Origin of the sequence: Chryseobacterium antibioticum, assembly GCF_012927325.1 — a bacterium.
GTDB classification, from domain to species: domain Bacteria; phylum Bacteroidota; class Bacteroidia; order Flavobacteriales; family Weeksellaceae; genus Chryseobacterium; species Chryseobacterium antibioticum.
Window position 1 is genome coordinate 55,899 of sequence record NZ_JABBGI010000013.1, and the last position, 94,168, is coordinate 150,066.

General features: G+C 35.4%; 87 protein-coding genes and 1 pseudogene (1 of these 88 running past the window's edge). 61 read left to right on the plus strand and 27 right to left on the minus strand.

Annotation, left to right across the window (positions count from 1 at the left end; all coding sequences use genetic code 11):
- The 6 genes from HHL23_RS11530 to HHL23_RS11555 all read right to left on the minus strand — a co-directional run.
- Positions 1-189, minus strand: the start of a protein-coding gene (locus tag HHL23_RS11530) for a hypothetical protein (RefSeq protein WP_169234954.1). The gene continues 189 nt to the left of window position 1, outside the view; 189 of the gene's 378 nt are visible here — the first part of the coding sequence; its start codon is at positions 187-189; its stop codon lies off the left edge, out of view.
- 135 nt (positions 190-324) lie between these two features.
- A complete protein-coding gene (locus HHL23_RS11535; protein ID WP_169234955.1) occupies positions 325-855 on the minus strand; it encodes a hypothetical protein in 531 nt (176 codons plus the stop codon).
- Between the two features lie 20 nt (positions 856-875).
- Positions 876-1,421 (minus strand): hypothetical protein, encoded by a 546-nt coding sequence (locus tag HHL23_RS11540; RefSeq protein WP_169234956.1) that lies wholly within the window; start codon positions 1,419-1,421, stop codon positions 876-878.
- Between the two features lie 3 nt (positions 1,422-1,424).
- Positions 1,425-1,802: a hypothetical protein gene (locus HHL23_RS11545; protein ID WP_169234957.1), complete on the minus strand. Its 378-nt coding sequence runs from the start codon at positions 1,800-1,802 to the stop codon at positions 1,425-1,427.
- 152 nt (positions 1,803-1,954) lie between these two features.
- Positions 1,955-2,824 (minus strand): polyphosphate kinase 2 family protein, encoded by an 870-nt coding sequence (locus tag HHL23_RS11550; protein ID WP_169234958.1) that lies wholly within the window; start codon positions 2,822-2,824, stop codon positions 1,955-1,957.
- A 163-nt stretch (positions 2,825-2,987) separates the two neighbouring features.
- Complete coding sequence (locus tag HHL23_RS11555) at positions 2,988-3,452, minus strand: DUF1573 domain-containing protein (protein WP_034729320.1); 465 nt, start codon at positions 3,450-3,452, stop codon at positions 2,988-2,990.
- Between the two features lie 129 nt (positions 3,453-3,581).
- Here HHL23_RS11555 and HHL23_RS11560 point away from each other — a divergent pair, with 129 nt between their 5' ends.
- The 6 genes from HHL23_RS11560 to HHL23_RS11585 all read left to right on the plus strand — a co-directional run bounded on the left by HHL23_RS11560 (position 3,582) and on the right by HHL23_RS11585 (position 10,093).
- The gene (locus HHL23_RS11560; RefSeq protein WP_169234959.1) at positions 3,582-6,197 is read left to right on the plus strand and encodes a valine--tRNA ligase; all 2,616 of its coding nucleotides are present in this window, start codon (positions 3,582-3,584) and stop codon (positions 6,195-6,197) included.
- Positions 6,198-6,291: 94 nt separating this feature from the next.
- Positions 6,292-6,927 (plus strand): DUF4241 domain-containing protein, encoded by a 636-nt coding sequence (locus tag HHL23_RS11565; RefSeq protein ID WP_169234960.1) that lies wholly within the window; start codon positions 6,292-6,294, stop codon positions 6,925-6,927.
- Between the two features lie 65 nt (positions 6,928-6,992).
- Positions 6,993-7,883: a ribokinase gene (locus HHL23_RS11570; protein ID WP_169234961.1), complete on the plus strand. Its 891-nt coding sequence runs from the start codon at positions 6,993-6,995 to the stop codon at positions 7,881-7,883.
- Between the two features lie 90 nt (positions 7,884-7,973).
- Positions 7,974-8,819, plus strand: coding sequence for an alpha/beta hydrolase family protein (locus HHL23_RS11575; RefSeq protein ID WP_169234962.1), 846 nt, complete (start codon positions 7,974-7,976; stop codon positions 8,817-8,819).
- Entirely contained in the window at positions 8,816-9,460 is a 645-nt protein-coding gene (locus HHL23_RS11580; protein ID WP_169234963.1) for an HD domain-containing protein, read from the plus strand. The genes HHL23_RS11575 and HHL23_RS11580 overlap by 4 nt, the downstream gene beginning before the upstream one ends.
- Positions 9,461-9,499: 39 nt before the next feature.
- The gene (locus tag HHL23_RS11585) at positions 9,500-10,093 is read left to right on the plus strand and encodes a hypothetical protein (protein ID WP_169234964.1); all 594 of its coding nucleotides are present in this window, start codon (positions 9,500-9,502) and stop codon (positions 10,091-10,093) included.
- Between the two features lie 81 nt (positions 10,094-10,174).
- On the opposite strand, the gene HHL23_RS11590 is transcribed toward HHL23_RS11585, so the two are convergent.
- The 8 genes from HHL23_RS11590 to HHL23_RS11625 all read right to left on the minus strand — a co-directional run bounded on the left by HHL23_RS11590 (position 10,175) and on the right by HHL23_RS11625 (position 19,849).
- Positions 10,175-10,405, minus strand: a complete 231-nt coding sequence (locus HHL23_RS11590) for a hypothetical protein (RefSeq protein WP_169234965.1) — start codon at positions 10,403-10,405, stop codon at positions 10,175-10,177.
- Between the two features lie 125 nt (positions 10,406-10,530).
- Positions 10,531-11,421 (minus strand): DUF72 domain-containing protein, encoded by an 891-nt coding sequence (locus tag HHL23_RS11595; protein WP_169234966.1) that lies wholly within the window; start codon positions 11,419-11,421, stop codon positions 10,531-10,533.
- A 96-nt stretch (positions 11,422-11,517) separates the two neighbouring features.
- A complete protein-coding gene (locus tag HHL23_RS11600) occupies positions 11,518-13,611 on the minus strand; it encodes a T9SS type A sorting domain-containing protein (RefSeq protein ID WP_169234967.1) in 2,094 nt (697 codons plus the stop codon).
- Positions 13,612-13,886: 275 nt separating this feature from the next.
- A complete protein-coding gene (locus HHL23_RS11605; RefSeq protein ID WP_169234968.1) occupies positions 13,887-15,455 on the minus strand; it encodes a hypothetical protein in 1,569 nt (522 codons plus the stop codon).
- A 6-nt stretch (positions 15,456-15,461) separates the two neighbouring features.
- On the minus strand, positions 15,462-16,034 hold the full coding sequence (locus HHL23_RS11610; RefSeq protein WP_194306301.1) for a hypothetical protein: 573 nt from the start codon (positions 16,032-16,034) through the stop codon (positions 15,462-15,464).
- 703 nt (positions 16,035-16,737) lie between these two features.
- On the minus strand, positions 16,738-18,405 hold the full coding sequence (locus HHL23_RS11615) for a ribonucleoside-diphosphate reductase subunit alpha (protein WP_317174689.1): 1,668 nt from the start codon (positions 18,403-18,405) through the stop codon (positions 16,738-16,740).
- 49 nt (positions 18,406-18,454) lie between these two features.
- A complete protein-coding gene (locus HHL23_RS11620; RefSeq protein ID WP_169234969.1) occupies positions 18,455-18,742 on the minus strand; it encodes a hypothetical protein in 288 nt (95 codons plus the stop codon).
- Positions 18,743-18,874: 132 nt separating this feature from the next.
- Positions 18,875-19,849, minus strand: coding sequence for a ribonucleotide-diphosphate reductase subunit beta (locus HHL23_RS11625; RefSeq protein ID WP_169234970.1), 975 nt, complete (start codon positions 19,847-19,849; stop codon positions 18,875-18,877).
- 426 nt (positions 19,850-20,275) lie between these two features.
- Here HHL23_RS11625 and HHL23_RS11630 point away from each other — a divergent pair, with 426 nt between their 5' ends.
- From HHL23_RS11630 to HHL23_RS11835, 42 genes are all read left to right on the plus strand, one after another.
- Positions 20,276-20,965, plus strand: a complete 690-nt coding sequence (locus HHL23_RS11630; protein ID WP_169234971.1) for an ABC transporter ATP-binding protein — start codon at positions 20,276-20,278, stop codon at positions 20,963-20,965.
- A gap of 119 nt (positions 20,966-21,084) precedes the next feature.
- The gene (locus HHL23_RS11635) at positions 21,085-21,447 is read left to right on the plus strand and encodes a four helix bundle protein (protein ID WP_169234972.1); all 363 of its coding nucleotides are present in this window, start codon (positions 21,085-21,087) and stop codon (positions 21,445-21,447) included.
- Positions 21,448-21,555: 108 nt separating this feature from the next.
- Positions 21,556-22,785 (plus strand): ABC transporter permease, encoded by a 1,230-nt coding sequence (locus HHL23_RS11640; protein WP_169234973.1) that lies wholly within the window; start codon positions 21,556-21,558, stop codon positions 22,783-22,785.
- A gap of 89 nt (positions 22,786-22,874) precedes the next feature.
- Complete coding sequence (locus tag HHL23_RS11645) at positions 22,875-24,146, plus strand: ABC transporter permease (RefSeq protein ID WP_169234974.1); 1,272 nt, start codon at positions 22,875-22,877, stop codon at positions 24,144-24,146.
- Between the two features lie 119 nt (positions 24,147-24,265).
- Positions 24,266-25,459 carry an efflux RND transporter periplasmic adaptor subunit gene (locus HHL23_RS11650; RefSeq protein ID WP_169234975.1) on the plus strand — a complete coding sequence of 398 codons (1,194 nt, stop codon included), beginning with the start codon at positions 24,266-24,268 and terminating at the stop codon, positions 25,457-25,459.
- A gap of 146 nt (positions 25,460-25,605) precedes the next feature.
- Positions 25,606-27,123 (plus strand): glycosyltransferase family 39 protein, encoded by a 1,518-nt coding sequence (locus HHL23_RS11655; RefSeq protein ID WP_169234976.1) that lies wholly within the window; start codon positions 25,606-25,608, stop codon positions 27,121-27,123.
- Between the two features lie 78 nt (positions 27,124-27,201).
- Positions 27,202-27,954, plus strand: coding sequence for a subclass B1 metallo-beta-lactamase (gene bla / locus HHL23_RS11660; protein WP_169234977.1), 753 nt, complete (start codon positions 27,202-27,204; stop codon positions 27,952-27,954).
- Positions 27,955-28,217: 263 nt separating this feature from the next.
- The gene (locus HHL23_RS11665) at positions 28,218-29,117 is read left to right on the plus strand and encodes an NAD(P)/FAD-dependent oxidoreductase (RefSeq protein WP_169234978.1); all 900 of its coding nucleotides are present in this window, start codon (positions 28,218-28,220) and stop codon (positions 29,115-29,117) included.
- 102 nt (positions 29,118-29,219) lie between these two features.
- Positions 29,220-30,485 (plus strand): serine hydroxymethyltransferase, encoded by a 1,266-nt coding sequence (gene glyA / locus HHL23_RS11670; RefSeq protein WP_169234979.1) that lies wholly within the window; start codon positions 29,220-29,222, stop codon positions 30,483-30,485.
- Positions 30,486-30,543: 58 nt separating this feature from the next.
- Entirely contained in the window at positions 30,544-31,008 is a 465-nt protein-coding gene (locus tag HHL23_RS11675) for a regulatory protein RecX (protein ID WP_169234980.1), read from the plus strand.
- An 8-nt stretch (positions 31,009-31,016) separates the two neighbouring features.
- Positions 31,017-32,144 carry an aminotransferase class I/II-fold pyridoxal phosphate-dependent enzyme gene (locus HHL23_RS11680; protein ID WP_228464726.1) on the plus strand — a complete coding sequence of 376 codons (1,128 nt, stop codon included), beginning with the start codon at positions 31,017-31,019 and terminating at the stop codon, positions 32,142-32,144.
- A gap of 121 nt (positions 32,145-32,265) precedes the next feature.
- Positions 32,266-34,194 (plus strand): polysaccharide biosynthesis protein, encoded by a 1,929-nt coding sequence (locus tag HHL23_RS11685; RefSeq protein WP_169234981.1) that lies wholly within the window; start codon positions 32,266-32,268, stop codon positions 34,192-34,194.
- Between the two features lie 123 nt (positions 34,195-34,317).
- Positions 34,318-35,052, plus strand: a complete 735-nt coding sequence (locus HHL23_RS11690) for a polysaccharide biosynthesis/export family protein (protein ID WP_228464729.1) — start codon at positions 34,318-34,320, stop codon at positions 35,050-35,052.
- Positions 35,053-35,059: 7 nt separating this feature from the next.
- Entirely contained in the window at positions 35,060-37,456 is a 2,397-nt protein-coding gene (locus HHL23_RS11695) for a GumC family protein (RefSeq protein ID WP_169234983.1), read from the plus strand.
- Positions 37,456-38,751 carry a nucleotide sugar dehydrogenase gene (locus tag HHL23_RS11700; RefSeq protein ID WP_169234984.1) on the plus strand — a complete coding sequence of 432 codons (1,296 nt, stop codon included), beginning with the start codon at positions 37,456-37,458 and terminating at the stop codon, positions 38,749-38,751. The genes HHL23_RS11695 and HHL23_RS11700 overlap by 1 nt, the downstream gene beginning before the upstream one ends.
- Positions 38,752-38,759: 8 nt before the next feature.
- The gene (gene lhgO / locus HHL23_RS11705) at positions 38,760-39,950 is read left to right on the plus strand and encodes an L-2-hydroxyglutarate oxidase (RefSeq protein WP_169234985.1); all 1,191 of its coding nucleotides are present in this window, start codon (positions 38,760-38,762) and stop codon (positions 39,948-39,950) included.
- A 39-nt stretch (positions 39,951-39,989) separates the two neighbouring features.
- Entirely contained in the window at positions 39,990-41,117 is a 1,128-nt protein-coding gene (locus tag HHL23_RS11710; protein ID WP_169234986.1) for a DegT/DnrJ/EryC1/StrS family aminotransferase, read from the plus strand.
- Complete coding sequence (locus HHL23_RS11715; protein WP_169234987.1) at positions 41,110-42,678, plus strand: hypothetical protein; 1,569 nt, start codon at positions 41,110-41,112, stop codon at positions 42,676-42,678. Before HHL23_RS11710 ends, HHL23_RS11715 begins: the two co-directional genes overlap by 8 nt.
- A 5-nt stretch (positions 42,679-42,683) precedes the next feature.
- Complete coding sequence (locus HHL23_RS11720) at positions 42,684-43,253, plus strand: acyltransferase (protein ID WP_169234988.1); 570 nt, start codon at positions 42,684-42,686, stop codon at positions 43,251-43,253.
- Positions 43,254-43,264: 11 nt separating this feature from the next.
- A complete protein-coding gene (locus tag HHL23_RS11725; protein WP_169234989.1) occupies positions 43,265-44,290 on the plus strand; it encodes a Gfo/Idh/MocA family protein in 1,026 nt (341 codons plus the stop codon).
- Between the two features lie 3 nt (positions 44,291-44,293).
- Positions 44,294-45,523 carry an oligosaccharide flippase family protein gene (locus tag HHL23_RS11730; protein WP_262889241.1) on the plus strand — a complete coding sequence of 410 codons (1,230 nt, stop codon included), beginning with the start codon at positions 44,294-44,296 and terminating at the stop codon, positions 45,521-45,523.
- Positions 45,524-45,530: 7 nt separating this feature from the next.
- Positions 45,531-46,709, plus strand: coding sequence for an O-antigen polymerase (locus HHL23_RS11735; RefSeq protein ID WP_169234991.1), 1,179 nt, complete (start codon positions 45,531-45,533; stop codon positions 46,707-46,709).
- Between the two features lie 17 nt (positions 46,710-46,726).
- Positions 46,727-48,109 carry a right-handed parallel beta-helix repeat-containing protein gene (locus tag HHL23_RS11740; RefSeq protein ID WP_169234992.1) on the plus strand — a complete coding sequence of 461 codons (1,383 nt, stop codon included), beginning with the start codon at positions 46,727-46,729 and terminating at the stop codon, positions 48,107-48,109.
- A 233-nt stretch (positions 48,110-48,342) separates the two neighbouring features.
- The gene (locus HHL23_RS11745; RefSeq protein ID WP_169234993.1) at positions 48,343-49,905 is read left to right on the plus strand and encodes a T9SS type A sorting domain-containing protein; all 1,563 of its coding nucleotides are present in this window, start codon (positions 48,343-48,345) and stop codon (positions 49,903-49,905) included.
- 76 nt (positions 49,906-49,981) lie between these two features.
- Positions 49,982-51,145, plus strand: coding sequence for a glycosyltransferase (locus HHL23_RS11750; RefSeq protein WP_169234994.1), 1,164 nt, complete (start codon positions 49,982-49,984; stop codon positions 51,143-51,145).
- Positions 51,146-51,256: 111 nt separating this feature from the next.
- Entirely contained in the window at positions 51,257-52,402 is a 1,146-nt protein-coding gene (locus HHL23_RS11755) for an N-acetyl sugar amidotransferase (RefSeq protein ID WP_169234995.1), read from the plus strand.
- 1 nt (position 52,403) lies between these two features.
- On the plus strand, positions 52,404-53,021 hold the full coding sequence (gene hisH, locus HHL23_RS11760) for an imidazole glycerol phosphate synthase subunit HisH (protein ID WP_169234996.1): 618 nt from the start codon (positions 52,404-52,406) through the stop codon (positions 53,019-53,021).
- The gene (locus HHL23_RS11765; RefSeq protein ID WP_169234997.1) at positions 53,015-53,785 is read left to right on the plus strand and encodes an AglZ/HisF2 family acetamidino modification protein; all 771 of its coding nucleotides are present in this window, start codon (positions 53,015-53,017) and stop codon (positions 53,783-53,785) included. The genes hisH and HHL23_RS11765 overlap by 7 nt, the downstream gene beginning before the upstream one ends.
- Positions 53,786-53,788: 3 nt before the next feature.
- Positions 53,789-55,600, plus strand: coding sequence for an asparagine synthase (glutamine-hydrolyzing) (asnB, locus tag HHL23_RS11770; RefSeq protein WP_169234998.1), 1,812 nt, complete (start codon positions 53,789-53,791; stop codon positions 55,598-55,600).
- 11 nt (positions 55,601-55,611) lie between these two features.
- Positions 55,612-56,646 carry a polysaccharide biosynthesis protein gene (locus HHL23_RS11775; protein WP_169234999.1) on the plus strand — a complete coding sequence of 345 codons (1,035 nt, stop codon included), beginning with the start codon at positions 55,612-55,614 and terminating at the stop codon, positions 56,644-56,646.
- A gap of 8 nt (positions 56,647-56,654) precedes the next feature.
- Positions 56,655-57,077, plus strand: coding sequence for a WxcM-like domain-containing protein (locus HHL23_RS11780; protein ID WP_169235000.1), 423 nt, complete (start codon positions 56,655-56,657; stop codon positions 57,075-57,077).
- A 1-nt stretch (position 57,078) separates the two neighbouring features.
- Positions 57,079-58,197, plus strand: a complete 1,119-nt coding sequence (locus HHL23_RS11785; protein WP_169235001.1) for a polysaccharide biosynthesis C-terminal domain-containing protein — start codon at positions 57,079-57,081, stop codon at positions 58,195-58,197.
- 332 nt (positions 58,198-58,529) lie between these two features.
- Positions 58,530-59,414 carry an O-antigen ligase family protein gene (locus HHL23_RS11790; RefSeq protein ID WP_169235002.1) on the plus strand — a complete coding sequence of 295 codons (885 nt, stop codon included), beginning with the start codon at positions 58,530-58,532 and terminating at the stop codon, positions 59,412-59,414.
- Positions 59,362-60,498, plus strand: a complete 1,137-nt coding sequence (wecB, locus tag HHL23_RS11795; protein WP_169235040.1) for a non-hydrolyzing UDP-N-acetylglucosamine 2-epimerase — start codon at positions 59,362-59,364, stop codon at positions 60,496-60,498. Before HHL23_RS11790 ends, wecB begins: the two co-directional genes overlap by 53 nt.
- Entirely contained in the window at positions 60,498-61,703 is a 1,206-nt protein-coding gene (locus HHL23_RS11800) for a glycosyltransferase family 4 protein (protein ID WP_169235003.1), read from the plus strand. Before wecB ends, HHL23_RS11800 begins: the two co-directional genes overlap by 1 nt.
- Positions 61,704-62,597 carry an NAD-dependent epimerase/dehydratase family protein gene (locus HHL23_RS11805; RefSeq protein ID WP_169235004.1) on the plus strand — a complete coding sequence of 298 codons (894 nt, stop codon included), beginning with the start codon at positions 61,704-61,706 and terminating at the stop codon, positions 62,595-62,597.
- A gap of 3 nt (positions 62,598-62,600) precedes the next feature.
- Positions 62,601-63,563, plus strand: coding sequence for an MraY family glycosyltransferase (locus HHL23_RS11810; protein ID WP_169235005.1), 963 nt, complete (start codon positions 62,601-62,603; stop codon positions 63,561-63,563).
- A gap of 10 nt (positions 63,564-63,573) precedes the next feature.
- Positions 63,574-64,119, plus strand: coding sequence for a dTDP-4-dehydrorhamnose 3,5-epimerase (rfbC, locus tag HHL23_RS11815; RefSeq protein WP_169235006.1), 546 nt, complete (start codon positions 63,574-63,576; stop codon positions 64,117-64,119).
- A gap of 95 nt (positions 64,120-64,214) precedes the next feature.
- On the plus strand, positions 64,215-65,516 hold the full coding sequence (gene rimO / locus HHL23_RS11820; RefSeq protein ID WP_169235007.1) for a 30S ribosomal protein S12 methylthiotransferase RimO: 1,302 nt from the start codon (positions 64,215-64,217) through the stop codon (positions 65,514-65,516).
- A gap of 344 nt (positions 65,517-65,860) precedes the next feature.
- Entirely contained in the window at positions 65,861-66,526 is a 666-nt protein-coding gene (locus HHL23_RS11825) for a hypothetical protein (protein WP_169235008.1), read from the plus strand.
- A gap of 19 nt (positions 66,527-66,545) precedes the next feature.
- On the plus strand, positions 66,546-67,274 hold the full coding sequence (locus HHL23_RS11830) for a hypothetical protein (RefSeq protein WP_169235009.1): 729 nt from the start codon (positions 66,546-66,548) through the stop codon (positions 67,272-67,274).
- A 619-nt stretch (positions 67,275-67,893) separates the two neighbouring features.
- Entirely contained in the window at positions 67,894-68,265 is a 372-nt protein-coding gene (locus HHL23_RS11835; RefSeq protein ID WP_169235010.1) for a septal ring lytic transglycosylase RlpA family protein, read from the plus strand.
- 63 nt (positions 68,266-68,328) lie between these two features.
- Here HHL23_RS11835 and HHL23_RS11840 read toward each other — a convergent pair whose 3' ends face one another.
- The 5 genes from HHL23_RS11840 to HHL23_RS11860 all read right to left on the minus strand — a co-directional run bounded on the left by HHL23_RS11840 (position 68,329) and on the right by HHL23_RS11860 (position 73,782).
- Complete coding sequence (locus HHL23_RS11840; RefSeq protein WP_169235011.1) at positions 68,329-69,093, minus strand: exodeoxyribonuclease III; 765 nt, start codon at positions 69,091-69,093, stop codon at positions 68,329-68,331.
- Positions 69,090-69,383, minus strand: coding sequence for a YciI family protein (locus tag HHL23_RS11845; protein WP_169235012.1), 294 nt, complete (start codon positions 69,381-69,383; stop codon positions 69,090-69,092). The genes HHL23_RS11840 and HHL23_RS11845 overlap by 4 nt, the downstream gene beginning before the upstream one ends.
- A gap of 123 nt (positions 69,384-69,506) precedes the next feature.
- Entirely contained in the window at positions 69,507-71,051 is a 1,545-nt protein-coding gene (gene porX, locus HHL23_RS11850; protein ID WP_169235013.1) for a T9SS response regulator signal transducer PorX, read from the minus strand.
- A gap of 133 nt (positions 71,052-71,184) precedes the next feature.
- Entirely contained in the window at positions 71,185-72,828 is a 1,644-nt protein-coding gene (locus tag HHL23_RS11855; protein ID WP_169235014.1) for a S41 family peptidase, read from the minus strand.
- Positions 72,829-73,008: 180 nt separating this feature from the next.
- Positions 73,009-73,782 (minus strand): NYN domain-containing protein, encoded by a 774-nt coding sequence (locus HHL23_RS11860; protein ID WP_169235015.1) that lies wholly within the window; start codon positions 73,780-73,782, stop codon positions 73,009-73,011.
- A gap of 214 nt (positions 73,783-73,996) precedes the next feature.
- On the opposite strand from HHL23_RS11860, the gene HHL23_RS11865 reads away from it, so the two are divergent.
- The 8 genes from HHL23_RS11865 (at position 73,997) to HHL23_RS11900 (ending at position 81,779) form a co-directional block, all read left to right on the plus strand.
- Complete coding sequence (locus HHL23_RS11865; protein WP_169235016.1) at positions 73,997-75,223, plus strand: HD domain-containing protein; 1,227 nt, start codon at positions 73,997-73,999, stop codon at positions 75,221-75,223.
- 72 nt (positions 75,224-75,295) lie between these two features.
- Positions 75,296-76,327 (plus strand): UDP-3-O-(3-hydroxymyristoyl)glucosamine N-acyltransferase, encoded by a 1,032-nt coding sequence (gene lpxD, locus HHL23_RS11870; RefSeq protein ID WP_169235017.1) that lies wholly within the window; start codon positions 75,296-75,298, stop codon positions 76,325-76,327.
- Positions 76,320-77,717 (plus strand): bifunctional UDP-3-O-[3-hydroxymyristoyl] N-acetylglucosamine deacetylase/3-hydroxyacyl-ACP dehydratase, encoded by a 1,398-nt coding sequence (locus tag HHL23_RS11875; RefSeq protein ID WP_169235018.1) that lies wholly within the window; start codon positions 76,320-76,322, stop codon positions 77,715-77,717. Before lpxD ends, HHL23_RS11875 begins: the two co-directional genes overlap by 8 nt.
- A complete protein-coding gene (lpxA, locus tag HHL23_RS11880) occupies positions 77,718-78,512 on the plus strand; it encodes an acyl-ACP--UDP-N-acetylglucosamine O-acyltransferase (protein WP_073336555.1) in 795 nt (264 codons plus the stop codon).
- 73 nt (positions 78,513-78,585) lie between these two features.
- Positions 78,586-79,149 (plus strand): elongation factor P, encoded by a 564-nt coding sequence (gene efp, locus HHL23_RS11885; protein ID WP_073336557.1) that lies wholly within the window; start codon positions 78,586-78,588, stop codon positions 79,147-79,149.
- Positions 79,150-79,221: 72 nt separating this feature from the next.
- Positions 79,222-80,124: a UDP-3-O-(3-hydroxymyristoyl)glucosamine N-acyltransferase gene (locus tag HHL23_RS11890; RefSeq protein ID WP_169235019.1), complete on the plus strand. Its 903-nt coding sequence runs from the start codon at positions 79,222-79,224 to the stop codon at positions 80,122-80,124.
- Positions 80,125-80,215: 91 nt separating this feature from the next.
- Positions 80,216-81,088, plus strand: a complete 873-nt coding sequence (gene sucD, locus HHL23_RS11895; protein ID WP_073336560.1) for a succinate--CoA ligase subunit alpha — start codon at positions 80,216-80,218, stop codon at positions 81,086-81,088.
- 22 nt (positions 81,089-81,110) lie between these two features.
- Positions 81,111-81,779, plus strand: coding sequence for a porin family protein (locus HHL23_RS11900; protein ID WP_169235020.1), 669 nt, complete (start codon positions 81,111-81,113; stop codon positions 81,777-81,779).
- A gap of 172 nt (positions 81,780-81,951) precedes the next feature.
- Here the strand turns inward: HHL23_RS11900 and HHL23_RS11905 are convergent, their stop codons facing one another.
- The 3 genes from HHL23_RS11905 to HHL23_RS11915 form a co-directional block, all read right to left on the minus strand.
- Positions 81,952-83,262: an ABC transporter permease gene (locus tag HHL23_RS11905; RefSeq protein ID WP_169235021.1), complete on the minus strand. Its 1,311-nt coding sequence runs from the start codon at positions 83,260-83,262 to the stop codon at positions 81,952-81,954.
- A 4-nt stretch (positions 83,263-83,266) separates the two neighbouring features.
- Positions 83,267-84,178, minus strand: a complete 912-nt coding sequence (locus HHL23_RS11910) for an ABC transporter ATP-binding protein (protein WP_169235022.1) — start codon at positions 84,176-84,178, stop codon at positions 83,267-83,269.
- Between the two features lie 105 nt (positions 84,179-84,283).
- Positions 84,284-84,634: a T9SS type A sorting domain-containing protein gene (locus tag HHL23_RS11915; RefSeq protein ID WP_169235023.1), complete on the minus strand. Its 351-nt coding sequence runs from the start codon at positions 84,632-84,634 to the stop codon at positions 84,284-84,286.
- A gap of 118 nt (positions 84,635-84,752) precedes the next feature.
- On the opposite strand from HHL23_RS11915, the gene hemB reads away from it, so the two are divergent.
- Positions 84,753-85,742, plus strand: a complete 990-nt coding sequence (gene hemB / locus HHL23_RS11920) for a porphobilinogen synthase (protein ID WP_169235024.1) — start codon at positions 84,753-84,755, stop codon at positions 85,740-85,742.
- A 97-nt stretch (positions 85,743-85,839) separates the two neighbouring features.
- Here hemB and HHL23_RS11925 read toward each other — a convergent pair whose 3' ends face one another.
- Together HHL23_RS11925 and HHL23_RS11930 are read right to left on the minus strand one after the other, a co-directional pair.
- A complete protein-coding gene (locus HHL23_RS11925) occupies positions 85,840-86,568 on the minus strand; it encodes a hypothetical protein (protein ID WP_169235025.1) in 729 nt (242 codons plus the stop codon).
- 57 nt (positions 86,569-86,625) lie between these two features.
- Positions 86,626-86,919 carry a TM2 domain-containing protein gene (locus HHL23_RS11930; protein WP_169235026.1) on the minus strand — a complete coding sequence of 98 codons (294 nt, stop codon included), beginning with the start codon at positions 86,917-86,919 and terminating at the stop codon, positions 86,626-86,628.
- A gap of 225 nt (positions 86,920-87,144) precedes the next feature.
- Between HHL23_RS11930 and lptB the strand changes: the two are divergent.
- Together lptB and HHL23_RS11940 are read left to right on the plus strand one after the other, a co-directional pair.
- A pseudogene (lptB, locus tag HHL23_RS11935) lies at positions 87,145-87,870 on the plus strand (LPS export ABC transporter ATP-binding protein); the annotation flags it as partial.
- Positions 87,871-88,383: 513 nt separating this feature from the next.
- Positions 88,384-90,111: an ABC transporter ATP-binding protein gene (locus HHL23_RS11940; RefSeq protein WP_169235041.1), complete on the plus strand. Its 1,728-nt coding sequence runs from the start codon at positions 88,384-88,386 to the stop codon at positions 90,109-90,111.
- Between the two features lie 203 nt (positions 90,112-90,314).
- Here HHL23_RS11940 and HHL23_RS11945 read toward each other — a convergent pair whose 3' ends face one another.
- Together HHL23_RS11945 and HHL23_RS11950 are read right to left on the minus strand one after the other, a co-directional pair.
- Entirely contained in the window at positions 90,315-90,779 is a 465-nt protein-coding gene (locus HHL23_RS11945) for a carboxymuconolactone decarboxylase family protein (protein WP_169235028.1), read from the minus strand.
- A gap of 79 nt (positions 90,780-90,858) precedes the next feature.
- Positions 90,859-91,428, minus strand: coding sequence for a Crp/Fnr family transcriptional regulator (locus tag HHL23_RS11950; protein WP_169235029.1), 570 nt, complete (start codon positions 91,426-91,428; stop codon positions 90,859-90,861).
- Between the two features lie 99 nt (positions 91,429-91,527).
- Between HHL23_RS11950 and HHL23_RS11955 the strand changes: the two genes are divergently transcribed.
- A complete protein-coding gene (locus tag HHL23_RS11955) occupies positions 91,528-92,481 on the plus strand; it encodes a helix-turn-helix transcriptional regulator (protein ID WP_169235030.1) in 954 nt (317 codons plus the stop codon).
- A gap of 232 nt (positions 92,482-92,713) precedes the next feature.
- Here HHL23_RS11955 and HHL23_RS11960 read toward each other — a convergent pair whose 3' ends face one another.
- A complete protein-coding gene (locus HHL23_RS11960; RefSeq protein ID WP_169235031.1) occupies positions 92,714-93,205 on the minus strand; it encodes a DinB family protein in 492 nt (163 codons plus the stop codon).
- Between the two features lie 184 nt (positions 93,206-93,389).
- On the opposite strand from HHL23_RS11960, the gene HHL23_RS11965 reads away from it, so the two are divergent.
- Entirely contained in the window at positions 93,390-93,974 is a 585-nt protein-coding gene (locus HHL23_RS11965; RefSeq protein ID WP_169235032.1) for a hypothetical protein, read from the plus strand.
- The last annotated feature ends 194 nt before the right edge of the window (positions 93,975-94,168 follow it).

The following is a 94,168-nucleotide window of genomic DNA, read 5'->3' on the forward strand; positions in this document are numbered from 1 at the left end:
AGAAGTATTTCTTTTTCTTTCCTCTTCAGTAGGTCTGTTCTGTGGATCTCCCAGGCTTTTAAAAGCTTTGTCAAAATTTTCCATCTGTGAGGTTTTCATACTTTCTACAGTGCTTGCAGCAGCACTTTCATTGCTGCACGATCCTAATGTTAAAATGGCCAGTACAGCCGATAAAAAGAGTTTTTTCATGATTAATTTATATGAGAGTTACTATTAAAATGATATTGAAATTTGAACATAGAGCATCTTCAGAAAGCAAAACAGATGCTTTCCGTATCGATGATTTTTGATAAAATAGGCAACTGCGGAACAGCTGCCGTTTATTTAAAAGATCTGCAGATAAGTGGTTGGTCCGCTAGGAGTGGTGATCGTAAACCAGTCTGCACTTGAAACACTTCCGGTTGCGGTATTCACAAACCAAGGGTCAACAGCAGGATCTCCCATCTGGTAAGTATCAACTCCGTTTTGGGTTACCGGATCTTTAAGTATGAAATGAAATCCCGCCCATACATTGGAAGGATTCATTACAGTGGCAATAAAAGGATGATTATAGGCATATGTTCCGTTGTTAGCCGGATTGGTAGGATCTCCAACATACCATGATGTGATCGGATAAGGAGCTGTCCCAGATGTACTGAATGTATTGTACTGAGTAAATCCTCCTGCAGGTATAGTATAAGATCCGTAAGGAATGTTGGGTGCCGCGTACATATAAGGACCAGGTGCACTTATTGGACTGGTACGAAGTCTGCCCTCTGCATTATAAGCACTGTAGTTCTGAATAACGAGAGGAGAAGTTTGCGCAAAAGCAAGAACACCTGCCAGAGCGGATAAAAGTAATGGTATCTTTTTCATAGTAATATAAGGTAAATGGTTTATTGAATGACTAAATAAGTATAAACGTCTGTGCCGGCAGTGATGGTGAACCACTTGGCATTTCCCCAGGCTGTGTTGATTACATCGGGAGCAGTATTGCACGGAGCGGCTGTTTCCCCGATATTTCCGTTAAAGTAGGTTTCAGGGACAGAAGTTCCGGCGTGAAACATCTGAAATTTAGACATCGACCATTTGGTGTTATTGGAAATCACACCACCAGGCATCAGACTGGGATGACTCCATGGCCTTGGTGAGACGGTAGATCCTGGCCCAAAATAAACATTCCATATAGTAACCGGAAAGGCGGAGGAAGAATACTGGTCCCTGTAATTTTCATATTTTGCAGTAGCTCCTGCCGGTACAACGATAGCATCAGGATTTTGGGAGGCGATAACTGGATAACACCCTCCTCCTGCATTGTTATTGGCAAAAATAGCTCCATGGAAATCGTAATTCGTGGTGAAATTCTGAATAATTAGCATTCCTCCCTGAGCATATGCCGAAGAAACAGAACATATACCGAGTAGCAGTAAAAACTTTTTCATAATCTATTTCTCAGATTTTAGGTTCTTACGGATCTCGTCACTTTTCTGCATATAGATGTTGGTAGCCCACACAATAATCTGGCTTATATCACCGCCTGTTTTTCTTGTGAGCTCAGCTTCTGTAACGCCTGAGGAAAGGATCAGCTCCTTAGAGGCGGGAAGAAGAAGAGCCTTTCTTCTGTCGCTTAGTTCAGAGGTGTTTCTTTGCTTTTCCTCTTCAGTAGGTCTGTTCTGTGGGTAGCCGAGACTTTTAAAAGCTTTGTCAAACCTCTCCATTTGTGGAGTCTTCATACTTTGTACCGTATTGACAGCTGTTCCCTCACTGTTACAGGAAATAATACTTATTATAGCAATTGCTGATAATAATAAATGTTTTTTCATAGCTAAAGTTTAATGATTGGTGGTAAAAACTTAATTTTTGATAAATGTATAAAAAAAAATAACGTGAACAATAAATTATTCACGTTTTAGTGTTTTTAAGTTAAATTTATTTACCGTTACTTAACTATGTGGTAATAATTTACAGTGATCTATTATTCACTCTCAAGTGTTTTTTTTGCTTCATCAAGCTCTGATCTTTCCTTTTCACTCAGCTGCGGATACTTAAGATTCATCTTTTCCAGCGTATCAATAATGATCTGTACAGCAGCTACTCTGGCAAACCATTTATTGTCTGCGGGAAGCACGTACCAGGGTGCATGATCTTTTGCTGTTTCATTGATGGCTGTTTCATAAGCTTCCATGTATTTGGGAAACAATGCTCTTTCCGGAAGATCAGCAGCAGAGAATTTCCAGTTTTTCTCCTGTTCCTCGATTCTGTCAAGCAATCTTTTCTTTTGCTCGTCCTTAGAGACATTTAAAAATATTTTTACAATGGTGGTTCCGTTTTGGGAAAGGTGTTGTTCAAAATTTCTGATGCTTTCATATCTGTTTTCCCAGAATTTATCATCGAAATCCTTTACAGAAGACCATGTTTTCTCGCTGAGGTTGTATTCAGGATGAACTTTACATACCAGAACACTTTCATAATGAGATCGGTTGAAGATGCCAATCATTCCTTTCTGTGGAAGAGCCAGATAATGTCTCCAAAGAAAATCGTGGGAATATTCTTTCGAACTTGGCGTTTTAAAGCTCGTAACATTGCAGCCCTGTGGATTTACACCTCCGAAAACATGTTCTATCAGACTGTCTTTTCCTGCTGCATCCATCGCCTGAAGAATCACAAGCAGAGATTGACTGCCGTCAGCATACAGTTTTTCCTGCAGGTCACGGAGTTTTTCTTTTTCCTGTATCAGTAACTGTCCGCCTTCTTCTTTGGTCAGCTTTCCTTTATATTCTGTTGAAGTTTTTTTTATTGAAAATTTTCCTTTTACCAGGAAATCATCTGAGAAATTGGTATCCATATTTTTTTAAATATTAAATGATTGAATAATTTAAAGATTGAGAGATTAGAGAATTAGGAGAACTTTTAACTAATATCTAACTTCTAATCTCTAAAATCTTATTTAAATGTAATAAAAAAACCGTCTCCAATGAAGACGGTTTTTTTATTTTTTTGAATAGAGATTACTTTGCTGCTGCTTTTTTAGCAAGTTTAGCGGCTTTCTTTTCAGCTTTAGCTGCTGCTTTTTGCTCTTCAGCTGTCAACGGCTTCGGTTCAGGAGCGCTGGCGTCTACATTACCTTTGATGTAGATTACGCTTCTGCTGTTAGCCGGGTCATTAGAGAAAACCTCAATCATTTTATTGAAAGGTCCGTTAAGAGTAGTATTATATCCTACTTTGATCTTAGCAGATTTTCCTGGCATGATCGGGTCCTGGCTGAACTCAGGAGTTGTACATCCGCAAGAAGGCTTTACATTGGAAAGGATCAAAGGTTTGTCACCTGTATTGGTTACTGTGAAAAATCTTGTACCGTCTGCACTTGGCTTGATTGTACCATAGTCAAATGTAGTTTTATCAAATGTAATAGTCTGTGCAGATGCCAATGCAAATGTTCCAAATAATGCAATTCCTGCAATTAATTTTTTCATATTCTTGAATGTTAATATGTTTGTTAGATAAATTTTGAGAAACAAAGTTAAAAATTATTTTAATTCATACTTAAAATTTTTTTTCTTTAGACTATTTTTGCAAATTGTAAGCAAAAGAAATAGAATTTTATGCAGATTTCAGAAAAGTACAATCCACAGGAAACTGAACAGAAATGGTACAACTTCTGGATGGAAAACAAATATTTCCATTCAGAACCTAATGAGAAACCACCATATACTGTGGTAATTCCTCCGCCAAACGTAACGGGGATATTACACATGGGACATATGTTGAACAATACCATTCAAGATGTTCTCGTCCGCCGTGCAAGAATGCAGGGCTTTAATGCCTGCTGGATTCCGGGCACAGATCACGCTTCAATTGCTACTGAAGCCAAAGTTGTTGCTAAACTGAAGTCTGAAGGGATCAATAAATCAGATATTACCCGCGAAGAATTCTTAAAACATGCCTGGGAATGGACCGATAAATACGGAGGAACCATCCTTGAGCAGTTAAAAAAGTTGGGGTGCTCTTGTGATTGGGACAGAACACGTTTTACTCTGGAAGATAAAATGTCTCAGCAGGTGATCAAAAGCTTTGTAGATCTATATAATAAAGGATTGATCTACAGAGGATACAGAATGGTCAACTGGGATCCGGAAGCCAAAACCAATATCTCTGACGAAGAAGTTATCTTTAAAGAGCAAAACGGAAAATTATATTTCCTGAAATATAAGATAGAAGGAACAGAGGAATTTCTTTCTGTTGCTACAACGCGTCCCGAGACTATTTTCGGGGATACCGCCGTATGTATCAACCCGAATGATGAAAGATATGCTCATCTGAAAGGCAAAAATGTAATCGTACCGATCGTCAACAGAGTGATCCCCATCATTGAAGATGACTATGTAGATATTGAATTTGGAACGGGTGCTTTGAAAATTACACCTGCTCACGATACCAATGACTACGAAATCGGACAAAAACATCAGTTGAAAATGATTGATGCTTTGGATGACGATGGAAATCTTAACGAGCATGGTTTACATTATGCAGGAAAAAACAGATTTGACGTAAGAAAGCAGATCGCAAAAGAATTAGAAGAGAAAGATCTTTTGTTGAAAGCAGAAGATTACGTAAATAAAGTAGGAACATCTGAAAGAACAGGGGCTGTTATCGAGCCTAAAGTTTCAGTTCAGTGGTTCCTGAAAATGTCTGAAATTGCTAAACCCGCTTTGGATGTAGTAATGGATGATGAGGTTAAATTCTATCCTGAGAAGTTTAAGAATACCTACAAACACTGGATGGAAAATATCCGTGACTGGAACATTTCCCGTCAGCTTTGGTGGGGACAGCAGATTCCTGCTTTCTACTATGGAGAGGGAGAAAATGATTTTGTAGTTGCAGAAAACATCGAAGACGCTTTAGTCTTGGCTAAAGAAAAAACAGGAAACCCGGATCTCGAAACATCGAATCTAAGACAAGACGAAGATGCTCTTGACACCTGGTTCTCATCATGGTTATGGCCAATGTCTGTTTTTGATGGATTACTTGATCCTGAAAATAAAGATATCAATTATTATTATCCTACATCAGATTTGGTAACAGGTCCGGATATTATTTTCTTCTGGGTAGCCAGAATGATCATGGCCGGATTGGAATACAGAAAAGAGGTTCCATTCAAAAATGTTTATTTTACTGGTATTGTAAGAGACAAGCAAAGAAGAAAGATGTCTAAACAACTAGGCAACTCACCAGATCCTTTAGATCTGATTTCTAAATATGGGGCAGATGGTGTTCGTGTAGGAAGTCTATTAAGTGCACCTGCAGGAAATGACTTATTATTTGATGAAGATCTGATGGTTCAGGGAAGAAACTTCATGACGAAAATCTGGAGTGCTTTCCGTTTGATCAACATGTGGAATCATGAAGACAAACCATTGAATGATGCAGATAAACAAGCCATTGAATGGTTTGAAAATAAATTAAATAAAACAATTGCAGAAATTGACCAGCAGTTTGAGAAATTTAGAATCTCTGATGCCCTTCATTTAATTTATAAATTAATTTGGGATGATTTTTGTGGTTGGTACCTTGAAGCGATCAAGCCTAATTACGGAGAAGGAATTTCTAAGGAAGTTTATAACAGAACCGTTATTTTCTTTGAAGAGTTAATGAAACTTCTGCATCCGTTTATGCCTTTCCAATCCGAAGAAATCTGGCAGTTAATTTCTGAAAGAAACAGAGATGAAGCTTTGGTTATTGCTCAGCAGAAAAAAGCGGAAGCATTTAACGAAGATATTATCAAAAACTTCGAAACGGCATCAGAAGTTATTTCAGGGGTTAGAAATTACCGTCAGACAAAAGGTATTTCTCCAAAAGAAGTGGTAGAAATTTATACAAACGCTTCAGAATTTGCAAATGGATCTGTAATTAAGAAATTGGGTAATGTGTCTGAAATTCATTTCGGTGAAAAGACAGATAAGCCAAGCTTTACATTTTTAGTAGGAGCGACTGAAGTTTCTATTCCTCTAAGCGATAATTTAGATTTAGGCGAAGAGAAAAAGAAGACAGAAGAAGAATTAGCTTATTTAAAAGGATTCCTTATTTCTGTTGACAAGAAGCTTTCCAATGAGAAATTTGTAGCCAATGCTAAGCCTGAAGTTGTAGAGGTAGAACGCCAGAAACAGAAAGATGCTCAGGATAAAATTGTTATCTTAGAAGAGAAGCTGAAGAGTTTGTAAATTTAAAAGATAGATAATAAGTTTGTCGGAATGTCAGGCTGAGCACGGATTTTTATCTGTACTCAGCCTGACAGTTTAAATAATTTAAGAATAAATGACACACCTAGAAAACATAAAAAAGCTGTTCTCAAAGAACTTCGTAGAAAGCCCTTTACTGGAAAGCTTTGAAGTTGGGAAACTCTACCTTTCAAGTGGAAAACTGGTTGCCTGTGATCCTTTGATCACCAATGATATGCAGCCTTTCACTACAGAATTTCCAAAGGGGAATTTTTCTGTTTTACTGCATAAAGAAAGAGAAAGCAACTGTGTAGCATATGCAGAGGTTATTTTTAGCAATACGGAAATCACAGAATGGGAAATGGCAGTTACTGCAGGACAAAATGTGAAAGATCTTGCTGATGAAGAGGTTTTTGGATATCCTGTAGAAAGCGGGATGGGATGCCTGATGGACGTAGATACTCAAACCAGTCTTAACGAACTTGAAAAAAGACTGTATCATAGCAAAGGCGTAGATTTCATGGGGATCTATGAAGAATTCTTTCATGAGTATTTCTTTGATGAAAAGGGAGCTATCGATCAATATGCATTCCTGAAACCGGCTGATGAGCATCCTGGTACCATTTTCGCGTTTGAAACTGGATATGGTGAAGGTTTTTATGCGAGCTACATTGCATACGATAAAGATCACAAGCCTGTTAAGATAATTACTGAATTTATTGAGATAAGTTAATTAAATTAGTTATTTTTGAAACTTAGTTTTCTGAATAGATTATATTAAACTAACATAAAACACCAATGAACTTCTCATCAGAACAACCCAAAATTATTGTTGTAGGCAGCTCTTCTATAGATCTGGTTTTAGAAACCGAAAAAATACCTCAGCCCAATGAAACGGTTTTGGCCGTTAATTCAGATAGCTATTTTGGAGGTAAAGGCGCCAATCAGGCGGTAGGAACCTCAAGATTGGGAGCCAGTGTTTATTTTATTGGCTGTGTAGGTATGGATCCTCTTGGGCAGCAGATCATGCGGAATCTGGTAGGGGAAAACGTAAATGTAGGCTTTGTCCATGAGACGGATATGGAATCTACAGGTACAGCCTATGTAACCACCAGTCATGGGAATGCAGCTATTGTAGTGGTTCCTGCTGCTAATAAATGCTTGAGTATTGAACATATAGAAGAAGCAGATCGGTATTTTCAGACGGTAGATCTTATTCTTGTTCAGCTTGAAGTAGCGATGGAAGTGGTAGAATACACCATAAGAAAAGCGCAAAAATACGGAAAAAAGGTAGGACTGTATGCTTCACCGGCTATGAAGGTGAGTAAAGGAATTATCGAAAACGTAGATTTTATTGTTGCAAAAAGCAGCGAACTTCATACCGTTTTCGGGGAAGAGAAGAGAGAAGAGATTCTTAAAAAATATGTCAACAAAGTTTTTGTAAGAGACGATACGAATTCGACGATCTATTTTGATGGAACAGAAATGAAGTATTACAGAAACGACAAAGACGAGACCGTTTACAAAATGGGAATGGGCGATGCCTTTATTTCAGGATTTGCCGTAGCACTCTGCCATGGAAACACCATTGAGGATTGTGTGAAATTCGGGAACGAGGTTTCTTCAAGGGTTTCCGGAGGGAAGGGGTCGCAGACCGGACTTCCCAGAATGTCGGATTTCTTTTCCTAAAGCTATTTGCCACATATCGAAAGTCAGAAACTTAACATAAAAATATAAGTAAAATCTCCACTTTTATAGTGGATTTTTTCTTTTTACACTATGGAAAAACTGGAACTCATTACAAAAGATCATGTATCTCTGTCGGTTCATCTTTTCAGGCCTGAAAAAAGCAATGGTAAACTGCTTCTGATCAACTCGGCAACGGGTGTCAAACAACAGATATATTTCTCATTCGCCCGTTTCTTTTCAGACCATGGCTTTACGGTACTTGCTTACGATTACAGGGGAATCGGACTTTCAAAACCGGATCAGATGAAAGGTTTTAAAGCCTCAATGAGGATCTGGGGCTCTGAAGACTATAAAACCCTTACACAATATATTAAAGCTGAATTTTCGGAATATAAAAAGTACTGTCTGGGACATTCAGTCGGGGCATTGATCCTGGGAATGAATGAAGATTCCGAAATGTTTCACGAATTTGTTTTTGTGGGAACTCAGAATGCATTTGTGGGAAACCTGAAATTAGGGACAAGAATTGAAGCTTATCTTGGGTTCGGAATTGTTCAGCCTTTAACTACCGGATTATTAGGGTATTTTCCCGCCAATTGGTTTGGGCTTGGAGAAAGTCTTCCAAAAAATTGTGCATATGACTGGAGAACCTTAATTTTAAACAGGAAATCAACCAACAGATTGTTGGAGAAAATGGTTGACTATTCTAAAAATTTGACACAAAAAGTCTTTGTGATCCGGGCGGAAGACGATGCATGGCTGACTGAAAAAGGTGTATTAAGCCTTTTAAACAATACCTATCCTAATCTTAAACCTTCCTACAGGCTAGTGAAAACCTCTGAATCTGACAAAAAAGAGATCGGCCACATCAATTTTTTTAGAAGTTATAATAAAAAACTCTGGAACATTATTTTAAACGAATTGACAGCTCAATGAAAAGTACGATCGAAAACACCGTAGAATTTGTAAAAGAAAAATTAGAAGGCGCTGAAGCCGGACATGACTGGTATCATATTGAAAGAGTATGGAAGCTTTCAAAAAAAATTGCAGTCACAGAAGACTGTAACCTGGAGGTTGTAGAACTTTCTGCGTTGTTGCATGATATTGCAGATCCCAAGTTTCACAACGGAGACGAAACTATAGCACCCAAGATCGCAAGAGAATTTTTAGAAGGACAGCAGGTTTCGGAAGACGTCATCGAAAAGGTTTTATTTATCATTAAAAATATTTCGTTCAAGAACAGAGGTGAGGTTCCTGCCGAGCTGCCTGTCGAGCTTAAAATTGTACAGGATGCCGACCGTATTGATGCTATCGGTGCTATCGGAATCGGAAGAACATTCAATTTCGGAGGTTTTAAAAACAATCCTATGTATGATCCGGAAATCCAGCCCAGCCTGAATATGTCTAAAGATCAGTATAAAAAATCCAACGGAACCACCATTAATCATTTCTACGAAAAACTTCTGCTTTTGAAAGATCTTATGAATACTGCAAAAGGGAAGGAGCTGGCACAGGAAAGACATGATTATATGCTGGGATTTCTTGATCAGTTTTTCAAAGAGTGGAATGTTGATTAAGACTTTTCCCGAAAAATCTTAAATCAGTATCTTTGCAGTATGGTATTTATCATTTTTGTTATCTTTTGGGCTTGTGTGCTTTCTCTGGTTTTGTCTAAAGTAAAATCAGGAAGGGTGGCAAAATGGGCAAAACTCTTCCGTATACTCACGGTAGTTTTTTCAATATCTACTTTTACATACTGGTTTATTAAAAAAAGCGCGGTAAGTTTTGTAGATAATTCAGTTGGACTGCAGGTCGTTAATAAACTTCCTCAGACCCTGGATTTTTATCTCATTAAAGTAGATAGTGCTAAACACGGAAATCTGGAACCTAAGCATATTGGAAAAATACGTCCGGAATATTACAGGGTAGAATACCTTAAAATGGATAAGTCCGATGAATACTGGATCATAGGATATCTCGGAAAAAAAAATATGGTCTATTTCTCGCAGCATGCGGTACCCAATAAAAATATTGACCAGATCGTAGAAGTACAGAACTATATCAATCAAAGTGTAAAGCTCTCTGAGACTGCAAAAAAAGAAGTAGATTCTTATAATTACGAAAACGCAAAGCTGGGAATCTGGGTGTCTTTGGATTTTCTTCTTCTTTTCCTGAACCTGGTACTTATAGTCAGAAAAAATAAGCAATAAGCAAGAAGCAATAATGAGCAATAAATAATTTTTAGATTGTGTTTAAAAATTACTTATTGCTCATTATGCATTACCTATGTGTTATGGATAATCCAGGATCTGCATCACCTGTTCTTTAAATTCTTCAGGACAGCTTTTGACCAATTTATCTTTATTCTGTTTACTGATCTGATGCGGTTCCAGCCATTCGGTGCGATTGGCGCTCAGACTGTGGTTATCGTAGACCCTTTTTATGGTATGATCTTCATAAAATGTATATTCATCACCGAGCCAATTACTGGCAATGCTGATCGTGCAAATTTTTTCTCCCATGACATTTTGTATTTTGAAAATGCCTGTCCCTATATGGGTGGCATATATCCTAAGATACTAAATTTTTTCTATTAAAACAGCTTTTTAAAAGCCAGGATGAAAAGTGCACGGTATTTTTATAACCGTTAAAACAATGTGCCATTATTATCAGAAGCCATCTGCGGAATGTGAATATCAGTTTTCCATTCCTCATTCATTTTTTTGATGAAATAGGCAGACAGTAGCGGAGATGCTTTTTCAAGATTCTGGTGCACAAAGAAATACACATTCTGAATACCTTCCTTTTTCCATTTGGTAAGATGGGCCAACCAATCGTCCAGCCTTTCATAGTCGCTTTCTGCATTGGCGCCAACGTATCGTATAAATGCATTGGGAGTGGTAAGGCGCATATGAAGCATATCTCTTCTTCCTGCAGTGTCTACAATAATGTTGGTGATATTGTGGGCTTCAAAAAGATCACAGGTTGTATTGAAAATTTCTTCGTCCGTAAACCATTCCGTATTCCTAAGTTCAATGGCAAGAGGAACTTCTTTGGGCCAGTCTTTAACAAATTTTTCCAGCCTGTCATAATCTTTAGGCTTAAAATTATCATGAAGCTGCAGAAAAGCCATACCCAGTTTTTCATCAAAATTCATCACTGCCGATGCAAAGTGGGTTACCGGTTCAGTCACATCAATCAGTCTTCTGAAGTGAGAAACCGTATTGGTTATTTTGGGGAAGAACTTGAAATTTTCAGGTGTTTTTTCTTTCCAGACTGCGACCTGTTCGGGGGTAGGCATTCCATAAAAAGTAGCATTCAGTTCAATAGAATTAAACTGTGTGGCGTAATATGTCAATTCGTCTTTAGTTCCTTTAGGATAAAATCCTTTAAGATCGGTTTTATTCCATTTAGCACATCCTATGGAAATATTTTCCAGTCCTTTTTTATTTTGATTTAAAATTTCCTTAGTTCTGGAATGATCCTTAGGAAGTGTAAAATCTATTTTTGAAGGGTCTTCTACTTGTCCGAATTTCATATCTGGTATTTTTAGGATTAAACTAGTGTAACAAATATAAAACAAAAACCATAGATGATTCTACGGTTTTTGTTCAAAGTGCTATTTTAAAATAGGCTATTCTTTTATGATTTTTTTAGAAATTTCGGTTTTATCGGTTTTAATCTTTAATACATATATTCCATGAGGATAAGCGGAAAGATCAATTCGGATTAAATCCTGATTGAAGCTTTGCTGGAAAATAGCTCTTCCTTGCGCATCAAATATTTTTATGTTCTTGATTTTATCTTCAGACTTTAACTGGATGAAATCCTTAACTGGATTTGGAGAAGCTATAATCTCAATCTTGTTACTTTTTGAATCGTTTGTTGCTAAGAAACTTCCACAATTGGTTGTAAATGTAATGTCAGAATATAGATTTTGGAGATCATTGAGTTGCGCGTTATCTACACACATGGATAGATTACTGTTGTAATTTAAATAATCATTATACTCTTCTATAGAACCGTTTCTTAAGTTCACGTACGTAAGGAGCGGCATATTCCATAAAGTTAAGCCCTGAAAATGTGAAGAATTTGAAAAGTTAAGTTCAGTAATTTGTGGGCAGTTATTAAAATAAGCATTTTTTAAATTGATATTCGCATAAGTATTGATGCTTGATACTAAAGGTAAACTAGTTACCGTCAGATCTTCCAGATTGATATTATTGGAAACATTTACAGCAGGAAGTAAGCTATTCTGAGCAAGTTCCAGTGACTTTAGAGCAACACATTCACTAATATTCAAAGCATTAATTTCGGTGTTGTTTATCGTTAGTTCCTGAAGCCCAGTACATTGTTGTAAATTTACCGTTTGCAGTTCTGTAAATATTCCATCACTATTAAGCACATTGAAACCAATGGCTAACCTTTGCAGGCTTAAACAATTTTGTATATCCAATTCTTTTAAATGATTATTATTCCTAAAGATCAGGTTTGTTAAAACAGTACAGTTTTTGGCACTAATCTTTTGAAGCTCATCGTTGCCCTGAGTATTGGATGTCTCAAATCTATCGGTTTTTAAAGTATGTAAATGAGCAAGGTTATTCACATTTACCCAATTCATGTAACCTGCAGAGCCTGTAATGTCGATGTTTTCCAGATTCTGTGCAGTGCTAAAGTTGACATTATTAGTGATCTTCTGATTGAAAGCTTTTAATATTTTAAGTTTTGGTAAGCCGGTAAGATTCAGAGATGTTACATCCCCAAAATAGACCCCTGAAGTGGTAGAATAAGTATTTCTATTATAAAATGAACAGTCAAGTTCCTCAAGATTTACCAACCCGGTTGTTGAAAAATCAATAGTTGCTGTATTGAGTCCTTTAATTTTTTTAAGATTGCTGGCTCCATTAAGATTTACAGAAGAAAAATAGGCTCCATTGGTATTATAATGATCTGTATCCGCAATGATTTCCTGTAAATTAGTACAATTATTGGCAATCAATTCAATATTTTGGTTAATAGATATCCCTACAGAATAAGGGAGTCCTAAAACGGAAACTTTTGTTAAAGTATTTAAGTTTGGAACAGATATTTTTCCCAAAAATTGACAAGAATTGAATGTTAAGGTGTTGATATTCAAATTCTCAAGATAAAGTTCTTTAATATCTTTAGAATTAATGATCATATTTCCGGTAAGTTGCGGACAATTCTTAAATCTTAGGATTTTACTGACAGGGGTCATCATATTAATATCAGAAGCGAACTCATTGATATCTTGTACCGCTGAACAATTATCAAAAGAAAAATCTACCGGAACTACCTGAGACGTACCCGAACCATCTGCAAATTCACCTGTTCCTGTGTATAATACTTTTTTAATTTTAGTATGTCCAACAAAACTAATGACTGCAGACTTCGTATGGTAAATATACAGCTCTTCCATGTTGGTGAAAAGCGTTGCATCATCAATGGTGTCGGGGAGGTCGTTATATGTAACGGTTCCGTCCTTTTTGATAGTTAAAATTTTTACTTGCTGTGCTTCCGAAACCTGGATTTCTCCATCTCCGTTGGTGTCTACGGCAATAGGGTTTCCACTAATGTTTTTAGCAATATCGTTGCTTGTACTGGAGCTTAAGATTAAAGCCTTAAACTTTGAATCTGCAAAATTTAAATTTTGAGAGTAGGCCATAGAAAAACAGCTTACTGAGAGGGTAAGAATAATTTTTTTCATGAATGTGTTTTTATTAAAGCTCCAATTCCTGTGAATTAGAACTAACCCTGCAAAATTAATTTTTTTTTTTGAATTTCATTATAAATTTTCTTCATTGTTTGTATTTATATCATACACAGGGATTATATCCGGTAATATCTGTAATATCTTTTTGAGGTCTGTTGTTTCAAAATATAAAAAGTCCTTTTATTAAATAGGGCTTAGCGTTATACAACAAAAACCATAGAAAGTTCTATGGTTTTATGCTGTTTTATAGCTGAATTTGTTTTGTCGTCTTATTTTACACCCTGTGTTACCATTCTATTTGAAATAACAGGATAAATACAGCCTGAAGTTTTTAGATTAACCGTAATAGTAGCTGGAACAGATCGATAAGCGGTATCCCCGTAAGGTTCAATGATTTTCCCGTTTGAATCTTTTACTGTTCTTCCTTTTATCGTATACGTCATTGTTGCGGTTCCTGTAAATCCACTTGAAGGAGTGAAGGTAACAATACCTGTAGATTTATTGTAAGACCATGTTCCTTGCGGAGTTACTTTTTTACGGTACAGAGTAAGGTCCGTATCATTGGTTTTTGTAAAACTGAAGGTTGAATAGTCGATATTCGCATTGCTTGCAGTAGGTGGAGTAGTAATGCTGATGGCACCTTTATAAGCAATATCATTATTAAAAACAGGAATAACAACTGGCTGAAATTTACAGGTAGAAGCCACATCATCATTAGCAACGGCCGCATAAGGGAGAGTAAGTTTCACATTTCGGATGATATGCTGCTGAAAAGCCCCTCCCGTAGCTGCTGCAAAACCAAGCTTAAGTACAGCCGGAACCGTTGCGTCTAAGGTTTGAGCAGTAGCAGTTCCTTCCGTATCTGAAGTATTAAAATCAGTTATCTGCGGATTCGCGTTTTCAGTGTAGGGTACTGACGTTTTATAATGATAATAGTTGATAATATTGGTAGGTGTTCCGTTTTGAGTGGTCTGGATATCCACTTTTACATCAAACCCATCCGTTGTAGTAGGGGTTGTGAAGTGCGGAATCAGGTCAAGGTATACCTTTCTGAATTCTCCGGCATTATTTCTAAGATCAAATACGGAAGAAAGGCTGTTGGAAGTTGCCAGATAGCTTCTGTCCGCCTGCAGGATTCTGCCCACAGTTCCTGAATTGCTTAAAGTAGATCGGGTAACCAAAACCGGATATCCCGTATATCCTAATCCTAGACCATTGGCATTAATTGCAGCCCCTCTTGCTCCTCTTAAAGTGACATGGCTTGCCGTCTGGCTCCAGGTAACTCCGGCAATACCATTGATTCTGGATTCACCCTGAAAACGCTTCGATTTGAAATTTCCGAACTCATCCAGAGCAATACCCAGGTAAGCACCTGATAGACCAGCTTTTCTTTGACTTGCGTAGGTATTCTGTGTTCTGTTGTATGAATATCCGATACCGGCACCTGGTGCTCCGATCGTAGGACTTGCTACCGAACCATCATAAAGGAAAAATGATAAACCATCCCCATAATCGCTACCTAGCGGTGTTCCGTTTTTCATATCATATTCAAATTCAACATGAAGCCCGTTTACCGAAGTAAAAGTTCTTCCGTTGATAAACAATCCTCCAAACTGTCCTGAAGCTGCGGGAGTAAGTTGTACTCCTGTAGAAGTATGCGATGCATTTCCCTGTATGGTAAGTTCTGATGCTGAAGAAGCATTCATTAATGAACTTGAATAGGAATAAAACCCGTAAATACTTGCTACTTCAGTACTGTCTGTCTGTGCATACAAGAAACTAGTAAGCAGTGAGAAAACCAGGCTCATCAGAGATAGCCCTTTAAAATTCTTTTTCATGGCTGCTTATTTTACGACAAATACGATGTTGATAAAAGATGCTGAAGTAGCATTTGATAAAACATCATAATTTAATACGCCCGTGTTGCTGATGCTGTTTATTTTGAAAACAGTGGCATCATAGCCCGTTACATAATAGTGCAGATCTGTTGCATTGGGAAAAAACGGAATCGAGGCCGGAGCCGATGCACTTCTTGCATTTGCCGGAACATTCGAAAACTGATTTTTATACAAAGTGTACAGGTCTTTTGTCTGTCCTGCAGCAATCGTTGTCGTGTCAAAAACCACACTTGGCATGTAGAAGAATTTAGCTACATACGGAGAAAGGCAAACCCAGTCCGGAGTTGCCGGAGTACCTACGTTTTGGCTGATACATTTTTTGTTGGTATCAAAAATAACGAGTCCTGTAGCGGGGTTGGTGACTAATGAAAGATTGCTGACTCTTGGAAGAAGAATTCCTTTAGAAGTGCTGGTAATGTCTAGTATAGAGCTTTGATCAGGTGAGGAAGTGTTAATACCCACCTGCGCAGTAATGACGCTAAAAGCCATTACCAAAATTAAAGTGATAATTTTATACATTTTCGAAATAATTTTTTTGTGTGTTTGTACTATTAACAAATTTCTTGCCAATAGAAAAATAATTGTTTAATATAAATGTTTTGTGTGTTTTTGTGTTTTAAATGATATTTGTTTATTATTAATTTTAATTAAAAGAAACAAATTGACTTTAAATTCATCATTTGGTGATTTGTATTTAACTATCTTGTGCATTTTTTATGTATATTCATGCATTTAGGTTTTCTTTGATTTTGTTTTATGTTTTTGCTAATTGTTGATTTTTTAATGAAATTCCAAAATGCAGTATTTTAATCAATTTATTGTTTTTTGTTGTGAATGTTTAATTTTTAAATAGATTAATGTTGGTTAAAAAATTATGTAGTTTGCCAATCTTAATTAAAATTTTAAACCTTGTGTTTTTGCTAATTTAATATCGATAATCGTTTTATTGTTAATTGATATTTTTGCTAAAAGCTATTTTGATTAGTAAATTTTAAACAAATGTATATAAAATTGCTTGATAATAATAAATAAAGATCTGTCGTACAGGTACTTGATTCACTGCTTAGGGAGTGGGCAGCCGATATTTTCAGTATCAATGATGATTAACGGGAAAATAGATTTTTCAGACTCAAATGTTAAAATTGTGTTAAAGTTTAAATGTAACAAAAAAAGCACGCCAAAAAGCGTGCTTTACTATGTTGATGTTTATTATTGACGGATATTATGCCTCACAAGCAGAACAGCTAACAAAATTAACCATCATTTCTTTAGAGACAGAAGAACTTCTTTGGTAATAAAGTGTTTTTACACCTTTTTTCCAAGCCTCAATATAAAGGTAGTTAACATCTTTTACAGGCATTGTGGAAGGAATCTGTAGGTTCAGAGACTGGGCCTGGTCAATGTATTGCTGTCTTTGAGCAGCCTGAGAGATAATTTCCATGGGAGAAATCTCTTTAAATGTTTTAAATACTGCTTTCTCTTCGTCAGTAAGCTCTTTTAAATGCTGTACGGAACCGTGGTTTAGCATGATTGTTCTCCAGGTTTCCTCATTGTCAAGGCCTTTTTCTTCTAATAATTTCGCTAAGTATTTGTTCTTACGCATGAAGTTTCCTTTAGCAAGACCAGCTTTATAATAATTGGAAGCAAATGGCTCAATTCCAGGAGAAGTCTGTCCTAAGATCGCAGAACTTGAAGTAGTAGGAGCGATAGCCATTGTGGTGGTGTTTCTCAATCCATAACCTTTCAATAATTCCGGTTCACCATAAATATTGGCTAATTCTCTTGAAGCAGTTTCTGCCTGCTCTTTGATATGTCTGAAAGCTTTTGCATTGAACTGTGTCGCTTCAAAACTTTCAAACGGAATCATATTTTTCTGTAGATAAGAATGGTATCCTAAAACTCCCAATCCAAGCGCTCTGTGACGCAATGCGAAGTTTCTAGCCCCCTGCAGGTAATAGTTTCCTTCTGTTTTTTCGATAAATTCAGTTAAAACAGCATCCAGGAAGTAAACCGCTAATTTTACAGCATCCGTATCTTTCCACTCGTCATACAGTTCCAAATTCATTGAAGACAGACAGCAGATGAAAGATTCTTCTCTCGTAGAAGGAAGCATGATTTCAGAGCAAAGGTTACTTGCATTCACAGTCATTCCTAAATCCTTATAAACCTGCGGCTTATTTCTGTTAACGTTATCGGTAAAGAAAATATAAGGAAGACCTTTCTGCTGACGGCTTTCCAGAACTCTTGCCCAGATTTTACGTTTGTCCATATCACCGTCAATCATATCCTGCATCCAGTAATCAGGAACGCAGATCCCTGTAAATAAGTTCTGAATAGGACTTCCGATGTCTTTGATCGATAAGAATTCTTCAATATCACCGTGGTCAACATCCAGATAAGCAGCAAAAGCCCCTCTTCTTACGCCTCCCTGAGAAACCACATCCATTGCCGTATCGAATAATTTCATGAACGAAACCGCTCCTGAAGATTTTCCGTTATCTGTAACAGCAGTACCTCTGTTTCTAAGTTCTCCAAAATATCCTGAAGTTCCACCTCCGATCTTTGTTTGCATGATTACTTCACCCATTTTATGGGTAATACCCTCAATGCTGTCCGGGATGTGAACGTTGAAACAAGAGATAGGAAGACCTCTCTGTGTTCCCATGTTCGCCCAAACCGGAGAAGAGAAACTGATCCACCCTTTCACGATCATTTCTTTGAAAGCGGCTTGTAGTTCCGGCTTATATAATTTTTTTGCGGCAGCAGTGGTGATTCTATCGATGGCTCCGTCTACCGTTTCCCCTTTTAACAGATACCCTCTGTTTAGCATCTGCTCAGACTCTTCATTGAGCCACCATATATTTGATTTTTGTTCTTCCATAGATGTTATATTTTCGAATTCCGGAGCAGTGTTTATACTCCGGAATTTTGTTGCTTTTTTATATTGATTGTAAAATTTCCACTTTTTGCGTACCGTTCAGGCCGCTTTCATCTCTTAATCGTTGAAACTCCTTAAAAGAAGGTACATTTAAAACCTCATGCTGAACCTCTTCATTGATATAGTTTGAATAATGTACAAAAGTAACACCGTCTTCTTTTACATATACCTTATACTCAAATGTCTCCTGATCCAGATTTTTAAAATCATCCAGAAACTTTTGAATATGGGTTTTGTTTTCTGAAATGTATTCAGGTTGTACGGTATAGGTTACAATTACATTGATCATTTTTTTGTGCTTGAGAATTGTTTTGTTATTCTGAGGGGCGAAGGTGTTTTTATTAAGATTAAATGCTTCGACTGGCTCAGTATAACATTGCTAATACTATATGTTTTGACGCTCGCTTCGCTCGCACTCTACTTAAAACAAATCGTTCGCCGTAATACTCTTGTCGTGTTTTGTATAATCCACCGGTCTTTTAGCAAAGAAATCATCCATAGAGTTCGCGAAAACTTCTTCTTCAAACCATTTCATTGGACGGTATTGTTCAGGAGAAACGTTGTAACGGGTTTCCATATCGATTTTCTTTAAACTGTCGTCTACACGGTATTTCATGAAGTTCAGAAGGTCTTCTTTTGAGAAAAAGCTTAATTCTCCTAATTCAAAGATCCAGTCTAAAATTTCGCTTTCCAGTTCAATAGACTGATCTACCAATGTGTAGATGTCCTCGATATCTGAATCTGTTAATAGATCCGGTTGCTCCTCACGGATTTTGTTGATCAGGTAGATTCCTGCATTAGCGTGGATTTGCTCATCGATAGAGGTCCATGCGATAATGTTGGAAACATTCTTCATATATCCTTTGAATCTTGTGAAAGAAAGGATGATCGCAAATTGTGAGAAAAGGGATACGTTTTCGATCAGAATACTGAATAATAAAAGAGAAGATACGTATTCTTTCGGTGTTGTGGAATTGGCGTGTTTCAGAACGTTGGAAAGGAAGTCAATTCTCTTTTTTACGGCAGGAATTTCTATAACATTCGTAAATTCTTCATTATAACCTAACACTTCTACCAATCGGGAATATGCTTCTGAATGACGGAATTCACATTCTGCAAAAGTCGCTCCAAGGCCATTAAGTTCAGGTTTTGGTAAGTGATTGTATAGGTTTCCCCAGAATGTCTTTACAGACACCTCGATCTGTGCAATGGCTAAAAGCGCATTTTTCACAGCGTGTTTTTCGTTCGGCTCTAACTGCGAATGAAAATCCTGAACATCTGCAGTAAAATCCACTTCCGAATGCACCCAGAACGATTTGTTGATCGCCTCTACAAACTGAAGAACCTCAGGGTATTCAAATGGCTTGTAACTTACTCTCTTATCGAAAATTCCCATATTAAAATAGCTTTAAAATTAAATAATCAGCATCACTGTGGATAACTTGGAAGTAATGCTTAACTTCTTGTATGTTTGGTATTTACATTTGAAACATATCCACATTGATCAATGTCGGTTTCTTGTAAAGAACTAATGACAAAGTTCGAAAAAAAGAACTGATTTTGAAAGGGGTAAATACTAATTGGCTGAGTTTTAACTGTAAAAGTTTTCCACATTTACATGAAACCAGCACGGGTAATGGCTTACAGGGGGTTCGGGGTAAAAAATAAATGGAAAATAAGACTTACAGTTAAACAAAAGTTTGTAATGTGCTTTGAATAAAGGTGAAATCAGTTAAACAATAAAATATTCGAATATATTATGGTTCTTGTAACAAATTGAAAATATCATCTACTTATAGGGGTATAAAACAAGCATCACTTAATGTTAGTAATTCAGGATTTACATAAGTCATACGATACGGGGAAAAGCAAGCTGCACGTTCTTAAGGGAATTAATCTTAATATTTCTGAGGGCGAGTTTGTTTCTATTATGGGGAGTTCCGGGTCCGGAAAGTCTACGCTTCTTAATATCATCGGTATTCTGGATGAAAAAGATTCGGGGATTTACGAGCTGGATAACGTTCCTATTGAACATTTGTCTGAGGTGAAAGCTGCAGAATACAGAAGTAAATTCTTAGGCTTTATATTTCAGTCTTTCAATCTGATCAGTTATAAAACGGCTCTGGAAAATGTGGCGCTTCCTTTATACTATCAGAACGTTCCCAGAAAAGAGCGTAACAAGAAAGCGATGGAATATCTGGAGAAAGTAGGTCTTGCTCAATGGGCAGATCACTTACCCAACGAACTTTCCGGTGGACAAAAACAGAGGGTAGCGATCGCTAGAGCACTAATCACAGACCCCAAAGTAGTTCTTGCAGATGAGCCAACCGGAGCACTGGATTCAAAAACAACGCATGATATTATGAAACTTCTTCAGGATATCAATAATGAAGGAAGAACCATCATAGTGGTTACCCACGAACCTGACGTAGCTGCACAGACCAAAAGAAACGTAATCCTGAAAGACGGCATCATTGAGAGTGATGAGTTTATTAAGCAGATCGTCCTATAAGTGAATGATGAATGATGAATTTTGCTTCGCAAGTGAATTTTTTAAAGTCAATTGTGAATGTTGAACCGTCAATTTTAATTGGATTAAGTACACACAAATGAAAATGAAAAAAAATAATCATGTTTTTAAATCTGAACCATTATAAACTCGATGTTTATCAGTCGGCCAGACAATTAAGACCTGAGTGTTATAAAATCTTATCTGAACTTCCGGATAGTGAAAGATTTAATATTACAGATCAGATACGCAGAGCTTCAACTTCAGTTGTGTTAAATATAACGGAAGGATGTTCCAGAAGATCGGAAATTGAAAGGAAAAGATATTTTGAAATAGCGAGAGGCTCGGTTATAGAATTGGATTCCTGTTTTGATATAATCATAGACTGCGGTTATATTAAAAAAGAAGAATTGATAAAAATTGAAAATTTAATCAAAACAACATTTATCTTATTAAGTGGGATGTTGAAAAAGGATAAAAAATAATTGTGAATTGTCAATAGTGAATTAAAAATTAGAAATAATTTATTATCAGAACAATTTTACCATTGACAACGCAGTTAATTGACTTTTTACAAAGTAAAAAATAAAACTATGTTTGACCTAGATCGGTGGCAGGAAATATTCAGTTCTATTCGCAGTAATGTATTGCGGACAGTGCTTTCGGGGTTTACAGTGGCTTTGGGGCTATTTATTTTTGTGGTTCTTTTCGGAATTGGAAAGGGGCTGCAGAATGCCTTTACCGAAGGTTTTGCAAGAGATGCACAGAACCTTATCACGATCTATACGGGTAAAACCACCATGGCCTATAAAGGACTTCAGTCTGACAGAACGGTCACGATGAATAATGACGACTACGATTTTCTGATCAATACAGATAAAGAAAAAGTAGGCGATGCCAGCCCGAGATACAGCACCAGTTTAATGGTGAAATATGGGAAAGAAAGTGGCACTTATCAGGTAAATGGTGCAGAACCGGGAGAAAAGATCATTGAGAACAGGAAGATGCTCGATGGACGCTATCTTACCTCTATGGACCTGGTGAGAAAGCAAAATGTGGCGGTGATCGGAAGAATGGTTCAGCGTGACCTGATCAAGAATGGAAGTCCTGTGGGGAAAGACCTGAATATCAATGGAACCATGTTCAAAGTTGTAGGCGTGTTTTCTGATGATGGGGGAGACTGGGATGAAAGACATATTGCCGTTCCTATTACGACCCTTCAGCAAATGAAAAAAGGCTCTGATACCGTATCTACCGCATATATTGCCTATAACCCAAAACTAACCCCCGAAGAAGCCATAAAATATGGTGACGAACTTAAAGACAGGCTAAAGTCAAGAAAAAATGTAGCTCCTGACGATGAAAACGGAGTCCGTGTCTGGAATAATGCCAAAAACATGAACGAAACATTTCAGTTTATGGCGGTACTGACCATCATCGTGGGCTTTATTGGATTAGGAACTTTGTTGGCTGGAATTATCGGGATCAGTAATATCATGGTGTATATCGTAAAAGAAAGAACCAAAGAGATCGGTGTCCGTAAGGCTATCGGTGCCAAACCTAGGAGTATTGTAGCATTGATTGTACAGGAAAGTGTGGTGATCACAGTAGTTTCAGGTATTGTTGGAGTTGGAATTGGCGTTTTGGCGCTCAGTTTAATAGGAGACAGTCTTGAAGAATATTTCATCAAAAGCCCGAGTGTAGGTTGGGTGACAATCCTTATGGCATTTATCGCCTTGGTACTTTCAGGACTTATTGCAGGATTCGTTCCGGCATACAGAGCTTCGAGAATCAAACCGATAGAGGCATTAAGAACAGAATAATGATGGGCTTGTAATGATGGGAAATAAACTTATCAGTTTTATCATTCATCAATGATCAATTATATAGTATAAACTTATAACTCAAAGAAGTGAACATTTTATTTAAAAAAGATACTTGGCAGGAAATTTATTATTCATTGAGGAATAATAAGCTTCGTACGTTCCTTACCATGATTGGGGTAGGCTGGGGAATGTTTTTGTATGTGAGCCTTCTTGGAGCTGCAAAAGGGATGGAAAATGGTTTTGATAAACTATTTTCAGGTTTTGCGACCAATTCTATTTTTCTATGGGCTCAGAAAACCTCTATTCCCTTCGATGGATTTCCTAAAGGCAGGCAGGTTCACCTTAATTTATCCGATATGGATATGTTGAAAAGAAAAGTGAGTGCTATAGATTATATCTCACCACAAAATGCAAGAGGAAGCTTTACCGGAACCCCTGGCGAGTCTATGTCAAGAAACGGTAAAAATGGAACCTATTCTCTTACGGGAGATTATTCGGTGGGAAATAAAATTTCAGAAAAGAAACTTATTTTCGGACGGTATATCAATGATGCTGATGTTATGGGGAATAAAAATGTAGTGGTGATTGGAGAAGAGATTTACAAAAATTTCTTTGATGCCAAGAAAAAAGAAAACCCGGTAGGTAAACAGGTTAATATAAAAGGAATATTCTTTAATGTAATTGGCGTTTTCAGAGTCAAAAAAGGAGGTGGATTTGAAAATGATCAGACTGCGTTTATTCCGCTTTCCACCTATACCAAAATGTATAATGCCGGAGAGCAAATTGATATGTTTGCGATTGTAAGTAAGCCTAACGCTAACGTTAATGAAGTAGAGGAAGGTGTAAAACAAGTATTGAAAACCCAAAATAAAGTATCTCCTGAAGATACCAATGCCTTTGGAAGCTTTAATCTGGGAAAAGAATTTAAAAAACTGACAGGATTCCTGACGGGGATGCAGCTTTTAACCATTATCGTTGGAACGCTGACCATTCTTGCCGGAGTGATCGCCATATCGAATATCCTTCTGATTACTGTAAAAGAAAGAACAAAAGAAATCGGGATTCGGAGAGCTTTAGGAGCGAAACCTGCCGAAGTAAGAAATCAGATTCTTCTGGAAAGTGTTGTCATTACACTGTCCTCGGGAATTCTCGGGTTCATGTGTGGAATCTTTGTCCTCATCATTTTAAATGCAGTGACTCAGAACCAGGATGAATTTCCTTTCTACAATCCAACCGTAAACTATGGAAATGTATTTGGAGCTATGGCAGTAATGGTTGTTTTAGGCTTAATTATCGGAATGATCCCTGCGCAACGAGCAGTAAAGATCCGGCCAATTGAAGCCTTGAGATCAGAATAATAATAGGGTAATAGGTTGATGTAGTAATTTAAAAATAATGACAGATTTTTTTAATGTTTAAATTCTTAAATATTTAAATCAGTTGAAAAAACTTTAATAGTAAAAAATAAACTAGATATATGAAAAAGAAATTCACTTGGAAAAAAGCCATTTATATTGTACTGGGGCTTTTATTTGCAGTGGCATTGTTCCTCGGGATCGGGTATCTCGTGAAATCAAATTCTAAAGAGAGTGAAGCTTTCCTGACCAGAAAACCAAGCTACCAGAACATGGAAGACAAGGTAATGGCCACGGGAAAAATCGTTCCGAAAGAAGAAATTGAGATCAAGCCGAACATTGCGGGAATCATTGAGAAAATTTTGGTAGATGAAGGAGATAAGGTGACAGCAGGACAGCTGATTGCTACCGTGAGAATTATTCCTAATATTGCTGACGTTAACAACGCTCAGCAGGAAGTAGTGAACTCTCAGCTGCAGATCAGTAATGCCAAGTTGAATGTTGATAATATGCAGAAACAATATGCTATGCAGGAAAAGCTTTACAAACAGGGCGTAATTTCCAAACAGGAATATTTAAATGCACAGCAGCAGTTGTTTACACAGCAGCAAACCCTTAGAAATGCTAACCAGCAGCTGGTTACGGCTCAAAAAAGATTACAGATTGTAAAAACAGGTGCTACTCCCGAACTTCAGGGCCTGGCAACGACGCAGATTCGTTCCAAAGCATCAGGTACCGTTCTTGAAGTTCCTGTAAAAGTAGGAAGTCAGGTGATTGAAGCCAATTCATTCAACGCAGGGACTACTATTTGCTCTATTGCAGACCTTAATTCTTTGATCTTCCAGGGAGAAATAGACGAAGCTCAGGCAGGAAAGCTGAAGCAGGGAATGGATATGAAAATTGTGATCGGTGCTCTTCAGAACAAAACGTTCCCGGGAAAACTGACCATGATCGCTCCTAAAGGAAAAGACAACTTGGGAACCATTAAATTCCCGGTAGAAGGGGATGTAAACAATCCTAACAACGAATACATCAGAGCGGGATTCTCTGCCAACGGAGAGATTGTTCTGAAATCTGAAAAGAATGCTTTACTATTGGATGAATCACTGGTTCAGTATGAAAAGAAAAACGGGAAGGATACTCCTTTTGTAGAAGTGAAACAGCCGGACGGGAAGTTCAAAAAAGTATATGTGAAATTAGGGGCCAGCGACGGGATCAATGTACAGATCCTTTCAGGAATTACCAAAGACTCTGAAGTGAAAGTATGGAACCCTTCCGATAAAGACAAAGAAGAGCTTAAAGAAAAGAAAAAATAGTAAACAATCACTATATATTTAAACTGTAAAATCCTGAGGAATTTTTTCTCAGGATTTTTTTTATTTTAATTTCATCAAAACAATGTAATGGATAATTTTGATAAATTGTCTTAAAGTAAATAATAACCATAAAAGCTTAATGAGTTATGAAGAAAAACTACCTGATTCTCCTTTTCTTTGTCATCATAAAATTCATCCTCCAGTACTCCCTGATCAGCCCGGAATATGAGCTGCATAGAGATGAATACCTGCATCTTGATCAGGGAAACCACCTTGCCTGGGGATACCTTTCTGTGCCTCCTGTAAATTCATGGCTGGCTTGGCTGATAAAACTGGCAGGAGATTCCGTCTTTTGGGTTAAATTTTTCCCCGCGCTCTTCGGGGCATTAACTATTGTCGTGGTCTGGAAGATTATTGAAGAGCTTCAGGGCAATTTATATGCTAAAATTCTGGCTTCAACGGGGATTCTGCTTTCGGTGCTTCTTCGTCTCAATATGCTTTTTCAGCCGACTTCGCTGGAAGTGCTTCTCTGGACATTGATGTATTATCTGCTGATCAGGTATTTTAATTCTGAAAAAGTGAAGTGGCTCTATGCTGCAGCCGTGATCTTCGGAATAGGTTTTCTGAATAAATATAATATTGTCTTTTCTGTGTTGGGAATTATTCCTACCATTCTATTGACAAAACAAAGAAAAATATTTCTCCAACCCCATCTTTACGGTGCAGGATTATTAGCCGTATTGATTATGCTGCCCAATTTGCTGTGGCAATACAATAACCATTTTCCTGTTATCCATCATATGAAAGAACTTGCAGAACGCCAGCTTGTTCATGTAGATCGGTTTGATTTCTTTAAATCCCAGATTCTTTTCTTTATAGGTTCAGTTTTTGTGATCATAGCGGGATTTTATGCTTTACTGTTTTATAAACCGTTTGAGAAATTTAGGTTTTTCTTTTGGGTATATGTAGTGACAATAGCTCTGTTTGTATTTTTCAAGGCTAAAGATTATTATGCCATCGGTCTCTATCCTGTATTTATAGCATTCGGGGCTGTTTTTCTCGATCATATTCTTGAGAATGGCTGGAAGAGATTTCTTAAACCAGTCTGCATTCTGATACCTGTTCTTTTGTTTCTGCCTTTGTATCAGGTCGCTTTTCCCAATAAAAGTCCTGAGTACATTGTCAGTCATCCTGAGAAGTATAAAAAAATGGGACTGTTAAGTTGGGAAGATGGTAAAGATCATCCGCTACCCCAAGATTTTGCAGATATGCGGGGCTGGAAAGAGCTTGCTCTGAAAGTAGATCAGGAATATTCCAAGTTGTCCAAATCCGGACGTACCTTGGTACTCTGCGATAATTATGGACAGGCAGGAGCTATTAATTATTATTCAAAGAAAGGAGTAGAAGCAGTTTCCTTTAATGCAGATTACATCAATTGGTTCGACCTGAATAAAAAGTATGACAACCTCATTCGTGTCAAAGAATTTTCTAAAGATGAAGATGAACTGAAAGAAACAGGTCCCTATTTTCAAAGCTCCAAAGTAGCTGATTCCATTGTGAACAAATTTGCCAGGGAAAAAGGAACTACTATCTTTAGTTTTGAAGGCGCTAAAATTGATGTCAACAAAAAGATTCAAAATGAAATTGATGAAATGAAATGGTGATATTAACACTTAATTAACTAGAACATATCACTTCAGAGCGTGAAATATTTTCTAATTTCGTTTTCATGTAATGAACCGATGAAATCACTGTCTAAAATTTTATTGTTATCCTCGGCACTGTTATTTTTTAGTTGTACCCCTCAGAAAAAACCGGAGAAAGCTAAAGTGGTCTACAAAACCGATAATCTGTCTATTATTCAACTGTCAGATGGTATCTATCAGCACATATCCTATTTAAATACAGACTCCTTTGGAAAAGTAGAATGCAACGGAATGATCGTGAAAGACGGAAATGAAACCGTAATTCTGGATACCCCGACCAATGATAAAAGCACGGAGGAATTGATTTCTTGGATTAAAAACAGTCTTCATTCAAAGGTGAATGCTGTAGTCGCAACCCACTTCCATGATGACTGTCTGGGCGGATTGAAAGAATTTGACAAAAATAATATTCCATCTTACGCCAATAATAAAACCATAGAATTGGCAAAACAGGCTGGTGCCAATGTTCCGGGGCATGGATTTAATGAAACCATCACTCTGAACGCCGGAAAACATAAAATTTTAATAAAATTCTTTGGAGAAGGGCATACAAAAGACAATGTTGTTGCGTATATTCCTGATGAAAAGGCTATGTTCGGAGGTTGTCTGATCAAAGAAATGGATGCAACGAAAGGTTATCTTGGTGATGCTAACGTTCAGGCCTGGTCTCCAACCGTTGAGAAAGTAAAAACTCAATATCCTGATGTTAAAATGGTAATGCCAGGACATGGAGAGATAGGAGGAAAAGAAGTTCTGGATTATACGATTAAGTTGTTTAAAAATAACTGAGTTATAGACTGAATTTTCAGAAAAACATATTAATGACAGCTGATTTTAAATTTTAAAATCAGCTGTTTCTCTTTTATATCCTTATTCTAATTATAATGATAGAAAATATTAACGCAACAATGTGTCTTTAGTTGATTTTTGTTTTAACTTTGTGAAAGCAAAAGAGCAGGTGAACAAAAGATATTGATTAAGGTATTTATAAGCAATTATTTAAATACTATTTATCATTTATCATTTATTTAATAAGTAATCATTAGTTAAAAATGAAAAACTACGACGTTATTATCATAGGAGGAAGTTACGCCGGACTATCGGCCGCAATGTCTTTGGGAAGATCATTAAGAAATACCTTGATTATCGATAGCGGGAAGTCCTGCAACAGACAGACCCCACATTCCCATAACTTTATTACCCATGACGGAAAAACACCGAAGGAAATCTCTGATCTTGCCCGGGACCAGGTAGCAGCATATGATACCGTTAAATTTCATCAAGGGTCTGTCATTAAATTACGAAAAACAGAAGAAGGATTCGAAACCGAAACTTCCGCTGGTGAAAAGTTCCGTGCTAAAAGACTCATTCTGGCATCAGGAGTGAAAGACATCAGGCCGGGTATTCCCGGATTTTCAGAATGTTGGGGGATTTCAGTCCTGCACTGCCCATACTGCCACGGTTATGAAGTGAAAAATGAAGTGACCGGAATACTTTCAGATGGTGATATGGCGTATGATTTTTCAAAACTGGTGTACAACTTAACCAAGGATCTTTTCTTAGTTACCAATGGACCATCGGTTTTATCCAAAGAACAGAAACATAAACTGGCTCAGAATAATATCAGCTTAGTGGAAGATGAAGTTGAAAAGATTGAGCATGAGAATGGAAATATCCGGAAAATTATTTTTAAGACCGGAAAGGAAATTTCTTTGAAGGTTTTATACGCCAAAATACCTTTTGAACAAAACATCAATGCTTTTGAAGATCTTGGCTGTGAACTTACCGAGCACGGATTTATCAAAGTTGATTTTATGCAGAAAACAAATGTTGCCGGTCTTTTTGCTTGCGGTGATAATGTAACCATGATGCGATCTGTGGCTAATGCTATTGCTCAGGGAAATTTCACCGGAGCTGTTGTCAATAAGGAACTTGCAGAAGAAGAGTTTTGATTTTTTGTGAATTTTCAGGTTTAAAATCATGCTTTCAGATGCCGAAATCTAACGGGAAATTCCGTACATTTGGGGTGAAAAATTTCAAAAACTAAAAGTAAAATGGACATTATTTTCGACCTGATTGAAAAAGAAAGACAAAGACAAGCCCATGGATTAGAGCTTATTGCGTCAGAAAACTTTGTTTCTGAGAACGTGATGAAAGCAATGGGAAGTGTACTGACAAACAAATATGCTGAAGGATATCCCGGAAAGAGATATTACGGAGGCTGTGAAGTAGTAGATGAGGTTGAAACATTAGCCATCAACAGAGCAAAAGAACTTTTCGGTGTAGACTATGTCAATGTACAGCCGCATTCCGGATCTCAGGCTAATGCTGCCGTTTATCTTGCAGTTTTGAAAGCGGGAGATAAAATTATGGGTATGGATCTTTCCATGGGAGGACACCTTACTCATGGTTCAGGAGTTAACTTCTCCGGAATTCAATATCAAGTGGTTTCTTACGGTGTTCAAAAAGAAACCGGACTTATTGATTACGACCAAATGAGAGAAGTTGCTTTAAGAGAAAGACCTAAAATGCTTATCGCAGGTTTCTCTGCTTATTCAAGAGATCTTGACTATGCTAAATTCAGAGAAGTGGCAGACGAAATCGGAGCAACGCTTTGGGCAGATATAGCTCACCCGGCTGGTTTGGTTGCCAAAGGATTATTAAATTCACCATTCGAACATTGCCACGTAGTGACCACTACTACTCACAAGACTTTAAGAGGTCCAAGAGGAGGAATGATCATGATGGGGAAAGATTTTGAAAATACATATGGCCACAAGACACCGAAAGGAGAAACAAAAATGATGAGTCAGGTATTGGACGGAGCCGTTTTCCCGGGAATCCAGGGAGGACCGCTAGAGCACGTTATTGCCGGTAAAGCAGTAGCTTTTGCTGAGGCTATAGACGGTAAGTTTGAAACGTATGCCAAGCAGGTTAGAGCCAATGCACAAGCATTATCAAAAGCGATGATCGACAGAGGTTTCGATATCGTGAGTGGAGGTACAGACAACCACCTGATGTTGGTAGACCTTAGAAATAAGAATGTCAACGGAAAAGAAACAGAAAAGGCATTGGTGCTTGCAGACATTACATGTAATAAAAATATGGTTCCTTTTGATGACAAGTCGCCATTCACTACTTCCGGTATCAGACTGGGAACTGCAGCGATTACGACAAGAGGCCTTAAAGAAAATGATATGGATACGATAGCAGGATTAATTTCTGATGTGGTTGATAATATCAAAAATGAAGAAGTGATCTCTTCTGTAAGAAAAAAGGTTAACGAACTGATGGAAGGAAGAGCCCTGTTCAACTATTAATTTGACTTAAAACATTATATAAAGAATGGGCATCTGTCCATTCTTTTTCATATCTACTATGGAGAAGAAATCTTTCACTTTTGATGAAATAAAACTGAAACTGGTCAACTACTGTGTTTATCAGGACCGTTGTCATGCAGAAGTTGAACAGAAAATGCGTGAATTTCTGCTCATTGAGGAAGCAAAAGATGAGATTATCCTGTATCTTTTGAAAGAAAACTATCTCAATGAAGAAAGGTTTACGCGGAGCTATATCAGGGGTAAATTTTATATCAAGCACTGGGGCAGGAATAAAATCAAAATGCACCTGAAGATGAAACAGATCTCTGAAAAGCTTATCAGCAAGTGCTTTGATGAAATAGACGAGGGTGATTATGAAAAAATGATCAGAAAGATATTTGAAGATTATTCCTCCAAGCAAAAAGGATTGCAGGAATATCAGAAAAAATCTAAAACGATAAAATATTTGATGAGCAGAGGTTTTGAATATGAGAAAATAAATGATACTTTTGACGAAACATAAGTAGATAATTGAAAAAGGAAAAGATTTGGCTGTCGCCCCCACATATGGGAGGAAATGAGCTTAAATATATACAGAACGCATTTGATACCAACTGGATTTCCCAATATGGCTCCAATATAGATGAATTTGAGAATAGTCTGGAAGATTATTTAGGAAACAATTCTCATGTCACAGCTTTATCTTCCGGAACTGCAGCCATTCATCTGGCACTACGGTTATTAAATGTTGAAGAAGGTGATTTTGTGATTTGTCAGTCTTTTACCTTTGTAGCTACTGCCAATCCTATTCTTTATCTCAAAGCTGTTCCTGTATTTGTAGATAGCGAAAGCCAGACGTGGAATATATGTCCGGAAGCACTGGAAGAAGCTATAAAATACTGCATCCAGCAGGGGAAAAAACCTAAAGCTATTATTACAGTTTCTCTATATGGAATGCCTTTTAAGGTGGAAGAAATATTCCAGATTTCCAGAAAATATGAAATTCCTGTCGTTGAAGATAGTGCGGAAGCATTAGGAAGTAAATATAGGGGTCAGCCATGCGGAACGTTTGGTGATCTTTCCATTATAAGTTTTAACGGCAACAAAATTATTACTACAGCAGGCGGTGGAATTCTAATTTCAAGAAATACTGCTGTTAAAAAAAGAGCTCTTTTTCTTGCTACACAGGCTAAAGATAATGAAGAATTTTACAGTCATTCTGAAATAGGATATAATTACAGAATGGATAATATTGCAGCCGGAATAGGAAGAGGACAGTTGGAAACACTGGAAGAAAAAATAAATCAGCGAAGAAAAAATCATGATTTTTATCAACATATAGTGAAGAATCATGATAATATTGACCTGTTTTCTGCACCAAACAGTGACTTTTATTCTAATTATTGGCTCAATACAGTCGTTCTGAAAAATAGTCTTTTAAAAGAAAAGCTGAAAAAAAAATTTTCACAGAATAATATAGAAACCAGATACCTATGGAAACCTATGCACCTGCAGCCACTCTATAAAGGATATGAGTTTTTTGGAAATAATTTATCTGGTACACTTTTTGAAGCAGGACTGTGCCTACCATCGGGAACCAATTTAACAGATGATTGTAGGGCTAGAATTTTTGAAGTTTTACAAAATGAAATTCACTAAATTTGTTTTTTTAAATTTAAGTGTAGATAAAATTTTATTTTAATTTTGTATTCGAACTTAAGAATGAGTATTAATAAAACAAGGGTATCAACCCATTTAAATATGAACACAAATACAGACAATGTACAGCTCTCTTAGAAAAAAAATATTCGGAGGTGATAATGTTGTTAATCTCTCAGACGTAAGATATCTTCCCAGATGGATAATACTTGTAATAGATATTATCATCTTGGTTATGTCTCTATTTCTTTCTACCTATACTATTGAAAAAATTACCCAAAAAGAGTTTGTTTATCATGAACATAAGAGCGTTGTCTTTGCTTTTATTATTTTGATCAATACAATGTTTATGTATTTTTTCAAAACGTATGCAGGAATTATAAGGCATTCTACTTTTATTGACCTTTTCAAACTGCTGATATCATGTTTTTGTACGATGTCCGTTATAGGGATCGTAAACCTTATTTATTTCTGGACTACAGGAGGGAAGTTTATACTAACTCCATTTCTTATATTGTACTTTATTATTTCTTTCATGGGGCTATTTCTCTTCAGATTATATGTGAAAGAATTTTTTCATATCGTAAGAGAATATAGAAGAAGTGCTCTGAAAAAGAGAATTTTAGTATTAGGCATTGATGAGCAGTCCATTGCTATAGCACGTGCCATTTTAGATAATCCAAGTTTGCCGTATCAGGTAGTAGGTTTTCTGACTCAAAGAACAGATTCTAAAAGAGCTTCTCTATTGGGGAAGCCTATTTATGAGAAAAGAAGAATAGAGGAAGATACAAAAGAAGATCTCATCATTGATGGAGTTATTATTGTTAAGGAAATGATGTCTAAAGATGAAATGAATTCTTGGGTGAATTTATTTTTAGAAAAAGATCTCAATATATTCAAAGCTCCTTCTGTACAAAAATTAAGAGATAGTGATTTAGGTGGAGCCATCAGAAACCTTCAAATTGAAGATCTTCTGAACAGAAAACCAATAAAAATTGAAAATGAAGAGGTCAGAAGCAGGCACTTCAATAAAAATATACTGGTAACAGGTGGTGCCGGTTCTATTGGTAGTGAGATCGTAAGACAGGTTGCGCAATTTAACCCTGCGTTGATTGTTGTTTTAGATCAGGCCGAAACTCCTCTTTATGATATTGAGCTTGAAGTGAAGGATAAATTTCCTCATATCAGATTTAAATTTGTCTTGGCAGATGTTTCCAATATACATAGAGTTGAACCGATATTTCAAACCTATAATTTTTCAATGGTCTACCACGCTGCTGCTTATAAACATGTTCCGTTAGTTGAAGAAAATCCTAATGAGGCGATTCGTGTCAATGTACTAGGATCAAAGAATATTGCTGTTTTATCAAACCGCTATAAGGTGAACAGGTTTGTGATGATTTCTACAGATAAAGCTGTAAACCCAACCAATGTGATGGGAGCTTCTAAAAGGGCTGCTGAATTATTTGTTCAGTCTTTACAGGATGTTGAAGGGAATACTACAAAATTTATTACCACAAGATTTGGTAATGTATTAGGATCAAACGGTTCTGTTATTCCACATTTTAAAAAGCAGATCGAAGCCGGAGGGCCAGTGACTATTACACACCCGGATATTGTAAGATACTTTATGACAATTCCTGAAGCTTGTGAACTTGTTCTTCATGCAGGAACCATGGGAAAAGGAGGTGAGATCTTTGTTTTTGATATGGGAGAGCCTGTAAAGATTTTAGATCTAGCAAGAAGAATGATTAAGTTATCTGGATTTGAACCGAATATTGATATAAAAATCATATATACAGGACTACGACCTGGAGAAAAATTATATGAGGAACTTTTAAGTGATAATGCCAAAACACTTCCAACTCATAATGAAAAGATTATGATTTCTAAAGATCCTGCGATGACATTCTCAGAAATAGAAAGCCTGATCAATTTGATTACAGATGCTTCTGTAATGGAAGAGAAAGTAGATGTAGTGAAGATTTTGAAAACAATTGTTCCGGAATTTAAGAGTAATAATTCGATTTACGAAGTATTAGATAAATAGAAAAATATAAATGTATATTTGTACAATTTTAAGAATATGAAGGGAAAAATATTAGCAATATTTTTGGCTTTGATGTTGGTTTCCTGTAAGGTTAACCAAAACAAGCCAAATGACTTAAACTATATGCAGAATATAGAAAAAGTAGCGATAGAAGCGTCAGAAAAAAATTCTAAACCTACAATACAGAGTGGTGACCAACTGATTATTCTAATTACGGCAAAAGATATGGACGTGGTGAGGCCGTTCAATCAAAATTATTCTTCATCAGAACTAGTTCAAACTAATTCTTTGGCTGGAGGAAATACTCCTAACCAAGGATTAACAACCCTTACAGGTCCAACATATATAGTAGATGCGGAAGGAAATATAGACTTTCCTATTTTAGGTAAAATTAACACAACTGATAAATCCCTGCTTGAATTTAAAGATGAACTTCGGGATAAAATGACAAAATACGTCATCAATCCTACAATAAGTGTAAGACTTGCCAACTTTAAAGTTACAGTATTGGGTGAAGTAAACAGACAGGGAGACTATACCATAACAAACGGACAGGCTACCATTCTAAATGCCTTAGGACTTGCTGGTGATTTGACATCATATGGGAAAAGAGAGGATGTATTGGTAATCAGAACAGAAAATGGTGTGATTACCCATGGACGTGTAAATCTTCGAGATGCTAATTTAATTAGTTCTCCATATTATAATCTTAAACAAGGAGATGCTATTATTATCTCTTCGAACAATACAAAAGACCTTTTAGCAAAACAGAATCCAAATACAGGACTTATCTTAACCGGAATTTCTATAGCGGTTACGGCTGTAGCAGTAGTAGTAAGTTTATTTAATAAGAAATAAAAAATTGATGGATAACCAGCAGCCTTCGCAATTTTCAGATGTTGAAAATAATTCAAATAGTATTGATATCAGTGAAATAATAAAACCTTATATACGGAAATGGCCGTGGTTTATTTTAAGTGGATTTATTGCTTTAGTTATAGGATATTTTGCCTTGAAGTTTATGACGCCAATATATGATGTACAAACTACAGTACTTGTAAAAGATGCTAAAAGCTCAGCATCCCCTGTTGCCAATGAATTGGGGTTTCTGCCTGATTTATCTGGTTTAGGAGGTTTAAAAACAAATAGTATTTCTAATGAAATAGAGATTCTGAAATCAAAAAAAATGATGCGAGAAGTTGTCATAAATCAGAATCTTCAAACAATTATAATTTCAAAGGGAAGAGTTAAAACAGTAGAATTATACAAAGAAACATCTCCAATCGAAGTCAAGGTAATCACAGAAAAGTCTGTCCATCCACCAGTTAATATTCTTAATTTAACAATTGAAGGAAATAAACTTACCGTAAAATCAGAGAAATTTAAAAAAGAAATAGTAACAACTTATGGTAAAACAATAAGCCTACCATTTGCTAATATTATTATTACAAAAAATAATGAATTTAATCCTATTGAAGCAAAAGAAATAGATGCGAAAAATCTAGAGCTACACATTTCCTCAATAGAAGCTAAGGTAGGAAGCCTTCAAAATGCTTTAAATGTAAGTTTAGTTACAAAGGAAGCTACGGTTGTTAAACTTGGCATGAAATATCCTCAAATATCAAAAGCTGAAGATATTCTCGATAATTTAGTTATAGCCTACAATAAGGATGCTATTGCTGATAAAAACTCAGAGTCAAGTAAGACTTTAGATTTTATTGAGGATAGAATAAAAAAATTGTCTGTTGAGTTGGGTCAGGTTGAAGATCAAAAAGAAAACTTCAAGTTTAAAAATAATCTTACTGATATTGAAACTGAAGCAAAAATTAATTTAGAGAGCTCAGCCGCTGCAAGAGCAAAACAGCTAGATATAGATGCCCAGTTAGAATTAACGAATGCATTGATAGGATTTGTTTCAAGACAGGGTCAGTATCAAGTTCTACCCGCTAATGTGGGTTTAAATAATCCAGATGCTACGGCAGGAATTTCTGCTTATAATCAGCTTATTTTACAAAGAAATAGATTGTTGGAATCCGCTACAACAGAAAACCCTACCGTAGTTGATGTTACAAAACAGATCAATACAATGCGCGGGTCTATAACCCAAAGCTTACAAAGAAATAAAACGGGACTTGAGCTGGCCAGAAATGAATACTTAGGTGAGCAGAATAAAGTGTCAGGGAAAATCTCTAAGTTGCCTTCTATTGAAAAAATATTTAGAGGTATTGAAAGACAGCAGCAAATAAAAGAAAATTTATATCTTCTTCTTCTTCAAAAAAGAGAAGAAACGGCTATTGCACAGTCTATTACAGCGCCTAAAGCTAAAGTGATAGATACTGCTTATGCATCAGCAAACCCGGTGTCTCCAAAGAAAAATATTGTTTTTCTTGCTGCACTTTTTTTAGGTTTATTATTACCGTTTATTATTATATATATATCACAGATATTTAATAATAAAATAGTTACGAAGCATGACTTAGATAAACTAGTCCACGCTCCTGTAATCGCTGAATTACCAAGTCTAGAGAAAGGAGATTCAGATATTGTTCAAATGAATGATGTTACCCCTATGGCTGAAGCATTCAGAATTCTTATTACCAACATGAATTTCATGCTTCCAAAAGATAACAAATATGGAAAAGTGGTATTTGTGACTTCCACAGTGAAAGGAGAAGGTAAAACTTTCACATCTGTTAATTTAGCCCTTACGCTAGCTAACCCAAAGAAGAGAGTAATTATTATTGGTTCGGATATTAGAAATCCACAGTTACAGAGATATAATCCTGCCAGAAAAGGATTGACTGGGCTTACAGAATATCTTTACTCAGATCAGACAAAATTGGAAGAAATTACTCACGTATCTTCTTTTAATCCTCATTTAGATGTGATTTACTCTGGAATGATCCCACCTAATCCCACAGAACTACTATCTAACGGACGTTATGAAATACTTGTAGGGGAATTAAAAGCAAAGTATGATTACGTTATTCTGGATACTGCCCCATTACTTTTAGTGACAGATACCTTCCTTATTTCCGAATTGGCTGACGTTACAATTTATGTGGCAAGATCTAAATACACTGAAAAAGCACTAACAGAGTTTGCAAACAATAATATTGACCAAAATAAAATTAAGAATGTTGGGTTTGTCTTAAATGATGTAAGCAGAGAAAATTTAGGATATAGTAACAAATATGGTTATGGGTATAATAACCATAAAGAACAGACATTGTTCGAAAAAATTAAAAATAAATTTAGCTAATGATGAAAACATATAAAATAGCTGTTATTGGCCAAGGCTATGTAGGTCTGCCTTTGTCCTTAGAATTTGCAAGTCATTATCCTGTTTTAGGGTTTGATATTAATAAACAAAGAGTTGATCAGCTTAACGATGGGTTGGATATAACCCTTGAAGCAGAAATAGAAAAGCTTAATGGGGGCTTGAAAAAATATAAAGATTCCAACGGAGAATCTGGATATATTGCCACAAGTCAATTATCAGACATTGCTGAGGCAAATATTTTTATAGTAACAGTTCCTACTCCTATTGACAAATACAACGCTCCGGATTTAAACCCGTTGATTTCTGCCTCAAAAATGTTGGGGGAGATCATTAAAAAAGGAGATATTGTGATCTATGAGTCTACTGTTTTTCCTGGTTGTACAGAAGAGGAATGCGTTCCGGTTTTGGAAAAACATTCAGGACTTAAATTTAATGCAGATTTTTTTGTAGGATATTCTCCTGAAAGAATTAATCCAGGAGATAAAGTAAATACACTTACCAGTGTTAAAAAAGTGACATCAGGATCTACTGAAGATATTGCGGAAGAAGTAGATGATTTATATAAAAAAATTATTACTGCTGGAACACATAAAGCATCTAGTATTAAAGTAGCTGAAGCATCTAAAGCAATAGAAAACGCACAACGTGATGTGAATATTTCTTTTGTAAACGAGTTAGCATTGATCTTTGACAGAATTGGTATTGATACCAATGATGTTCTGGAAGCTGCCGGTACTAAATACAATTTCCTTAAATACAAACCAGGTTTGGTTGGCGGACACTGTATATCAGTTGATCCGTATTATTTGGCTCACAAAGCTGAACAACTGGGATATCATCCAGACGTTATCTTATCAGGACGTAGAGTAAATGATTCTATTGCAAAATTTGTTGCTGCAAAAGTTGTTAAACTTCTTATTGCCAAAGGAGGAGTGATTAAAAACTCTCAGGCTTTGATTTTAGGGGTTACCTTTAAAGAAAATTGCCCGGATGTAAGAAATACTAAAGTTGTAGATATTTATAAAGAACTTGTAGATTATGGAATAAACGTAGATATCTATGATCCATGGGCAAGTAAAGAAGAAGTCAAGCATGAGTATGGTATCGATATCGTAGATGCACTTCCGGAAGGGAAAAAATATGATTCTATTATTATAGCAGTTTCTCATAACGAATTCCTTCAGATGGATCTTGCACAACTGAAGACAGAAAATGCTGTAGTTTTTGATACTAAAGCTTGTTTAGATAGAAATTTGGTTGACGCGAGATTATAAAATTTAAAATGAATTATGACATCATAATCATCGGAGCAGGGTTAGTGGGATTGGCAACAGCTTATCAGTCTAAGCTCAAAAATCCAAAATCTAAGATTCTTATTTTAGAGAAGGAGAATAATGTATCCCTGCATCAATCTGGCCATAATAGTGGAGTTATTCATAGTGGAATATATTATAAACCAGGAAGTTTAAAAGCAAAAAACTGTATTGAAGGTTATAATTCTGTGATCAATTTTGCGAAAGAGTATGGAATAAAATATGACCTATGTGGTAAGATAATTGTTGCATCTTCAAAAGAAGAACTTCCGCTTTTAGATAATATATACAACAGAGGTATAGAAAATGGTCTTGATAATTTAAAATATCTTTCAAGAGAAGAATTTCGTGAGATAGAACCTCATTGTGAAGGTGTAAAGGCTATTAAAGTGCCTCAAACCGGGATTATAGACTATCCGGGAGTTGCAAAAAAAATCAAAGAGCTTTTCGAAGAACTTGGAGGAGAGGTTAAATTTAATCAGGAAGTTAGAGATATTACTGATAAAGGTTCAGAAATTATTGTTCAAACCAATATTTCTGAATTTAAAACAGCTAAACTCATTTCATGTGCTGGACTGTATTCGGATAAGGTTACCAACATGACCAATAAAAAGAATGATGTCATCATTATTCCTTTTCGCGGCGAATATTACAAGATAAAAGACGAGAAAAAATATTTGGTAAAACATCTTATTTATCCTGTCCCAGATCCTAATTTTCCATTTTTGGGAGTTCATTTTACCAGAATGATTGATGGGAACATTGAAGCTGGACCAAATGCTGTGCTAGCTTTTAGAAAAGAAGGCTATAAATTTTTTGATTTTAACTTCAGCGAGACTATGCAGACTCTTACATGGCCGGGCTTTAGAAAAATTGTTGCCAAGTATGGTAAAACAGGAATGGGAGAGGTTCACCGCTCACTGTCAAAATCTGCTTTTACAAAAGCATTACAAAAACTTATGCCTGAAATACAGGAAAACGATCTTGTTACCGGAGGGGCTGGAGTAAGAGCGCAGGCATGTGACAGAAATGGGGCATTGATTGATGATTTCGATATCGTGAAAAATGGAAATATTATTCATGTAAGAAATGCACCTTCACCTGCTGCAACGTCATGTCTTTCTATAGGGAATAAGATCAGCGAGCTTATAGAAAATTGATTTTTTTTGGAAATCTATTCACTTAAATAAACACTATATATGAAAATTCAGATGGTTGACTTAAAAGGGCAATATGCAAAAATAAAAAAGGAAGTAGATGCTGGAATTCAGGATTGTATTGATAATACAGCATTTATTAATGGACCTGCTGTAAAAGAATTTCAACAGGATTTTGAAAAATATTTAGATGTAAAGCATGTTATTCCATGTGCAAATGGTACTGATGCATTACAGATTGCAATGATGGCTCTTGACTTAAAACCTGGAGATGAAGTCATCTGTCCCGCCTTTACTTACGTAGCAACTGCTGAAGTTATGGGGTTGTTAGGATTAAAGCCAATCATGGTAGATGTAAATGAGGATACATTTGATATTGAATTTAGAGGTTTAGACAAATATTTAACTCCAAATACCAAGGCTATTGTTCCTGTTCATTTATACGGACAAAGTGCAGATATGGAGAAAATTCTTGAATTTGCAGAAAAACATAATTTATTTGTAATAGAAGATAATGCTCAGGCAATAGGTTCAGATTACACATTTTCGGATGGTACTGTTAAGAAAACAGGTACAATTGGTCATATCGGCTGTACTTCTTTCTTTCCTTCAAAAAACTTGGGATGCTATGGAGATGGGGGAGCTATAATGACCAATGATGATGATCTGGCTTTAAAGATAAGAATGATTGCCAACCACGGACAGGAGAAGAAATATTACCATAAAGTAGTAGGTTGCAACTCCAGATTAGATACCATTCAGGCTGCAGTTCTTAAAGTAAAACTAAAATACCTTGACGAATATTCAGAAGCTAGAAATCAAATGGCATCTTATTATGATGAGAATCTTGCAGGTATTTCCGAAATTCAAGTTCCCAAAAGAGCTGAAAATTCTACTCATGTTTTTCATCAGTATACCCTTAGAGTGAAAAACGGAAAAAGAGATAAGTTGCAGCAGTACCTTGCTGAAAAGAATATTCCAAGCATGATCTATTACCCACTTCCGTTGTACAAACAAGAAGCGTTTAAGCAATACGTTTCGGAAGGGTTTGGTTTACCTGTGACAGAAAAACTTTGTGAAGAAGTGATTTCTTTACCTATTCATACAGAGTTTGATCAAAAATCTTTAGATCTTATAACAGCTGAAATTAAGAGTTTCTTCAATGTTTAATAAAATTTTTAAGCACTCTCTTCAATTAAACTACAACGATTTTTTTATAATACTACTATTTCTCTTATTTGCAGTTTATAGTATTTTTTTTGGAATCGAGATGATGGATTCTGGATTCATCATCTCGTTATCTAAAAAAATAGAATGTGGGTTTGAGATTTATCGGGATTTTGATTATGTAAGACCCCCAATTAGCATATATTTTTGGAATTTATTATTAAAGCCATTTTGGTATTTTCATGATTACGTTTTTTTAATAAGCAGAGTTCTTGTTTTTATACAATTCGTAATTATTTCTTATAATATTTTGAGCATTTTAAAATTAGATGCCCAATCTAGTTGGATTTATCTAACTATTATCACTGTCTTGTCTATTAACATCTTTCCACTAATGCCTTGGCACACTACGGACGGACTCTTTTTCTTAAGCTTTGCAATTAGATATTTATATTTCAGAAAGTTTATTTTATCACTTTTCTTTGCATTATTGGCTTTTGGCATTAAACAATCCTTTCTCATTCCTTTCCTTATGCTGCTAGTTTATTGTGTTGTTCAATACAAAAAATTAAACTTTAGAGAAAACTACTGGTATGTATTAGTCATTGCTATATTTTTTATATTTATCAATATTTATTTCAATGCCCTAGATTCTCTGTATTATTACAAATCATCATCTTCTGGACAGATGTCAAATTTTTTTAAAACAGGATTTCAGCACTTTTGGAATGCATTTTTTATAAAAAGAAATTTATTGTTCCTAATTGTCGGTGGGGGTATTGTTGTATTTTTAAAGAAAAAGAACATTCGTAATTTTATTAGAATTTATCTGTGTATTCTTCTTATTTATTGTTTTTGTCTTCCACCTATCTTTAATTTATATTACCAATTGGTAAATAGTAATCAGCATCAATATTTTAATTTTGATTTATTTGATAATATTTTTGTTATATCAATTATTTACTGCATTGTAGAATTAAGATTTAATTTTTTCACTGTTTTTCTAATGATTTGCATATGGAGTCTATCCATTTCTTGGGGATATAATTCGATTATCCTAGGTCTATCATTACTGACAATAGTATATAAAAATGAGGTAAAATACCTTTTTTCTAATAAAATAACAATTTCTGTTATTATTTTTATAATATTGTCATTAAGACTTACCAATACATATGGTGAGGAAAATACATTCATTTCTGAAAGATTAAGCAGGATTACAAATACACCCATTATTTCAGGAATTTTTACTACTGTTGATAAAAATAATTATATAAACGAATCCAAAAGGATTGTTGAATTTTATAAAAACAGTATCTTTGTCAATTGTTTGGTCTTCGGATCTGCAATGTATGATGAGTTCCCTAATAGAGCGGTTTGGGAATATGATGTTGAGTCTCCAAATTTAGATAAAGATATTGCTTTACTACAAAGAAATGATGTTGTTTATATAATCGATAAAACTAGAAAACACAACTCTTTCCATAAAAGTACTTTTTCGGAAGAAATCTTGTCCAAAAAAAAATTAATAAAAACCACTCGTTATTTTGAGATATATAAATAAGTAATATGGATTATTTTGCACACGAAACAGCTGTCATAGATGAAGGCTGTGAAATAGGAGAAGGAACCAAAATTTGGCATTTTTCACACATTATGTCAGGTTGTGTCTTAGGAGAAAAATGTAATATTGGGCAAAATGTGGTCGTTTCACCGAAAGTTATTTTGGGAAAAAATGTAAAAGTTCAGAACAATGTGTCGATCTACGAAGGTGTTATCTGTGATGATGATGTTTTTCTGGGACCTTCAATGGTTTTCACCAATGTGATCAACCCACGGAGTGCTGTAAACAGAAAGAATGAATACCTCAAAACACATGTAGGAAAAGGAGCATCTATTGGTGCTAATGCAACCATTGTATGCGGATACAATATAGGACAGTATGCATTCATTGGTGCCGGGGCTGTGGTGACGAAAGAAGTTCCCGATTATGCTTTGGTAGTAGGAAATCCGGCAAGACAGTTAGGATGGATGAGCGAATACGGACATCGTCTTGAATTTGATGCGGAAGGAATTGCTATATGCGAAGAAAGCGGAGAAAAATATAAAATTGAAAGTAATAAAGTTTCGAAAATTTAAATAAAAAACAAATGTCTGAAAAAATAAAATTTGCAGTTGTCGGTTGTGGGCATATTGGAAAAAGACACGCTGAAATGGTGTCAAGAAATCCTGAGTGTGAACTAGTCGCTTTAATAGACATAAAAGATAAATCACTTTTAGGAATTGAAGCTCATGATGTCCCTTTTTTTGCGTCATTAGATGATTTTTTAAATTCTGGAATTGAAGTAGATGTAGTCAATATTGCTTCTCCAAACGGATTTCATTTTGAGCAGGCCTATAAGGTAATAGACTCAGGAAAACATGTAGTGGTAGAAAAGCCAATGGCTCTTAATAAACAACATGCAGAAAAGCTTATTTTTCAGGCGTTACACAAACATAAGCAGGTTTTTGCTGTAATGCAGAACCGTTATTCACCTCCATCAGCATGGGTAAAGGAAATGGTAGAAAGCGGTAAGCTAGGTGAAATTTATATGGTCCAGCTAAATTGTTACTGGAACCGTGACGATAGGTATTATAAGCCTGAATCCTGGCATGGAAAACTAGAATCTGATGGAGGTACTTTGTTTACACAGTTCTCTCACTTTATAGATATTATGTATTGGTTATTTGGAGATATTACAAATATTCAAGCAAAATTTGCAGATTTTAATCATAAAAAACTTACAGATTTTGAAGATTCAGGTTTTGTGAGTTTTGATTTTGTGAATGGAGGGATGGGATCGTTAAATTATTCAACCTCTGTTTGGAACCAAAACCTTGAAAGTTCTATGACAATCATTGCAGAAAATGGAGCTGTGAAAATTGGAGGGCAGTATATGGATAAGGTAGAAGTTTGTAACGTAAAAGATTATATAATGCCAGAACTTCCGCCAACAAACCCAGGTAATGATTATGGAGCTTATAAAGGTTCTGCAGCTAATCATCATTACATTATTGAAAATGTAGTGGATGTAATAAAAGGAAGAAATTCTATTACGACTAATGCTTTAGAAGGTTTGAAAGTGGTGGATATTATTGAAAAAGTGTACGCATTGAAAAATACTCCCAAAGGTTAAGTTTTGAGAGACAAATTTAAAAATATAATTAATTCATCTAGCATCAGAAATTCTTTTTTGCTAATGATTGGAACAGGGATTAGTCAATTTATTCCTGTTCTTTTCAGTCCTTTATTGACGAGAATCTATTCTCCCTCCAACTTTGGAGACCTGGCAATTTTCATGGCCTTTTCTCTTATTATTGGTATGGGTGCCTCCGGCATGTATGAATATGCTATTGTTTTACCGGAAAATGATGAAGATGCACAAAATATTATAAAATTAATATCAGTACTATCTTTGTCAATTAGTCTGTTAACAGGGATTGTTTTTTATATTGTAAGTTGGTTTATAGAATTGGATTTTTTTTATTTTCTTTTGCCATTTTCGATATTTTTTACAGTTTGCTATAATGTTATATCCTATTGGTATAATAGGATGAAAAAGTACAAAACTTTAAACCTTATTAGAATCTTTCAATCTGTTCTAATTATCGGTGGAAGCTTTATTTTTTGTAATATCAAAAATGGATTGATCTATGGATATGTACTGGGAGGTCTATTTTGTTTTATTATATATGTATTTAATTTTTTTAAACACCTCCGCCAGATAAATTTTCAAAAAATAAAAAGTCTGGCTTTTGAATATAAAAAATTTCCTACTTTGATTTTGCCTTCCTCTTTAATGAATACAGTAAGCAGCTATGCACCTGTTTTTTTTATAAAAAGGTTTTATACATCAGCACAGTTGGGGTCTTTTTCTATGTCGAATAGAGTGCTTACTGCTCCGATATCTGTAATAAGCACTGCAATAGGACAAGTTTATTTTAAAAATTTATCCGATTATTATAATGAGAAAAAATATGATTTAATAAAGAAAACATTTTTACAAAGTACTTATGTACTCTGTATAATATCTGTTTTTATTTTTTTGCCTTTGTTCTTTTTTGGAGAAGACTTGGCTATAATCGTTTTTGGAAAAGCATGGAAGGAAGCAGGAGAATTTATTGAGATCATTGCTCTGGCATCTATGATGAAATTTATTGTATCTCCCTTGAGCACCATTCTAATTGTAAAGAAAGAACTAAATAAAGTAGCAAGATGGCAGACCATTTATTTCTTTACTTCAATGACGATTTTTATTATAGGTTGTTTTTTTTCAATAAAAACACTATTGTGGATTTATGTGATTCATGAAACAATATTGTATGCAATATATTATTACATCATGAAGAGTGTAATAAATAAAAACTAAAACATTTATGCACAGTACTGAAATCAATATAAAAAAAATAAAAAAAATATTCGCAATTGGTTATTGTGTGATTTTTTTGACTTTTTATTGTATTATTCCTGTTTTTTTTATGGGGGACTCAGTTGATGAAAATATTAGCGATACTTTAGCTGCTATTACACTTTTATCATTAGTTGGATTTCTAATTTCTTTTAACCTAGATTTTTTTCCAAACTATACGAAGAAATATTTAGTTATTAATGGTGATACTTTTAGTAAATACGTATTTGGAGCTTATGTATTGGTTGTATTACTCATTATGGTTACAGCTGGTGAATTGCCTATACTTGCATCATTACGAGGTGCTAGTCAAGAAGATCTTTTTGGCTTAAGGGAAGGCTTTTTGAAGGAGAGAAAGGGATTTGAAATTATTTTTGGATATTTAATTACCATTATTGATAGTACTTTTTTCCCTTTTGTTATTGTTAGAGCTTTTTTTTATAAAAGTAAATCTAGATATCTCTATCTGTTAGCATTTGTCTTATATTCCATTTCATTTTTGGAGAAAGGCTATTTTTTAAAAATTGCTATTCCGATTTTCATCTTTTTCTATTACAAATCAAAGAACAAAAAAACTTACTTATTGATAAGCGGAGGTTTTATTTTAGCCTTGATAACTTTGATGTTTGTTCTTTCAAAATTTGATGCCATTGCAGTAAGTCGTGATGAGCCATTTTTTAGTATATATCATATACCTAATACTATTTTTGAAGCTATTGTCTGGAGAATGGTTGCCGTTCCGGTTATTACTGCTTATCAGGGATTGGAATTATTTTTTTCCAGTCAGTTTAATGGAGAATATTTATATGGAGCAACCAGTAGCTTGCTTTCATCTATATTGGGGCTGGAGCGTGTAAATTTTGAACGAGCTCTGTATCAAAGCCAGTTTGGAGGAAGTGAAACAGGAAATGCAAACCAGTTTTATTTAATAGAAGCTTTTATCAATTATGGATTTATTGGTGTTTTTCTTTTTTCTTTTTTATTAGGCAAAATTGTTAAGGATATGATCAATACCAAGAACATAGTTGTAATATGTATTATTCCACTGCTATTTTATAATCTGTTTAGCTCCGGATTAATAGGAAATCTATTAAGTAATGGATATTTATTATTCTATTTAATGGTAAAGTACATAAGATTTAAATAATTCTATAAAAATCACAAATGGCAAAAATCTTATTAATATTATCTATTTTATTATCTGTAGAAAACATTTTCATTAAAGGCTATGAAGATGATACTAAGTATTTACAAACCTTACTTGATGGAAAAAGTGTAGTTGAATTTCCACTTAATAAAACCTTTAAAATTAAGGGAACTTTATATTTAAGAGATGGGCATAAATTAATAGGAAACCATATTACGATTATACAAACTCTAGCTGGGAAACCAATTTTTGATTGTGTAGGTAAGAAAAATATATCGATTTCTGGATTCAATTTGAGAGGATATGGAAATGATTATTCCCCAACCTCTTCCTCGTTGTCCGTTGGTATATATTGTTTTGGAGCCGAAAACATGATTATAAAAGAAAATAATTTTTATAACTTTTCTTATTCACCTGTTTCAGGACTAAGAAAAGTGAAAAATATATTATTTGAAAATAATTACTGTGAAGGTATTGGCTTAAATGACCCTAAATATTATCAAAAAGATGTCACTGGAATTACACTGGGTGGAGATGGTATTCGTATTATAAACAACAAGATTACGAATAGCTCACAGGGTATTATGATTGCTGAGGGAAGTAATAATATAGTTATAAAAGAAAATCAAATCTATAATTTGCCATTAGAGCATGGAATTTATGTAGATGCCTCATGTTCAGATATTATTATTGAAAATAATAAAATTACAAATGTTAAAGGTTCAGGTATAAAAATACAAAACAGAAACAAGAAAATTCCTGGAATTAGTAAAAATATATTAGTAAAAAACAATACTATTTCTGATACAGGAATAGGAGATGGTATACTTATCAATAACTCTGAAGGAAACGAAGTTTATGCAGAAGAAGTACTTATTACCGGCAATATTTTAAAAAACATTGGACAGGATGGAATTAATATTAGGTATTCAAAAGTAGCTAAGGTTTCTGAAAACCAGATTTTGAATGCGAAGAGATCCGGTATTTATCTGAAAGAAAATTATGATTTAACGGTATATAAAAATACCGTCCAGGATATACAGCAAAATGGAATTTTTGATGAAGGATCCGGCAGTAATATAAATATAGATAGTAATGTCATAACAAATGTAGGTTTAGAAGGGAATGATAAAAATGGTCTTAGTTCAGGTATTTTTGTACAGGGAGGAAGCAATAGGGAAATAGTAAACAATTATATAAAAGGTGATCCTAAGTACACCCAGTATTCTTTATATATTCCCGATGGAGATCAGAAAACAATCAGTATTAAAAATAATAAATTTATCGGAGCCAGAGATTTTGGAGCGAGATTTTCTGATAAGAAAGTCAAATTTAAAGAGTTTACAGGGAATCAGTTTGGTTCTAAGTTGAGTGGCTCGAAAACCTTTAATCAACCTTAAAATAATAGTGAAAAAAGATTAGGATATTTAAAAATGATATGAATTTTAAAAACTTCACAGATAGGTTAGGAAATATTAATTTTCTTTAATAGGTTCTTATGTGACAGTGAAAAAAATTCTAGGGAGATTCTATAAAGTAATCTGAAATTTAACATGCCTACCTAAACTGTATTTATCGAGTAAAGCTTAGGAAGGCTGATGCCAAAATGTTAAACTAATTCAACTGATTAATTATGAAAACAAAAAACTTTATTTTTTTATTAGGAATTCTGTTTTATACGAATTTATTTTCACAAACTGTAAGTGTAGACAACACTTATGGTGTTAATGGAAGATTAGAATACCCATTGGTTCAAAATAACGGAACCTATGAAAGCGAGAGCATTTATCAAACACAGCTTGCTCCGTATTTAGCTGTTAATAACACAGATTTTTCAGGTAGAGTCCTGGATAAAAACGTTGATAACGATGTGATAGGTTCTAATTTTAAAATAAAAAAATATGATGCAGAAGGAAAGCTGGAATTAACATATGGAAACAACGGTTATTCTGTAGCTACTTGTGACTGGTCTCTTAATGCTAATATTAGGAGTAAAACGCTATATAGCAATCACAATGGTGAAAACATTGTTGCTGGTCTAAATTATCCCAATAATCTTGATTCATATAGATTAGGTAAATTTTCATTGGATGGAAATACCTTCACTAGTCTTGGATATGCCAGTTTTTTAGGGCAATCCACATTTCAAGTTTTAGATATTAAAGTTCTTGCTGATAATTCTGTATTCATGTATTTAGGATTCCAGGATTTTAAATTTGGAATAGTCAAATTTAATTCTCAGGGCGTATTGGATACTTCATTTAATGGAAGTGGAATGAAAGTATATACTCAAAACAGACCAGGTGATTATACGTCCAGCGTAACAACTGATGGCAATAATAATTTTTATTTTACAACCTCCAATTATAATAAAGACGAAAGAATACATGATATTTTTATCAGAAAAATCAATGCAGATGGGTCGATAGATACTTCTTTTGGGACGAATGGAATATCGGTGCAGGCACCCGAGCCTAATAAAGGATTTACTCCTAAAAGCATTGGAATAACACAAGATAATAAAATTCTTGTGTTGGTAAAAGCGTACGGTCCGGCGAGGAATTTATTAATGAGATTGAATAGCAATGGTAGCTTAGATACCAGTTTTGGACAAAATGGATATAAAACCCTTACAGGTATTGAATACTTCAATAGTAGAAGTATGAAGATCATTAATAATAAAATTTATTTAGTTGGGGACAATAATAAAAATGGCACTTCTAATTATATGCCTATGATCGCTAAGTTGGATATCAATGGGAATTTGGATAGCTCCCTGAATGGTACCGGAATATTAACGCAAACAATCTATAGCAATTACGATGCAAATCTTAAAGATATTATGGTGCAGCCTATCACAAATAAACTCCTTGTTTTTGGTGAATCAAATACCCCAGGTGGAAAGCTTGCCAGATTTGTTTTTAGAGTAATAGATCAGGAATTTTTAGGGGTTGATGATAAGGTCAATAAAAAAGAAATTTTGAATATTTACCCAAATCCGGTAAAAGACGCTATCAGTTTTAATGAAAATACACTTGTTAAAACAAATGAAGTATATGGTATATATGATTTAACAGGTAAAGACGTGTTAAAGGGCAAGTTAGATGAATCTATGAAAATTAATGTTTCATACTTACAGAAAGGAGTTTATATCTTGAGAATTCAACAAGAGACCATTAAATTTATAAAAAATTAATTCATTTTAAATTTTATTATATTTCTAAATTAAGAGGGGTCAAAAATTTTTAAACAACGTTAAATAAATATTTAAATTGGGAACGAGAAAGTCATTGTTATTATTTGCAGATTATTTTGATGCAACCACAGCAACAAGAAGAGTTGTAAATGCTTTAAATGAAAATTTTGATCAGCTGGAATTTGTCTATTGGGCAAGGCTGGGACATGAGAGAGAAATAAATGAAGAGATTTTTAAGAACATTCCTAAAAAAGTATATAAGGAAACAGCACCACCCAGAAGTTTTGGCGTGCTTGTGCAATTTGTGAAATATCAGATGTGGTTATTTAAAACCTTATTAGAGAAAAAGCCTAGTTTAGTTATTGCATTTACCTTTTATACAATTTTTCCGGCATTATTTTACCGATTGTTTATCAATAGAAAATCTAAAGTGATATATGATCCTAGAGATTACGTAGCGGTTTCATATCGCGTAAATATTGTTATATCCTCTATTATTAGATTTTTAGATAATTTGTGTATGAAATTTTCAGATTTCGTTATTTTTCCGGATAAGCAATATTTCTCTCACTACGGAATGTTTAAGCTACCGAAAAATAAATACTTTGTTCTGCCGAATTCAGCTGAGGACGTATATAATCAGTTAGAAGATATTGATTTAGAAAAATTATATAACATTCCTGTTGAAAAACCTCTGATACCCATATTGGGTTATTTTTCAGAAACACGTGGTAAAGAATTACTATTCAGAGCGATTCAGGATGAAAATTTGTCAGAGTTTCATTTTGTTTTTGCAGGGGACTTAAGAGACGAAAGTGAAATTAGTTTTTTAAATTCTAAAAAGAATGTAACATTTTTACCCAAGGTGCCGTATCTTCACGCATTAAAAATAATTCAAAAGTCAATTGTTGTACCGCAGCTTTATGATCCTAAATTATTAAATAATGTTTATGCTTTCCCTACTAAATATTTTGATTGCTTAATGGTTGAAACTCCAATGATTGTTAGCTCAGGACAAAAAGACGTCTTAGAAGAAATAAAAAAGTATAATTTTGGGTTTGGTATAGAATATGATGATTATGACGGATTCGTGATGATATTAAAAAAACTTTTAAAAAATGAACTGGTGGTTGATAAAAAGAGTTTAAGAACTTTCTTTTTAAACACCTATAACTATAATTTATATAAGCAAAAATTAGCAGATATATACAAAGATATATATGACAGCATTCCCCAATAATTTTTGTATTAAAAAAACTTAAAATTAAAGAAGTTATAGAGATCTACATGGGAATTTTTAGTAGATAGAGTTCTGTAATAATTATTTAACTTTGCAATTAAAATTCATAAAATGAGTGAAAATAGAAATCCACAGGTTTGTGTAAACTGTATTATGGATACCACTGATGAAACAATTATATTTGACGATAAAGGGGTATGTGACTATTGTGGAAATTATTATAACAATATTTTGCCAAACTGGCATCCTAATGAACAGGGTGAGCAGGAAATTCAAAAAGTTATCGATAAAATAAAAGCCGAAGGTAAAGGAAAAGATTATGATTGTATCATAGGTATTTCCGGTGGTTTGGATAGCTCGTACTTAGTGTATCTGGCCGTAGCAAAATGGGGGTTGAGACCAATGCTTTACCATGTGGATGCAGGATGGAATTCAGATGTTTCTACCAATAATATTAAAAATCTTGTAGACGGTTTAGGTTTAGACCTATATACGGATGTTATCAATTGGGAAGAGATGAAAGATCTTCAGAGAGCTTTTATAAAATCTCAGGTTCCGGATATTGATACTCCTCAGGATTTGGTGTTCTTCTCATCACTTTATAACTACTGTGCGAAAAACGGAATTAAATATATCTTAACCGGAGGGAACTTCTCTACAGAATGTGTAAGAGAACCTCTTCATTGGGGAGCTTATTATCAAACCGATATGAAGTATGTAAATGACATTCATAAAAAGTTTGGTGAAAGAAAACTGAAGACTTTCCCAAGATGTGATATTTTTAAATATAAAATTCAATATAGATTGATCAATGGTGTCCGAGTGGTAAAACCTCTTGATCATACAAGATTTATCAAAAAAGAAGCTGAAGATCTTTTAGAAGAAAAGTTCGGATGGCAGAGATATCAGCACAAGCACCATGAATCAAGATTTACAAGATTCTACGAAGCATTCTGGTTACCAAGAAAATTTGGATTTGATAAAAGAAAAAATCACTTATCAAGTTTAGTTCTTACAGGTCAGCTGACAAGAGAAGCGGCTTTAGACAGAGTTTCAAGATCAGAGCTTCCTGAAGATGAATTAATGAAGGAATTTGAATATGTAGCTAAAAAACTTGACTTTACAGTGGATGAACTTTGGGGATATTTCAATGGTCCTAATAAAAGTTTCAAAGACTATAAAAATAATTATAAATTAATACAATTGGGAACTAAGGTTATGCAGTTGTTAGGTCTTGAAAAAAGAGCGTTTAAATAATATGGTTACAATTATCGATTATGGCGTTGGTAATATCAACGCTTTCCTGAATATATATAAACAGCTTAATATTCCGGCTACCACGGCAAAAACAGTTGAGGAACTGGATGGTGCAACAAAACTTATTCTTCCTGGAGTAGGACACTTTGATTATGCAATGCAGAGATTTACGGATTCCGGAATGAAAGAAAAAGTAAATGAGCTTGTTATTAATCAAAAAGTTCCAGTAGTGGGGGTATGCGTAGGTATGCAGATGATGGCAAAAGGAAGTGATGAAGGCAGTCTTCCCGGATTGGGGTGGATAGATGCGTACGTTCATAAATTTGATGCTTCACAGGTTTCTGCCAAACTGCCATTGCCACATATGGGGTGGAATGATATTGAGATTGTAAAAGACACCCCTCTACTTAAAGATTTGGAAGTAGATCCCAGATATTATTTTCTGCACAGTTATTACTTTAAGTGTAATGATCAGAATGACTCTATTGCAGAAACAAAATATGGAATAAATTTTACCAGTGCTGTCAATCATGATAACATTTTTGGAGCACAGTTCCACCCTGAAAAAAGCCACCATTTTGGAATCCAACTATTAAAGAACTTTGCTGAAAGATGTTAAGACCAAGAATTATACCCTGCCTTTTGGTTCATGATAAAGGATTGGTAAAAACCGAACATTTCAAAAATCCAAGATATTTGGGTGACCCGATGAATGCCGTTAGAATTTTTAATGAAAAGGAAGTCGATGAACTTATTATTTTAGATATAGACGCTACCGTAGAAGGAAGAGGTCCCGATTTTAAAATGATTGAGAATTGGGCTGAAGAATGCAGAATGCCTTTGTGTTATGGAGGAGGCGTAACAACTGTAGAACAGGCACAGAGAATTTTTTCCTTAGGTGTAGAAAAAATAGCTTTCAGCGCCGGAGCAATTAATAATCCTGATATTATCAGAGAAATATCCGAAAAAGTTGGAAGCCAGAGCGTTGTTGTGGTTTTGGATGTAAAAAAGAAATTATTTGGAGGATATGAGGTTTATACCCATAACGGAAAAAAAGCCACCGGAAAATCACCATTTGAATTAATTAAAAAGTTTGAACAGCTTGGGGCAGGCGAAATAGTAATTAATTCTATTGACAAAGACGGTGAAATGAAAGGGTATGATGTAAAACTTATAGAGGCCTCAAGAAATGAAACAACTTTACCGCTTACTGCAATAGGAGGAGCCGGTAAATTAGAAGATGTTGGTGAACTTATCAGTAAGTTTGGAATAATCGGAGCTGCGGCTGGAAGTTTATTTGTTTTTAAAGGAAAATTAAAGGCAGTGTTAATTAACTATCCTAATTTTATAGATAAAGAAAGTCTCATAAAAAAGTATTTTTAATTAATGTGCGGTATCGCTGGCTTAATATATAAAAATTCGACCATAGTATTAGAAGAGTCTCTAAAAAAAATGACAGATAAGATGTCACATAGAGGGCCTGATGCAGAAGGCTTATTTGTAAATCAAAATTTAGGACTTGGTCATAGAAGACTATCAATTATTGATGTCAGCGAATCGGCAAATCAGCCTTTTTTTTTAGATGACAAACATGTAATGGTTTTCAATGGGACTATTTACAACTATGTTGAAATTAGAGAAGAACTCATTCAACATGGCTACTTCTTTAAAACAACCTCAGATACCGAAGTTTTACTAGCATCTTATGACTTTTGGGGTGAAAAATGTGTAACGAGATTTAACGGAATGTGGTCTTTCGCCATTTTTGATTTTAAGAAAAATATATTATTTTGTTCAAGAGATCGATTTGGGATCAAGCCTTTCTATTATTATACAGATAAAGAAAAATTTATTTTTGCTTCTGAAATAAAACCGATACTTGAAATTGAAAAAGTTGAAAAAGCAAATCTTCAGGTACTCTTACAGTTTTTAGTTATTAATGTTTCAGACCAAACGAATGAAACTTTTTTTGAAAATATTTTTAAGTTGCCCGGTTCTCATAATCTTATTTATGATTTAGCTACCAATACATTTAATATTTACAGGTATTACGACATCCCTTACAAAGAAGAGATTTATAAGCTAAATTTGGAAGAATCAATAGATCTTTTTGAAAAAGAGTTTGAAAATTCAGTAAAGCTGAGACTTCGTTCAGATGTAAAGATTGGTTCTGCATTAAGCGGAGGACTCGATAGTTCTTACGTTGTATCAGTAGCTGCTAAAATTCTAAATAATTCAGATAATGATGAGAAATTTACTGCCATTACAGTAGGGTCCATAGATAATGATAATGATGAAAGTAGGCTAGCTAAGATTACTACAAGCACTTTAGGAGTTAATCATGACATTATAACACCGAAATCAGATGAATTCAAAGATACTTTTGAAGAAGTAATTTTCAAGCATGAAGAACCATTTGGAGGTATTTCAATTTATATGCAAAAGTTTTTAATGAAAGAGGCAAATAAATTAGGAATCAAAGTATTTCTTGGAGGGCAGGGTGCAGATGAAGTTTTGTTAGGCTATAGTAGATATACTGCTGCTTATTTAAGAAGTCATAATTTCTTTAATAAGGTGAAGTTTTTAAGAAATGTAAGAAGTCATTATAATATATCTATTGGTGAAGGTATCGCTACCTATTTTTATTTTTCCAATTTTTTCGTAAAAAAAGCACGTTTTAAAACAAGAGGAAGAATTTTAAAAAATAAGTACTTTAGTACAATCGATTTTTCAAAATCTAAAGACCTTACAAAATCATATAAAAATATATTTGAACTTCAAAAAAACGAAATCTTTTGGTGTCAATTGCCTGAACTTTTAAAATGGGAAGATAAAAACTCTATGGCTTATTCGATAGAATCAAGGCTGCCCTTTTTAGACTATAACCTTATTGAAACATGTCTTTCTATTAATAATAACTACAAAATAAGAGAAGGCTGGTCTAAATATATCCTTAGAAAAAATTTAGAGAAATTTTTGCCGGATGAAATTACATACAACAAAAGAAAGATTGGTTTTGAACCTCCAGTCAAATATTGGTGGCCAAGATCTGAACAAATTTTAGAAGTTATTAATAACTCTAAAATTATAAAGGAAATTTCAAAAAAGAAATTTAATTTTATAGCAGATAGAGATTTGGAATGGAGACTTTATAACATTGCAGTCTGGGAAAGACTCTATAATATGAAAATAGAATAATAAAAACGCATATGCAGATTAAAGATAAAATACTTCTTATTACAGGAGGAACCGGTTCATTTGGAACTGCAGTCTTGAGAAAATTTATAAATACAGATTATTTTAAAGAAATCCGTATTTTTTCCAGGGATGAGAAAAAGCAGGATGATATGAGAAATCAATTTAAGAATGATAAATTGAAATTTTATATCGGTGATGTAAGAGATTATAAAAGCGTGGAACCTGCGACAAGAGGTGTAGATTATATTTTTCATGCAGCAGCATTGAAACAGGTGCCTTCTTGTGAGTTTTTCCCGATGCAGGCTGTAAAAACCAATGTTGAGGGAACACAGAATGTTATCGATGCAGCAGCTAGTAATAAGGTTAAAAAAGTAATTTGCTTAAGTACAGATAAAGCAGCTTATCCTATCAATGCAATGGGGATTTCTAAAGCTATGATGGAAAAAGTAGCGGTAGCTGCCTCCAGAAATTTAGAGGAAACGGTTGTTTGTCTTACCAGATATGGGAATGTAATGGCCTCAAGAGGATCCGTTATACCATTATTTATAAAACAAATCAAAAACGGAGGTGAAATTACAATCACAGATCCTAATATGACCAGATTTTTAATGTCATTGGAAGAAGCTGTCGATTTAGTATTATTTGCATTTGAACATGGAAATCCCGGAGATTTGTTTGTTAATAAAGCGCCCGCAGGTACCATAGGTGATCTGGCTCAGGCGTTAAAGGAAATGTTTAAAGCAGACAATCCTATAAAAATTATTGGAACCAGACACGGAGAAAAGTTATATGAGACTTTGTGTACCCGTGAAGAAATGATCAAAGCCGAGGATATGGGCAATTTCTACAGAATTCCTGCTGATAACAGAGACCTTAATTATGCCCAGTATTTTTCTGAAGGAGTAGAAGATATATCTAAAATAGAAGATTACCACTCTCATAATACACAACAACAGGATGTAGAAGGAATGAAAAATCTTTTATTGAAGCTTCCGCTAATAAGAAAAGAGGTTTTAGGAGAAGATATATTACAATATCCAGATTAAAAATAAATATGGCAATTCCGGAAATTTTTGAAGGTGGAAAGTATTCTGATGAAAGAGGGAACCTTATTTTTAATAATAATTTCAATGCTTCTGAAATTAAAAGGATGTACTGTATAGAAAATGCAGATACAGAATTTATACGAGGTTGGACCGGTCATAAAATTGAGCAACGTTGGTTTTCAGTACTTCAAGGAAGTTTCGTGATCAGGCTGATCAAAATCGATAACTGGGAAAAGCCATCAAGAGTATCAAATGTTTTGACGTTTGATATTGATTCAGAAAAATTAAATGTTCTCCATGTACCCAAAGGATATGTAAGTGCTATCCAGGCAGGAGAAAAAGGTTCAAAACTATTAGTAATGGCAGATTATTCTTTAGGAGAAATAGATGATGATTTTCGTTTTCCTTTAGATTATTTTGAAAATTTATAAGATGAAAAGAATAGGAATTACAGGACAGAATGGGTTTGTAGGCTCACATTTATACAATACCTTAGGTTTAAAACCTGATGAATTTGAAAGAATTGATTTTGAAAGACATTTTTTTGAAGATTCCGAGAAACTGGATAACTTTGTAAAACACTGTGATGTCATTGTGCATCTGGCAGCTATGAACCGGCATCCTGATCCTGAAGTAATTTTTAATAACAATATTGAGCTAGTGAAAACTTTAATAGGTTCACTGGAAAGAACAGAGTCCAAAGCACATATACTATTTTCATCATCTTCTCAGGAAGAGAAAGATAACTTGTACGGAAGATCTAAAAAAGAAGGAAGAGCACTTTTTGCAGAATGGGCCGGGAAATCCGGAGGTCATTTCACCGGATTAATTATACCTAATGTTTTTGGACCGTTTGGAAAGCCTAATTATAACTCCTTTATTGCCACGTTTTGTCATAAACTTACTCATGGTGAAACCCCTGTTATTGATAATGATGGCGAAGTAAAACTTATTTATGTTGGAGAATTGGTTCAGGAAATTATTGAGAAAATCAAAACTGCTGAAACGAACAATTTATATGAAGTTCCACATACTTCAGAAAACAAAGTGTCAGAAGTTTTAGGTAAACTGGAGAAATATAGAGTCTTATATTTTGAAAATGGAGAAATCCCTGAACTGACAACAAAGTTTGATTTAAATCTTTTCAATACTTTCCGTTGTTATTTTGAGATTAAAGATCATTATCCCGTAAAGTTTACCCAACATATAGATCCAAGAGGTGCTTTTGTTGAAGTAATCAGACTGGGCATTGGTGGGCAGTGTTCATTTTCCACAACAGTTCCGGGAATTACACGTGGAAATCATTTTCATACCAGAAAAATAGAGAGATTTGCTGTAATAAAAGGAAAGGCATTAATACAGCTCAGAAAAATTGATACACATGAAGTATTGGATTTTTATTTGGATGGAAATGAGCCGGCTTATGTAGATATGCCAATCTGGTATACCCATAATATAAAGAATATTGGAGAAGAAGAATTGTATACCATTTTCTGGATCAACGAACCGTTTAATGCTGAAGATTCTGATACTTACTTTTTGGAAGTTTAAATATGGAGCTAATAAAAAAGAATACTATAGATTTCTTTTTCGTTTTCCTGATCACTTTTGGATATATATTTTTTTATTCATTTGCTATTCCATTCAATACATCTAACCATTATTTTATTGTTCCTTTTCGTATTATTACATTTTGTACGGCTACATATATTATATATAAAAATTTTGAAAATGTAAAAAAAAGGAGATCAACAATATTTTTTATTTGTCTTTTTTGGCTTCTTTATTTATGTAAAACCTTTTATAGTTTTAATCATTATACTTTTTCTACTGGAGCAAAGAGCCAGGAACATGAGATTTATATAAGGATAATCTGTCTGAATATGATTCCTTTTGTTGCTCTTATCAGTATCGATTTTTCAAAAGGAATGATCGGAAAGCTGACCAGTCTAACTTTTAATTTTTTATTAATTATATTGGGATGTAGTTGTTTATATGTTATTTTGATAAGCCACATCTTTGCCAGATCAGCCGGAATATTTGTTAGCTATTATATCAATACCGGACACTATGGACTTTCATTGATTATCTTATCAGTATTTTATTATTTCATATCACCTCAAAAGAAACTGAAATCGATTCTTGGAGTAGGATTGGGTTTATTTACCATATTGATTTCCTCTGCAAGAAGTCCTATTTTAGCAGCTGCCGTACTTGTCATGATAATGTTCTTTTACATCAATAAGCTGAAGTATTGGCTGGCATTATTATCCTTTGTAATCATTTTTATAATAAGCATCTATTATCTGAGACATAGTCTTCTTTCTACCGAATATATTGTAAGAATTTACGATGCAATTTTTGAAGGTAATGCATATGGAAGATCACAATATTTATCAAAAGGATGGGACATTTTTAAAAGTAATCCATTATTTGGAGGAGCTACTTTATTTGAAGACGGAATGTATCCGCACAATATTTTTGTAGAGGTCTTGATGAGTATGGGAATAATTGGCTTGATCTCATTTGGGTTATATTTTAAAGATCTTGGGAAATTTAAACTAAGATATATTAAAGAAAATATCTATTATTTACCTTACTTTTTATTTTTCGCTCAGTATCTGGTTCTTGTTCAAACTTCTTACTGTATCTTTGCCAATATTGAATTTTGGTGCTTTTCAGCAGTAATTATATCTATAATTTTATTTTGTTATGATGAAAAAATTAAAAGTGATGACAGTCGTGGGTACGCGACCGGAGATCATTAGATTATCAAGAGTATTATCAGCTTTGGATGCCTCTGAGGCTATAGAACATATTATTGTTCACACAGGACAAAACTACGATTATGAACTCAATCAGATCTTCTTTGAAGATTTAGGTTTGCGTAAACCTGATTACTTTCTGGAAGCAGCAGGAAAAACAGCCACCGAAACAGTTGGAAATATCTTAATAAAAATTGATCCTGTTCTTGAAGAGCTTCAGCCCGATGCCTTTTTAGTCTTAGGAGATACCAATTCTTGTCTGTGTGCAATTCCGGCAAAGAAAAGACAGATTCCTATTTTTCACATGGAAGCTGGAAACAGATGTTTTGATCAAAGAGTTCCGGAAGAAACCAATAGGAAAATTGTTGATCATACTTCAGATGTCAATTTAACATATTCCGATATTGCAAGGGAATATTTGTTAAGAGAAGGTCTTCCTGCCGATAGAATCATCAAAACTGGATCACCTATGTTTGAGGTTTTAAATCATTATTTACCTGAAATCGAAAGTTCTGATGTATTAAAAAGATTAAACCTGGAGGAAGGGAAATACTTTGTAGTATCATCGCATAGAGAAGAAAATATTAATTCAGAAAAGAATTTTAAGGGATTAATAGAGAGTCTTAACGCCATTGCTGAAAAATTTGGATATCCTATCATTGTTTCTACACACCCTAGAACAAGAAATATGATTGATAAGATGAAGGTATCAGTAAGACCAGAAGTTCAGTTTTTAAAGCCATTGGGTTTTCACGATTATAATGCGCTTCAGATGAGGAGTTATGCTGTATTGTCCGATTCTGGAACCATTTCAGAAGAATCATCTATTCTTAACTTCAGAGCTCTTAATATCAGAGATGCCCATGAGAGACCTGAAGCCATGGAAGAAGCATCGGTAATGATGGTAGGTCTTTCTCCGGAAAGAATTTTGCAGGGACTTACGCAACTTCAACAGCAGAAAACAGGTGAAGAAAGAAATTACAGACCTGTGTCTGATTATTCTATGCCCAATGTATCTGAGAAAATGGTGCGTATCATTCTGAGTTATACCGATTACATAAACAGAGTAGTTTGGAGCAAAAAGTAATGAAAAATCTTTGGATCGCAACTGAACTTTTTTATCCCGAGGAAACCTCGACTTCTTTTATTCTGACCAAAATAGCAAATAAGCTGTCAGGGAAATATAATGTAAAAGTGGTTTGCGGAGATCCTGTATATGATAAGCACAAGAAAAGTGAAAATTTCACTCTTAATTCTAATGTTTTTGTTCATAGAATAAAAGGTTTCGGAGGGAATAAAAATAGTCTGGTGAGCAGATCACTCAGATTTATTCTTCTAAGTCTTTCGATCTTCTTCTATCTTTGGAAAAACGTTAAGAAAGGGGAGAAAGTTTTTATTGTAACCAATCCGGCTCCTTTGATTTTGCTTATCTCAATACTTAAAAGATTCAAAAAAATTGAATTAATAATTTTAGTACATGATGTTTTTCCGGAAAATACAATTCCGGCAGGAATCATAAAATCCGAAAAATCATTTATCTACAAAATGCTAAGAAGCATTTTTGATAAAGCTTATTCAAACGCTGATCAACTCATCACATTGGGTAGAGACATGCAGAAAGTTATTGAGACCAAGATTCAAAGATACAATCATAAAGCAAAAATTGAGATCATTGAAAACTGGGGGGATGTGCAAAATATTTATCCGCTCTCAAAACAACATGCTTTTAAAAATGACTCTTCCATACAGGATAAGATCATTTTTCAGTATGCAGGAAATATAGGTAGAGTCCAGGGTTTACTGGAATTATTAGAGATTATCAAAGAAGTAAATAACAGTAAACTTGCTTTTTATTTTGTAGGGGAAGGAGCTGTAAAGCAGAAGATGATTGAATATGCAGAAGATAATCAGTTGCAAAATGTTTATTTTGACGGAGCTTATTCGAGAGAAGACCAGCTTTCAGTATTAAATAAAGCAGATGTAGCATTTGTAAGTTTAGCCCCTAAAATGTTTGGACTTGGGGTTCCATCGAAAACATATAATATCTTAGCTGCGGGAAAACCTATTTTATATATTGGTGAACAAAACAGTGAAATTGATTTGCTTGTGAAAAAAGAAAATATAGGATATTCATTTCAGCATTTCGAACATCAACAGCTTCTGGATTTTTTTAATTCTTTTGATGAAAAATCGATCTTAGATTTAGAATTGAAAAAAGAAAAAGCTCGAGAAGTAGCTAAAGAAAAATTTTCAGAAAGTATCATATTGAACAAATTTTATAATATTATTTAAATGAAAGTGCTATTCACAGGGGCTAACGGTTTTTTAGGGAAAAATGTAATTCCTTTACTTAGAGAAAAAAAATTCCAAGTAAAAACTTTTGGTACCAGTAACGCAGATTATATTTATAATATAACAAATACGATCGTTCCATTTGAAGAAACGTTCGATATCATTTTCCACGCTGCTGGCAAAGCACATTCTATTCCTCAAAATAAAGAAGAAGAGAATCTCTTTTATACTGTAAATTTTGAAGGGACAAAGAATCTTTGTAAAGCTTTGGAGAAAAATATTCCTGAATATTTTATTTTTATCAGCACAGTTGCTGTATATGGAAAAGATTTTGGGGATGATATAACTGAAAATACAGCTTTAGGAGGTTATACCCCATACGCAAAAAGTAAAATTTTGGCTGAAAAATTTCTTACCGATTGGTGCAAGGCTAATAATGTAAAATTATTTATTTTAAGACCGTCACTGATTGCTGGTCCAAATCCACCCGGTAATTTGGGAGATATGATCAATGCTGTAAAAAAAGGGAAGTATTTTAATATTGCAGGGGGAGAAGCAAGGAAGAGCATATTTTGGGTAGAAGATTTTGCAGATCTGACAGCTAAAGTTATTGGTAAAAATAGCGGGATCTATAATGTCTGTGATAGTGACAATCCTAGTTTTAAAGAGATATCAGATAAAATTTCAAATATTTTAAATAAAAAATCATCGGCAAGTATCCCCTATTTTGTTGCTATATCATTGGCAAAAGTAGGCGATTTACTCGGGAATAAAGCCCCTATTAATTCTTTAAGATTAAGAAAGATTACAGATTCTCTTACTTTTTCTAACGAAAAGATGAAAAGAGAATTAGATTTTAATCCTTCCAATGTAATGGAAAAATTTCAAATATAATTTATGGAATTTGCAATTGTAACAATTTTACTTTTTATATCGATGTTGGCTTACTTTAAAATTGCCGACCACTATAATATTATCGATAAACCCAACCACAGAAGTGCACATACACAGATAACCTTAAGAGGAGGAGGAATTATTTTTCCTATTGCATTTATTATTTTCTGTCTGTTTAATCTAAATGAAACCATACAGGATTATTGGTCTTTCGGGTTAGGGCTTTTGGCGATATGTACCATCAGCTTTGTTGATGATGTTCGGACTTTATCAAACAAGATCAGGCTCTCCGTTCACTTGATTTCCGTAGTCCTTCTTTTATACTTTACAGGCGCTTTTACTTTAATGCCTTTCTGGGTATGGCCAATACTTTTTGTGATCATTATCGGGACATTGAACGCTTATAACTTTATGGACGGTATTAATGGCATGACGGGAGTCTATAGCCTTGTTACTTTGGGTTCGCTGGCATATATCAATAAAGATGTCATTCAGTTTACCAATGAAAATTTTATCCTGTATCCGATTTTAGCATGTCTGGTATTTCTTTTTTTTAATTTTAGAAATAAAGCGAAATGCTTTGCAGGGGATGTTGGAAGTATGGGAATAGGCTTTTGGGTAATTGGGCTTATTACACTTCTTATCATGAGGACAGGGGAATACAAATATATCCTGTTACTTTCAATTTACGGAATGGAAGTCGTGCTTACCATTATAGAAAGAATCCTTTTAAAAGAAAATATTTTTGAGGCCCACAGAAGACATTTGTATCAGCTTTTTGCCAATGAGAAAAAAGTTTCACACCTGATCGTAAGTTCTGTATATGCTGTTTGTCAATTATTAGTTAATATATTTTTAATTCATTCAGAACTTCCTCTTTGGGCTGTTATTTTGATTATATTTATTCCTGCAGGTGGAATTTATTTAGGATTAAAATGGAGTTTAAAAAAAGAGTATAATTTATAGAAACATCACCATGAAAATAAAAGAAACTCCACTTAAAGACTGTTATATCATAGAACCCACCATATTTGAAGATGAGAGAGGTTATTTCTTTGAAAAATTTAATGAGAAAAAATTTGAGGAACTCACCGGAATGAACGGACATTTTGTTCAGGATAATATTTCAAAATCTTCTTATGGCGTTCTTCGTGGACTCCACTTACAGAAGGGAGAACATGCTCAGGCTAAATTGGTGTCATGTCTGGAAGGGAAAGTATGGGATGTAGCAGTTGATCTCAGAGAAAATTCCCCAAGTTTTGGAAAATGGTTCGGAATAGAGCTTACAGCAGAAAACAAAATCCAAATGTATGTTCCCCGTGGATTTGGACATGGATTTTCGGTCTTGAGCGAAACAGCCGTTTTTTCTTATAAATGCGATAATTTTTACAATAAAGAATCTGAAGGAAGTGTCAAATTCAATGATTCGGATTTGATGATAGACTGGAAGATTGATGAAAAAGATATGGTACTTTCTGAAAAAGATGTAAATGCACCTAGTTTTAGGGAGAAAAACTTTTAAATAAAACCTTGAAAACCACTTTATAAAAGTGGTTTTCAATTTTTGATCCTTACTCCTTTATTATTTTGTATCTTTGCCCACTCAAAATCAAAACGATGCGCACAAAATCTGTAGGGAAGAAGAAAATCAATGTGGTTACGCTTGGATGCTCCAAGAATGTATACGATTCTGAAGTATTAATGAGCCAGCTGAAAGCTAACGGAAAAGATGTAGTTCATGAAGGACGCGGAGATATCGTAGTGATCAACACATGCGGATTTATTGATAATGCAAAAGAAGAGTCTATCAATACCATCCTTGATTATGTAGAAGCAAAAAACAGAGGCGAAGTCGAAAAAGTTTTTGTGACAGGATGTCTATCCGAAAGATACAAACCGGATCTTATTAAAGAAATTCCTGATGTGGATCAGTATTTTGGAACAAGAGATCTTCCTATTTTACTGAAGCACCTTGGTGCAGATTATAAGCATGAACTGGTAGGAGAGAGATTGACAACAACTCCTAAACATTATGCATACCTTAAAATTTCCGAAGGCTGTGACAGGCCGTGCTCTTTCTGTGCAATTCCTTTAATGAGAGGAGGGCATGTTTCCACACCTATTGAAAAATTGGTTTTGGAAACTCAAAAGCTGGCAAAGAAAGGAACAAAAGAGATTATTCTTATCGCACAGGATCTTACCTACTACGGTCTAGATATTTATAAAAAACGTGCACTTGGAGAACTTTTAAAAGAGCTTGTAAAAATTGACGGAATCGAATGGATTCGTCTTCATTATGCTTTCCCAAGTGGTTTTCCGGAAGATGTTCTTGATATCATTCGTGAAGAACCTAAAGTCTGTAATTATATAGATATTCCTCTTCAGCATATCAATTCCGATCTATTGAAATCTATGAAGAGAGGAACGACACATGAAAAAACGGATGCATTACTGGCTAAGTTCAGAGAAAAAGTTCCTGATATGGCTGTTAGAACTACATTGATCGTAGGTTATCCCGGAGAAACTGAAGAAAGATTCCAGGAGCTGAAAGATTGGGTAAGAGAGCAGAAATTTGACAGATTGGGATGCTTTACATATTCTCACGAAGAAAATACCGGTGCTTACGTACTGGAAGATGATATTCCACAGGAAGTGAAAGAAGCAAGAGTTGAGGAAATTATGGAGTTGCAGTCACAGATTTCCTGGGAAAAGAACCAGGAAAAGATCGGTAAAACATTTAAATGTGTATTTGACAGAAAAGAAGGCAATTATTTTATCGGAAGAACAGAATTTGATTCACCCGATGTAGATAACACCGTTTTGGTTTCTGCTGCTGAAACTTACATCTCCATAGGAGAGTTTGCAGAAGTGAAAATAACTTCAGCAGAAGAGTTTGACTTATATGGCGAATTAGTCTGATAATGTGTCTCTTGTCTAATTGTAATATGTTCATGCTTTCTCCAAAAAATTAGTAATATTAACACAATTTATAGAGTTGTTAAATTTCTGATATTCCTGATTTTCAGTAAGTTATTGTTTTGATAGATAAAAGTCTATTATTTTTTTTGCATAAAATGAATTAATTCAAAAATTATGTCTTAAATTTGCGCAATAAGCAATGTTTTAAAATCAAATGCTTCAAGCAGTTGCCTATTTAAATAAAGGTTGAAAAATAGTTAACCTTTATGATTTGCACAAGTTGAGATGCACTTCCAGTTTGGAAATATTGATGGAAAATAATGTAATTTAATCTTTAAAAACTTATGAAAAAAATTTTATTAACAGCGACAATGCTCGTTGGCCTTTCGGCAGTTTCCAAGGCTCAGACAACGGGGCGTGTAGGTATTAACACAACTGCACCTTCCGCTACATTAGACGTAGTAGCCAATACTACCGATAATGCCAGACCTGACGCCTTATTAGTCCCTCGTATGACCGCAGCAGAATTGTCTACTAAAGATGATACTTCTGGTACTTATGGCGCTCCACAGAATGGAGCTATTGTTTATATTACTTCTGGAACTGGTTCTGGCGCTAGAAAAGTGAAAATTACCGGAGCAGGATTCTATTACTTTGATAATACGGTTCCTGAATGGAAACCTGTAGGAGGAGGCGGTGCTGCAACCCCTCAAAGATATGAAGGAATTAGAGGTAATGTAACATTTGTTACTGCAGGTGCTTATAGTGTTGCGGCGGCGGATAATATTATAGTTACACAAGCTAGTGTAGGTGTTGCAATTACACTTCCTGTACTGACAAATACAGCAGCGGATATAGGTCGTGTTATTAAGGTTATTAATAACAATACTACTGCAACAGGATTGACTTTTGTAGGGCTAACACCTGTAGGGGCGAATTTAGCAGTTAATCAGGGTAGAGGAATTGAATTCATTTGGACAGGAACTCTTTGGGCTGTTCCACAAAAATAATTTTAAAATTTAAAACAAGATGAAAAATATATTTAGTTTTTTAGCTATTGTAGCTTTTGGTTCCTTGATCAATGCTCAGGTAAACGTTAATAATAGTGTTCAGTCTAGCATTAATAATTCAAATGTAGGAATAGACTTAAGTAGCTCTTTTAGTACTGAAGCTGGTGCTGGTCCTAATGTGGGTAAAGGAGTATTAATCCCGAGTGTAAATTTAGTTAATTTTGAATTTGATCTTACATTAGCAGATGGTGTTACATTCCCAACTTTTTTTGATGGTATGATGGTATATAATAATGCTACAGGTACTACATTAACAGCTGGTAACAGATCTTCAACAGCAACACCAGTAACACCGGGATATTATTATTTCTATAATCCAAGTGGTGCATCAAATTCTAACGTAACTGGTGGAGTTTGGAGACCAATAGGTGGAGGTAATCCTAAATTTGACGTAACCACTGCTGAAACAGAAACAAATACATTAGTAGCAAGTAAGCAAGTTTATGCTATCAAGGGTACTTTCACTGCAACTGGTTCTTCTACTGCAGTAAATATTCCTTCTCCTACAGGTATGACAACTTTATATGGTATTACCATTTATAAAGCAGGTACAAACACTGTTTATGACAGAAGCTTATATTCTTATACGATTGCAACCAGCGCTGGAAATGCGATTACAGGTTCACCTAGCATGTCAGTAGTGTATCCTTCTGGAACATATGACTATGTAATTGAATATTTGAAATAAGATAAAATATAACTTATTATATAAAGAACCAATGAGCAATCATTGGTTTTTTTGATTTAAAAGAGAACGATCAAAGACCAATAATATGAAGAAAGAGAAGATATTAGATCATTAAAAAGTTTATTTGGTATCCAATTTGATGATATAATGAAGAGGATTGCTTTGAAATACAGTTTATTTTCTCAGGTTGGAGGTAATGAATTTATGACATAATTTAAGTCTGATGTTAAATAGGGTGTTAAAATAGAGATGCCTTATTACGACCAACGGGCTTAAATGGCTTCTGTCAAACCTATTCTGTAGATTGAGCATCTTAAAAAATTTAATTTTTAAAATAACTTTATTTGATTTATTAGATTTTTATGATTTACGTAACATTTTGATTTATAGTGAGTTTTGAATTTTTGTTTTTGAGTTTTTCGACAACAAGTTAATTATGTTAACTTTTGACCTGTTTTTTTAACGTTTTTTAACAATGTGGTCTAAAATCCCTGTTAATAGGAACTTACAGGCTCTGTTAACATATAATTTGGTTTTCATTAACGGATTTTAACATATGGAGTAGGGACTTTAGAACATTCCTTATACATTTGCTCCGTCAAAACCAATAAAATTCAAGATGATGAAAAGATTCATTCTCGTAATCATAATGATGATTTCAACCTTAGGTGTTTATTCTTTTACAAATAATACCTTAGATGCGAAGAAAACAAGTTATGCATCGTACTACCACGATAAGTTTAATGGTAGAAAAACAGCAAGCGGAGAGATCTTTAGTAATTCAAAGCTTACCGCTGCAAACAGAACGCTTCCGTTTGGAACTAATATTAAAGTTACCAATCTGAACAATGGAAAACAGGTGATAGTGAAGATTAATGATAGAGGACCTTTCCATGCATCAAGAGCATTAGATATTTCTAAAGCTGCGTTCAATGAAATCGGGGATACCAATCGTGGGACCATTCCGGTAGAATATGAAATTGTCGACTAAATTTATGATTTAAATTTAAAAAAGCCAGCTGATTTTCAGCTGGCTTTTTATTTTGTGGACCTTCTAGACATTTAATTCTAATAGAGCAGGGCAATGGTCTGAATGCACATCCTCCTTTAATATAACTGCTCGGGAAAGTTTGTCCTTTAGAGTATAGGTTGCAAAATTATAATCCAGCCTCCATCCTTTATTTTTAGCTCTGGAATTCTGTCGGTAGCTCCACCACGTATAATGATCCGGTTCATTGTTAAAAAAGCGGAAACTGTCAATCAGCTCACATTCCTCGATAAAGCTGGTCATCCATTCTCTTTCTATTGGCAGGAAGCCGGAAACGTTCTTTAAACGAACCGGATCATGAATATCGATAGCCTGATGGCAAATATTGAAATCTCCCGAAATAATAAGGTTAGGGATTGTTTTTCTTAACTCCTTTATATAAGCCAGGAAATCGTGGCAGAATTGCATTTTAAATTCAAGCCTGTCAATATTACTGGCAGAAGGGACATACACTGAAATCACAGAGTAACCGTCAAAGTCTGCACGGATGATCCTGCCTTCATTATCGTAGCTTTCAATGCCACATCCGTATTCAATATGATTGGGTTTGATTTTTGACGCAATTCCGACTCCACTGTAGCCTTTTCTTACTGCGGAATGCCAATAACTATGATAGCCTATTTTTTCAAGACTTTCAATATCTATCTGGTCGTTTCCGGCTTTGCTTTCCTGGATACAGACGATGTCCGGATCAGCAGTCTGCAGCCAGCCTAAAAAATCCTTCGTAAAGGCAGCTCTGATTCCGTTGACATTATAAGTGATTAACTTCATGAGTTTTTTATAAAAAATTTAAAGTGTTCATTATATTTTGATGGAATAAATTCAATAATATCGTAATCCGCTATCTGGTTACTGTAAAAAGGATCTTCTTTAATGATCTGTTCGACTTCAACCTTAGAATCTACATCAGCTAGAATAATTCCTCCGGTTCTGGGTTCTTTTCTGCCTGAAGTGATGAAATTTCCGGAACGGTAATACTTGTCAAGAAAATCATTGTGTTCCGGGATAAAGCGTTCCACATTGTCCAGAGAAGTTTTGTAGGTAAGCGAAATAATATACATCGTTTTTTTGCTAAGATAAGAACTCTTTGAGATTATTAAAAGAGGCTTAAAAAAAAGAAGCGGCAAAAATCATATGATTTTTGCCGCCCCTGAACCCAAAATTTAAATAAACTATGAGAAAAACTACTTGGGTTCTAAAATACTGAAAGGAATGATACATTCTTCCAATGAGATTCCACCATGTTGATAGGTTTCTTTATAGTAATTAACAAAGTGATTATAATTCTTAGGATAAGCCAGGAAAATATTATTCTTTGCAAAAATATATTTCGAACTTAAATTTCCTTTTGGAAGGAACAGTTTTTCAGGATTCATTATAGCCCATACATCACTGCTGTCATAGGTTAAACTTTTCCCTGTTTTATAACGGATATTGGTTGACGTCTCACGGTCACCCACTACTTTGCTCGGTTTTTTTACATACACGGTTCCATGGTCTGTCGTGATGACAAGTTTATAACCGCTTTCTGCCGCAGCTTTGATAATCTTAATTAATGATGAATTTTCAAACCAGTTAAACGTAAGAGATCTGAATGTTTTATCATCACGGATCAGCTGATCTACAATATGATTATCCGTTTTAGCATGCGAAAGAATATCAATAAAGTTATAAACAATGACCAGCAGGTCATTATTTTTATGCTGGTTAAAATCATCATAAATCTTTCTCTCAAAATCTGCATTCAGAACTTTAAGATACTTCATAGATTTAGATCCCAACCCGATTCTTTTCATCTGATCTTCTAGGAAATCACGCTCAAACTCATTTTTGTTTCCTTCCTCATTGTCATTGAACCATTTGTCTGGAAAACGTTTCTCTATTTCAGATGGCATCAACCCTGCAAAAAACGAGTTTCTTGCATACTGGGTAGCTGTAGGAAGAATACTGTAGTAATAATCCTCTGAAACCTTGTTGTAGTATTTTGTAAATAAAGGTTCGATGACTTTCCACTGGTCAAAACGTAAGTTATCCACCATAAGAAGCAGCACTTTATCTTTCTCTACCTCAGGCTTTACTTTTTCTTTAAAAAGAGTATGACTCATCAAAGGCTTATCAGAATCCGTCAACCAGTCTTCGTAATTTTTTTCAATGAATTTGGAGAACTGGATGTTGGCTTCCTCTTTCTGCGACTGCAAAAGGTCAGAAAACTCATTATCCGCTACCTTATCAAACTTTATTTCCCAGCTTAGGATCTTCTTGTAATATTCTGCCCATTCCTGATACGTTCTGATATAAGAAAGTTCCATAGACAGGTTTCTGAATTCCTGCTGGTACTGAAGAATGGTTTTCTGTTCCACAAGATTATCCTCCTGTAGATTCTTTTTTAGTGATAATAGGATCTGGTTAGGATTAACCGGCTTAAGGATATAGTCAGCGATCTGTGATCCGATGGCTTCCTCCATAATATGTTCCTCCTCACTTTTCGTGACCATAACGATCTTAAGAGCGCTATCTTTCTCTTTGATCATGGGAATGGCTTCCAATCCCGAAATGCCGGGCATATTTTCATCAATAAGCGTCAATGCAAATTTCTCTGAATCCATTAGTTCCAGAGCCTCATTAACGTTATTAACAGGGGTTACATGGTAACCTTTCTTTTCTAAAAATACGATATGGGGTTTGAGTAAATCTATTTCATCATCTATCCATAATATCTTTTCCGACATAATTTATTTTTTTACATGGTTATAATATCAAATTGTTGACCAATTCTTTTTAAATTCTCACAAATTAGAGACAATAAAAGTTAAATGTTAGTTAAATGAAAATTCTCTCCCTCATTACTGATATTTTTTTCATCTAAAAACCGGTCTTTATATAATGTAAAGCCCTTTCCAGAACTTCATCTTTTCCTTCCTGTATGCCCTTTACTGTAGGCTTTATGATAATATCAGGGATAATTCCTATCCGCTGGGTTTCTCTTCCGTCAGGATAATAGGCTCCGAGTCCTGTAAAGCAGGTGTCCAGATCTGCAATTTTAAACCGGATGATATCACCATTGGCTCCTGAAGTATTACTCCCGATTATTTTCGCTTTAGGATGCTGTTTAAACATCATTGTTGTGGTTTCTGCCTGGCTTTGCGTATTCTCATCTACCAGAACCACTACATTTCCTTTATAGTAATCCGGGTTCTTCCTGCCGATACTGTTTTTAGCGCTATAAAATTTACTCAAATAATCCGTCTCCGGGAAATTAAATTGATAATAAATTGATTTTTCCGGAAGAATCATCCTGCTTAAAGGGAAAATGGTCAGTTTAGGATAATTTCTGAGATCAAAAATAATGGATGTCGCAAATTTTAAATCCTTATACATGTCATCCAGATCACCTTTCTCAATAATGCCCATATTGACGTACCCAGTCTTTTTTTCTGCATCCAGAAACCTCCACTTTTGTGGAACAACTTGTTTTTCTAAGATAATATCCTTGAGAAGATATGTTTTAGCGGTTATACTCAGGTTCTGTCCGTCGCGCTCTATTTTTAACAGGATAGAATCATTATTATTGAAAAGAAAAAGATTTTTCACCTTGGTGATCTTTCCCCAGGAATTGGAAGCGGGAACATATTTTCCAAAGCTGTTCACCATCTGAGGGATCGTTCTGCCATTGATGTCGTAGATGACATCGCCGATCTTTAAAGAACTTTCTTCATTAAATTTATTTTTAATAATCTTAGTTACGACCAGCTTTCCCTCTGCATGGCTATATTCCACAGGAACCTTTCTTCGTCCGTATTGATTGGTACTGATGAGCGGGGAATATAAAAAGGCATGGGAGTCATCCACTTTTGTTACCAATTCTGCCAATGTCAGGTGATAACTTTTATCATGATCTGCATTGAGGAATTTGGGGATCATTTCCTTTAACACGTCATTCCAGTTCTGATTCGTCTGATATTTATATGGGAAAAAATATTCTACCAGATTCCAATATCTGAAAAGTTCCAGAAGATTGATCTGCTTTGATGTAAATTTAGAACCGTATGAGTTTTCATTCCTGAAATAAACCTTTTTTCCACCACTTCCAAAGTAGTGATTACTTCCAGAATTTCTGTTGTTTTGAATAAAGAGAAGCTGGCGGCTTACTTTTTCATTAAATACATGTTTATCACTGATCCAGTTCAGATCAAAGTTTCTCAGGAAATACACTTTCGCTTGATCTTCCTTTACGCATTTTTTGCATTCCTCAACATTCCCAAGACTGCCGATCCACTTAGAATACAATTCATTCAGTTGAGCTTTGTCATGAATTTGATCAAGTTCATCAATTTTCTGGATAAGTTGCTTGTCCCAGTCAAAATCCCCTTTTGCCACATGCGGATGGTAATATTTCAAAAATCCCCAGACTTTACAAAGTGATTCGAGTTTCTGAGTTTCAGATAAAGCTTGTGCAGAAAAGTTGATACTTAAAAAGGATATGATGAAAATGAATAAGCTTTTCATGAAGGGCGATTAGTTTATTAAAGCGATCAAAGGTAAATGTAAAACCAATATCACGCAAAGCTAAAGTATGTAAGCTTCGTAAAAATATCGAAAAAGCATCATAAAGGACATTTTATATTTTTAAACAGAAATGTCCTCATGGATTTTAATCTCAATTCTAATGAGAGCTGCTGATAAAAGCTACGTTTTTTTCACCAATGGATGATTGGTCTCATTTCTCACCACTTCAAAATGCGGCAGATCATCAAATAATTTTGATAAAGTGGAATATCCATACGTTCTCGAGTCAAAACTGGGATCAATCTTTCTGATATTGGTGCCGAGTGTTGAAATAAAAGCGATGTCATTTTCGTTAGCAGAAATTTCAAATGCCTTTGAAATCGTTTCTTCGTCTTTCCTCGATAAGAAGCTTTGAAACTCCTGAATTTTAGGATTGGCGTCCTGTTTTTTTACCGTATCCTTGGTTTTGTTTTCTTTGATCTTCTGGTTTTCGGCCTTTGGTTCCTTTTTGATTTTAGGGGTGATGTTTTCAGTATAAGTAAATATATCGCAGGATTTCACAAAAGCTTCAGGCGTTTTTTTCTCTCCGATACCCATGACGAAAAGTCCTTCCTCACGAATCCTTTTGGCCAGGCCGGTATAGTCGCTGTCGCTGGACACGATGCAGAAACCTTCAACACTTTTTCCGTGCAAAATATCCATGGCATCAATAATCATGGCTCCATCCGTTGAATTTTTTCCGCTGGTATATGAAAATTTTTGAATGGGGTTAATGGAATAGAGATTAACAAGATCTTTCCAAGAGTTCATACTTTGATAAGTCCAGTCTCCATAAATTCTCCTGATCGTAGCTTTACCATATTTTGAAACCTCTTCAATGGTTTCTTTTAACAGTTTGGCTTGAGCATTATCACCGTCAATAAGAATAGCGATATTAAATTTTTTGTCACTCATAGTTTTGCATGTTGGATGAAAAGTAATTATTCGTGCCGATTAATTTATGGCAGGACTAATTTCTAAAAATTAATATACCTAAATTTAATGAAAAGACCGGACTTATTCCGAATTTTTTTTTGATTTCCAGCTAATTTTAAGAGGATTATGAATGAAAATTAAATAAGCCTAAAATTTAAAATCCCTAACTTTGTTTGCTAATATCTACCTTTCAATGCAGAACAAGCTAAAAATCATCAACGACCCTGTTCATGGTTTCATCAGAATCCCACACGAAATTTTATTTGATGTTATTGAACATCCCTATTTTCAAAGACTTCGAAGAATAGGCCAGACCGGACTTCTGAATCTCATCTTTCCGGGTGCCACACATACCAGATTTCATCACGCACTGGGAGCGATGCATCTGATGTTTACTGCATTAGAAACACTGCGACAGAAAGGAGTGAAGATCACTGAAGAAGAGGAGAAGGGCGCTATGCTTGCAATCCTGATGCATGATATCGGGCACGGACCATTTTCACACGCATTGGAAAATATGCTGATGGATGACTGGCACCATGAAAAGCTTTCGCTTTTGTTGATGAACAAATTAAATGAAGAGTTTGGCGGACAACTTTCAGTAGCCATCGAAATGTTTCAGGGTAAATACCACAGGAAATTTTTCAATCAGCTTATTTCGTCTCAACTGGATGTCGACAGGCTTGATTACCTAAACAGAGACAGCTTTTTTACCGGAGTTTCCGAGGGAAATATTAATACCCAGAGGATTATTTCCATGATGAATGTTTGCGGGGAAGGCGAACTTGTAATTGATGCCAAAGGAGTTTACTCTATTGAAAACTTCCTGACAGCCAGAATGTTTATGTATTGGCAGGTATACTATCATAAAACCTCTGCATTGGCGGAGTTTCTTTTGGTTAAAATTCTGGAAAGAGCTAAATACCTGGTTTCCCAGGGGATGGATTTGCCTGCAGGGGAGAACCTGAAGTATTTCCTGCACAGAGCAAAAAGTTCAGCTACCGATGAGGATATTTATCGGTTTAACCAGCTTGATGATAATGATATAATTCATGCGATGAAATCCTGGCAGACTTCTGATGACTTTATCCTTTCTTATTGGTGTCAATGTGTGATCCAGAGAAATCTTCCGAAAACTATTATTTCAACGCGTCCTTTTGATCGGGAATTTGTTGAAGAAAAAATAAAAAACACCAACGAATTTTTCGGAATTGATAATGGAAAGGAGCTTGTACACGAGATTAAAAGGAAATTGTTGCCTTATGATACCGAAAAGCAACCTATTTACCTTCTTCAGAAGGATGGTAAAAAGATCAGGCTGGAAGAGTCCCAGGACCAGTTGTTGTCGGGCCTTATGGTGCATAAGACGGCAAGGTATATTCTTACCTTTCCAAGAGATATTTCCCAGATAATTTCTTAAATAGTATTAAAATTCACGTTCCGAAAACCAAAAAATGTTTGCGAATTATAGAATTTCTTATCTTTGCAGAATATGGAATTTACAGCTTCGCAAATTGCAAGTTTTATTGACGGACAAATAATAGGCGACGAAAGTACGGTTATTACAGGGGTTTCACCAATTGAGAATGGTGAATCAGGGCATCTTTCTTTTATAGCACAAGATCGATTTTCCCACTTTTTAGACACCTCTAAATGCTCCGTTATTATTGTTTCGGAAAAACTTATTGATAAAGATAATTACAATCCTACCTTAATTGTTGTAAAGGATGCATACCTTTCATTTCAGGTCTTAATGAATCTGTATCAGGAAATGCAGGGAAGAAAAGAGGGAATCGAAACAGGTTCTTCTATTCATGACACAGCATTGATCGGAGAAAAGGCTTATATTGGTGCATTTACATATGTTTCCGAGAAAGCTAAGATCGGAGAAGGTTCGCAGATCTATCCGCATGTGTATATCGGTAAAGGAGTGAAAATCGGCAAAAACTGTAAAATAGACAGTGGTGCAAGGATTTATGACTACTGCATTATCGGGGACAACTGTGTAATCCATTCCAATACTGTAGTGGGTGGCGACGGATTCGGTTTTCAGCCTACCGCAGAAGGATTCAAAAAGATTCCTCAGTTAGGAAACGTGATCATTGAGGACGATGTAGAAATCGGCTCGAACTGTAGCATCGACAGAGCAACAATCGGTTCTACCATCATTGGAAAAGGAACGAAGATCGATAATCTGATCCAGATTGCCCACAATGTGAAAATAGGGCAGAACAACGTAATTGCAGCTCAGGCTGGAATTGCAGGATCTACCACGATTGGAGACTGGAACCAGATCGGTGGTCAGGTAGGCGTAGTAGGGCATATCAGAATTGGTAACCAGGTTAAAATTCAGGCTCAGAGTGGTGTGAATTCCAGCGTTAATGATAGAGAAACGCTGTATGGATCTCCGGCGATAAGCTATAATGACTATCTTAGAAACTATGTGCATTTCAGAAATTTCACTGAAATTGTACGAAGAATAAATAATCTTGAGGATACCTCAAAAGATAATACTAATGAGTGATATGCAAAAAACACTCCAGGAAGAAGTAACGCTTTCTGGAATTGGCCTTCATACTGGTAAAGAAGTAAAACTTACCATTAAACCTGCTAAAGAAAATACAGGTTTTGTGTTCGTAAGAACAGATCTAGAGGGACATCCTCAGGTAGAAGCTGATGTTAATTATGTAGTAGCAACAGAAAGAGGAACAACATTAGAAAAGCTGGGCGTAAAGATTACTACCTGTGAGCACCTTTTGGCTGCTTTGGTGGGATGTGATGTAGACAACGCTATTCTTGAAATGGATGCTTCGGAACCCCCAATTTTAGATGGATCTTCAAAGTTTTTTGTTGAAGCTATTGAAAGTGTAGGTATCGCAGAGCAGAATATAGCCAGAGAGTATTTGGTGATCAAAGAAGTGCTGAGCTATTCAGATCCTGCATCAGGATCAGAAATTACCATTATTCCTTCAGATACTTACGAAGTGACTACCATGGTAGATTTTGGAACCAAAGTTTTGGGAACCCAAAATGCCACCCTTAAAAATATTTCAGAATTTAAAGACGAAATATCTTCTGCAAGAACATTCAGCTTTTTACACGAGTTGGAAATGTTGTTGGATCACGGCTTGATCAGAGGTGGAGATATCTCTAATGCCATTGTATATGTTGACAAGGATCTTACTCCTGAAACAACAGAAAAATTGAAGAAAGCCTTCGGAAAAGATAATGTTTCTATCAGACCGAACGGTATTTTAGACAATCTTACATTAAACTATCCTAACGAAGCTGCAAGACATAAATTACTTGATGTAATTGGTGATCTGGCTTTGGCTGGTGTAAAAATAAAAGGTAAAGTCATTGCAAACAAGCCCGGGCATTATGTGAATACCCAGTTTGCGAAAAAACTGAACCGTCAGTGGAAACTTCAGAAAAAGAAAAACGTGCCAGATTTTGACCTTACCAAAGAACCTGTTTTTGATATCAACGGGATCATGCGTCTTATGCCTCATAGACCTCCGTTCTTATTAATTGATAAAATTCTTGAACTTTCAGATTCTCATGTAGTAGGTTTGAAAAATGTGACCATGAATGAGCCTTTCTTCGTAGGACATTTCCCTAAAGAGCCTGTTATGCCCGGAGTACTTCAGGTAGAAGCTTTGGCACAGACAGGAGGTATTCTTGTGTTGGCAAGTGTTCCAGATCCGGAAAATTATTCTACTTATTTTATCAAAATTGATAAAGTGAAATTCAAGAAAAAAGTAGTTCCTGGAGATACTATTATTTTCAAAATTGAATTGATAGAGCCCATCAGAAGAGGTATCGTACATATGCAGGGTTATGGATATGTAGGAGGTACCGTGGTTGTAGAAGCAGAGTTAATGGCTCAAGTTGCAAAAAATAAAGTTGATTAAATGATTCATCAATTAGCCGCCGTAGATAAACGCGCAAAAATCAGCAAAAATGTTATTGTAGAACCTTTTACTACAATTGCAGGGGACGTGGAAATAGGAGAAGGAACCTGGATCGGACCAAATGTCACCATCATGGATGGGGCAAGAATAGGAAAGGATTGTAAAATTTTTCCGGGAACTGTAATTTCTGCCATCCCTCAGGATCTGAAATTTGACGGTGAAGACACACAGACCATTATTGGTGATAATACGACTCTAAGAGAATGTGTCACTGTCAACAGAGGAACCAAAGCGCTAGGATTTACCAGAGTCGGCAGCAACTGCCTTATTATGGCAACTTCTCACATCGCACATGACTGTATCATTGGAGATAATGTGATCATTGCTAACGGATGTGGTATTGCAGGCCACGTAGAGATAGGGGATTTTACTGTAATGGGAGGATTGTCTGCTGTACAACAGTTTGGCAAAATCGGAAAACATACCATGATTTCCGGAGGATCTCTGATCAGAAAAGATATTCCACCTTATGTAAAAGTAGCAAGAGACCCGATTTCTTATGCAGGGATCAATTCAGTAGGATTAAGAAGAAGAGGATATTCTAATGAGAAAATCTTTGAAATTCAGAAAATATACAGAGCGATCTTCCAAATGAAGATGAACGTTTCCCAAGCTTTGGCATTTATTGAAAAAGAAATGCTTCCAACGGCTGAAAGAGACGAAATCCTTCAGTTTATCCAAAACTCTCCAAGAGGGATTGTAAAAGGATACGGAACAAGTAAGGAAAGCAATTAAGAGCAAAAAGAAAAAAGGCGAATGCGTATATTTGCCGAAATTAAAAACTAAAATAAAAAGATAACATAAATTAATGGCAACAAGTAACGATATAAGAAAAGGACTTTGCATCGAATTTAGCAATGATATTTTCAAAGTAGTTGAATTTATGCACGTAAAGCCAGGAAAAGGACCTGCTTTCGTAAGAACAAAACTAAAGTCAGTAACCAACGGAAAAGTACTTGATAATACTTTCTCTGCAGGACATAAAATTGATGAGGTAAAAGTAATCACTAGAAAGTTCCAGTATCTTTACGATGATGAGAATGGTTTCCACTTCATGAATAATGATGATTTCTCTCAATTATATTTAGATAAAGAAATGATCGAAAACGCTCAGTTTATGAAAGCTGGTGAAGAAGTAACGATCATTCTGAAAGAAGTTGACGAAACTCCGCTTTCTGCCGAACTTCCTCAGTCTGTGTATCTGGAAGTAATCGAAGCTGATCCGGGTATCAAAGGAAATACAGCGACGAATGCTCTTAAAAACGCCATCGTTGAAACAGGAGCAAGAGTAAATGTTCCTTTGTTCATTGAGCCGGGAGACAAGATCAAAGTAAATACTGAAGACGGTAGCTACTTAGAAAGAGTAAAATAATAATTAAAATTTACATAAATTCGGTTTGCATTAGCAGTCCGAATTTTGTTTTTATAAGAAAAATCAATTGTTATGAGATTCCATTCTCCGCAAAAGCTCAAAACTATTGCCGATCTAATAGGTTCGGAATTTGTTGGTCCTGAAAACTTTGAAGTATTGGGAACCAATGAAATTCATAGGGTAAAACCAGGTGACATTGTTTTTGTCAACCATCCGAAATACTACGATAAAGCGCTGAATTCTGCTGCTACCATTATTTTGATCGATAAAAAGGTAGGTTGTCCGGAAGGAAAAGCCCTTTTGGTTTCTGATGATCCTTTCAGAGACTTCAATAAGATCAATACTCACTTTACAAGAATATATAACTTCACAGAAGAACTTCACGATGCTGAGATAGGAGAGGGAACAAGGATCCACTCTTCAGCAGTCATTGGAAACAATGTAAAGATTGGGAAGAACAGCCTTATTTTTCCTCATGTTGTGATCGGCGACAGAACTGAAATCGGGGATAATGTGATCATTCAGTCCGGAACGGTATTGGGAGGTGACGCTTTCTATTACAGAAAACTGAACGGGAATTTTGACCGTCTGATCTCTGTAGGAAATGTCATTATTGAAAACAATGTAGAGATCGGAAATAACTGTACGATCGACAGAGGCGTTACAGACTCCACGGTAATCGGGGAAGGTTCGGTTTTGGATAATCAGATTCAGATCGGACATGATACGGTTATCGGAAAAAAATGTTTAATCGCCTCTCAGGTAGGAATTGCCGGCTGCTGCATCATTGGAGATGAAGTAACACTTTGGGGGCAGGTAGGTGTCGCTTCCGGGAACACAATTGAAAGCGGATCTGTGATTCTTGGTAAAACAGGAGTAAACAGAGATCTTAAAAAAGGAACCTATATCGGGATGTTTGCAGAAGATTTTAAAGGCTATCTGAAAAAAGAAGTAAAGCTGAGAAATCTCAAATAAACTATTCTCTTGGTTTTGTCTAAAATCAAAGAAAAATAAGTAAATTTGTGAGCATTAATAAAATATTTAAATAAATTAAAACATCAATAAAATGTCAATTTTAGTAAACAAAGATTCTAAAGTAATTGTACAAGGATTTACAGGGAACGAAGGTACTTTCCACGCTGGTCAGATGATTGAATACGGAACCAACGTAGTAGGAGGGGTAACTCCAGGAAAAGGAGGAACTGAGCACTTAGGAAAGCCTGTATTTAATACAGTAGCTGACGCTGTTGAAAAAGCTGGAGCAAACGTAAGTATCATTTTCGTACCACCTGCATTTGCTGCTGACGCCATCATGGAAGCTGCTGAAGCTGGGATCAAAGTGATCGTATGTATTACTGAAGGTATTCCTGTAGCGGATATGGTGAAAGTAAAATCTTACATCGCTGACAGAGACTGTAGATTAATCGGTCCAAACTGTCCGGGAATCATTACTTCTGAAGAAGCTAAAATTGGTATTATGCCAGGATTCGTTTTCAAAAAAGGTAAAGTAGGTATCGTTTCAAAATCAGGTACTCTTACTTACGAAGCTGCTGACCAGGTTGTAAAAGCGGGTTACGGTGTTTCTACAGCAATCGGTATTGGTGGTGACCCAATCATTGGAACCACTACAAGAGAAGCGTTGGAATTATTTATCAACGACCCTGAAACGGAAGCGGTAGTAATGATCGGTGAAATCGGTGGTGGATTGGAAGCTGAAGCTGCAAGATGGTATAAAGCTAGCGGATCTACTAAGCCGGTTGTAGGCTTTATTGCTGGGCAAACTGCTCCTAAAGGAAGAACTATGGGACACGCAGGTGCTATCGTAGGGGGTGATGAAGATACAGCTCAGGCAAAAATGGAGATCATGAGAGAAAACGGAATCAACGTTGTAGATTCTCCAGCTGATATCGGTGTTACTGTTGCAAAAGTTCTAGGATAATCACTATACAAAAACAAAACATATGAAAAAACTTTTATTAACCTCAGCATTGGCCTTTTCAACTTTGTCGTTTGCCCAAATCGACTTTGCGAATACAAGATTCGGTGTCACAGCAGGAGGTAACTATTCCAGAGTAAGAAATGCCCATAACCCGTCTGGTCCGAGATACGCGTTTCAGGGTGGAGCTTTAGCTCTTATCCCGGTAGGAAAAGCAAACCAGTTCTTTATACAGCCAGAAGTTGTGTATTACGGTGCAGGAGAAACCGGAAAAGATAAAGAGGCTAAAGGAAAAGATGGTTATGATGCAGTATATGGTAACAATTATCTGAGCGTACCTGTTTATTTTAAAGGATATTTTTCTGAAGCAGAATCAGAATTCTTTGGAATGATAGGACCAAGATTTAACTTTTTGATGAGTCAGAATGTTAAAAACGCACCGGTAGGCAGACCTTACTATGATCCGGATGTTACTGACCCTCTATATCCTTCAGTAAGCGGAAAAGCGGCAAGCTTTAACTTTGCTTTAGGATTAGGAGTAGGCTATAGCTACAAGAGACAGCTGGAAGTAGCTCTTAAATATGACCTTGGTCTTTCAGATACTTATCCTGATCTTGCCAAAGAAAAAGGAGGTACTACTAAAGGCAAGTCTGAGCAGGTAATGAGCTTAAGCTTAAGCTATATCTTCAAATAGAATACTCGTTATTCAATTATAAAAAAATCCCGGAAAATTCAATTTCCGGGATTTTTGTTTTTAATACTATTATGAAGTTGGAAGAGAGAAGTTATTGAGGAGTTAGAAAACAACCGGAATCACTTCCGGTAAACTTCCGTCCTATTTCTTCAGACTTCCATCTATGAGTTTATTATCCTCTGATCCACTTCCAGATCTCTTTTAAAGTAGCTTTATTGCCATACATTAAAATACCTACACGGTAGATCTTTCCGGCTAAGAATATCATGAAAATGGTGGTTGCCAGCAATAAGACAATCGACAGAGCGATTTGCCACGCAGGAACACCAAAAGGTATTCTCGCAATCATCGCAACCGGTGATGTAAATGGAATAATAGACAGCCAGAAGCCCAAAGGACCGTCAGGATTGTTCATTAATGAGAAACTTCCATACATCCCTAAAGTAAGCGGTAAAATCGCAAATAAAGTGAACTGTTGAGTTTCAGTTTCATTATCTACTGCAGAACCGATGGCTGCATAAATGGAACTGTAGAAAATATATCCCAAAAGGAAAAATACTATGAATACAAAGATGATCAGCGGGAAATTAAGCTCTAGTAAACTGTGTGAGATCTGCGTTGCGATCTGTGCTATGTCAAGCTTGCCGGCGAGCTCTTCATTACCTCCGGGAATATTCTTCTGAAGAGATAAAAAACCGGTATTTAAAACCAATGCTCCAACAACGGACATTGAGATCCAGATCAGAAACTGGGTCAACGCTACCAGAGTTACCCCTAATATTTTACCCATCATCAGTTCAAAAGGTTTAACAGAAGAAATAATGATCTCTACTACACGGTTATTTTTCTCCTCAAGAACACTTCTCATCACCCTTACTCCGTAAATGATGATGAACATAAAAGTTACATACATTAAAAGGATACTCAAGCCGCTTTTTACCCCAAAAGCAAGATCGGAATCTTCCTTATTGTTATTAGAAACGTTAATGGTCTTTAAAGTAAAGCTCTTATCAAGGCTGTTCAGTTGTGATTCCTTGATTCCAAGCTGTTTGATCTTTTCTTTTTTGATGACATCCGTGATATCTGAAACAATCTTCTGCTTCGTATCAAAGCCCATCTTGGCATTCACAATTAGTCTTGTGCTGTTTTCCAGCCCGTTGTAATCATGATCTTTAAGCTCAGGAAGGATCAGAATACCATCCAGAGACTCATTATCTTTCAGGTTATTGATCTTGGCTTTCTCGTCAGCGGCAGAAACAAACACATAATTCAGTTTGTCATTAGATTTCAGCTGATCTTTAAAAAGTCCGCTTTTATCAACCACTTCAATGATGCTGTGCGATTCATTAGCTTTAAACATCAGCCCGATCACGGCTCCAAATCCTATCAGCAAAAGAGGAGCGAGCAGCGTTAATATAATGAAGGATTTTTTCTTAACCTGCGTAAGAAATTCCCTTTTCGTAATTAAAAAAATATTGTTCATAAAATTAAGAATGATTACTTACGGCATTAATAAACACTTCATTCATGCTGGGGATTCTCTCATCGAATGATCTTACTTTTCCCACATTCACAAGATCCAGAAGGATGTCGTTTTGCCCGCTTTCATTTTTTAAATCGAAAGAAATAAGGTTGTTTTCATTAGAGAAATTAAAAATATCATAGCTACTTTTGAAACTGTCAAACTTAGCTTCATCCACCTCAGAAAGAGTCACTCCGAAAATATTTTTCTTGAATTTTTCTCTTACGTCAAAAACCTTTCCGTCAATGATTTTTTTTGAATTGTTGATCAGGGCCACATAGTCACACATTTCCTCCACACTTTCCATTCTGTGTGTAGAAAGAATGATAGTGGTTCCGTTATTTTTAAGATCGATGATCTGATCTTTAATTAAGTTGGCATTCACCGGGTCAAACCCTGAGAAAGGCTCATCTAGAATCAGAAGGTGCGGACGGTGAAGTACAGTGACCACAAACTGGATCTTCTGTGCCATCCCTTTCGAAAGCTCCGAAAGTTTCTTTTTCCACCATTGGTCGATGTTCAGTTTTTCAAACCATTTTTTGGCTTCCTGTAAAGCATCATTTTTAGTCATTCCTTTCAGCTCACCGAAATAAAGGATCTGATCTCCCACGGTCATGTTTTTGTACAGACCTCTTTCTTCGGGCATATAACCGATATCTCTGATGTGACTTGGATTGAGCTTGTTTCCATTGATGAATACATCTCCGGAATCGGCCTGGGTAATTTGGTTGATGATACGGATAAAAGAAGTTTTTCCGGCTCCGTTCGGGCCTAAAAGACCATAAATACTGCCTTGAGGTACATGGATGCTGAAATCATCCAATGCTACTTTATTCCCGGCACTATAGGTCTTTCTGATATGTTCAGCTTTAAGCATTAAATTGTTTTTACAATGAGTATAAAAAAGTCCTTAAAGTTACGGAAATATTAAGGCAGAACTTACCTAAAAGAAAAAATCCTGATGATTATCAGGATTAAATTTTTATTGTTTTACAATTTGAGTCACCTTTTGGGTATTATCGCTTAAAATATAGCGAATCAGATATTTCCCGGGTTTTAATTTTTCAATATTAATCTCTCCGGAATTCATGTTGACAGCGTAATTAGCTACTTGTGTTCCTAAAATTGAATAAAAGGTTACACTTTTAATCTTTAAAGCAGAATCTTTTGCTTTGATCAAAAGAAAATCCTTTGCAGGATTTGGGTAAGCTACCAATACACCGTCATCAGACTTCTGTGTGATGGAACCCGGCTCTCTCAGCTGTGCTTGCATATTGTTGGAAAACCCAACGAAAGCGCCTGTAAATAGAAATAAAAGTAAAAGTTTTTTCATCAAATTATAATTTCTCAAATGTATTAAAACAAAAATAAACAATTCTACAATTCTATACAATAGTTTTTTATATAAGTTGTAGTAAATTTGTACAAACTTATTCAAAAAGTATTCCAAAATGATACATTCAAGAAATAGAAGGCTTAGAGTTAATGAATCTATCAGAAGTTTAGTAAGAGAAAATATCCTTACAACTGATGATTTTGTAATGCCGATCTTCGTAATGGAGGGCGAAAACCAGCAGGAAGCGATCCCGTCTATGCCGGGTATCTTCAGGAGGAGTATAGATTTGACGGTGAAGGAATGTAAAGAATTGTTTTCTTTGGGTATAAAATCTGTCAACCTGTACATGAAAGTGTCAGAACATTTGAAAGACAATACCGGAAAAGAAGCTTGGAACAAAGATGGATTAATGCAACAGACCATCAAAGCGATCAAAGATGCAGTGCCAGGAATGATTGTGATGCCGGATGTAGCTTTAGATCCTTATTCAATTTACGGTCACGACGGAATCATTGAAAACGGAAAAATAATGAATGATGCGACCAATGATGCTTTAGCAAGAATGTCTGTATCTCACGCCGAAGCAGGAGCTGACATTGTGGCACCAAGCGACATGATGGATGGAAGAGTAATGGCGATTCGTGAAGCATTGGAAGAAAGCGGATTTACCGATGTGGGAATTTTGAGCTATTCAGCAAAATATGCAAGTTCTTTTTACGGACCGTTCAGAAGTGCTCTCGACAGTGCACCGAAAGATAATATGGATATTCCTAAAGATAAAAAGACTTATCAGATGGATTTCCATAATTCCCGCGAAGCTTTAAACGAAGTATTCAAAGATATTGACGAAGGTGCTGATATCATTATGATCAAACCGGGATTACCTTATCTGGATATCGTTTCCAAAGTACGTGAAGCAATTGATCTTCCGATAGCAGTTTACAATGTAAGCGGAGAATATGCTATGGTAAAAGCAGCAGCTCAGAATGGCTGGCTGGATAATGATAAAACGATCATCGAAAGCCTTACCTGCTTCAAGAGAGCTGGAGCAGATCTTATCTTTACTTATTTTGCGAAAGAAGCAGCAATGATTTTAAATAAATAATGATTAAGTCACCATCATACAGAAACACCTCAGTTGAAACTGAGGTGTTTTTATTTTTAGAAAAAATATGTTTTTGTAATAGAGTAACGACAATTGATTACATGATATTGAAATCTTTTCCTTTCGTGAATTTTGCAGCAAAAGGAGCTTGATTTCCAGAGTATTTTAAAACAAAATGTTTCTTTGTATCCGTATCTACTTTAGCATCCACTTCCACATCGGTAGTTTGAAAACTGACATCCAGTCCTACACCTGATTCTTTTTCAAGAAAGATTTCTACACTTTCTGCATAAAACAGGGAAGTACTCAGATAATTGAACTTGATATTCTTTCGGTACGTTTTGGATTTGTCCTGCGTAAACTGAGAGTAGTTTTTCAGAATTTCAATTCCCGGAGAATCAATGTTGGTCACCCGCGATTTTGTCACTCCGTTTACCCGTACAGAAAAGCTTTTAGCATTTTTGATATTGCCGTTCACTCCAATATTAAATAAAGAAGGAAGCGACAGGCCATATTCAACCATGCTGTCTTTTGTGAATTCAAAATCAGGGATCAAAGCCGGATGTTTGGGCGTGTTGATCAGTTGTTCCTTTACAGTATTCAGGACATCCCCGGAAAATAGAAATCCGATGAGGTTGTTTTCTGTAGTTCTCCAGTTTCTGCCGTTCCACTCAAAGATTTCGCATAGCAATGTGTCCGCAGACGAATGGGGAAGAAGATCCATATCCTGCCATTTGAAAACTTCCTTGGCGTAGGGCCTTCTGTCCACAATATTGAGACCCAGGTCCAGCGCAAGCAGATCTGTCAGGTCTTGATTATTTTCCATAGTAACTTAATTCTTGATTTGATGGAATAAAATTATGGAAATAAAATAATAAATGGTTTACAGCCATCCTTTTTTCCCATACACGTAGGTATCATCAAACTGCTTATCACTCATAAACAGGTATAAAATCCCCTCAATAAAAGGAATAATAGAAGCTGCACCGAAAGTGACAATATTAAGGATAAGCTGAATCACCCCTTCCTTGGTATAGCCCAGATAAAACTTGTTTAAGGCCAGCCAGCCCACAAGGATTCCCAATATCGCAGCGGGAATTTTCTTTTCAGAACGGTAAGAACTATTGTTTTGCTGATTCTGATTGTTTTCTGTTTTGGTATAACCGTAATTTTCCATTGCTAATTTCTTTGTGATGAGTAAAATAATTTTCTGATAGGTCGAATGAAATTCTCAGGAGTTACAAAATACCCGTTTAAATATTCTTCTTTTTCGGTGGACAGATGCTGATTGTTGAAAGTGTTTTTTATGAATGAACAGAAAAATAAAGCCTTTCACTCAAAAAACAACGGATACAATTTATAATCTAAAATTTGAATTCAAAAAAACTTTATCTTTGCTCCTATGATTTTACGAGGAGAAAACTTAATCAAAGAATACGGTCCTAAAAAAGTAGTAAAAGGTGTTTCTGTACAGGTTCAGCAGGGAGAAATTGTTGGTTTGCTTGGTCCAAATGGAGCAGGGAAGACCACTTCATTTTATATGATCGTAGGACTGGTTAAGCCTACTTCAGGAAAAATCTTTCTCGATAAACAGGAAATCACCACCGATGCGATGTACCGTCGTGCCCAAAAGGGAATCGGTTATCTGGCACAGGAAGCCTCGATTTTCAGGAAGCTGTCGGTAGAAGAAAATATCATGGGTGTTTTACAGCTTACCAAGCTTTCAAGACGTGAGCAGCAGATCAAATGTGATGAGCTGATTGAAGAATTCTCATTGCAGCATGTGCGTAAAAACCGTGGTGACCTTCTTTCCGGTGGGGAAAGACGTAGAACCGAAATTGCCCGCTGTCTGGCCACAAGCCCCAACTTTATCCTTCTCGATGAACCTTTCGCAGGGGTAGACCCGATTGCGGTAGAAGATATCCAGAAGATTGTAAGAAGTTTGGTAGACAAAAATATCGGGATCCTGATCACCGACCACAACGTTCAGCAGACCCTGGCCATTACCAATAAAACATACATTATGTTTGAAGGGAATATCCTGAAAGAAGGACTTCCGGAAGATCTTGCCAACGATCCACAGGTAAGAGAGGCGTATCTTGGAGAAAACTTTGTGTATCAGAGCATTTTGGACAAACCGAAAAGGAAGAAATATATTTATAACATCTGGGCCGGTAATTTTGATTCAAAATCACAGCTGCAGGGATTTGTAGATGAAAATTTCGGGCAGTTTGATGATTTAAGACTGATGTACGGTTTTGAGGATGCCAGTTTTGCTTCGCTTGCCAATTCTGAAATTGAACATATTTTCAGTGAAGTGGTAGATAAGAATGCTAATAATTCCTTTGTTTTTCAAAGAAAAGAACTCACATCACAGTACACTCTGGAACAGGCAGAAGCTGAATCCAAAGCCGCAAGCCAACCGGAACTGCATTATCTTACGACGTATTTTTACGAAGGATAAGACTATTTGTTAAAAAAAGCAGATCATTTGCTGAAAAATAGAATTAAACGTACCTTTTCTCTCAGAAATGGTACGTTTTTTAGTTAAATAATTTCTATGGCAAAACCTTTTAACAGAACAGTCACATTATTTGGAATCTATAAACAGCTCGTTCCATTTATCAGGCCTTACCGTCCCATGATCTATTGGACGCTGTTTCTTACTTTTTTAGGAGCCCTTGCTGCACAGGTCAATCCTATTGTTTTAAAATACACGGTAGATGAGGTGACCAATCTTACCCATCTTCCGCATCCAATGTCGGAGGGTATTCATATTCTGGTGGTTATTTCGATTATTTTACTCGGAAAAGAACTGCTCAATATTTTTATCAACTTCGGACAGAAGTTTTATGGTGAAAAAATAAGAATTAATGTAAGTTCTGTTTTGGCACAATCTGCCATCGACAAGATCCTTTCCTATAGAGTGGCCTATTTCAATGATGAGAATCATGAGTCCGGAAAGCTACAGATCCGGATAGACCGTGGTATTGAAAGTTTAACGAAGCTGGTACAAAACTTTTTTATAGATATTCTGCCTCTTTTTTCCAATGCTATTATAGCTTTGATCATTATGTACATGCAGAATGTATATGTGGGAATGGTTTCTACAATCATTGTCCCGATCTATTTTTATATCAGTTCTCTTCAGGCAAAAAAATTGGGAGGAGTACGCCGCCAGCTCAGAAATCAGAGAGAAAAAAAAACTTCAGGACTGCTGAACCTGATCAATTCGATTATGGTGATCAAGAGCTTTGTCCGGGAAAAATTTGAAGGAAAAAAACAGTACGACCTGCAGATGGAGCTTATGGAAAGCCAGATGTTCACAAGAAAAACCAACTTTATCTATGACGGTTTGAAAACGTTTATCGAGCAGTTCGGAGTGGTTTTAATTATTCTTTTGACAGTTTATCTAGTACTGGACCAGCAAATGACCATTGGTGCTATTATGCTTCATATCATGCTGTTCAACAATATTTCTGCTCCTATCCGCCAGCTGCATAGGATCTACGATGATATGAACGATGCCATGATTTATGCTGAAGGCTATTTTGAGATCCTGAATGCAGATGACGAAAAAGAACAGAATGGAACTTATGTAGAAAAACAGATCAAGGGTAATTTTGAACTGAAAAATGTAAACTTTAGTTATCCGAACGGGACACATGCACTGCATGATGTTTCCATGAAAATCGAGAACGGGAAAACCACGGCATTGGTAGGGTTGAGCGGTGCTGGAAAATCTACAGTAATCAATCTCCTTTGTAAATTCTATCTTCCAAATTCCGGGGAAATCCTGCTGGATGGAGTTAATTTAAATGATTTTGAAAATAGTTTTCTAAGAAACGATCTTGGTTTGGTGCTTCAGAAAAACCATATTTTCCAGGGAAGCATTGAGGACAACATCCGTTATGGCGATATGAATGCGAGTTTCGAGGAAATTCAGGAGGCTTCGAGAAAAGCGTACCTCCATGAGCAGATCATGGATCTTCCGGATGGGTATCAGCATGACGCTACCCAGCTTTCCGGTGGACAGCAGCAGAGAATTGCCATAGCAAGATTATTCCTGAAAAACCCACCCATCATTTTTCTGGATGAACCAACAGCCAGTCTGGATGCTATTGCTACAGAACAAATCAAAAACTCCCTCGATGCTATCAAAGAAGGTCGTACTGTCGTTATTATCTCCCATTCACTGTCACAAATTCTGGATTCAGATACCATTTATGTAATGAAAAAAGGAAGGGTAGTGGAAAGCGGAACCCATGACGAATTGGTTCAGATGAACGGAACATACCGTGAAATTTTTGATGCCTCTGCCAGAAGTTTAAATCTGGATAAGCTGGTGAATTCTTTTAAAGACAATTGATCTGAGCCGTACTGCATTCAGATTTTTGATGATTAAATTTTTTATTTCTCACACCTCTCGCAGATTCCGCGGATCTTCACATAGTATGGATTTTCGTTATTTGTAGGAGAATATATGTAGTAAGCTTCAAATGTTTTCTCATATAAGATTAAACGCAAAGGCTAAAATAAACCTTTGCGTTTGAAAAATTTTCAGCAGTCAGTTTATTGTGCAGTTTCAGGGACCTTATACGTGCCTACCTCTGCGCCAAAAGCAATATTGATCCGGTTATAACTGTTTATAGCAATCACAGCCATGGTAAGATCTACCATTTCACTTTCGGAAAAATGTTTGCTGGCTTCGGAATAAATTTCGTCCGAGATTTCCCTGCCATGTAAAGACGTTAAGCTTTCCGCCCAAAGCAATCCGGCTTTTTCTCTGTCTGTATAAAAAGAGCATTCTCTCCATGCGCTTACCAGAAATATTCGTTGCTCGGTTTCGCCTTTGGCTCTTAATTCCTTGGAGTGCATATCCAGGCAGAAAGCACACCCGTTCATCTGTGAAACACGGAAATACAAAAGTTCTAAAAATGAACTGTCAAGTGATGAATGCTGTACCTGAGATCCCATATGATGAAGGGCGTTGACAGCTTTGTTTCCCATTGCAAATGCATTGATTCTTTGTGACATAATAATTTGATTTTTTTGATTAATTATGAGACAAATGTAGATCGCAATTTCCCGGAATTTTTTCACATTTGATAAAAAACTATTTTTGTGCTCTGATTCTGCTTAAAGAAACCTGGGTGATCCCAATATAATCTGCCATATCTCCAAGACTGATTCGCTGGACAAGATCAGGTCTCTGCTTCAGGAAATTATTGTACCGCTTTTTGCCATCATCTTCAAGCATTTCGCTTATCCTTCCCATCATATTGACCGGAGCTTTTGAATACAGCTTACTGAAAAGTGTTTCTGCCGTATGGTATTTTTTGCATAAACCTTCGATATGATCTTTATGTACGCGGAAAACTTCACAGGGTTCAAGGGCAACAATCATATATTTTGAGGGACGACCTGTCAAAAAACCGCTCAATTCCGTGAAAAAAGAATTTTCTGCAAAGAAAGTCATGATGAAATCTTTGTCACCATTATCGAAAAACAGCTTTACCAAGCCTTTCTCAAGAAAATAAAAATATCTGCACGTTTCGTCTCCTTTTAAAAGAAAATCTCCTTTTCTGTAAGTTTTTAATTCCAAACCTGAGACCAGATCTTCCATGACAGATGGTTCCGGTTTTATAATATTTTCAATAGTCTGAATAAAACGGGTAGAATTCATATTTTAAAAATATTGATTGTAAAAAAATTAAATATAATAAAAAGCAATCCAATTTATATTCTCCGGACCAAAAAAGATTGATAGATTTGCTATAGCAATATGAACGATCACTATCTTAAAAAACTGGACAGAGTAACGGCAATTCTCACCCAATTACAATCAAAATCAACGGTAAGGGCACAGGACCTGGCTGCCAAATTTGATGTCAGCATCCGGACGATCTATCGGGACGTGAAAACCCTTGAAAACGCTGGAATTCCTATTATTGGAGAAGCCGGGAACGGGTATTCTCTGATGGACGGCTACAAACTTCCGCCCATTATGTTTACGAAGGAAGAAGTACTGAGCTTCATAACTGCGGAAAAACTGATGCAGAAATTTTCCCATCAAAGTCTCGGAAATCATTACCAGACAGCAATGGAAAAAGTGAGGTCAGTGCTTCGGAATTCAGATAAAAACCTGATTCAGAATATTGAAAAGCAGATTGATGTTTTTAACTATCATACCCAGCCTGGTGGAGAGCTCAAAAATGTAATCCCCATCATTCTGGAAAGCATTGCAGACAAAACGCAGCTCATCATTGAATATAAGACAGTTCATTCCGAAGTAACGAACAGAACGGTGGAAGCAGTAGGTGTTTTCTTTGAATTCAATTACTGGTATATCATGGCTTTCTGTACACTAAGAAAAGATTTCAGACAGTTTAGGGTCGACAGGATTTTGCAGATCTTTAAAACTCAGATCCCTTTTTCTCAGGAATATGGGCAAATCAATGATTACAGGAGGTATTCAAACGGAGAGAAAACAAGGGTCAGACTTTTGGTAGATAAAAAAATAATAGGACACATCGTGAATTCCAAAAGATATTACGGATTTATTGAAGAAACTGAAACCGAAGATGGAATTGAAATGACCTTTGATACCGAATGGATCAATGAAGGTTTTCCGCGCTGGCTGATCACTTTTGCAGATTATGCAACCGTTTTAGAGCCGGAATCTTTAAAAACGAAACTCAGAAATTTGGCATCGGATATTTCAAAAAAAATGGAATAGAAAATATAAACTCCGGCTTCACGAATGTGAAGCCGGAGTTTTGGAAATTTATATAATTTGAATAAAGAAACTTTTACTTCAACTAAAAGGCAAAAATCAAAAACAACAAAAATCTGGGGTGTCTATATTTAATGGATGGATAATTGGTATGATTGGTTTTGCGATTCTGCAGTTTCAGCTTTCTGTCTGAATTGAATCATCATTTTCAGTTTAAGTAAAGGCATTAATGATCCTAAAATCTCTCCCAAAAAAAAGGGGGTTCAATTCCCAAAGCTCTCAAATAGGTATATCCCTGGCCTCTGTGGTGAATTTCATTATCTACAAAATAAAGAATGTTCTGATACACCGGAAATTCGTACTGTCCGAATAAATTGAAAGTTTCCTGGAAACGTTCTTCAGTGATCTGGCTGAAATAATGGTTGATCACTTCTGTTTCCTCATCCCATTTTGTTAAGAGGTCTTCTTTGGTTTTCGGGTTGAATCCTTCTTCATTGTAAGCTTCCATATTTTTGTTAACGATTCCTTTTAAAGCAGGTCCTCCAATGCTGATCAGTTCTAATGCCAGTTTCGCGAAAGGCCTCATTCCACCTACAGAAAATTCGAATAGTTCTTTTTCAGGGAAAGCCTCGATCACTCTTCTTGTCAGGTTTCTGTGTCCTTGCCAGTGTTCTAATAATTGGTCGGAAGTCATAAACTGTTTTGTGGCTGTGGCTGTAGTTGTCATAATTGTATTGTTTTAGTTTGTTATTGTTGATACAAAGATAAGATGGGGTTATGACAACAGCTTGTCAGTAGGATTTTTGGTGCTGAAAAAATATTTTTTTTCTTTGCTAAAATATAAACGTATATTTCTCCGTTTAGATGTAAATTGCATGAATAAATAAATGCCACGCTATTAAAATCTCGAAATGAAGAAGTATATTTTGCCTGTTATTCCTCTTTTTTTATTCATCTCATGTAATAAAATTGAAGAGAAAATAGACGAGACTGTTCAGAAAACCACCGAAACTGTGCAACAGAAAGCGCAACAGGCGGTAGAAGAGACTGTCAAGAAGACCGTCAGCGAATCCCTTAATTCTTTAACCAATTCCCAGGACGTAAAATTTAATCAGGTGTTTCCTGATGGAGGAAAACCTGTCGTTTCAGAAGAAACTGGAAAGAAATTTAAATTTCCAAACGGTTCCGAAGGATATATCTTTAAATACAAATCAGACATCGCTGTATTGCTTCCTTTCCTGGAAAAGCAAACTACTTCTGACGAGAACAAATCAGATAAAACAGCCCGTAAAATAGACGGACAAAGCATCATAGACAAAATAAGTTTTGTCTCAAAATTTCTTCCTGAAAATACTTTTGATACCAGTTTTCTGGAAGATATTAAGAGTGATAAAAATATAGAATATTACAAACTGAAAAGGTTTCCCAACAACAGTACAATAATCTATAACCCTAAAAACCAGACCATCATACAATACGTAGAGGTAAATAAATAATTTGTGAGTGACCGGATTTATCCGGTCATTTTTTTTATTCATAACAAATTCAATAGGAACGGGCTTTAGCCCAATGTCATTAAGATATGGATTTAATACGTTGATTATCAGTTATTTTAATTGTTTTTTTGGTTTGTTTTTTGTATATTTAACAGTGAATCAAGCAGTTAAATCGAGAAGAAAAAAAGTAAATG

Bases quoted from the DNA above. Each gene is read 5' to 3' on its own strand.
- HHL23_RS11535 (WP_169234955.1), bottom strand. From the start codon at position 855: ATGAAAAAGATACCATTACTTTTATCCGCTCTGGCAGGTGTTCTTGCT.
- HHL23_RS11540 (WP_169234956.1), bottom strand. From the start codon at position 1,421: ATGAAAAAGTTTTTACTGCTACTCGGTATATGTTCTGTTTCTTCGGCA.
- HHL23_RS11545 (WP_169234957.1), bottom strand. From the start codon at position 1,802: ATGAAAAAACATTTATTATTATCAGCAATTGCTATAATAAGTATTATT.
- HHL23_RS11550 (WP_169234958.1), bottom strand. From the start codon at position 2,824: ATGGATACCAATTTCTCAGATGATTTCCTGGTAAAAGGAAAATTTTCA.
- HHL23_RS11555 (WP_034729320.1), bottom strand. From the start codon at position 3,452: ATGAAAAAATTAATTGCAGGAATTGCATTATTTGGAACATTTGCATTG.
- HHL23_RS11560 (WP_169234959.1), top strand. From the start codon at position 3,582: ATGCAGATTTCAGAAAAGTACAATCCACAGGAAACTGAACAGAAATGG.
- HHL23_RS11565 (WP_169234960.1), top strand. From the start codon at position 6,292: ATGACACACCTAGAAAACATAAAAAAGCTGTTCTCAAAGAACTTCGTA.
- HHL23_RS11570 (WP_169234961.1), top strand. From the start codon at position 6,993: ATGAACTTCTCATCAGAACAACCCAAAATTATTGTTGTAGGCAGCTCT.
- HHL23_RS11575 (WP_169234962.1), top strand. From the start codon at position 7,974: ATGGAAAAACTGGAACTCATTACAAAAGATCATGTATCTCTGTCGGTT.
- HHL23_RS11580 (WP_169234963.1), top strand. From the start codon at position 8,816: ATGAAAAGTACGATCGAAAACACCGTAGAATTTGTAAAAGAAAAATTA.
- HHL23_RS11585 (WP_169234964.1), top strand. From the start codon at position 9,500: ATGGTATTTATCATTTTTGTTATCTTTTGGGCTTGTGTGCTTTCTCTG.
- HHL23_RS11590 (WP_169234965.1), bottom strand. From the start codon at position 10,405: ATGGGAGAAAAAATTTGCACGATCAGCATTGCCAGTAATTGGCTCGGT.
- HHL23_RS11595 (WP_169234966.1), bottom strand. From the start codon at position 11,421: ATGAAATTCGGACAAGTAGAAGACCCTTCAAAAATAGATTTTACACTT.
- HHL23_RS11600 (WP_169234967.1), bottom strand. From the start codon at position 13,611: ATGAAAAAAATTATTCTTACCCTCTCAGTAAGCTGTTTTTCTATGGCC.
- HHL23_RS11605 (WP_169234968.1), bottom strand. From the start codon at position 15,455: ATGAAAAAGAATTTTAAAGGGCTATCTCTGATGAGCCTGGTTTTCTCA.
- HHL23_RS11610 (WP_194306301.1), bottom strand. From the start codon at position 16,034: ATGTATAAAATTATCACTTTAATTTTGGTAATGGCTTTTAGCGTCATT.
- HHL23_RS11620 (WP_169234969.1), bottom strand. From the start codon at position 18,742: ATGATCAATGTAATTGTAACCTATACCGTACAACCTGAATACATTTCA.
- HHL23_RS11625 (WP_169234970.1), bottom strand. From the start codon at position 19,849: ATGGGAATTTTCGATAAGAGAGTAAGTTACAAGCCATTTGAATACCCT.
- HHL23_RS11630 (WP_169234971.1), top strand. From the start codon at position 20,276: ATGTTAGTAATTCAGGATTTACATAAGTCATACGATACGGGGAAAAGC.
- HHL23_RS11635 (WP_169234972.1), top strand. From the start codon at position 21,085: ATGTTTTTAAATCTGAACCATTATAAACTCGATGTTTATCAGTCGGCC.
- HHL23_RS11640 (WP_169234973.1), top strand. From the start codon at position 21,556: ATGTTTGACCTAGATCGGTGGCAGGAAATATTCAGTTCTATTCGCAGT.
- HHL23_RS11650 (WP_169234975.1), top strand. From the start codon at position 24,266: ATGAAAAAGAAATTCACTTGGAAAAAAGCCATTTATATTGTACTGGGG.
- HHL23_RS11655 (WP_169234976.1), top strand. From the start codon at position 25,606: ATGAAGAAAAACTACCTGATTCTCCTTTTCTTTGTCATCATAAAATTC.
- bla (WP_169234977.1), top strand. From the start codon at position 27,202: ATGAAATCACTGTCTAAAATTTTATTGTTATCCTCGGCACTGTTATTT.
- HHL23_RS11665 (WP_169234978.1), top strand. From the start codon at position 28,218: ATGAAAAACTACGACGTTATTATCATAGGAGGAAGTTACGCCGGACTA.
- glyA (WP_169234979.1), top strand. From the start codon at position 29,220: ATGGACATTATTTTCGACCTGATTGAAAAAGAAAGACAAAGACAAGCC.
- HHL23_RS11675 (WP_169234980.1), top strand. From the start codon at position 30,544: ATGGAGAAGAAATCTTTCACTTTTGATGAAATAAAACTGAAACTGGTC.
- HHL23_RS11685 (WP_169234981.1), top strand. From the start codon at position 32,266: ATGTACAGCTCTCTTAGAAAAAAAATATTCGGAGGTGATAATGTTGTT.
- HHL23_RS11690 (WP_228464729.1), top strand. From the start codon at position 34,318: ATGCAGAATATAGAAAAAGTAGCGATAGAAGCGTCAGAAAAAAATTCT.
- HHL23_RS11695 (WP_169234983.1), top strand. From the start codon at position 35,060: ATGGATAACCAGCAGCCTTCGCAATTTTCAGATGTTGAAAATAATTCA.
- HHL23_RS11700 (WP_169234984.1), top strand. From the start codon at position 37,456: ATGATGAAAACATATAAAATAGCTGTTATTGGCCAAGGCTATGTAGGT.
- lhgO (WP_169234985.1), top strand. From the start codon at position 38,760: ATGAATTATGACATCATAATCATCGGAGCAGGGTTAGTGGGATTGGCA.
- HHL23_RS11710 (WP_169234986.1), top strand. From the start codon at position 39,990: ATGAAAATTCAGATGGTTGACTTAAAAGGGCAATATGCAAAAATAAAA.
- HHL23_RS11715 (WP_169234987.1), top strand. From the start codon at position 41,110: ATGTTTAATAAAATTTTTAAGCACTCTCTTCAATTAAACTACAACGAT.
- HHL23_RS11720 (WP_169234988.1), top strand. From the start codon at position 42,684: ATGGATTATTTTGCACACGAAACAGCTGTCATAGATGAAGGCTGTGAA.
- HHL23_RS11725 (WP_169234989.1), top strand. From the start codon at position 43,265: ATGTCTGAAAAAATAAAATTTGCAGTTGTCGGTTGTGGGCATATTGGA.
- HHL23_RS11735 (WP_169234991.1), top strand. From the start codon at position 45,531: ATGCACAGTACTGAAATCAATATAAAAAAAATAAAAAAAATATTCGCA.
- HHL23_RS11740 (WP_169234992.1), top strand. From the start codon at position 46,727: ATGGCAAAAATCTTATTAATATTATCTATTTTATTATCTGTAGAAAAC.
- HHL23_RS11745 (WP_169234993.1), top strand. From the start codon at position 48,343: ATGAAAACAAAAAACTTTATTTTTTTATTAGGAATTCTGTTTTATACG.
- HHL23_RS11755 (WP_169234995.1), top strand. From the start codon at position 51,257: ATGAGTGAAAATAGAAATCCACAGGTTTGTGTAAACTGTATTATGGAT.
- hisH (WP_169234996.1), top strand. From the start codon at position 52,404: ATGGTTACAATTATCGATTATGGCGTTGGTAATATCAACGCTTTCCTG.
- HHL23_RS11765 (WP_169234997.1), top strand. From the start codon at position 53,015: ATGTTAAGACCAAGAATTATACCCTGCCTTTTGGTTCATGATAAAGGA.
- asnB (WP_169234998.1), top strand. From the start codon at position 53,789: ATGTGCGGTATCGCTGGCTTAATATATAAAAATTCGACCATAGTATTA.
- HHL23_RS11775 (WP_169234999.1), top strand. From the start codon at position 55,612: ATGCAGATTAAAGATAAAATACTTCTTATTACAGGAGGAACCGGTTCA.
- HHL23_RS11780 (WP_169235000.1), top strand. From the start codon at position 56,655: ATGGCAATTCCGGAAATTTTTGAAGGTGGAAAGTATTCTGATGAAAGA.
- HHL23_RS11785 (WP_169235001.1), top strand. From the start codon at position 57,079: ATGAAAAGAATAGGAATTACAGGACAGAATGGGTTTGTAGGCTCACAT.
- HHL23_RS11790 (WP_169235002.1), top strand. From the start codon at position 58,530: ATGATTCCTTTTGTTGCTCTTATCAGTATCGATTTTTCAAAAGGAATG.
- wecB (WP_169235040.1), top strand. From the start codon at position 59,362: ATGAAAAAATTAAAAGTGATGACAGTCGTGGGTACGCGACCGGAGATC.
- HHL23_RS11800 (WP_169235003.1), top strand. From the start codon at position 60,498: ATGAAAAATCTTTGGATCGCAACTGAACTTTTTTATCCCGAGGAAACC.
- HHL23_RS11805 (WP_169235004.1), top strand. From the start codon at position 61,704: ATGAAAGTGCTATTCACAGGGGCTAACGGTTTTTTAGGGAAAAATGTA.
- HHL23_RS11810 (WP_169235005.1), top strand. From the start codon at position 62,601: ATGGAATTTGCAATTGTAACAATTTTACTTTTTATATCGATGTTGGCT.
- rfbC (WP_169235006.1), top strand. From the start codon at position 63,574: ATGAAAATAAAAGAAACTCCACTTAAAGACTGTTATATCATAGAACCC.
- rimO (WP_169235007.1), top strand. From the start codon at position 64,215: ATGCGCACAAAATCTGTAGGGAAGAAGAAAATCAATGTGGTTACGCTT.
- HHL23_RS11825 (WP_169235008.1), top strand. From the start codon at position 65,861: ATGAAAAAAATTTTATTAACAGCGACAATGCTCGTTGGCCTTTCGGCA.
- HHL23_RS11830 (WP_169235009.1), top strand. From the start codon at position 66,546: ATGAAAAATATATTTAGTTTTTTAGCTATTGTAGCTTTTGGTTCCTTG.
- HHL23_RS11835 (WP_169235010.1), top strand. From the start codon at position 67,894: ATGATGAAAAGATTCATTCTCGTAATCATAATGATGATTTCAACCTTA.
- HHL23_RS11840 (WP_169235011.1), bottom strand. From the start codon at position 69,093: ATGAAGTTAATCACTTATAATGTCAACGGAATCAGAGCTGCCTTTACG.
- HHL23_RS11845 (WP_169235012.1), bottom strand. From the start codon at position 69,383: ATGTATATTATTTCGCTTACCTACAAAACTTCTCTGGACAATGTGGAA.
- porX (WP_169235013.1), bottom strand. From the start codon at position 71,051: ATGTCGGAAAAGATATTATGGATAGATGATGAAATAGATTTACTCAAA.
- HHL23_RS11855 (WP_169235014.1), bottom strand. From the start codon at position 72,828: ATGAAAAGCTTATTCATTTTCATCATATCCTTTTTAAGTATCAACTTT.
- HHL23_RS11860 (WP_169235015.1), bottom strand. From the start codon at position 73,782: ATGAGTGACAAAAAATTTAATATCGCTATTCTTATTGACGGTGATAAT.
- HHL23_RS11865 (WP_169235016.1), top strand. From the start codon at position 73,997: ATGCAGAACAAGCTAAAAATCATCAACGACCCTGTTCATGGTTTCATC.
- lpxD (WP_169235017.1), top strand. From the start codon at position 75,296: ATGGAATTTACAGCTTCGCAAATTGCAAGTTTTATTGACGGACAAATA.
- HHL23_RS11875 (WP_169235018.1), top strand. From the start codon at position 76,320: ATGAGTGATATGCAAAAAACACTCCAGGAAGAAGTAACGCTTTCTGGA.
- lpxA (WP_073336555.1), top strand. From the start codon at position 77,718: ATGATTCATCAATTAGCCGCCGTAGATAAACGCGCAAAAATCAGCAAA.
- efp (WP_073336557.1), top strand. From the start codon at position 78,586: ATGGCAACAAGTAACGATATAAGAAAAGGACTTTGCATCGAATTTAGC.
- HHL23_RS11890 (WP_169235019.1), top strand. From the start codon at position 79,222: ATGAGATTCCATTCTCCGCAAAAGCTCAAAACTATTGCCGATCTAATA.
- sucD (WP_073336560.1), top strand. From the start codon at position 80,216: ATGTCAATTTTAGTAAACAAAGATTCTAAAGTAATTGTACAAGGATTT.
- HHL23_RS11900 (WP_169235020.1), top strand. From the start codon at position 81,111: ATGAAAAAACTTTTATTAACCTCAGCATTGGCCTTTTCAACTTTGTCG.
- HHL23_RS11905 (WP_169235021.1), bottom strand. From the start codon at position 83,262: ATGAACAATATTTTTTTAATTACGAAAAGGGAATTTCTTACGCAGGTT.
- HHL23_RS11910 (WP_169235022.1), bottom strand. From the start codon at position 84,178: ATGCTTAAAGCTGAACATATCAGAAAGACCTATAGTGCCGGGAATAAA.
- HHL23_RS11915 (WP_169235023.1), bottom strand. From the start codon at position 84,634: ATGAAAAAACTTTTACTTTTATTTCTATTTACAGGCGCTTTCGTTGGG.
- hemB (WP_169235024.1), top strand. From the start codon at position 84,753: ATGATACATTCAAGAAATAGAAGGCTTAGAGTTAATGAATCTATCAGA.
- HHL23_RS11925 (WP_169235025.1), bottom strand. From the start codon at position 86,568: ATGGAAAATAATCAAGACCTGACAGATCTGCTTGCGCTGGACCTGGGT.
- HHL23_RS11930 (WP_169235026.1), bottom strand. From the start codon at position 86,919: ATGGAAAATTACGGTTATACCAAAACAGAAAACAATCAGAATCAGCAA.
- HHL23_RS11940 (WP_169235041.1), top strand. From the start codon at position 88,384: ATGATCTATTGGACGCTGTTTCTTACTTTTTTAGGAGCCCTTGCTGCA.
- HHL23_RS11945 (WP_169235028.1), bottom strand. From the start codon at position 90,779: ATGTCACAAAGAATCAATGCATTTGCAATGGGAAACAAAGCTGTCAAC.
- HHL23_RS11950 (WP_169235029.1), bottom strand. From the start codon at position 91,428: ATGAATTCTACCCGTTTTATTCAGACTATTGAAAATATTATAAAACCG.
- HHL23_RS11955 (WP_169235030.1), top strand. From the start codon at position 91,528: ATGAACGATCACTATCTTAAAAAACTGGACAGAGTAACGGCAATTCTC.
- HHL23_RS11960 (WP_169235031.1), bottom strand. From the start codon at position 93,205: ATGACAACTACAGCCACAGCCACAAAACAGTTTATGACTTCCGACCAA.
- HHL23_RS11965 (WP_169235032.1), top strand. From the start codon at position 93,390: ATGAAGAAGTATATTTTGCCTGTTATTCCTCTTTTTTTATTCATCTCA.